At 33.3% G+C, this 115,343-nt stretch carries 89 protein-coding genes (2 of these 89 cut by a window edge); 32 read left to right on the forward strand and 57 right to left on the reverse strand.

What is annotated here, in order from left to right:
* A protein-coding gene (locus IRZ99_RS01285) for a malate:quinone oxidoreductase (protein ID WP_194655550.1) crosses the window boundary here: on the forward strand, nt 1-192 show its 3' portion. It extends 1,308 nt beyond the left edge of the window; only the last 192 of its 1,500 coding nucleotides appear in the window; its start codon lies off the left edge, out of view; the stop codon is at nt 190-192.
* A gap of 38 nt (nt 193-230) precedes the next feature.
* Here IRZ99_RS01285 and IRZ99_RS01290 read toward each other — a convergent pair whose 3' ends face one another.
* Nucleotides 231-2,453 (reverse strand): FUSC family membrane protein, encoded by a 2,223-nt coding sequence (locus tag IRZ99_RS01290; RefSeq protein WP_194655551.1) that lies wholly within the window; start codon nt 2,451-2,453, stop codon nt 231-233.
* A 201-nt stretch (nt 2,454-2,654) separates the two neighbouring features.
* Between IRZ99_RS01290 and def the strand changes: the two genes are divergently transcribed.
* The 3 genes from def (at nt 2,655) to mazG (ending at nt 4,668) form a co-directional block, all read left to right on the forward strand.
* Entirely contained in the window at nt 2,655-3,245 is a 591-nt protein-coding gene (def, locus tag IRZ99_RS01295; RefSeq protein ID WP_194655552.1) for a peptide deformylase, read from the forward strand.
* 67 nt (nt 3,246-3,312) lie between these two features.
* On the forward strand, nt 3,313-3,798 hold the full coding sequence (locus IRZ99_RS01300; RefSeq protein WP_194655553.1) for a DUF5606 domain-containing protein: 486 nt from the start codon (nt 3,313-3,315) through the stop codon (nt 3,796-3,798).
* 99 nt (nt 3,799-3,897) lie between these two features.
* Complete coding sequence (mazG, locus tag IRZ99_RS01305; RefSeq protein WP_194655554.1) at nt 3,898-4,668, forward strand: nucleoside triphosphate pyrophosphohydrolase; 771 nt, start codon at nt 3,898-3,900, stop codon at nt 4,666-4,668.
* On the opposite strand, the gene IRZ99_RS01310 is transcribed toward mazG, so the two are convergent.
* Nucleotides 4,663-5,349, reverse strand: a complete 687-nt coding sequence (locus IRZ99_RS01310; RefSeq protein ID WP_194655555.1) for a Crp/Fnr family transcriptional regulator — start codon at nt 5,347-5,349, stop codon at nt 4,663-4,665. The genes mazG and IRZ99_RS01310 overlap by 6 nt on opposite strands.
* A gap of 202 nt (nt 5,350-5,551) precedes the next feature.
* Here IRZ99_RS01310 and IRZ99_RS01315 point away from each other — a divergent pair, with 202 nt between their 5' ends.
* From IRZ99_RS01315 to IRZ99_RS01350, 8 genes are all read left to right on the forward strand, one after another.
* Nucleotides 5,552-7,945 (forward strand): heavy metal translocating P-type ATPase metal-binding domain-containing protein, encoded by a 2,394-nt coding sequence (locus tag IRZ99_RS01315; RefSeq protein ID WP_194655556.1) that lies wholly within the window; start codon nt 5,552-5,554, stop codon nt 7,943-7,945.
* Nucleotides 7,946-8,054: 109 nt separating this feature from the next.
* Nucleotides 8,055-8,246, forward strand: a complete 192-nt coding sequence (gene ccoS / locus IRZ99_RS01320; RefSeq protein ID WP_026982149.1) for a cbb3-type cytochrome oxidase assembly protein CcoS — start codon at nt 8,055-8,057, stop codon at nt 8,244-8,246.
* A gap of 2 nt (nt 8,247-8,248) precedes the next feature.
* A complete protein-coding gene (gene ccoN / locus IRZ99_RS01325) occupies nt 8,249-10,438 on the forward strand; it encodes a cytochrome-c oxidase, cbb3-type subunit I (protein WP_194655557.1) in 2,190 nt (729 codons plus the stop codon).
* A 4-nt stretch (nt 10,439-10,442) separates the two neighbouring features.
* Nucleotides 10,443-10,637, forward strand: coding sequence for a cytochrome c oxidase subunit IV (locus IRZ99_RS01330; RefSeq protein WP_026982151.1), 195 nt, complete (start codon nt 10,443-10,445; stop codon nt 10,635-10,637).
* 1 nt (nt 10,638) lies between these two features.
* The gene (locus IRZ99_RS01335) at nt 10,639-11,577 is read left to right on the forward strand and encodes a cbb3-type cytochrome c oxidase N-terminal domain-containing protein (protein ID WP_194655558.1); all 939 of its coding nucleotides are present in this window, start codon (nt 10,639-10,641) and stop codon (nt 11,575-11,577) included.
* A 5-nt stretch (nt 11,578-11,582) separates the two neighbouring features.
* On the forward strand, nt 11,583-13,001 hold the full coding sequence (ccoG, locus tag IRZ99_RS01340) for a cytochrome c oxidase accessory protein CcoG (RefSeq protein ID WP_194655559.1): 1,419 nt from the start codon (nt 11,583-11,585) through the stop codon (nt 12,999-13,001).
* A gap of 13 nt (nt 13,002-13,014) precedes the next feature.
* Nucleotides 13,015-13,464: a FixH family protein gene (locus IRZ99_RS01345; protein WP_194655560.1), complete on the forward strand. Its 450-nt coding sequence runs from the start codon at nt 13,015-13,017 to the stop codon at nt 13,462-13,464.
* Between the two features lie 6 nt (nt 13,465-13,470).
* Nucleotides 13,471-14,172: a sulfite exporter TauE/SafE family protein gene (locus IRZ99_RS01350; RefSeq protein ID WP_194655561.1), complete on the forward strand. Its 702-nt coding sequence runs from the start codon at nt 13,471-13,473 to the stop codon at nt 14,170-14,172.
* Here IRZ99_RS01350 and hemN read toward each other — a convergent pair.
* The 8 genes from hemN to prfB all read right to left on the reverse strand — a co-directional run bounded on the left by hemN (nt 14,169) and on the right by prfB (nt 22,006).
* On the reverse strand, nt 14,169-15,533 hold the full coding sequence (gene hemN / locus IRZ99_RS01355) for an oxygen-independent coproporphyrinogen III oxidase (protein WP_194655562.1): 1,365 nt from the start codon (nt 15,531-15,533) through the stop codon (nt 14,169-14,171). The two genes, IRZ99_RS01350 and hemN, sit on opposite strands and share 4 nt — an antisense overlap.
* Nucleotides 15,534-15,649: 116 nt before the next feature.
* Nucleotides 15,650-16,120 carry a hypothetical protein gene (locus IRZ99_RS01360; RefSeq protein ID WP_194655563.1) on the reverse strand — a complete coding sequence of 157 codons (471 nt, stop codon included), beginning with the start codon at nt 16,118-16,120 and terminating at the stop codon, nt 15,650-15,652.
* Between the two features lie 108 nt (nt 16,121-16,228).
* Nucleotides 16,229-16,576: a hypothetical protein gene (locus tag IRZ99_RS01365; protein WP_194655564.1), complete on the reverse strand. Its 348-nt coding sequence runs from the start codon at nt 16,574-16,576 to the stop codon at nt 16,229-16,231.
* Between the two features lie 120 nt (nt 16,577-16,696).
* On the reverse strand, nt 16,697-17,119 hold the full coding sequence (locus IRZ99_RS01370) for a DoxX family protein (protein WP_194655565.1): 423 nt from the start codon (nt 17,117-17,119) through the stop codon (nt 16,697-16,699).
* A 124-nt stretch (nt 17,120-17,243) separates the two neighbouring features.
* Complete coding sequence (locus IRZ99_RS01375; RefSeq protein ID WP_194655566.1) at nt 17,244-18,872, reverse strand: acyl-CoA carboxylase subunit beta; 1,629 nt, start codon at nt 18,870-18,872, stop codon at nt 17,244-17,246.
* A gap of 168 nt (nt 18,873-19,040) precedes the next feature.
* Nucleotides 19,041-20,039 (reverse strand): UDP-3-O-(3-hydroxymyristoyl)glucosamine N-acyltransferase, encoded by a 999-nt coding sequence (gene lpxD / locus IRZ99_RS01380; RefSeq protein WP_194655567.1) that lies wholly within the window; start codon nt 20,037-20,039, stop codon nt 19,041-19,043.
* A gap of 345 nt (nt 20,040-20,384) precedes the next feature.
* Nucleotides 20,385-20,831, reverse strand: coding sequence for a peptide-methionine (R)-S-oxide reductase MsrB (gene msrB, locus IRZ99_RS01385; protein ID WP_194655568.1), 447 nt, complete (start codon nt 20,829-20,831; stop codon nt 20,385-20,387).
* A gap of 76 nt (nt 20,832-20,907) precedes the next feature.
* Nucleotides 20,908-22,006 (reverse strand): peptide chain release factor 2 gene (gene prfB / locus IRZ99_RS01390; protein WP_139256999.1). Its coding sequence is split into 2 segments (ribosomal slippage): nt 20,908-21,942 and nt 21,944-22,006, totalling 1,098 coding nucleotides; the frame shifts between segments, so codons are not numbered across the junction.
* 151 nt (nt 22,007-22,157) lie between these two features.
* On the opposite strand from prfB, the gene IRZ99_RS01395 reads away from it, so the two are divergent.
* Complete coding sequence (locus IRZ99_RS01395; protein WP_194655569.1) at nt 22,158-23,177, forward strand: low specificity L-threonine aldolase; 1,020 nt, start codon at nt 22,158-22,160, stop codon at nt 23,175-23,177.
* 98 nt (nt 23,178-23,275) lie between these two features.
* On the opposite strand, the gene IRZ99_RS01400 is transcribed toward IRZ99_RS01395, so the two are convergent.
* Nucleotides 23,276-23,596, reverse strand: a complete 321-nt coding sequence (locus tag IRZ99_RS01400) for a YbaB/EbfC family nucleoid-associated protein (protein ID WP_026982166.1) — start codon at nt 23,594-23,596, stop codon at nt 23,276-23,278.
* A gap of 67 nt (nt 23,597-23,663) precedes the next feature.
* Here IRZ99_RS01400 and IRZ99_RS01405 point away from each other — a divergent pair, with 67 nt between their 5' ends.
* The 3 genes from IRZ99_RS01405 to IRZ99_RS01415 all read left to right on the forward strand — a co-directional run bounded on the left by IRZ99_RS01405 (nt 23,664) and on the right by IRZ99_RS01415 (nt 28,183).
* The gene (locus IRZ99_RS01405) at nt 23,664-25,799 is read left to right on the forward strand and encodes a S9 family peptidase (protein ID WP_194655570.1); all 2,136 of its coding nucleotides are present in this window, start codon (nt 23,664-23,666) and stop codon (nt 25,797-25,799) included.
* A 70-nt stretch (nt 25,800-25,869) separates the two neighbouring features.
* Nucleotides 25,870-26,910, forward strand: a complete 1,041-nt coding sequence (locus IRZ99_RS01410; RefSeq protein WP_026982168.1) for a PLP-dependent cysteine synthase family protein — start codon at nt 25,870-25,872, stop codon at nt 26,908-26,910.
* A 358-nt stretch (nt 26,911-27,268) separates the two neighbouring features.
* Nucleotides 27,269-28,183, forward strand: coding sequence for a LamG domain-containing protein (locus IRZ99_RS01415; protein WP_194655571.1), 915 nt, complete (start codon nt 27,269-27,271; stop codon nt 28,181-28,183).
* Nucleotides 28,184-28,301: 118 nt separating this feature from the next.
* Here IRZ99_RS01415 and IRZ99_RS01420 read toward each other — a convergent pair whose 3' ends face one another.
* A complete protein-coding gene (locus tag IRZ99_RS01420; protein ID WP_072971243.1) occupies nt 28,302-28,493 on the reverse strand; it encodes a hypothetical protein in 192 nt (63 codons plus the stop codon).
* Between the two features lie 462 nt (nt 28,494-28,955).
* Between IRZ99_RS01420 and IRZ99_RS01425 the strand changes: the two genes are divergently transcribed.
* The 3 genes from IRZ99_RS01425 to IRZ99_RS01435 all read left to right on the forward strand — a co-directional run bounded on the left by IRZ99_RS01425 (nt 28,956) and on the right by IRZ99_RS01435 (nt 31,504).
* Nucleotides 28,956-29,852: a LamG domain-containing protein gene (locus IRZ99_RS01425; RefSeq protein ID WP_194655572.1), complete on the forward strand. Its 897-nt coding sequence runs from the start codon at nt 28,956-28,958 to the stop codon at nt 29,850-29,852.
* Between the two features lie 139 nt (nt 29,853-29,991).
* Nucleotides 29,992-30,747, forward strand: a complete 756-nt coding sequence (locus IRZ99_RS01430; RefSeq protein WP_194655573.1) for a hypothetical protein — start codon at nt 29,992-29,994, stop codon at nt 30,745-30,747.
* Between the two features lie 214 nt (nt 30,748-30,961).
* A complete protein-coding gene (locus IRZ99_RS01435) occupies nt 30,962-31,504 on the forward strand; it encodes a hypothetical protein (RefSeq protein ID WP_194655574.1) in 543 nt (180 codons plus the stop codon).
* A gap of 12 nt (nt 31,505-31,516) precedes the next feature.
* On the opposite strand, the gene IRZ99_RS01440 is transcribed toward IRZ99_RS01435, so the two are convergent.
* The 11 genes from IRZ99_RS01440 to gcvT all read right to left on the reverse strand — a co-directional run bounded on the left by IRZ99_RS01440 (nt 31,517) and on the right by gcvT (nt 61,560).
* A complete protein-coding gene (locus IRZ99_RS01440; RefSeq protein WP_194655575.1) occupies nt 31,517-31,882 on the reverse strand; it encodes a hypothetical protein in 366 nt (121 codons plus the stop codon).
* A gap of 5 nt (nt 31,883-31,887) precedes the next feature.
* On the reverse strand, nt 31,888-38,232 hold the full coding sequence (locus IRZ99_RS01445) for a polymorphic toxin-type HINT domain-containing protein (protein WP_194655576.1): 6,345 nt from the start codon (nt 38,230-38,232) through the stop codon (nt 31,888-31,890).
* Between the two features lie 40 nt (nt 38,233-38,272).
* The gene (locus tag IRZ99_RS01450) at nt 38,273-40,720 is read right to left on the reverse strand and encodes a hypothetical protein (RefSeq protein WP_194655577.1); all 2,448 of its coding nucleotides are present in this window, start codon (nt 40,718-40,720) and stop codon (nt 38,273-38,275) included.
* 95 nt (nt 40,721-40,815) lie between these two features.
* Complete coding sequence (locus IRZ99_RS01455; protein ID WP_194655578.1) at nt 40,816-47,286, reverse strand: T9SS type A sorting domain-containing protein; 6,471 nt, start codon at nt 47,284-47,286, stop codon at nt 40,816-40,818.
* A gap of 24 nt (nt 47,287-47,310) precedes the next feature.
* On the reverse strand, nt 47,311-48,540 hold the full coding sequence (locus IRZ99_RS01460; protein WP_194655579.1) for a SprB repeat-containing protein: 1,230 nt from the start codon (nt 48,538-48,540) through the stop codon (nt 47,311-47,313).
* Nucleotides 48,537-49,718, reverse strand: a complete 1,182-nt coding sequence (locus IRZ99_RS01465; RefSeq protein ID WP_194655580.1) for a hypothetical protein — start codon at nt 49,716-49,718, stop codon at nt 48,537-48,539. The genes IRZ99_RS01460 and IRZ99_RS01465 overlap by 4 nt, the downstream gene beginning before the upstream one ends.
* A gap of 249 nt (nt 49,719-49,967) precedes the next feature.
* Nucleotides 49,968-52,046: a hypothetical protein gene (locus IRZ99_RS01470; protein ID WP_194655581.1), complete on the reverse strand. Its 2,079-nt coding sequence runs from the start codon at nt 52,044-52,046 to the stop codon at nt 49,968-49,970.
* Nucleotide 52,047: 1 nt separating this feature from the next.
* Entirely contained in the window at nt 52,048-56,973 is a 4,926-nt protein-coding gene (locus IRZ99_RS01475) for a hypothetical protein (RefSeq protein WP_194655582.1), read from the reverse strand.
* Nucleotides 56,974-57,272: 299 nt separating this feature from the next.
* A complete protein-coding gene (locus IRZ99_RS01480; protein WP_194655583.1) occupies nt 57,273-57,986 on the reverse strand; it encodes a YebC/PmpR family DNA-binding transcriptional regulator in 714 nt (237 codons plus the stop codon).
* 271 nt (nt 57,987-58,257) lie between these two features.
* The gene (locus tag IRZ99_RS01485) at nt 58,258-60,288 is read right to left on the reverse strand and encodes a S41 family peptidase (RefSeq protein ID WP_194655584.1); all 2,031 of its coding nucleotides are present in this window, start codon (nt 60,286-60,288) and stop codon (nt 58,258-58,260) included.
* Between the two features lie 189 nt (nt 60,289-60,477).
* On the reverse strand, nt 60,478-61,560 hold the full coding sequence (gene gcvT / locus IRZ99_RS01490; RefSeq protein WP_194655585.1) for a glycine cleavage system aminomethyltransferase GcvT: 1,083 nt from the start codon (nt 61,558-61,560) through the stop codon (nt 60,478-60,480).
* A gap of 300 nt (nt 61,561-61,860) precedes the next feature.
* Here gcvT and IRZ99_RS01495 point away from each other — a divergent pair, with 300 nt between their 5' ends.
* The 3 genes from IRZ99_RS01495 to IRZ99_RS01505 all read left to right on the forward strand — a co-directional run bounded on the left by IRZ99_RS01495 (nt 61,861) and on the right by IRZ99_RS01505 (nt 64,071).
* Nucleotides 61,861-62,715: an NAD(P)H-hydrate dehydratase gene (locus IRZ99_RS01495; RefSeq protein WP_194655586.1), complete on the forward strand. Its 855-nt coding sequence runs from the start codon at nt 61,861-61,863 to the stop codon at nt 62,713-62,715.
* Nucleotides 62,716-62,915: 200 nt separating this feature from the next.
* Nucleotides 62,916-63,698: a HipA family kinase gene (locus tag IRZ99_RS01500; protein WP_194655587.1), complete on the forward strand. Its 783-nt coding sequence runs from the start codon at nt 62,916-62,918 to the stop codon at nt 63,696-63,698.
* On the forward strand, nt 63,688-64,071 hold the full coding sequence (locus tag IRZ99_RS01505) for a DUF3037 domain-containing protein (RefSeq protein WP_194655588.1): 384 nt from the start codon (nt 63,688-63,690) through the stop codon (nt 64,069-64,071). Before IRZ99_RS01500 ends, IRZ99_RS01505 begins: the two co-directional genes overlap by 11 nt.
* A 93-nt stretch (nt 64,072-64,164) precedes the next feature.
* Here the strand turns inward: IRZ99_RS01505 and IRZ99_RS01510 are convergent, their stop codons facing one another.
* The 13 genes from IRZ99_RS01510 to thrA form a co-directional block, all read right to left on the reverse strand.
* A complete protein-coding gene (locus IRZ99_RS01510; protein WP_194655589.1) occupies nt 64,165-64,590 on the reverse strand; it encodes a hypothetical protein in 426 nt (141 codons plus the stop codon).
* A gap of 80 nt (nt 64,591-64,670) precedes the next feature.
* Nucleotides 64,671-65,219 (reverse strand): HutD family protein, encoded by a 549-nt coding sequence (locus tag IRZ99_RS01515; protein WP_194655590.1) that lies wholly within the window; start codon nt 65,217-65,219, stop codon nt 64,671-64,673.
* Nucleotides 65,220-65,459: 240 nt separating this feature from the next.
* The gene (locus tag IRZ99_RS01520) at nt 65,460-65,966 is read right to left on the reverse strand and encodes a GNAT family N-acetyltransferase (RefSeq protein ID WP_194655591.1); all 507 of its coding nucleotides are present in this window, start codon (nt 65,964-65,966) and stop codon (nt 65,460-65,462) included.
* Between the two features lie 193 nt (nt 65,967-66,159).
* Nucleotides 66,160-66,687, reverse strand: coding sequence for a hypothetical protein (locus tag IRZ99_RS01525; protein WP_194655592.1), 528 nt, complete (start codon nt 66,685-66,687; stop codon nt 66,160-66,162).
* A 17-nt stretch (nt 66,688-66,704) separates the two neighbouring features.
* Nucleotides 66,705-67,292 (reverse strand): hypothetical protein, encoded by a 588-nt coding sequence (locus IRZ99_RS01530; RefSeq protein ID WP_194655593.1) that lies wholly within the window; start codon nt 67,290-67,292, stop codon nt 66,705-66,707.
* Between the two features lie 19 nt (nt 67,293-67,311).
* Complete coding sequence (locus IRZ99_RS01535; protein ID WP_194655594.1) at nt 67,312-69,831, reverse strand: FAD-binding protein; 2,520 nt, start codon at nt 69,829-69,831, stop codon at nt 67,312-67,314.
* Between the two features lie 21 nt (nt 69,832-69,852).
* Nucleotides 69,853-70,794, reverse strand: a complete 942-nt coding sequence (locus IRZ99_RS01540) for a dehydrogenase (RefSeq protein ID WP_194655595.1) — start codon at nt 70,792-70,794, stop codon at nt 69,853-69,855.
* 336 nt (nt 70,795-71,130) lie between these two features.
* Nucleotides 71,131-72,294 (reverse strand): AAA family ATPase, encoded by a 1,164-nt coding sequence (locus IRZ99_RS01545; RefSeq protein WP_194655596.1) that lies wholly within the window; start codon nt 72,292-72,294, stop codon nt 71,131-71,133.
* A gap of 62 nt (nt 72,295-72,356) precedes the next feature.
* Nucleotides 72,357-72,554 carry a hypothetical protein gene (locus IRZ99_RS01550; RefSeq protein ID WP_194655597.1) on the reverse strand — a complete coding sequence of 66 codons (198 nt, stop codon included), beginning with the start codon at nt 72,552-72,554 and terminating at the stop codon, nt 72,357-72,359.
* Nucleotides 72,555-72,571: 17 nt separating this feature from the next.
* A complete protein-coding gene (locus IRZ99_RS01555) occupies nt 72,572-73,111 on the reverse strand; it encodes a hypothetical protein (RefSeq protein ID WP_194655598.1) in 540 nt (179 codons plus the stop codon).
* A gap of 185 nt (nt 73,112-73,296) precedes the next feature.
* The gene (gene thrC, locus IRZ99_RS01560; RefSeq protein ID WP_194655599.1) at nt 73,297-74,586 is read right to left on the reverse strand and encodes a threonine synthase; all 1,290 of its coding nucleotides are present in this window, start codon (nt 74,584-74,586) and stop codon (nt 73,297-73,299) included.
* Nucleotides 74,587-74,861: 275 nt separating this feature from the next.
* On the reverse strand, nt 74,862-75,785 hold the full coding sequence (locus IRZ99_RS01565; RefSeq protein WP_194655600.1) for a homoserine kinase: 924 nt from the start codon (nt 75,783-75,785) through the stop codon (nt 74,862-74,864).
* A 148-nt stretch (nt 75,786-75,933) separates the two neighbouring features.
* Entirely contained in the window at nt 75,934-78,381 is a 2,448-nt protein-coding gene (gene thrA, locus IRZ99_RS01570) for a bifunctional aspartate kinase/homoserine dehydrogenase I (protein WP_194655601.1), read from the reverse strand.
* 635 nt (nt 78,382-79,016) lie between these two features.
* On the opposite strand from thrA, the gene hutH reads away from it, so the two are divergent.
* The 4 genes from hutH to IRZ99_RS01590 all read left to right on the forward strand — a co-directional run bounded on the left by hutH (nt 79,017) and on the right by IRZ99_RS01590 (nt 84,137).
* A complete protein-coding gene (gene hutH / locus IRZ99_RS01575; RefSeq protein ID WP_194655602.1) occupies nt 79,017-80,531 on the forward strand; it encodes a histidine ammonia-lyase in 1,515 nt (504 codons plus the stop codon).
* Between the two features lie 48 nt (nt 80,532-80,579).
* A complete protein-coding gene (locus IRZ99_RS01580; RefSeq protein WP_026982186.1) occupies nt 80,580-81,224 on the forward strand; it encodes a DUF47 domain-containing protein in 645 nt (214 codons plus the stop codon).
* A gap of 32 nt (nt 81,225-81,256) precedes the next feature.
* On the forward strand, nt 81,257-82,591 hold the full coding sequence (locus IRZ99_RS01585; RefSeq protein WP_194655603.1) for an inorganic phosphate transporter: 1,335 nt from the start codon (nt 81,257-81,259) through the stop codon (nt 82,589-82,591).
* Between the two features lie 199 nt (nt 82,592-82,790).
* Nucleotides 82,791-84,137, forward strand: a complete 1,347-nt coding sequence (locus IRZ99_RS01590; RefSeq protein WP_228518989.1) for an SMI1/KNR4 family protein — start codon at nt 82,791-82,793, stop codon at nt 84,135-84,137.
* A gap of 139 nt (nt 84,138-84,276) precedes the next feature.
* Here IRZ99_RS01590 and IRZ99_RS01595 read toward each other — a convergent pair whose 3' ends face one another.
* The 3 genes from IRZ99_RS01595 to IRZ99_RS01605 form a co-directional block, all read right to left on the reverse strand.
* Nucleotides 84,277-84,792: a DUF421 domain-containing protein gene (locus IRZ99_RS01595; RefSeq protein WP_194655605.1), complete on the reverse strand. Its 516-nt coding sequence runs from the start codon at nt 84,790-84,792 to the stop codon at nt 84,277-84,279.
* A gap of 93 nt (nt 84,793-84,885) precedes the next feature.
* Nucleotides 84,886-86,259 carry a 30S ribosomal protein S6--L-glutamate ligase gene (rimK, locus tag IRZ99_RS01600; RefSeq protein WP_072971218.1) on the reverse strand — a complete coding sequence of 458 codons (1,374 nt, stop codon included), beginning with the start codon at nt 86,257-86,259 and terminating at the stop codon, nt 84,886-84,888.
* 140 nt (nt 86,260-86,399) lie between these two features.
* On the reverse strand, nt 86,400-88,946 hold the full coding sequence (locus tag IRZ99_RS01605; protein ID WP_072971217.1) for an ATP-dependent Clp protease ATP-binding subunit: 2,547 nt from the start codon (nt 88,944-88,946) through the stop codon (nt 86,400-86,402).
* 258 nt (nt 88,947-89,204) lie between these two features.
* On the opposite strand from IRZ99_RS01605, the gene gyrA reads away from it, so the two are divergent.
* Together gyrA and IRZ99_RS01615 are read left to right on the forward strand one after the other, a co-directional pair.
* Nucleotides 89,205-91,847, forward strand: a complete 2,643-nt coding sequence (gene gyrA / locus IRZ99_RS01610) for a DNA gyrase subunit A (protein ID WP_194655606.1) — start codon at nt 89,205-89,207, stop codon at nt 91,845-91,847.
* Nucleotides 91,848-91,891: 44 nt separating this feature from the next.
* Nucleotides 91,892-93,163, forward strand: coding sequence for a lipopolysaccharide assembly protein LapB (locus IRZ99_RS01615; protein WP_194655607.1), 1,272 nt, complete (start codon nt 91,892-91,894; stop codon nt 93,161-93,163).
* A gap of 72 nt (nt 93,164-93,235) precedes the next feature.
* On the opposite strand, the gene IRZ99_RS01620 is transcribed toward IRZ99_RS01615, so the two are convergent.
* The 7 genes from IRZ99_RS01620 to IRZ99_RS01650 form a co-directional block, all read right to left on the reverse strand.
* Nucleotides 93,236-93,652, reverse strand: coding sequence for an OsmC family protein (locus IRZ99_RS01620; protein ID WP_194655608.1), 417 nt, complete (start codon nt 93,650-93,652; stop codon nt 93,236-93,238).
* Between the two features lie 245 nt (nt 93,653-93,897).
* Nucleotides 93,898-95,886: a DUF349 domain-containing protein gene (locus IRZ99_RS01625; RefSeq protein WP_194655609.1), complete on the reverse strand. Its 1,989-nt coding sequence runs from the start codon at nt 95,884-95,886 to the stop codon at nt 93,898-93,900.
* Between the two features lie 293 nt (nt 95,887-96,179).
* Nucleotides 96,180-96,929, reverse strand: a complete 750-nt coding sequence (locus tag IRZ99_RS01630; RefSeq protein WP_194655610.1) for a lipid A phosphoethanolamine transferase — start codon at nt 96,927-96,929, stop codon at nt 96,180-96,182.
* Between the two features lie 67 nt (nt 96,930-96,996).
* Entirely contained in the window at nt 96,997-97,746 is a 750-nt protein-coding gene (locus IRZ99_RS01635; RefSeq protein ID WP_072971211.1) for a shikimate dehydrogenase, read from the reverse strand.
* Complete coding sequence (locus tag IRZ99_RS01640) at nt 97,746-99,143, reverse strand: tetratricopeptide repeat protein (RefSeq protein ID WP_194655611.1); 1,398 nt, start codon at nt 99,141-99,143, stop codon at nt 97,746-97,748. Before IRZ99_RS01640 ends, IRZ99_RS01635 begins: the two co-directional genes overlap by 1 nt.
* 212 nt (nt 99,144-99,355) lie before the next feature.
* Nucleotides 99,356-100,552: an aspartate aminotransferase family protein gene (locus tag IRZ99_RS01645; protein WP_194655612.1), complete on the reverse strand. Its 1,197-nt coding sequence runs from the start codon at nt 100,550-100,552 to the stop codon at nt 99,356-99,358.
* 187 nt (nt 100,553-100,739) lie between these two features.
* On the reverse strand, nt 100,740-102,425 hold the full coding sequence (locus IRZ99_RS01650) for an OstA-like protein (protein ID WP_194655613.1): 1,686 nt from the start codon (nt 102,423-102,425) through the stop codon (nt 100,740-100,742).
* A gap of 339 nt (nt 102,426-102,764) precedes the next feature.
* Here IRZ99_RS01650 and IRZ99_RS01655 point away from each other — a divergent pair, with 339 nt between their 5' ends.
* Nucleotides 102,765-104,636 (forward strand): alpha-amylase family glycosyl hydrolase, encoded by a 1,872-nt coding sequence (locus IRZ99_RS01655; RefSeq protein ID WP_194655614.1) that lies wholly within the window; start codon nt 102,765-102,767, stop codon nt 104,634-104,636.
* Nucleotides 104,637-104,690: 54 nt separating this feature from the next.
* Here the strand turns inward: IRZ99_RS01655 and IRZ99_RS01660 are convergent, their stop codons facing one another.
* The 7 genes from IRZ99_RS01660 to rsfS form a co-directional block, all read right to left on the reverse strand.
* Entirely contained in the window at nt 104,691-105,473 is a 783-nt protein-coding gene (locus tag IRZ99_RS01660) for a superoxide dismutase (protein WP_194655615.1), read from the reverse strand.
* A gap of 8 nt (nt 105,474-105,481) precedes the next feature.
* Complete coding sequence (locus IRZ99_RS01665) at nt 105,482-105,751, reverse strand: acyl-CoA-binding protein (RefSeq protein WP_194655616.1); 270 nt, start codon at nt 105,749-105,751, stop codon at nt 105,482-105,484.
* Nucleotides 105,752-106,405 (reverse strand): phosphatidylserine decarboxylase family protein, encoded by a 654-nt coding sequence (locus tag IRZ99_RS01670; protein ID WP_194655617.1) that lies wholly within the window; start codon nt 106,403-106,405, stop codon nt 105,752-105,754.
* Nucleotides 106,395-107,285: a phosphatidate cytidylyltransferase gene (locus IRZ99_RS01675; protein WP_194655618.1), complete on the reverse strand. Its 891-nt coding sequence runs from the start codon at nt 107,283-107,285 to the stop codon at nt 106,395-106,397. The genes IRZ99_RS01670 and IRZ99_RS01675 overlap by 11 nt, the downstream gene beginning before the upstream one ends.
* Nucleotide 107,286: 1 nt before the next feature.
* Complete coding sequence (locus IRZ99_RS01680) at nt 107,287-107,895, reverse strand: lactate utilization protein B/C (RefSeq protein ID WP_072971202.1); 609 nt, start codon at nt 107,893-107,895, stop codon at nt 107,287-107,289.
* A 113-nt stretch (nt 107,896-108,008) separates the two neighbouring features.
* Nucleotides 108,009-109,934, reverse strand: coding sequence for an ATP-dependent zinc metalloprotease FtsH (ftsH, locus tag IRZ99_RS01685; protein ID WP_072971201.1), 1,926 nt, complete (start codon nt 109,932-109,934; stop codon nt 108,009-108,011).
* A gap of 15 nt (nt 109,935-109,949) precedes the next feature.
* A complete protein-coding gene (gene rsfS, locus IRZ99_RS01690) occupies nt 109,950-110,321 on the reverse strand; it encodes a ribosome silencing factor (RefSeq protein WP_007809313.1) in 372 nt (123 codons plus the stop codon).
* 93 nt (nt 110,322-110,414) lie between these two features.
* On the opposite strand from rsfS, the gene IRZ99_RS01695 reads away from it, so the two are divergent.
* Nucleotides 110,415-111,155, forward strand: a complete 741-nt coding sequence (locus tag IRZ99_RS01695) for a biotin--[acetyl-CoA-carboxylase] ligase (protein ID WP_194655619.1) — start codon at nt 110,415-110,417, stop codon at nt 111,153-111,155.
* Between the two features lie 73 nt (nt 111,156-111,228).
* Here the strand turns inward: IRZ99_RS01695 and IRZ99_RS01700 are convergent, their stop codons facing one another.
* The 3 genes from IRZ99_RS01700 to pyrE form a co-directional block, all read right to left on the reverse strand.
* Nucleotides 111,229-111,885: a hypothetical protein gene (locus IRZ99_RS01700; RefSeq protein WP_194655620.1), complete on the reverse strand. Its 657-nt coding sequence runs from the start codon at nt 111,883-111,885 to the stop codon at nt 111,229-111,231.
* Nucleotides 111,886-112,144: 259 nt separating this feature from the next.
* Nucleotides 112,145-112,537 carry an SRPBCC family protein gene (locus IRZ99_RS01705; RefSeq protein ID WP_194655621.1) on the reverse strand — a complete coding sequence of 131 codons (393 nt, stop codon included), beginning with the start codon at nt 112,535-112,537 and terminating at the stop codon, nt 112,145-112,147.
* A gap of 119 nt (nt 112,538-112,656) precedes the next feature.
* Nucleotides 112,657-113,301 (reverse strand): orotate phosphoribosyltransferase, encoded by a 645-nt coding sequence (gene pyrE, locus IRZ99_RS01710; RefSeq protein ID WP_026982211.1) that lies wholly within the window; start codon nt 113,299-113,301, stop codon nt 112,657-112,659.
* Between the two features lie 7 nt (nt 113,302-113,308).
* On the opposite strand from pyrE, the gene IRZ99_RS01715 reads away from it, so the two are divergent.
* Both IRZ99_RS01715 and IRZ99_RS01720 read left to right on the forward strand, forming a co-directional pair.
* Complete coding sequence (locus tag IRZ99_RS01715; RefSeq protein ID WP_194655622.1) at nt 113,309-113,920, forward strand: NUDIX hydrolase; 612 nt, start codon at nt 113,309-113,311, stop codon at nt 113,918-113,920.
* Nucleotides 113,921-114,059: 139 nt separating this feature from the next.
* Complete coding sequence (locus IRZ99_RS01720) at nt 114,060-114,290, forward strand: DUF4287 domain-containing protein (protein WP_194655623.1); 231 nt, start codon at nt 114,060-114,062, stop codon at nt 114,288-114,290.
* A 647-nt stretch (nt 114,291-114,937) separates the two neighbouring features.
* On the opposite strand, the gene IRZ99_RS01725 is transcribed toward IRZ99_RS01720, so the two are convergent.
* On the reverse strand, nt 114,938-115,343 hold the 3' portion of the coding sequence (locus IRZ99_RS01725) for a M14 family metallopeptidase (protein WP_194655624.1). Its footprint extends 1,322 nt past the window's final position; the window shows 406 of its 1,728 coding nt (coding positions 1,323-1,728); its start codon lies off the right edge, out of view — the gene reads right to left on this strand; it ends in the stop codon at nt 114,938-114,940.

Consider the following 115,343-nt stretch of genomic DNA (forward strand, 5'->3'; position numbering starts at 1 on the left):
GCATCAACTGCTGTTTCAATTATGGTCGACTTAATCAGCAGATGTTTTACAAGTCAGATTAAAACACCGGAATGGGAAGCAAAAATGAAAAATATGATTCCTTCTTATGGTCAGACTTTAAACGATAAACCAGAGCTATTAGCAGAACTTAGAAAACATACTTCTGAAGTTTTGAAATTGAAAAATAATTAAGCTCCCATTTAATATAAAAAGCAACAAATCCAGATGAATTAATCTGGATTTGTTGCTTTTAGTTCTTTTGTAATTTTCAAGATCTTTTCCGCGAGATTACTCATCCAAATCAGTTGCTCGATGACCATTTGAGCTTCCTGCATTTTCGCCTGGCGTGTTTCTTTATCCAAATCTTCATCTGTGGCCAGACGTGTAAAGTTTTTACGCTTTAACTCTTCAAATTGCAGTGTAACATCTTCTCTATCAAAAAAAGTATCTTTTATAATTGTCTCATTCTTTAAAATAGAAATGGATTGATCCAAATTCGATAAAATAGTTTTTATAATATAATTGAATGAGTCAGATGCTGATGTTGTTTGATGCGATTGAATATAAGTTGACAAAGAGGCCAAGGCAGAAAGTATAGAATGATTTAAGACGACCAATTTATTGACTAATGGTAATGTTTTTTGTTTCGATTTGGGTTCCTGCATCATTCGCTGAAAAGAGGTCATCAAGTTGCCAATTTCAACAAACGCATTTTTTCTTGCAAGTCTATAGGAAGTTGGAACTTCTCCTTTTTTATTGTAAAAATCTGCAATTTCTTTTAAATAATTCCTGTTGGCCCGAACTGCGTTTTCGATATGTATTGGTGTATTAATAAATTCCCAGGCTGGCCACAAAAACTGATTGGCTAAAAAGGCCAAGATAACTCCTGCAAGTGAATCTAAAATTCTAAACTGAATTACCTCTACAACATTTGGTGTCAAAATTCCGTAAATAAAAACCACATACATCGTTACAAATGTTGCACTGATTTTGTAATTGATTTGTGTAAACGAGATTCCAAGAAGCATACAAACAATAGAGAAAATACTTAGTGCCACATGATTTTGAACAACTGATACAATTCCAAAAGCAAACAATCCTCCTAAGATAGTTCCAAATATTCTATTATAAGAACGTTCTTTTGTAAGTCCGTAGCCAGGTCGCATGATGACGACAATGGTTAGTAAAATCCAGTAGACATTTTGAAACGGAAGAATTTTTCCGATCAGAAAACCAATTAAAATAGTAATGGTCAAACGTATAGAATGTCTGAAAATGGAAGAAGAAAAACTTAAATTTTCAATCAAGGTACGTAACGGATAATATTGTGGTGTAAGGAATTTTTCCAGCTCTTTATCTTTGTCTTTCAATTTGAAAGATTGCATTGCCAATGAAAAAGCACGTTGGATAATTTTGATTTTTCCAACTTGATTTTTAGCATACTTCAACATATTGGTTAGCATCAAAACACCTTCTGAAGCTTCTTCTTTTCCTAATTTTTTTTCATAGTCAAAAATGGCAAATTCCAGTGCATCGAGTTCATTTTTCAAATCATTCTTATCTACGTAAACGGCAATATGATGAACATTTTTAGAAAGTTTTTTTAATGTTGAAGCTAATTTGTAAGCTACATTCTGATAGGTTCGAAGCACTTCAGGATGTTTGTCAAATTTTTCATGAAGTTTGCTGTGATCAAAAGATGTGTATAAAGCAAGTTCCTGAATCTCAACCAACGTAATAAAAACTAGTAGCATTTTTCGGTTTTGAGCTGTCGTTCCAGAAGTATTCTGGTTACCAATCAGCATTTTTCTTAGATCTTCATGAATCAAATTCAATTCAACCTGAACTGCTAATTGCTTTTCAATAATTGTTTGGCGATTCGCCTCAGGATTCCATAAATCACCTCTTAATTTTAGGTATTTTGCAGTTAGTTTTATGCCTTCTGCGATTTGTAATTCAACATATTTATAAGGTTGTATAAAATGAAATACAAGTGATACAATGAGATATAAAATCCCTCCAATAAAGATGAAACCTGAATATTCAAAAGCTTCCCAGCCGGTATGTAAGTGACCAAATGATAAGGAAATGGATAACAAAGCAGAAAATGATACCAATGTAGCGCGTTGCCCATAGACCGAAATCATAGAACACAAAAACAGTAAAAAACCTAAAAAGGGATAAAATATAAAAGGATAAGGATAAGCAAGATTGACTAATAAATTGACACCTGATACTATTAAGGAAGCCACAATTAATCCTTTTATTTTATGACTTAATGAACTCGGAATATCACTAGGGTAAGTATAGAAAGCACCAAGAGCAATTGTAAAACCAATTTCAAAATGTCCTAAAAAGTTTAAAATCACCACGGGAACTACAGAAGCGATGGTTACTTTTGAGGCGTTTAAAAAAGAGGTACTGTTCGTGAATTTCGAGATGCGATCAAACATATAGTGAGGTTTACTAACAAAGGTAAGAATTGTACGAATTAATTTGGCATAATTATAGCTGAGATTTTAACAGACAGGCAAAAAATACGATTTAATATGTTGTTTAGAATTATTCGTTGACTATTTTTTACTATTTTTGCCAGCTGAATTAGGAGAACTAAATTCAGGGTTTTTCAGTAGATAATACATAAATTAATACAAATGATTTTACCAATTGTAGGATATGGTGATCCTGTTTTAAGAAAAGTTGGTGAGGCGATTACGCCTGATTATCCAAACTTAAAAGAAACAATAGCAAACATGTATGAGACAATGTACAACGCTTATGGTGTTGGGCTTGCTGCACCACAGGTAGGTATGGCTATTCGTTTGTTCGTTATTGATACGACTCCTTTTAGCGATGATGACGATTTACCGTCTGAAGAACAAAAGGATTTAAAAGGTTTTAAAAAGACTTTTATCAATGCGAAAATTCTTAAAGAAGAAGGAGAAGAGTGGAGTTTTAACGAAGGATGCTTGAGTATTCCTGATGTTCGTGAAGATGTATACAGAAAGCCTACTGTGACAATTGAATATTGTGAAGAAGATTTCGTAATGAAAACAGAGATTTTTGATGGTTTAATAGCAAGGGTTATTCAACATGAGTATGATCATATTGAAGGTGTTTTGTTTACAGATAAAATATCATCATTGAAAAAACGTTTGATTCAGAAGAAATTGAAAAATATTACAGAAGGTAAAACTTTTCAAGAGTACCGAATGAAGTTTGCTGCTGCAAAAAAAGGAAGATAATTGTTCTTAAGAAAATTAGAACATAATAAAATATAAAAAGAAATTCTTAATACTAATTTTAATAAACATGAATTTAGATAAAATTTTAGCCATTTCTGGTAAACCAGGTTTATATGTATTGAAAGTACAAACTCGTACAGGTTTTGTGGCAGAATCATTAACAGACGGAAAAAAAATTACAGTAAACTTAAAAAGTAATGTAAGTTTATTATCAGAGATTTCAATTTATACATATGAAGGCGAAAAACCTTTAACAGAAGTAATGCAAAACATTGCTGTTAAAGAAAACAAAGGTCAGGCAATTTCTCATAAAGAAGACAATGCAAAATTGATCGCTTACTTTAAAGAAATTTTACCTGAATATGATGAAGAAAGAGTTTATCCTTCAGATATTAAAAAAGTATTAAACTGGTACAATACACTCCAGGCTAAAGGTTTAGTTACTGATTTAGCTCCAGCTCCAGCTGAAACTGCTGATGAAGCTCCGGTAACGGAAGAAAAACCGAAAAAAGCTCCGGCTGCTAAAAAAGCAAAAGCTAAAAAAGAAGAATAGTAGTTATCTATTTTCAAATATATTGATCCTGTTAAGATGTTTTCTTGACAGGATTTTTTACTTTTACATTATTCGGTCTCAACCAAAAAAACTTCAAAAATGAGCAAAGAACTTCAATTAAAAGCTTTCGAAAGATTATTAATTATTATGGATGAACTTCGTGAGCAGTGTCCTTGGGATAAAAAACAAACTTTGCAAACGCTTAGGCATCTGACAATTGAAGAAACGTATGAATTAGGAGATGCTATTTTGGATAATGATTTAAGCGAAGTGAAGAAAGAATTGGGAGATTTGTTGTTACACATTGTTTTTTATGCTAAAATAGGCTCTGAAACTAATGATTTTGATATTGCCGATGTCTGTAATGAAATCTGTGATAAATTAATTCACCGCCATCCTCATATTTACAGCGATACAGTTGTTAAAGATGAAGAAGAAGTAAAACAAAACTGGGAGAAATTAAAACTGAAGGAAGGTAAAAAATCGGTTTTAGAAGGAGTTCCAAGAAGTTTGCCTGCACTGGTTAAAGCAAGCCGAATTCAGGATAAGGTAAAAGGTGTTGGTTTTGACTGGGAAGAACCGCATCAGGTTTGGGATAAAGTCCAGGAAGAACTGGAAGAGTTACAGGAAGAAGTAAAATCTGGTGATCAGGATAAAATTGAAGCCGAATTTGGTGATGTTTTATTCTCAATGATCAATTATGCCAGATTTCTAAATGTAAACCCTGAAGACGCTTTAGAACGTACTAATAAAAAGTTTATTAAACGTTTTCAGTACTTGGAAAGTAAGGCAGGCGAATTAGGAAAACCATTAATGGAAATGACTTTAGCAGAAATGGATGTATTTTGGAATGAAGCTAAAAAACTATAATTGATCGGCTATTTTTTTTAATGCTTTTACGTCTTTAAGTATAATTTTTTTACCTACTAATTCAACGAGATTTAGCTTATTAAAGTCTGATAGTAAACGTATACAGCTTTCTGTTGCTGTTCCTATCATTCCGGCTAGTTCTTCTCTGGTAAGTTGTACTTTTAGTGTTTTGTCCGGGTTTTCTCCAAACGCCTCATGCAAGTGCAATAATGTTTCGGCTAAACGTTGTTTTACAGTTTTTTGTACTAAGGCAATTTTATCGTTTTCAGATTCTTTTAAATCTTCACAAACAGATTGCATAAGTTTCATCGAAAACTGATTGTTAGTATTAAAGAAACCAATTATTTCAGATTTTGGAATAAAACAAACTTCCATATCGGCTACAGCTTTTGCGGTCAGGTTTGCAGGTTCATTACTGATCATGGAGCGTTGTCCTAAAAGTTCTCCTTCTTTAACTAGTTTTACGATTTGGTCTTTTCCATTTGCACTTAGTTTTGAAAGTTTTCCAATACCGTCTTTTACACAAAAAACACCGTTTGTCACTTCACCTTCTTCAAAAATAGCATCACCTTTTTTTATTTTATAAGTGGTTTTGCTATTAGCTAGTTTTATTACTTCTTCTTTATTTAAGGCTTGTAAAGAAGTTAGTTGGCGTACAATACACTGGTCACATTTATTCATGACAAAAATTTTATGCAAAATTAGCCAATATTCGTGTCTTAAGACATAAAAATTACATAAAAAAGATAAGAAATAATGTACGTGCGTTATTTGCCTTTTTTTATTTCTTAAATTAGAATCATAATTTCTTAAAACGTGATAAATGTCATATTTATAGTCTTTTGCAATTTATAAACTTTGCATAAGTTAAAAAAAACAAATTATGAGTGAGCAAGGTTGTTTTCATTGCGGGTTAACCATTGCCAAAAATGAAGAAATCAATTTTGATGCAAAAAAGTTTTGCTGTAATGGATGTAAAACGGTTTACGAAATTTTCAGTCTTCACGATTTAACTTGTTACTATGATTTTGAAAAATCTCCGGGCGCCACTCCTCAGGACATTCAGGGTAAATATGATTTTTTAGAGAATGAAGCCATTCTTTCAAAAGTTTTAGAATTTCAGGAAGGAAGTACTTCTATTGTTTCTTTGAATATCCCTCACATACACTGTAGCTCTTGTATTTGGATTCTTGAAAACTTAAACAGAATCCAAAAAGGTATCAGTATTTCGCAAGTTAACTTCCCTGAAAAAAGAGTTCGAATTACTTTTAATTCTGATGTAGTTTCTCTTAAATCTATAGCTTATCTGTTGAGTTCCATTGGATATGAACCTTATATAAGTTTAGAAAACTACGAAGCAGGGAAAAATAATGTAGACAGAAGTTTAACGTATAAATTGGGAGTTGCCTTTTTTTGTTTCGGAAATATAATGTTGTTATCATTCCCTGAATATTTCGAAATTAAAGAATTCTGGCTGGACAATTATAAACCCTTTTTTAGAATCTTAATCTTTCTGTTAGCATTACCAAGTTTTTTATATTCTGCCAGCGGTTATTATGTTTCTGCTTACAAAAGTATAAAATCGCGAATGTTGAATATAGACATTCCAATCGCGCTGGGAATCATCGTCATGTTTGTTCGAAGTACTTTTGATATAGTCATGAATTATGGATCAGGTTTTTTTGATAGTTTAACAGGCTTAGTTTTCTTTATGCTTTTGGGGAAAATGTTTCAAATTAAAACCTACAGTTTCCTAAGTTTCGAGAGAGATTTTAAATCGTATTTTCCTATTGCAGTTACTAAAATTAATACGAACACATCAGAAGAGAGTGTAGCAATTTATGATGTTATCAAGGGGGATAGGTTATTGATTAGAAATCAGGAATTGATTCCGGTAGACGGTATATTAATTAGTGAAAAGGCAGAGATTGATTATAGTTTTGTCACCGGAGAAGCAGTTCCGATAACTAAAAAATCGGGAGACAAGGTATTTGCCGGTGGAAAACAGATAGGAAAAGTGATCGAAATGGAAGTATTGCATTCTGTTTCACAAAGTTACTTGACACAGTTGTGGAGTAATGAAATTTTTCAAAAAAATGTTGAGCAAAAACATAAAACGATTACCGACAAAATTAGTCGCTATTTTACTCCAATACTATTATTAATTGCTTTTGCAGGATTTAGCTATTGGATTTTTATTGATGCTACTACTGCTTTTAATGTTTTTACAGCGGTGTTAATTGTGGCTTGTCCGTGTGCTTTAGCATTGACAGCTCCGTTTACTTTCGGAAACATTTTGAGAATTATGGGCAGGCAAAAAATGTATCTTAAAAATGCTTTGGTTATTGAACAATTGGCAAAAGTTGATACTATAGTTTTTGATAAAACAGGAACAATAACAACAAATAAAAAATCGAATATTGTTTACGAAGGAAATCTTATATCTGATGAAAATTATATACTTATAAAAAATGTACTACGCGCTTCCAATCATCCATTGAGCCGAATGTTATATGATTTTTTACCGGATTCAAAGCGACTTAAAGTTGACAATTTTGAGGAAATAACAGGAAAAGGAATTTTAGCATCAATTAAAAATAAAGCAATTCAAATTGGTTCGGCGGCATTTGTTGGTATTTCAGATTTAGAGAGTGGCGAACCGGAAAAAACAGCACTCCATATCAAAATTGATAATGAATATTATGGTCAGTTTAATTTTCAAAATCAGTATAGAGATGGCCTTGCAACGTTATTTTTAATGCTTAGTAAAAAGTATCAATTGAAAGTACTTTCAGGTGATAACGATGGAGAAAGAAGTAATCTAGAAGCAATATTGCCAAAAGGTACTGAACTTATTTTTAGTCAAAAGCCAGAACAGAAACTGGAATTTATTAAAAACTTACAGGAAAAAGGCCAGAATGTTATGATGGTTGGCGATGGTTTAAATGATGCTGGAGCTTTGGCGCAAAGTAATGTTGGAATATCTATTTCTGAAAATGTAAACGTTTTTTCCCCTGCATGTGATGCAATATTAGATGCAAGTGAATTCTCGAGACTAGATTATTTTTTAAAATTATCTCAAAAATCTATTCTGATAATCAAAATGAGTTTTGTTTTGTCGCTTTTATATAATGTAATTGGACTTTCTTTTGCAGTGACAGGAAATTTACTTCCTTTAGTAGCGGCTATTATTATGCCACTAAGCACAATTACTATCGTAAGTTTTGTGACTTTAATGTCTAACTATTTAAGTAGCAATAATTTAAAATCATTATAAATAATTTGTAGATAAATTTTTATTAAATTTAACTTAAGTCTTTGACTATGATAATTATCATATTTTAAATGCCTGCAACCTACTAATTTTGTTAACATAAATTTAAGGTATGAGTGTAATTTATCTATTAATTTCAGTTAGTATTTTCGTAGCAATCGGCTTCTTCATTGCCTTTATTATCGCTGTCAAATCTGGACAATACGATGATGATTATACGCCCTCAGTCAGAATGCTTTTTGACGATGAAACCAAAATTACTCCTCAGAATAATAATTCACCAACCGAAGAAAAACAAGTATAATTATGGAAATGGAACAGTTTTATTACGACAACAAAATTGTAAAAAAATTCATTTATGCCACTATCCTTTTTGGAGTAGTCGGTATGTTAGTGGGACTGACCCTGGCGGTTATGTACCTTTTTCCCAACATGACTGATGGGATTTCATGGCTAAGTTACGGACGATTAAGACCGTTACATACAAATGCTGTTATTTTTGCCTTTGTAGGTAATGCTTTTTTTGCGGGTCTGTATTACTCTCTTCAGCGATTGTTGAAGGCCAGAATGTTTAGTGACTTTTTGAGTAATTTACATTTTTGGGGCTGGCAGCTCATTATAGTAGCTGCAGCAATAACATTACCATTAGGATATACTTCTTCAAAAGAATATGCTGAATTAGAATGGCCAATCGATATTGCCATTGCCTTAATCTGGGTCGTAATGGGTATCAATATGATTGGTACAATGTTGAGAAGAAGAGAAAGACATTTGTATGTTGCAATTTGGTTTTACTTAGCTACTTTCGTTACAGTTGCAGTTCTTCATATTTTTAATAATATAGAATTACCGGTCTCAGCTTTAAAAAGCTATTCTGTTTATGCTGGTGTTCAGGATGCTTTGGTACAATGGTGGTACGGTCATAATGCAGTTGCATTTTTCTTAACCACTCCCTTTTTAGGATTGATGTATTATTTTATTCCTAAGGTAGCAAATCGTCCAATCTATTCTTACAGACTATCTATTATTCACTTCTGGTCTTTAATATTTATTTATATCTGGGCTGGTCCTCACCACTTATTATATTCCGCTTTGCCAAACTGGGCTCAGAATTTAGGTGTTGTATTCTCAATAATGCTTATTGCTCCATCTTGGGGAGGTATGATTAACGGACTTTTAACGTTGAGAGGTGCCTGGGATAAAGTTCGTGAAGAACCAGTTTTGAAATTTTTTGTTGTCGCGATTACCGGTTATGGGATGGCAACTTTTGAAGGTCCAATGCTTTCTTTTAAAAATGTAAACGCGATTGCACATTATACAGATTGGATTATTGCACACGTACACGTTGGAGCATTAGCATGGAACGGATTTATGTCTTTTGGTATTATTTACTGGTTGATTCCAAGAATGACAAAAAGTACTTTATTTTCAACGAAATTAGCCAACTTCCACTTTTGGATTGGAACTTTAGGAATTATTTTATATGCGTTACCAATGTACGTGGCAGGTTTTCAACAAGCTTCAATGTGGAAACAATTTAATCCGGACGGAACCTTAACGTATGGGAACTTCCTTGAAACTGTTACAGCGATCATGCCTTTGTATTGGATGAGAGCAATAGGAGGGACTTTATATCTGGTTGGAATGCTGACATTGGTTTACAATATTATAATGACAGTCAATGCAGGTCAAACTATTGAAGACGAATTAGCTCAGGCTCCAGCTTTACAAAGAATAAGTAGTAATAGACTTAATGGCGAAAAATTCCATACCTGGTTAGAAAGAAAACCAATTCAGTTAACTATTCTGGCTACAATTGCTATTTTAATTGGTGGCGTTATTCAAATTGTGCCGACGATTATGGTTAAATCTAACATTCCAACCATTTCAAGTGTAAAACCCTATTCTCCTTTAGAACTTGAAGGACGTGATTTATACATTAGAGAAGGTTGTGTAGGTTGTCATTCTCAATCTGTTCGTCCGTTTAGAAGTGAAGTGGAACGTTATGGACCGCAATCTAAAGCTGGGGAGTTTGTATATGATCATCCATTTTTATGGGGATCAAAACGTACGGGGCCTGATTTACTAAGAGTTGGTGGCAAATACAATGATAACTGGCATTTTAATCACTTTTGGAATCCACAAAGTACTTCTGCAGGTTCGATTATGCCAGGTTATAAATGGTTATTCGATAATAAGGCGATGGATGTTTCATTGACACAAAAGAAAATGCAGGCGATGGTTTCACTTGGTGTTCCTTATACAGCAGATGAAGTTGCAAATGCTCAAAAAACATTGAGAACGCAGGCTTTATTAATTGAGAAGAGTTTAGAAAACGATCCTGATTTTGTAAAAAGTTACCAAGACAGTAAAAATAAGGCAACTGCAAAAGGGGAGAAGTTTGTTCCAATGAATGAAAGAGAAATCGTTGCCCTTATTGCTTATATACAAAGACTTGGAACTGATATTAAAGTAAAAGAAACAGCTAAAAAATAAAGCCATGTTTGAACAGATAAAACACAATATGGAGAATATATCGGGTATAGAAATTTACCCGATTCTGTCTCTCTTAATTTTCTTTTTCTTTTTTGTGGGATTGGGCTTTTGGGTATTCTCCTATCAAAAGGATAAAATTAAAGAAATGAGTGAAATTCCTTTAAATGAAGGACTTGGTGTAACTTCAAAAGATAAATAAGATGAAAAAGTTTTTCCCTGCATATGTAAGAATACCACTGTTTTTTTTCATTGGTTTTGCGTTGATGGAATATTGTATAGATTCTGGTGATAAGCCAGCTTTTATAAAATATCCGATGGTTTCTGTTTTTTTGTTTGTTTTTCTATTTATTTTGGTCGCGATCGAAATTACATTGAATGCAGTTAATCGTGTCATGTATCAATTGCTGACACCTGAAGAAAAAGCAAAACTGGATTATGAAGATAGTTTGAGTTTACAAGAAAGTACTTGGTTTAAAGATTTAATGCATAAACTTACTAAAACAGAACCAATTGAAAAAGAAGGAGATTTGTTACTGCATCATGATTATGATGGAATTAAAGAATTAGATAACAATCTGCCACCATGGTGGGTGTATTTATTTTACATCACTATAATTTTTGGAGTTGTTTATCTTGCCCGCTACGAAATTTTTGGAGCAGATAATCAGGAAATGGAGCTTAAGAAAGAAATGGCACAAGCAAAAATTGATGTTGAAGAGTATCTAAAAACGGCTCCGGATTTAATGGATGAAAAAACGGTTGTTTTGCTTACCGATAAAGAAAGTCTGGAAGCGGGTAAAGAAATTTTCACAACGAATTGCGCTGCTTGTCACAGAGCAGATGGTGGAGGGCAAATTGGTCCAAACTTAACAGATGCTCATTGGATTTTAGGTGGAGGAATTAAAGAAATTTTTCACACTATAACAAATGGTGGACGTGATGGTAAAGGAATGGTTTCCTGGAAAACTAACGGTATGAAACCAAAAGAAATTCAAAAAGTGGCTAGTTATATTTTGTCTTTGCAGGGAAGCAACCCTAAAGATCCAAAAGCTCCGGAAGGAGAAATTTGGGTAGATGAAAGTGCTCCTAAAAAAGATACTACAATTAAAACAACAGATAGTACAGAAGTTAAAAAATAAGAATCATGTCAAATTTACCAGACGAAGCTTTTAGAGATACCATTGGAACTATTGATGAAGGTGGTAATCGAAAATTTATTTTTCCTAAAAAACCGTCTGGTAAGTTCTATGATTATCGAAAAATTGTCAGTTATGTTTTATTGGCAATTTTAGTCGCAAATCCGTTTATAAAAGTAAATGGTAACCAGTTTATGATGTTCAATGTTTTAGAACGTCGTTTTAATATTTTTGGGTTTCCTTTTTGGCCCCAGGACTTTTATCTTTTTGTAATATCGATGCTTGTCGGTGTTGTTTTTGTGATTTTGTTTACTGTTGTCTTCGGTCGAATATTTTGTGGTTGGATTTGTCCCCAGACTATTTTTTTGGAAATGGTTTTTCGCAGAATTGAATATTGGATAGATGGCGACCGTGGTGCACAATCACGTTTAGCGCGCCAGGAATGGAATGCTGAGAAAATCCGAAAAAGGCTTATTAAATGGACGATCTTTTTTCTAATTTCTTTTGGTATAGCTAATGTCTTTTTAGCTTATTTAGTTGGTAGTGACGCATTATTTTTAATGATTGAAGAAGGACCAGTTAAACAATCCAGCAATTTTATAGCACTTCTGATTTTTACTAGTGTTTTTTATTTTGTTTTTGTCTGGTTCAGAGAACAGGTTTGTATAATAGCTTGTCCCTATGGTAGGTTACAAGGCGTACTTTTAGATAATAAATCTATTAATGTTGCTTATGATTTTGTCCGTGGAGAAAAGGAAGAAGGACGTGCCAAGTATAATAAAAAAGAAGATAGAGCCATAACAGGAAAGGGAGATTGTATTGATTGCCATCAATGTGTTCATGTCTGTCCAATGGGAATTGACATTAGAAACGGAACGCAGTTAGAATGCACCAATTGTACCGCTTGCATTGATGAATGCGATACCATAATGGAAACCGTAGGCTTACCAAAAGGTCTTATTCGTTATGCTTCTGAAGATGAAATAGCCAAGAAAGAACCTTTCAAATTTACAGCCAGAATGAAAGGTTATACAGCTGTTTTATTAATATTATTAAGTGTCTTTGTTGGAATGTTATTTTTACGAACCAATGTTGAAGCTATTATTCTTCGTTTACCAGGTCAGCTATTTCAGCATAAAGGAGATAAAATAAGCAATGTTTATACCTATAAAATTGTAAACAAAACAATGAAGGATTATAATGATATTCATTTTGAATTGATTGATCAAAAAGGTGAAATCAAAAATGTTGGAAAAGAACATTTCAAAATACAAAAAGAAGGTATTTCTCAAGGAACTTTGTTTATAGAAATTAGTGAAGTGCTTTTAGAAAGTGATAAAACCAAAGTTAAAATTGGCGTTTACAATGGCAAGGAATTGCTTGAAACTACTACAACAAATTTTTTAGGTCCACGAAGTTTTAATTAAAAATAATACCACCATGAAAATAAATTGGGGAACAGGAATTGTCATTGCTTTTGCATTATTTATGACCTTTATATTATACTTTGTTTTTGAGGTACAATCTAATAGTAAATATGACAATGATTTAGTTGTTGAAGAATATTATAAACACGACTCGCATTTTCAGGAGGAAATGGCACGTATTCAAAATGCGCACGATTTGCAACAGAAACCGTCAATTATATTTAGTAAAGAAGGTGTAAGAGTTGCTTTTCCTGCAAATTTTGAAAGTGATAAAATAAAAGGAAATATTTTGTTGTATCGTCCTTCAAATAAAAAATTTGACTTTAATACTCAAATAACGCTGACTAATTCTGCATTACTAATTCCGAAAGATAAATTGGTTAAAGGCCGTTGGGATGTTAATATGGAGTGGCAATATAACGGAACAAAGTATTTAACTAAAGAGGTTATTTACGTAAATTAAGTACACATGTTATATTCTGCATTTATATTAGGTTTAATCAGTAGTTTGCATTGTATCGGAATGTGCGGTCCAATTGCTATGATGTTGCCTGTAGATCATCAGAATGAAGCTAAAAAAGTTGCTCAAATTGTGACTTATCATTTAGGTCGATTAACTGCTTACGCAACAATCGGATTGATTTTTGGGTTATTAGGAAGAGGTTTTTTTCTGGCTGGACTGCAACAGAACATGTCCATTTTTATTGGTGTGGCGATGATATTAGTCGTTTTGATTCCGGAGAAAGTTTTTTCGAGATATAATTTTTCAAAACCTGTTTATAAAATCATTTCAAAAATTAAATCAAGTTTAGGAAATCAATTTAAAAACAGAAGTTATAAATCTCTTTTTACAATTGGATTGTTAAATGGATTTTTGCCATGCGGAATGGTTTACGTTGCTTTATTTGGAGCAATTGCTATGCAGAGTTCTGGTTTAGGTGTTTTGTATATGTTATTGTTCGGATTTGGAACTATGCCATTAATGACCATTGTAGTTTACATTCATTCTTTAATAAAACTCCCCTTTCGAAATAAAATCCAAAAAGCGATTCCTTTTGTTGCCGTCATTATTGGCGTTTTGTTTATTCTTAGAGGCTTAGGTTTAGGAATTCCTTACGTTTCTCCTTCTAACATGAGTTTGTTTGTTCAGGGAACTCCTAATTGCCATTAAACGGTCATTGAAAAGAGATTTGTTTCCGGTGATTTTCTTTTCAGATGTAAATCAAAAGCCATACATATATTTCGGACAAATGGTTTTCCTGCTTCTGTAATTGTAATTTTGTTTTCGTCAATTACAATCAAGTTATCTTTTTCCAGCTCTCTTAAGTCAGAAATTGCATTTCCAAGATCATCAAAATAAAGACTTTCTTTTGTCCATGAAGTTTCAAATTCGCAAGTTAAGTTTAGAATGTGTTTTCGGATAATCAAGTCTTCCTCATTTAGAATATGCCCCTTCACAATAGGCAATTTATTCCATTCTAATAGTTGGTAATAATCTTCTAAATTTTTGGTGTTTTGTGCAAAACTATACCAGCTATCACTAATAGAAGAAACTCCTAAACCAATCATTAATTGTGTTTTTGAAGCACTATACCCCATGAAATTTCTGTGTAAACCTTTGTTTTCAGATGCTTTGTATAAACTATCAGATTCTAAGGCAAAATGATCCATTCCAATCTCGTAATAACCATTTTTAGAAAGTAATTGCTTTCCGATTTCGTATAGTTTACGTTTTTCAGCGTCTTTCGGAAGATTCTCTTCATTGAATCCTCGTTGTCCATTTCCTTTAATCCAGGGCACGTGTGCATAGCTGTAAAAGGCTAGTCGGTCTGGTTTTAAAGAATTTGTTTTTTCGACAGTATCGACAACATCTTCAATAGTTTGAAAAGGCAGACCAAATATTATATCATGACCGATAGAGGTATAGCCAATTTCTTTAGCCCAAAAAGTTACTTTTGCTACATTATGAAAAGGTTGAATTCTATGAATTGCTTTCTGCACTTTTTCGGCATAATCCTGAACGCCAAAACTTACTCGGCGAAAGCCTAAATCATATAATTTTTGGAGTTGCTCGTAAGTAGTATTATTAGGATGGCCTTCAAAACTAAATTCATATTTAGTAGCTTTATTGGCAAAAGTAAAAATGCCATTGATAAGATGTTCTAAATTGTTTTTTGAAAAAAATGTTGGAGTCCCGCCACCTAAATGTATTTCTTTTATGAAAGGTTTTTCAGGTAGTAATTTGCAGTATAAGCTCCATTCTTTTAAGAGTGCTTTTATATAATCCTCTTCGACAGAATGATTTTTGGTTATCCTTTTATTGCAGCCGCAAAAAGTACACATGCTTTCGCAAAAAGGTAAATGAATATATAAACTGATTCCGTTTTGAGAATTGCTTTCTGAAAAGGCTTTTTGAAATGATGCTGTCCATTTTTGTTCTGAAAATTCAGCTTCATTCCAATAGGGAACTGTTGGATAGCTGGTGTATCTTGGGCCTGGAACATTGTACTTCTGAATCAGTGAAATTTTCATAAAAAAGCATTTTGGATTCATCAAAATTACTTCTTCGTATTAGGATATAAAATGATAAATGTCATAAAAAAAAGAGACTCAAAATTGAGCCTCTTCCCTGAATTAAATAACTAACATTAAATAGAATCCTGAATGATTTTAAGCCATTTTTTTGCAAACATATGATCTTGATATGCGCTAATTTGTTTGATACGATCGTCGTCAAAATCATAGAATGGAATCGTAATTTTTTTAGAAGTTTCTCTTTCCTGAAATTCGAAATCAATTTTGAGAATGGTATCTGAATTCCCATCGGTAGTCAAAATTAATTTACAAGATGAAACTGATTTTAAATCAATAAATGTCGATTCTTGCTGATTTGGATTGAAGTTCATCAATATAAATCTTCTATGCTTTTGATCTATGGCCAGCGTTTTGTTGCTTTGAGATTCGGTTAAATCAAATTCTTCCGGATGAGTTGGATTGAATTTCTTTTTAATATTTAGAATCTTTGATTTGTTTGCAGCGCTCGTTCGTGCTGAAAAATATACTGGAATGGCTACTATGATTGCAATCACAATACCAATAATGGTTACACTTGTTTCCATGTTTTTGAATTTGATAAATAATATGAATATTAAAGAGTTTTCAGAAAGAAAACGGTTCAGTTGTTTATGAAGAAATAAATTCTTCTAACTAATTTTTCATGTATTTATCTACCAAAAAAAATGAAAAGGGTAGAGCAGTAGTAAGACTTTCTTGCTTTGAGTCGAAAATTGATTTGCAAAGTTTGATGCTGATTTATCAACTTGATGTTGTGAAATAACAACTACTAAAGAATCAAACCATTTAATGATGGCAGGATGATTTGTCTTAATATTTGCAGCAAATTGATAACTTGCTTGTGGTTGTATGAAAGCTAATGAATCGGTATAATCTTTAGAGAAATTGGTATCCGTTTTTTGACTTTCGATTTTTTGCATAGTAGCATCGCTTTCTTGCGATGCAAAAAAGGCAAGGATCAAAAGTGATACCAAAATAACAGTTTTACGAATCCAATTCATGTTTGCGAATTTAGCTCATAAAACACAATAAAAGAAATTTTAAAATGCTAATTACTTCTTAAAATCAGCTTTATTATTTTACCCTCAACTTTTATTGAGATAAGTTGAGGATGAAATATATTATTGCTGCATTTTGAAATAATAATCAGCTGAGTGTTTTCCACCTCCATACAACAAGAAGAAGATGCAAAGTAACAATACAACTATTGCTAAAATTAAACTTTCAGAATGCATTTGTCCCATAAAATTTACAAGGACCGCACCAAAAAGGATAGGTAATTGGGCTGCAATTGCCCAGCGGGTGAGTAGCCCAAAAACAATCATTATTCCTCCAATCATGTGGGCAGGGGCGATATAATGCAAAAGAAACATTCCGCCTCCATATTGGTCAATGGGGGAAATTAAATCATGTAAATATTGAGCATTAGTTACAAATGAAACTCCTTTCATAAATAAAAAAACACCCAAAACAATACGTACTAAATCTACTGGTAAATAAGTGTGCGAATTTGCCCATTTATTCAAACTTTTTACATTTTCCATGATACTACGTGATTTAAAATAATATACTAAGTTACTAATTTTTAGTGATATATTTATTTTTAAGTAGCTGGAAATAAGTTTTTTATTTTTTATTTAGCTTATTTTGAGAATTTGTAAAATGAAATTAAACCTGAATAACACCTAAGTTAAATGCTTTTTGAATTGGCGCGTGATTGGCGGCTTCAATACCCATAGAAATCCAAGTACGTGTATCAAGAGGATCGATAATAGCATCTGTCCATAATCTTGAAGCGGCGTAATAAGGAGAAGTTTGTTCGTCGTAACGCGCTTTTATTTTGTTAAATAGCTCAGTTTCCTTGGCCTCATCAATGATTTCTCCTTTTGCTTTAAGAGAAGAAGCTTCGATTTGCGCCAGAACTTTAGCAGCCTGCGTTCCACCCATTACAGCAAGTTCCGCACTTGGCCATGCAAAAATTAATCTTGGATCATATGCTTTTCCGCACATTGCGTAGTTTCCTGCACCATAAGAATTACCCACAATGACAGTAAATTTTGGTACTACGGAATTACTAACTGCATTTACCATTTTAGCACCATCTTTAATGATTCCGCCATGCTCAGATTTTGACCCTACCATAAATCCGGTAACATCTTGTAAAAAAACTAGAGGAATTTTCTTTTGATTGCAGTTTGCAATAAAACGAGTTGCTTTATCAGCACTGTCAGAATAGATAACACCACCAAATTGCATTTCGCCTTTTTTGGTTTTAACAACTTTTCTTTGGTTAGCGATAATTCCAACTGCCCAGCCATCAATTCTGGCGTAACCTGTAATAATGGTTTGACCATATCCCTCTTTATAAGCTTCAAATTCAGAATTATCAACCAAACGATTGATAATTTCCATCATGTCATATTGTTCGTTTCTTGCTTTTGGCAAGATTCCGTAAATGTCCTTAGGTTCTAAAGCAGGTTTTTCCGCTTTGATACGGCTATAGCCAGCTTTGTTAAAATCGCCGATTTTATCGACTATATTTTTTATTTTATCCAGAGCGTCTTTATCGTCTTTTGCTTTATAATCTGTAACTCCGGAAATTTCGCAATGCGTTGTGGCTCCGCCTAGAGTTTCATTGTCTATAGTTTCGCCAATAGCGGCTTTTACCAAATAACTTCCAGCAAGGAAAATACTTCCGGTTTTGTCTACAATTAAAGCTTCATCACTCATAATAGGTAAATAAGCTCCTCCCGCAACACAACTTCCCATAACGGCTGCGATTTGCGTAATTCCCATACTACTCATTTGGGCATTATTTCTAAAGATTCTTCCGAAATGTTCTTTGTCTGGAAAAATTTCATCTTGCAACGGTAAATAAACGCCTGCGCTATCAACTAAGTAGATGATTGGCAATCTGTTTTCCATTGCAATTTCCTGTGCGCGTAGGTTTTTCTTTCCTGTAATAGGGAACCAGGCACCCGCTTTTACAGTAGCATCATTAGCGACAACAATGCATTGTTTACCTTTTATGTATCCTATTTTTATAACGACTCCTCCAGAAGGACATCCTCCATGCTCAGCATACATTCCTTCGCCAACGAAACCGCCTATTTCTATACTTTTAGAATTTTCATCTAATAAATAATCAATACGCTCTCGCGCTGTCATTTTTCCTTCGGCATGAAGCTTTTGAATACGTTTTTCTCCTCCGCCTAATTTTACTTTGGCAAATTTTTGTTTTAATTCAGAAAGTAAGAGTTTATTGTGATCTTCGTTTTTATTGAAGTTTAAATCCATAAGATATTGATGTTTTTACAAAATACTGTTGGCTAATTTACAAAATCAATTGAAAATAAACTTAATATTCAAAGTATCTTTAAAACTTATGTTTTGATGACTTCGTAATGGCTTATAAAAAGAAAAACCAGAAGACAGCTTCTGGTTTTGTTATAATATTGAGTTTGCTTATTTTTTAGAATCGCAAACCATTCGTTTTAAGATTGCCCATTGTTTCAATGCATCTCGAGCTTCGACAGCAGGATACCCTAGCATTGTTTTTCCTGCAGGAATATCGCAGGTTACACCTGAACCAGCTCCAACAACAGCTCCGTCACCAATAGTAGTATGGTCTTTTATAGAAGCACTTCCGCCAATTATAACGCCATTTCCTAACGTTACAGAACCGGCTAAGCCACTGTTTCCGGCCATAATACAAAATTTACCTAAATTACTGTTATGGCCAATTTGAACTAAATTATCAATTTTGCATCCATCTCCAAGAATTGTAGAACTGAATTTACCTCTATCAACACAAGTGTTTGCACCAATTTCAACTCCGTTTCCAATAATTACGTTTCCGATTTGTGGAATTTTAACCAGGCCTTTTTCTTTGCAAGGACGAAATCCAAAACCATCTGCACCAATAGTTGCATTTGGATGGATAATACAATCGCTTCCTATATGACAACGCTCACGAACAACTGTTCCTGACCAGATAATCGTATTTTTTCCGATAGTACATTCATCTAAAATAGTCACGTTGGGGTATAAGGTTGCGTTAGCACCGATTTCAACTTTTGGGCCGATATAACATCCAGCACCAATTCTGGCTCCCTCGCCAATTATTGCAGTTTCATCGACTGTAGCTGTTTTGTGAATATTGGTATGAAAGATTGGAGTAGGAGGAGCAAAAAGAGCTAAAATTTGTGACATTGCCAAATCGGCATTTTTCACTTTAATGAAAGCACGATTTTCTCCTGGCTCGATTGAAATATCTTCATTAACAACTGCAATAGATGCATTTGAAGCCGACCAGTATTTTTCATATTTTTTGTTTCCTATAAACGAAATTTCTGAAGTTGTAGCTTTTTCTAATTGCTCTGTTGCTGTTATACTTTGAGAAGTAGTGCCGTAAATTACGCCATTGATCACTTCGTTAATTTCTTGAATTGAATAGGATCTCATTTAATGAATTTAATTGATTTTTGGGGTTATTTTTTGCCAAATAAAATCAATTAGATTCTAATTACCTAATATTTTTTTTGTGTTTATTGAAATATGTTTAAAATAACAGTTTAAATATTACAAAATTAACACTTTAGGTATTAATTTATTAATTGTTTTCTAATTTATGCACGCATAGTTAATGTAGGTTTTTCCCTAAAACAGACATGGATTTTAGAGAAATTGAACGGAAAATTAAAATTTAGTTAATTGATAGGTAGTAACTTACATTTTTTAATTGCCTTATTGGAATGCTAGGCTAAAAAAAAAGCGATTCACTTTTGAAAGGAATCGCTTTTATGAATTTTATTCTTTTATTTTAGATAAAGAAATAGCATTAATGCAATATCTTAATCCGCTTGGTCCGGGGCCATCAGGAAAAACATGTCCAAGATGTGCGTCGCAAGTATTGCAAACTACTTCGACGCGAATCATTCCGTATGATTTGTCTGCATGATAGGCAATAGCGTTTTCTTTTATTGGTTGTGTAAAAGAAGGCCAGCCTGTTCCTGATTCAAATTTTTCAGAAGCATCAAAAAGTAAAGTGCCACAGCATTTACATTCGTAGATTCCAGGATCAAATAAACTACAAAGTTCAGAGCTAAAAGATCTTTCAGTACCTTTTAAACGTGTTACCTGATATTCTTCCGGAGTCAAGATCTGTTTCCATTCCTCTTCAGTTTTCTCCACTCTTTTTTCAGGAGTCGGATTTCCTTTATTTGTAAAATGAATTACATCTGCCCATTTTATCATAACTGTTTTTTTGTTTCAAGTTTCAGGTTTCAAGTTTCAGTCACAGTTAACTGAAAACTGACACTGAATACTGTATTTATTCCTCTTCTTTTTGTCCCATCATCATTAAAAAAGCTTTTAAGAATGGGTCAATATTACCGTTCATTACGCCATCAACATCGCTGGTTTCATAACCGGTACGAACATCTTTAACTAATTTATAAGGTTGCATAACATAATTACGTATTTGCGAACCCCATTCGATTTTCATTTTTCCGGCTTCGATATCGGCACGTTGTGCTTGCTGTTTCTTCAATTCGATTTCATACAATTGAGAACGTAACATTTGCATGGCACGCTGTCTGTTGTCTTGCTGAGATCTTGTTTCAGAACACTGAATCTGAATTCCGGTTGGTTTGTGTACCAATTGTACTTTGGTTTCTACCTTATTTACGTTTTGTCCTCCGGCACCACTAGAGCGTGAAGTTGTAATCTCGATATCAGCAGGATTGATGTCAATCTCGATACTGTCATCAACAAGTGGATAAACATAAACCGATACAAACGAAGTATGGCGTTTTGCATTACTGTCAAAAGGTGAAATTCGAACCAAACGATGTACTCCGTTTTCTCCTTTTAAGTAACCAAAAGAATAATCTCCTTCAAACTCTAAAGTTACCGTTTTGATACCGGCAACCTCGCCTTCCTGAAAGTTTAATTCTTTTATTTTGTAGCCATAGCTTTCGCCCCACATCATATACATACGCATTAACATTCCGGCCCAGTCACAACTTTCGGTTCCACCGGCTCCGGCAGTAATTTGAACAACAGCACTTAAGCTGTCGCCCTCGTCAGAAAGCATATTTTTAAACTCAATGTTTTCAATATGATCTTGCGTTGTTTTATAATGCTCGTCTAATTCTTCTGCAGAAAGTTCTCCTTCCTTATAAAAATCATAAGCAAGTTGAAGTTCATCAGTAAGTTCGATAGCTTTGTTGTAATCTTCGATCCACTTTTTTTTGTTTCGAAGGTTTTTTACAATGACTTCGGCTTCTTTTGCATTGTTCCAAAAATCGGGAGCAAAGGTTTTTTCTTCCTCGTTGGCAATTTCAATTAGTTTGGCATCGACGTCAAAGATACCTCCTCAACGCACCAAGGCGCTCCACAATACCTTTTATTTGTTCGGTAGTTGTCATAAATTAATAGTAGTTTTATATGTTTTTTATAAATATTACGTTAATTTGGTTGTATGGTAATTTGCTAGTTAAAATTTACTAAAACTTGCCGAGATTAACAAACAGTAATACGTAATTTTGTTGCACAAAAATAAGATATAGTTTTTAGAATATGGAAATAAATTTAATTAGCGATACCATAACAAAGCCTACCCACGAAATGTTGCAGTATATGTTCAATGCCCAGGTTGGGGATGATGTATACAAACAAGATCCAACAGTTATCGAATTAGAGGCCAGAGTAGCTGAATTTTTTGGTATGGAAGCGGGACTGTTTTTTCCTTCTGGAACTATGGCAAACCAAACCGCAATTAAATTACACACACAGCCTGGCGAACAGTTGATTGCTGATAAATATGCACACGTCTATCATTATGAAGGAGGAGGAGTTTCCTTTAACAGCGGCGTTTCTTGTTGTTTGTTAGATGGAGACAGAGGGATGATAAATGCAACTCAGGTTGCTGCAGCAATTAATGATCCTGAGTTTTATCATAGTCCGTTAACGAGTTTGGTTTGTGTAGAAAACACAACCAATAAGGGAGGTGGAGCCTGTTACGAATTAGAAGATTTAAGAGAAATAAAAAAAGTTTGTGACGCTAATAACTTGAAATTCCATTTAGATGGAGCCCGAATTTGGAATGCATTGGTTGCTAAAAGGCAAAACCCGAAAGAATTTGGAGCTATTTTCGATACTATTTCAGTTTGTTTATCAAAAGGATTAGGGGCTCCAATAGGATCTATATTATTAGGAAGTAAAGCTGATATTCGCAGGGCGTTGAGAATCAGAAAGATACTGGGAGGTGGAATGCGTCAGGTTGGTTATTTAGCAGCAGCAGGATTATATGCTTTGGCACATAATATTGAAAGATTGGCTGAAGACCATCGCAGAGCCAAAGAGATTGCAGCGGTTTTAAGTACGAAGTCCTGGATTTCGGCAATTGAACCAGTAGAAACTAATATTTTGATTTTCTCTTTAGCCGAAGGTTACAGTGATCAGCTTTTAATAGAAAAATTAAAGCAGAAAAATATCTTAATTAGCGCACTTGGACATAATAAACTCCGAATTGTAACGCATTTAGATTATAAAGAAGTTATGCACACTTATGTGATTGAAACGCTTCAAAAGTTTTAAAAAAAGGCACTAAGAAGCTAAGGTTCTAAGGTTCTGAGTTTCTCTAATAAAAGAAAACTATTGGTCTTAGGACCTTAGCTTCTCAGTGCCTTAGAATCTTATTTAAATAAATTATCCATCCCCGGAATCATTGGCATATCCATTTTGGCAACGGCATCCAATTCTCTTTCGTTTACGTTTGTTGCTTTTTCAATAGCTTTATTTAAAGTTACGATTAAGTAGTCTTCTAGTTGTTCTTTATCTTCTAATAAAGAGTCATCAATAGAGATTGATGTAACTTTTCTATTAGCAGTTAACGTCACTTTCAATAATCCGTCAGCGCTTTGTTCATCTATTAAAACAGTATCCAAACGCTTTTTTGTATCTTCAATTTTTTGTTGGGTTTCTTTAAGTTTACCCATCATTCCCATTAAATCCATTTTGTTGATTTTTAAATTATTTCAGACAAAATTAGTATATTGCTGTATTATATCAATACAATATTTTATGAAAAAATTAATTCTGTTCTATTGTGTTTATAGTATTTTTGCCCTGTCTTATATAAAAATTAATGCTCAATCAATGCAAAACGATATATCGGCTCCACAGGCCAAAGTAATTCCAAAAAACTTAAAAAAACATAAAGAAACCCGAATCGATAATTATTTCTGGCTTAATGACAGGGAAAATTCAGAGGTTATTGATTATTTAAATCAAGAGAATGCCTATTATCAAAACATGACTTCGCATACAAAAGAGCTACAGGAATCTTTGTATGAAGAGATGAAAGGCAGGATTAAAGAAGATGATTCATCTGTTCCTTATTTTTATAATGGGTACTACTATATTACCCGATTTGAAACAGGACAGGATTACCCAATTTTTTCAAGAAAAAAAGGAAGCCTTTCTGCAGAAGAAGAAATTATGTTCAATTGCAACGAAATGGCAAAAGGACATGCTTATTTTAAGTTAGGAGGTTTAAGTATTAGTCCGGATAACAAATTTGCGAGTTTTGGACTTGATCTTGTTGGAAGAAGAATCTATACTATTCAGGTTAAAAACTTAGAGACAAACGAAATTCTGGCTGATAAAATTGAAAATGCAACCGGAGGATCTGTTTGGGCGAATGATAATAAAACTATTTTTTATGTCAAACAAGACGAAGTTACTTTAAGGTCTGATAAGGTTTTTAGACATAAAATTAATAGTGATTCTGCGACCGATGTTTTAGTTTTTGACGAAACTGATGATACTTTTAATGTTTCAATCAGTAAAGAAAAGTCAAGAAAATATATCGTAATTGGTTCAGGAAGCACTCTAACGACTGAATACAGGATTTTGAATTCAGATAATCCAGATGGAGAATTTGAAGTTTTCCAGCCTCGTGTACGTGGCCTGGAATATAGTATTTCGCACTATGAAGACTCGTTTTACATTTTAACAAATAAAGATAAGGCCACCAACTTTAAGTTGATGAAAACGCCTGAAAATAAAACAGCAAAAAAATATTGGGTAGATCTTATTCCACACCGTGAAGATGTTTTACTGGAAGATATTGAAATTTTTAAAAATTACTTAGTTGTAGAAGAACGTTCAAACGGATTAAATCATATTCGAATCATTCCTTGGAATGGTGAACCGGATTACTATTTACCTTTTGGAAGCGAAACTTACAACGCTTATACTACGACGAATATTGATTTTGATACAGATATTTTGCGTTACAGCTATCAATCGCTTGCAACACCATCGTCTGTAATTGACTTTAATATGAAAACCCAAACCAAAGAAATCTTAAAAGAGCAACAGGTTTTAGGTGGTAAATTTGATAAAGAAAATTACATCGAAGAAAGAGTTTGGGCGACGGCAAGAGATGGTGTAAAAGTGCCAATTTCGATGATTTATAAAAAAGGATTAGAAAAAAATGGTAAAAATCCGTTATTGCTTTACGCCTATGGTTCTTATGGGATAACTATGGATGCATATTTTTCTTCAACACGACTTTCTTTGCTAGACCGCGGTTTTGTTTATGCTATCGCTCATATTAGAGGAGGAGAAGACTTAGGAAGGCAATGGTATGAAGATGGGAAACTGTTAAAAAAGAAAAATACCTTTACAGATTTCATCGATTGCTCTAAATTTGTAATTAACGAAAAATTTACTTCGGCTGAACATTTGTATGCAGAAGGAGGATCTGCAGGAGGACTCTTGATGGGTGTTATAGTAAATGAAGCCCCTCAATTGTATAATGGAGTGATAGCGCAGGTTCCTTTTGTAGATGTTATTACAACAATGCTTGACGATAGTATTCCACTTACAACCGGAGAGTATGATGAATGGGGAAACCCAAACAATAAGAAATATTATGATTATATGTTATCCTATTCACCATATGATAATGTAAAAGCACAAAAATATCCTAACATGTATGTTTCCACAGGATTGCATGATTCACAAGTGCAGTATTGGGAGCCTGCAAAATGGGTCGCCAAGTTGAGAACTATGAAAACAAATGATAATCTTTTGTTTTTAGACACCAATATGGATGCTGGACATGGTGGCGCTTCAGGAAGATTTGAAGCTTTAAAAGACTTAGCAAAAGAATTTAGTTTTTTATTAGATTTAGAAAAAATTAAAAGCTAATTAGAAATTTTTTGTTAAATTTGCAACCTATCGGGGTTATTTTAAAATGCCTTCGATTAACTATTTTTTTATGAAAGAAGAAATAAATGCTTATAATAATGTTTTAGAGTTAATAGGTAACACCCCACTTATTAAACTAAATAAAATCACCGAAGAGTTAGAAGGAAATTTCTACGCAAAGGTAGAAGCTTTTAATCCGGGTCATTCCTCAAAAGATAGAATAGCGTTATATATTATTGAAGAAGCCGAGAAAAAAGGAATCCTTTCTCCTGGAGATACTATCATCGAAACTACATCTGGTAATACTGGTTTTAGTTTGGCAATGGTCAGCATTATTAAAGGTTACAACTGTATTTTGGCAGTAAGTTCAAAATCATCAAAAGACAAAATTGACATGTTGAGAAGTTTAGGTGCAAAAGTTTATGTTTGCCCGGCTCACGTTTCAGCTGATGATGAAAGATCTTACTATAATGTTGCCAAACGTTTACACGAAGAAACTAAAGGTTCAGTTTACATCAATCAATACTTTAATCAGTTGAATATTGATGCACATTATAACACTACAGGTCCTGAAATTTGGGAACAGACAAAAGGACAAATTACTCATCTTGTTGCTTGTAGCGGAACTGGAGGAACAATCTCAGGAACAGCTAAATTCTTAAAAGAGCAAAATCCAAATATTAGAATATTAGGTGTAGATGCATTTGGATCGGTATTGAAGAAATACCACGAAACAAGAGAATTTGATAACAAAGAAATTTATCCTTACCGTATTGAAGGATTAGGTAAAAACTTAATTCCATCTGCTACAGATTTCGATATCATTGATAAATTCATGAAAGTAACCGACGAAGAAAGTGCACACTCAGCAAGAGAGATTACTCGTAAAGAAGGTTTATTTGTTGGATATACTTCTGGAGCAGTAATGCAGGCTATCAAACAATATGCTGAAGAAGGCGAGTTTACAAAAGACAGTAATATTATTGCTATTTTTCCTGATCATGGTTCTCGTTATATGAGCAAAGTCTTTAGTGATGACTGGATGAATGAACAAGGATTCTTTGATAGTATTAATGAAGAAGAAGTTCAAAAAATTGAATTTGTAAAATAAGAAGAAAAACATCTTAAAAATATAAAACTCCGGATTTAATGATCCGGAGTTTTTTTTGTTTCAAGAAGTAGATTTTAGAGACAAATCGATTTTTTTTGTGTGAATAAACGAATCTTAAAATTTATGAATACCGTATTTATACGTAAGAAATTCTAGTTTTATATGCGTTTAATTTAGTATTTTAATAATATCACTATAAGTATAAATAAATACAATTAAGCGGGGTAAATCATCAATTTTGGTTATTTAAACGATTATTTAAGTTTTTAGTCGGAAAAATTTCCGACTAAAAACTTAAAAATATAGTTTAGAGGTGTTAAAATGACACAGTGTTATTTTATTGCCTAAATCTACTGTTATGAAAAAAATACTACTCACATTAGTGTTTGTAAGTTTTTTGAGTGTAAACGCTCAGAATCCAATACAAGAATTCAATTTTAATGGAACTTTGGTTAATGTTAAGAATACAACTTCATTTATGGGGACAAACAACTTTGTTGCTGATAGAAATGGAGCTGCAAATAGTGCTCAGCGTTTAGTTAATAAAGGTATGGAAGCTATTATCGTTGATCTTCCTCAGGATAATAAGGCCAGAACAGTTACCATATGGGTAAAACTAAATGATGTTGTAAAAGCAAATTACATTTGGGGTTACGGGACTGCCTATAATGCTCAATATTGTGGTTTGCTACAGCAAGGTACTACGACTTCTAATTCTGACCTGAGCTTAGCTGGTTGGGGCGCTTCAAATGATGTTATTGTTTCAACTGCTTTGGTGAAAAATAAATGGTATCACTACAGTATTACTTTTGATGGAACGGTTTCGAAGATATATCGAGACGGGCAATTATTGAAATCTGCTAGCGGAATATCACGTTCTACAAAAGGTACTATTTTTAGATTGGGCGAAATTAATACTACAGTTGGTATAAATGCAGATATCGACGATTTAAAAATATATAATGTTGCAATGACTGATGAGCAAATTTTAGATCAGTATAATAGCTCTAAGCCTGCAATAGTAGCTGCTGAATCTGTAGTAGTTTCAAAAGCCGCGAAAACGAACGAAAAGGCGAAAGTAGCCTCTAAATCTGCGCCATCAAATACAATTATTACGAACAGTGATATAAACGGAACGACTAAAAGTATTGAGGTATATTCTCAAGGACAAAAAATAGTTGGTGAAAGCGCAATGAGTATTAATGATTTGCCGGAGGGAACTTATTTATTGAAAATTACAAATAAGCCGTCAAATAAAATCACTTCAAAATAGAAATTAAAATTTGGTTTATAAAAATAGTTAGTTAGTTTTTTGTGTTAGTAGAATTAAATTTTTTGAATAGTGGAAGAAGCCTTTTAAAGTTGGATTTTAAAAGGCTTTTTTGGTTTTATTAGTGTTTTTTCTGCTGCCCAGGTGCGTAAGCTTTAGCACTTTTACTTCCAGACATTTTTTTAGCTTGTCCCGGTGGAACTTTGCCTGAACTATGGCTGTGTGTATGAACACTACAGCTTATTACGCTAATAACGACAAACAGAATAACCATAATGATTACGGCAACTTTTGTGTATTTTGATGTTTTCATATTTCTTGTATTATTATTTTGAGGTGCCACAAATATAATAGTTAATATGAATTTTCATAATTCTCTTTTTCAGTTTAAAATCATTATAAACAATGAGTAATTTCAAACTTGAAATTGTTTGGAAGTGTATTGTTTTTTTTGTGAAATGGTAAACTAGTTTTAAGCAAAGACATTGTTTTGTAAAAATGTTTTTACAAATATTGGGTTTTGCTGTTCTGAAAAATATTATTTTCTTTATTTTAGTGAGAATACCGTATTTATACGTGATATAAGTTTGTAAAATTGAATTAAATTTATAGTTTTAACAAAATTTGTAAAACTATAAGTAAATATAATGAGCGGCCTTTCAGTATCAATTTTTATTATTTAAAAGGGGGTTTTATTTACTAAATTTTCACTAGCTATATTATATAGAAGTGTGTCGTGAGATACACTTTTTCTAAATACTTAAAACCAATAAATATGAAGAAACTATTACTCACTTTAATGTTTGTAAGCTTTTTTAATTCTAATGCCCAAAACCCGGTTCAGGAGTTTAACTTCAACGGGACATTAAGTAGTAAAGACAATACGATTTCGCTTTTAGGAATACCTAATTTTGTAAATGACAGAATGGGAGTTGCTAAAGGAGCACAGCGACTTACTAATAAGGTTTTACAAGGTGTAGTAGGGGATCTTCCGCAAGATAACAAACCAAGATCAATATCTGTTTGGGTAAAGTTTAATAATATTGCGTCAGTCAATTATATTTTGGGGTATGGCAGTACGGTGAATACACAGTATTTTGGTTTAGTGCAACAAACTCCTGTTGCCGGCAATTCAGATCTAAGTTTGGTTGGATGGGGAGATACAAATAATATTGTAGTTTCAGTTCCGCTTCAAAAAGAAGTTTGGTACCAATATAGCATTACTTATGATGGTACCAGCTCCAAAATATATCGCAATGGTGAGCTACTAAAATCAGTAGACGGAATTCAACGCTTAACTAAAGGTTATATTCTTAAATTGGGACAATTAAACGCTGCAGTTAGTATCAATGCCGATATAGATGATCTTAAAATATATAATGTTGCCATGACAGGCGAGCAGGTTATGGAATCTTACAGCAGTTCAAAACCAACAGTTTCAGCGGTAGCTGAAACTTCACAAACTTCAGGCACAGTTAAAAAAGCAACTACACCAATTGCAAAGACTCCAGCAGCAGTAAAAACTACCGCTTCTGGACCAATAAATGACACACATATTCCTAAAACTGTTGAGGTTTTCTCGCAAGGAAGACAAATAACAGGGGTAAATGCGTCTAATATTGGCGATTTACCGGAAGGAACTTATTTGATTAAGGTGACGAATAAGAAATAGCTTCAAATTTGGATAAGAATCAATGGACCTTTAAAAAAGTTTAGAAATAAATCTAAGTTCTTCCCAACCTTTCTAAACAAAACATACTCTATATAAGTAGTAATCATTTTGAATGATTTTAACTTTAAAAAGATATAGTATGAAAAAGAAATTCACCTTAGAAATAGCTAATCCTTGTACTGAAAATTTTGATAGAATGATTTCCAATTCTAATGGATCATTTTGTAATTCATGTGGTAAAAATGTAATAGATTTAAGTAAAAAATCAAACTCTGAAATTGCCAGGTTTGCTGCAGAAAATAAAGGCAAAAATATTTGTGCACGAATAAAATCTACCCAGTTAGAACAGGAGTTTGAATACAATGAAATTTCTAAAATCAATAATTTCAAATATGCCGCAATTGCCGCATCAGTTTTATTAGCCTCAAATGTTGTTGCGCAAGAAAAAGAACCAGTTCAAACAGAAATTACTGTTCCGAAACCAAACAATCATATTGTGGGTAAAATTGCTGTTAGACTATCAGTTGACAAGGAAGTTTCAATTATCGTTAAAGGAAAAATACTGGATTCAAAAACGCACAGACCGTTAGACAATAGAAAATATCCAAACTTAACGCTAACTATAAATGATTTACCAACCCCATTTAAAGTAAACGAGAAAACAGGGGAATTTGCTATTCCTTTAAAAGTTTTAAAGAATAGTTATAATCTTTATATTACTGTTGTAAGCGACGATTATTATTTTTCTAGAACAATACCTTTTGATATAAAATCAGTTAAAGGAAATGTTTTGAAACAGGACATTATTATTGAAACAGAAGAGCTGACTAAAATTATGATTATGGGAGGATTGGGAGTTAATTATGTTGAGAAAAAGGGGAGTAGGGAGATTTGAAATATTGTTATAAAGGAAAAGGCTTGACTTGAAATAGGTTTACGCAGAAAGTGTGAAAAAAAACACCATCTGCAATTGGAGTAATAATTCTTATCTTTGTTATTATATATCAATTAATAAAGAAAAAAACAGTTCTTAGCATCGTCTATATTTTTATTGATGAGAAAAAATTAAAAGATATTTACCTGTCTATTCCAAAACATAAAAATTCAAAATGCCTATATTTATTTGCCACAAAAGAAAATCAATTCAAGCAATACAAAAAGAATATCCAAATTCTGAAATAGTTGATGTAACATCAAAAGCTACGAATGATTACGTAAAATTTAGTCCTTTTTATCCTATTGGGAATATCCCAATTCCTTTTACAGATAATCGTTATAGTGAATCTGTTGAAGGTATTTGGCAAGGCTTAAAGGTTTTTGAAAACCACGAAATTGATGAATCAAAGTTTTTGATTAAAAATATGAAAAACTTAAAAAGAACTACTAGAAAATATGGTACAGTTTTAGGACATCAAAAAGGGATTTATAGTTCAGAACTTTTAGACTATTATAATGCTAGATTGAATATATATGTTCCTTCTTATGAATATGTGTTAAAAAATTATCTTAATGATTTAGTGGAAGAATTGAAAACAATTTCTGCCACTAAATCATTAATATTATTAGATTATGAGACAAATACAGATCTTAAAAATATAACAAAACCCCTTTCTCATGCAAGTCTTATTAAAAGCTTTATAGAGGATAACTAATTCATTTAATTTTTAAAACTCCAACTCTTTGAGAGGGGTATTAAAATGTGGATCATCATCAGGATTAGGATTTAAGCACATTTCTATTGCAATACTCAAATTGTAAATCAATTCATTATATATGTAATATTTTTCTTCATCATCTTTATATAATCCTAAATCGTAATATAATCCAGGTACTATAGTCATTAGATAATATAGTATATCCTTAGGAACATTTTCTTTATATTTCCAATCCGCTTTTAGTTCTTCTAAAATTTCATATAATTTATCTAATAGTATGGGATCAATTCCATCTCTAATGTGATATTTTATCAAAAAACCAGAATCTTTATTAAAAAGAAAATGCTCAATGTTTTTAGCGGTTATTAATGACATATTATTTAGTTTATAATTTTAAAAGCTGTAGTTGGAATTTCGTCAATAATGATTAAAAATTCAAAAGATTTTTTTGCGTAGCCTTGTACTCTTGGTCCTCCTAAAAAAAATTTTCTTATACTTTCATTTGATAGATCTATATATTTTCCGTTAATTTTTGTTAAATCAATTTCAACAACTTTCTTACCATTGTCGTTTAAGGCATAAGCTAATGCCTCTTCCTTATTTGTAAAACTTGAGATATAAGGAGTTATAGTTCTTTCATCGCTTCCATTTCTAACATGTCCATCTATAGTATATGGTTTACCTGCTTTAGTTAGTCCTGTTTCACTTTTTGCAACGATTGGATTTGACATTAATTGTTCATCTCTCATAACTCGCCATACTTTATTATGTTTATCAGGGTTTGTTGCAGTATTATCAAATTGATTTATATAATCAATAAATTTTTTGTTGAACTTTGTGATTTGCGGTCCTAATCCTTTTAGAGCCTTCCACTTTAGATATCCCCCAGCATTCTTAATTTCATCTAAATTTTTAGAAACTAATTTTAATTCGTCAATATTAGTTCTTAAAGCTAAAGTTTCCTTATTTAGTATTTGCCATGCAGGATAATTTAATTCCCCACTGTCAAATTTACCTAGTATTTCTAAATTATCTTTAAAATCCTCAAAGAAATCATCTGATGCATTTGCTAAGTTTTTAAATCTTTGCTTAAAACAATCAAAACCATTGTGAACCAATACCTGTTCATTACCAATGTAAAAAGTATGGGCAGGTAATACTTCTATGTTGTATACAGTTGCAGTAGTATCTTTTGCAATATTGGCTTCTACGTTCCCCCATGTACCATTAGCTAAAAGTACCATCATTCCTTTGGTAACTAAATTGGCATTCATCCAGCCTTTTTTAGTAAAGAACGGATGTTCTGATGTAGCTTGTAAGGTATCTTTTCCTACTACAACCTGATATAACTTTTTAGTCGCTAGATTTACTTTCTGTACTACAGTACTCCAACGATTTGTTTTAGTTTTTTCGTTATATGACCAAACTTCGTCATTCTCTTTAATATCCTGAATTGGAATTAACCCTTTTTTAGTTTTTATTAAAGTGTTCCCTGTAAAGCAAGCTCCTAGAACTAAATCACAATTTCCTCCTTTACAGTATATTGCTGCTTCTTCTGTAAATTCTTCCATGTTAGAGGCTGTTCGATCAATATTTGCCACCTTTTGAGCAGTTAGAATTGCATCTTCAGCATTAGATGTAACATTCGCTATTGTTTTACCATTATATTTTAGAAGACCAGTAGCATTATCAAATGTTAATTGATTTTTAGTTTTTGCGAATATCTTCTCTAGTTTCGGAAATTTTGATACTAATTTTGATATCATAGTTTCTTTGCTGGTAATATTTATGGCTAAACCTAATTTACCCATTGCATTTTCAAATTTTACAGACATTGCACCATCAAATTTACTTTCAGTAACTAATGTGGCTTTAGATTCTTGTAAGAAACCCTGAATTAATAAACGATCATCTTTCGCAATTGTAGCGATATTAGATGAATTATTTACTGCATCTAAAATATTAGTATAATTATCAACTTTAAGTAAACTAGGTTTCATAACCATTGTCGAAGCAGAGGCGACACCTGTAAATAGACTTATCAAACCGGCAACTTTACTAAATTCCGGATTATTATCAGCTGTTGCTCTTGCAGTAATGCTGGTAACGGAGCTAATTTTATCTGCATAAAACAGCACTTTACCGAGAGTAGTAAGCTGAGCTCCAGGGATTACCAAAGTGGCCACATCAACAGCTGTTTGCGCTATATCAGAAACGGTTTGTCCTGTTGCTTCCTTATCAGCATAATAAACGATAAATGCTGGTAGATACATATTTTCTTTAGACTCAGTAACTTCATTAAAAGCTGATAAAGTTGTATTGTTAGTAAATATTATTGGCTGAAAAGGATCTAAATCGACAGGTTTTTTTAAATCTGACATAGAGATGAATCCTAGTGCTAATAATGTCTCTACATTTATTTTACCAGTTTCAGCCGTATATTTGGCATTTGTTTTAATATATGTATCTGTAATTCCTGCACCTGGAGAAGCGGACATCTTTAAGTGGGTAAAGAAGCGATCATATATTGATTTGTAATTATAATTTATTGTTAATTTTAGAATTGTATTAACTTCTTTTGAGGTTAATTCGTCTTTATTAAATAATGTTTTTAAGTCTTCAATTTCAGTTTTTTTGACGTTTTTCCAAATTTTTATAAGATTATTTACAAATACGGCTCTGTTATCATCTCCAAAAAATAGGTATTTATTATCAATATCGTATAAGAGTGATTTCAAATACGGTTCTTTTCCTAAAGGGCCATCATATTTAGTTACTAAAAAATCAAGTATTGCCTGACCTTGCGTAGGAGTTGTACTTTCAAATAACTTCAATAAAGCTTCTTCATGAAATTCATTTACAATCGAATTTGATTGTATTGTTTTTATAGCAATTATTTTCTTTTGAATATCTTTCTTTTCTAATTCAACAATACTTTCATTTTTCACTTGGGAAAGGATAGCATCGATTGAAGTATTTGTATCCAATTTGCTCCAAAACGCATCATTATCTTTGTTTGAAGATATGATATGTTTACTAAATTGCTGATACATTACTTTGAAATAATTTTCAAGATTGGTTTTATTTTTATAATCTGTTTGTAAAGCAGTATTTTCGGCTAGATAATTTGCCCAAACATAAGTTATTGTATAACTGCTGCCAGAAGGTACCATTGTCATTGACCCAGTTGGAACAGTAACAGTTGTATTTGTTGGGTTTTCCCATTGAGTTGTATTTGTAAATTTGTCAAACGCTTCAGGATAGTTTTTTCGTATTTGCGCAATTTTTAAAATGTAAAACAATTCAGGCTTTTCGCAATAGTTTTTAGTCATCTCTGCAGTGTCCTGATCATAACTCCAGCGTGATTCATTATCAGATAATACAAATGATTGAGATATTTTTATTCCTCCTGATTCTAAAGCTTGATTATTTACAGAAAAAGGAACAAATGGAAATTTATCAATATCAGTTAAACTTGCTTTTGCATTTGCATTTGAATAAGTTGATAAATTTGATTTTTTAAATTTATAAGTTTTACCATCAGCACCACAAGGCACAAATGCTATAACTCCATCTATCATTGCTGGTTTTATATCTGGAAAGACATAAGGTGTTCCTTTTTCATCTTTGTATTTACCATCTTGAAGATCTATTTTATATAAATTTTTTAGACCATTTGTATTAATGATAAAACTTTGAAGAATACCTGGCGCTTGTGTACCGCTTGATTGATAGTCACTTGTGCCATAATTAAAAAGGATATGGTCTAAATTTGCCTTATTTAAAGTTACAATTTCTCCATGATAAGAAAGAAAAGAAAAACTACCTTTTGTCTTGTCTTTCGGATCTTTGTCTAAATTTAAAAATCTGTCATCAAGAACAGTCCAGTAACTTTCGCCTTCTTGATCCCCCTGAATAAAAGGATACAATTGTAATCCAGGAGCATGAAGAACCTGCCAGTCATTATGACTTACTAATACACCAGTACCATAATCCATTAAGAGATCAGTTGTTGTAGAAGTGTTATATTCTGTAAAAGGATGTTGTAATCCAAAAACACCGTGGCCTAATTCGTGTGCTAATGTGCGAACGATATTGACTTTATTAAATATAAAACCATATTGACGCTTCAATGGCATGAAACCTAGTATATTAGATTTGTCTGATGGAGTATCAGTATAAATTACATAATAGGTATCTTTTTTATAATCTGCACCCAATTTTAGTTTTAGGTTTGCGGTTATCTGTTGTTGTTCTGGCGTATAAGTAGCTAATAAACTACTTTCGCTGGTTTCAATACTTTCACCCCAAGTGTTGTCTAAAGTTACATCTATGATATTAACATTAAATGTTACTCCTGCAGGCTCATAAATAGCATTTAGCTGAGATTGAGCATCGTTTGGAATTGTTGCATTATTAACCCTTACCAAAGTCAAATTTACCTTTTTATTCGTTAAATGCCACAAATCCATCGTACCTGCAATATCATATTTTCCAGCACCTTCTTTAGGATCTTTTGGAGTTGCAGGTTTTACTGTTGCAATGATTGTTTCTTTAGCAAAATCTAATGTCTTTTTCAAGGTTAACGTTGCAACATTATCTTTCCATACAATTTGAGTACTGTCTATTGCGGTACCATTTTGAGTTTTAAAGACAAGATCCTTCTTCGTTTTTCCGTTTTTGAAATCGACTGTTGCTACTACAACATCAGTATTAGGATTGTCTGATATTGCTTTATAATTTACATTATAAGTACCACCACCTTTTTTCGGTATTGTTTGATAGGTTTTGGTCAGACTTCCATTTTCGGATGTTGGAGCTGTATCAAATGAATATTTACCACCTCCTTTAGAGAAAATTACATTCACATCTGAAGAAGAAATCTCAGCAACATCGCCGCCAGATCCCATTCCATTTGTATTTTTAGAAGTCGGAATACCACCTGGAGCCAATTGTCCTGTTTGTTTAATTTCTCCTGTAGGAGCATTAGCAGGAACGGCATATTGTTTTCCATCTTTATCTGTAATAATGATATCATTAACCGTTTTGTCAATTTTGGTTTCTATGCCATTAGGACCTTTAATAGTAATACTGCCATCTTCATTTTTTACTACAGATTCTATAGTATATTGTATATCGTGATTTATAACATTTCCGGCATCACCCAAGACATCATTGAATACACCATCAAGATCAGCCATACTGCTCCATTTTGGATCATAAGCAGCGATAATCTCTCCAGAAATCAGTTTAAAATCAGTATTTAAACCAATATTATTGAATGTAATCCTGATACGAGTGTTTTCACTTATATTTACTTTAGCACTTTTTTCATTTTCTGCTTTATCTTCTGCGTTTTGTGCAATAATTGCATCAGCTGCATCAATAAGCAGTCTAAATTTTTCGATAAAAGGAAGCGTTACATAGCCATCACCAGAAAAAGTTCCGTTGCTTCCAGTTGCATGTAAAACTACAATAGGGAAATCTCCCGCTGCGATAACATCATTAGGTAAAAGCTCTTTCAGTGGCGTAGTGTTTGTTAAATCTGCTGGATCTGGTTTTATACCGCATCCCTGAAAAGCGATTTCGTCTCTAACCAGTGTTGTAAATTCTTTAGCAATACTGTGAGTATATTTTCCAACATCGCAAGATGCTCCTACAGTAAATTCGTAAGTCGTATTTGGTTTAAGATTGGTGATGGTGAGGTTTTCTCTTGGAGTAACTACTTTATACCAGTCCGAATCCGCATTTTTTTCCCGATAATTTACTTGATAATCAAAGTTATCGATACTTCCTGACCAGGATATTTTAGCTTGATTTTCACTGATTCCTTCTACATTGATAGCCAGCGGAGCAGTACAAAATATTTCGTAATCAAAAGAATAAATTTCGCTATATCCATTATTTTTGAAAACACCAATTTCTTCTGCGCCTAAAAGTGCTTTAGCTTTTACTCTCCAGGCATATTTTTTTCCCGGAATTAATTGTGGTTCAGCAATGCCATATTGAAGCGTTGTAGAACGTGTAGTTGTTGTATAAAGTGGAGGTGTGTAAGCAAAAGCATTTTGAACGGGCGTATATTTATCCCAGATTTCTACTAATGAAAATTCATATTCTACATTACTAACATTGATCTGACGGGGTGTCCAGCTGAAAATAATGTTTTGAATGTTCTGCTGCATTATTGAAGCATTGTTCAAAGGCAGATTTAAAAATGGTGGATCATTTTGGAAAATGATAGTGGTTACACTGGTTTTTTTCGAAAGTTTTTTATTGGTTGCAAAGTCATAAACTTCAACAGAAAAAGTATAAATTCCTTCAGGAAGTGCCTGTGCGTATTGATTTGGATTAACTCCAAGAAGATTCTGATATTGAAAATAGGGTGCTAAATCTACATTTGTCAACTGAAGCGGTACTCCACCTTCCAGAAAAAGATCATGTGCCCCAACCACAAAATCGTTTGTCATTAACGAAATAGATTGTCCCTGGAAATAACATTTTAATCGAATTTGACGATTAGAAATAGTTAAATCATTTAAGATAATCTGCACTTTGACAGGACTATTAATAGTCGTCGCATCGGCATAATTATTTAAATAGATAGGTGAAGGCTGTGTGATCTGTGTGCTTATAGTGACCGGAAAGGTTTGTGCTAAACCAGAAACTATTACCGAAAGCCAAACTCCAAGGGTTAGAAATAGTTGAAATTGTATTTTTTTTAGCATTTGGGTGTTTTTATAACTATTATACTTTAAAATCTTCCTCTTAATATTTGAATTCAATAGAATCATTTACTGCTTTTTCGACTGCCAACTGATGGTAAAATGGAATCATTTTTTCTTCTAATTGACTGCTGATTTCTACGGCAGTTTTTTTATCGTTAATTAAATCAAAGAATAAATTGACTTCCTGTTTACTGAAAGCAGCCATTGATTCGTTATGCTGCAATTCGCTTTTTGGTAACGTGGCAAGAAAAGCAAATTCTTTCATCATCCATCTGTGATTGACTAGCTGTTTTTCGCTTTTTTCACTTCTTACCACTAATTTCATATACCTGTTGTAAGCTACTTTATCTTTAGCATCTTCGATACTGACTCCATGCATTTTATCTGTATTGACACGGCCAATTGCGGCCACATATACTTGTTCAATACTTTCGTCTTTTGCAGTTATTTCGCGATTTAATTTCTGAACAATAGCAAAGAGCAAGCTATTATATTGGGAAATCATTTCCTTGTTAGTATTATACAAATCAAGATAATCCAATACTTTTTCTTTGAATTCTTTATCGTCTAAAGTCATTCTGACGATATCTAAAAGTTTGTCCAATTTTTTTAATTCTGCTTCAGGTAAAGGTCTTAAGTTGTTTTGAAGCTTTTCCAGTTTAGAAATGATTTCACTTTTTGTGCCTTCTAAAACAACATCTTTAGAAGAAATTTTCAGAATATTATCTGGCGTTTCCGGTGCTGTAATTTCTCCTTTTTCTTCGATTTGTTTAGGACGTAATTTTATTTTATCGAAAGAATAGGTGTAGGATATAGTGGCTGTCAAATCATTATTTCTAACAGTTTGAGAGCTGCTAAATAATGATATAACATTAAACCCCATATTGTGTTTTTGCATGTAAATATATGATCCATTTAAACGGATATTAAAAACATCATTTACTTTATCGCCATTATTAAAGCTGGTATTATAACTGGTAGAAAAAGAGGTGTTTAATTTTTTGTCGTAAAATAATTTCGTAGCACCAATCGTTGGCCCCAGTATTAAATTATCACCAACATCCAATTTTCCAATTGTACTATTGAAAGAAGCTGTTAGATTAAGGTCTTTTTTGGGGTAACCAATAATGTATGAAAGTCCTGTATTGTAATAGGTACTTGCCCCACCAGCAATTGTTTTTCCTTCTTGCTGATTTACGGCGTCCTGCATGCTGAAAGTAGCATTGAAAGCTTGTTTTTGTCTTTTATCATTTTTTAGAAGATAATTTACTGTAATAGCAGCATTTTGATTGACTTGTCTGAAATTTAAGGTGTCTAAATAATCATAGTCTGAGGTTTGATTAATGTAATCAAATTGATTTCTGCTATTGGTATACGATTGAAAATTAGAGTAATTAAGATTAAAATTTAATTTTTGATTAGCCCTGAAATCGGCGCTAATAGACGACACCAGTCTTTTCATCTGACTTTGTTTTTGTTTGTCAAGATTGTCTTTCTGTAATCCTAAATTCAGATTTAAGCTTAATTTGTCTTTGTATAATGTCTGAGAAGCATTAACGGTCACATTTTCTAAATCATTATTAAAATAATAACCTCCTAATGTTCTGTAGTTAGGATCGATTCGTTCGTAGCCTAAACCTAAAGTTCCTTTTCCGGCAGGATATATCAATTGTCCTTTTAAAGCTTTATAACTCGCCGTTGTTGAATTAGAATTTAAAAACATAGAGGCAATATTTTCAGCTTTTTTGCTTTCAGTAACTCTGGTGTCTTCTGTAATACTGCTATTTGCAAAATCGGTTAAAACCTGTAATTTTTTAAATAATTTAAAAGAGGTTTCAAAGCTAATTGCAGCATTATCTTTTGGAGAAACGCCTAGTTCATATGGGATCGGAGTTGATAATGAATTCATCTCATCTTTGGCCTTAAAAAAAGAAAGTCCAAGATTTACTTTTTCTAACGAATATTGTGTTTTAAATCCATAACCAATTCTTTTGTAGGTAGGAACTAGTTCAGTATTTATTACATCATATTCACTGCTTCTAACCAAACGACCGTACATTGCACTAATTTTAAATTTGCCTTGCGGTGTTAAATCAACACCCAGTCCTGTGAACTGATGTCCTGCTAAAGTATAAGGGGAAAAAGTCATACTAACATCTCCAATATGCGCGGTAATCCATTTGTAGGAAGGATGGATACTCAAACGATTCATAAGAACCGGTTTGTTATAACCAAATTTTTGACTGGTATACGAAAATGAAAAAGGGATATTATATAAACCTGCTACGTTCACATTAATATTTCCGTTTAAGAAATAGGTAAAAGGCTCTCTGGCTGCATTTCCAGAATAAAATACTCCGTTGGCAGAAGCACCACCGGAGACATTTATTAGTTTGTTTTTTCCTAATTCTTCAACATTGAAATTTTGCGCAAATCCTAGAGTGTTACACAATATTATGCTAAAAAATAATATTTTTTTTAAATTCATTATGATAAATTCGGGACAATGAAATAGGGAAGGACTGACCTTATATTTCGAGCTGTTTTATTAAAATATTCACTTTTTGTTTTAATGAATGGATTTTATTGTATAATTAATTTTCTCACTTTACTTCCTTGCTGAGATTCAAATAGTACAAAATAAATTCCTGATGAAAGTCCGCTTATATTAAAGTTGAATGAATACGCATCTTTTCCATTTTCACTTCTGGAAGCAATTACTACATTATTATTTAGGTTATACACTTTTATACTGGCAGGCATTATTTTGTCTAATGTTACATCGACAGTAAATAATCCGTTAGAAGGATTTGGATAAACTTTCAGGTCGAATTTTTTCTGTAAATCAGTATCATCCGGATCTACATATTCTCCTTCTGTAACCAAAATTGTTTTGGTTTGAAAAGCCGTACATCTTCCTTTTTCTGTATTCAATGTAATGTCGTATTCGCCTGCTTTCGTAAAACTCATTTCGGCATAATCTCCATTATTCATTGTTACAACTGCTTCTGGAGGCAATTTCCATTTAATATTATCTGCCTTTGGATTACTGATATCCACTATGATGAATTTCTCATTTACAAATACCTGTGAAGACATGGCAAACTCAGAACTAATTGCCGATTCCTGACTTGATATGGTAATGGTATCTGTTGCCTGGCAACCTAATTTATTTGTTACAACCACTGTATAATCAGCAGGCTGAGAAACTGTAATAATTGGATTTGTACTTTTGAAACCTTTATCTGAAGTCCATAAATAAGTTGCTTTATCATCATCTATAGAGGCATTTATAGTTAGGCTTTGTTCATAGCAAAGTGTAACATCTTCACCCAGGTAAATGACATCTTTTGGAGGGTCTATAACGGTATAATTTCTGGTTATTTTACAACCTCTAAAATCTGTAATTTCTATTGAATATTTGCCAGCAGATGCATTGTTTAAGATGTTTGTTTTCTCACCAGTATTCCATAAATAAGTATATGGAGCAGTACCAGCAATTGGAGTTACAACAATTTTTGCATCAGAACCAAGATAACAGGTAGGCATTTTAATTGTTTCTGAAGCGTCTAAGTGAGGCGGTGCGACAAAAGAAATAGATTTAGTTATGCTACAACCGTTAAAATCGGTAACAGTTACAGAATAATTTCCTGGAGCTGCATTTGTTAAAACTTCGGTAGTTGCTCCGGTATTCCATAAGTAACGATAAGGTTTTGTTCCGCCAGTTGGTGCAGACGTAATAGTCCAATCCTTTCCATCGCCACAAAGTGTATAATCCGCAGAAAGAGTATTGTCTACTTTTTGAGGTTCAATTATTGTAAATAAGTCACTCTTTGAAACGTTATCTTTAGTATCCGTTACCTCAACATAGTAAGTTCCGATCCCTAGATTTCCTAATGTTATATTTGTTCCTAACACACCATTGCCCGGAACAGAAAACCATTTGTAAGTATAACCCGGAAGACCGCCAGAAGCATTTGCTCTAAGACTTGCATTTTTATCGCTGTTGCATAAAACAGCGTTAACTGGAGTTATCTTAACCACTAACAATGAAGGTTGTTTTACTTCGTAAAGTTCTGACGTTACAGAACAGCCTTTTGCATCTGTAACAACAGCATAATATTTACCTGCGGCTAAATTTGATGCTGTTGAAGTAGTTCCTGTTACTTGAATATTTGCACTTGTAAACCATTGGTAATTATAGGCTGAAGTTCCTCCTTGAACAGTGATATTGATACTTCCGTTAGAAAGGCCAAAACCTGTTGCAGGTATAATTATATTTTGACTAATTAGAAGTTGTTTTGGTTCTGTAATTTTAACATTCACAATCGATGTATAATTACAGCCTTTATTGTCTTGCACTTGTATATCGTAAGTGTTTGCTTTTAAATTAGGAATGACGGCAGTTAAATTATCAAATGCTATCCAATTGCCATATCCGGAATCTTGTGATTTGTAGCGATATTGAAAACTATTGCTTCCACCTGTGGCCGTTAAAGTAATGGTACCATCGTTGTAGCCTAAACAGCTTACATTTTTTTGTGTATTTGTTACTACAATTGGATCTGGTTGATTAATGACAATTGATTTACTGGTAACTTCTACTTTATTAAAATCTTTTACAACAGCATAATAGGTTCCAATTTCAAGATTGTTTAATAATGCACTGGATTCGTTTGGAATCTTTGCTCCATTTTTATACCAGGAAATAGTTCTTATACCAAATCCTCCGTTCACAACTGCAGTTATGGAAGCGTTCTTTCCATTGTTACAAGTGATTTCGGCCGATTGAGTGATGCTAATTTCTAATACATTATTATTAAAATCAAATTCTGTTGATTTTGTACATCCGGTTGCATCAGTTGCAGAAACCGTAAAGATGCTTGAAGCAAGATTTGTAAAATCAACTTGTTTTAAAGTTGAATTTGGTACATCTTTGATAATAGTTCCGTTGCTGTCTTTGCATACGTATCTGTAAGGTGCAACTCCGCCAACGATTTCAATATGAAGTGCACCGTTACTATTTCCAGCAGTTGGAATAGTTGGTACAATTTTATCTAAATCAAATCCGAAATCCTGAGGCTGATCTATTACAATATTATTTAAAGTTCCTACACATAAATTTCCATCATAAACCGTAACAGAATAAATCCCTTTTCTTAAGGTGTACTGGTTTTTAGCAGTACTTCCGTTACTCCACAAATAGGTATATACAGGAGCTCCTGCCACAATATCCGGAGTACCTCCAACAACATTAATTTCAGCGACTCCATCAAATCCGTCATAACATGTAACATTTTGTTTATTCGCCATCGTAACAATAATTTGTGTAGGCTGTGTAATTTCAAACAAAGGAGAAGTTGTCTGATTATCATTTGAATCAATAACAGTTACATAGTATTTACCTTTTGGAATGTTTCCTGTTGTTGCTTGTGAATCTACGGTTGTATTGATTAAAGTACCATTTTCTCTGTACCATTTGTAAGTATAAAATCCTTGTGCAGTTGGCACACCAGTTCCAACAGTAGCTAGTGCTCTTAAAATACCTGATCCGTCAAAACAATCAATGGTTTTTGCGATTGCGATAGACACTTTAAGCTCTAATGGTTCTGTAATAGTAAATGGTTTTTCAGCAGTACAATTTTTGCTGTCGGTTACAATTACTTTATATGCTCCAGCTAATTGATTGTCTAAAACAGCTGTGGTTTGACCTGTAATTTCTACGTTGTTTTTAAACCATTTATATGTATAAGCTGGAGTTCCACCAAAAATTTGAACGACTATTTTTCCATTGCTCAAGCCAAATCCAGACGCATTTTGTACATTATCGCTAGCGATTACTAAATCATCTGTTGGCTCTGTAATTGTAATTGTTTTATTAATTGAACAGTTTACGGCATTATTATCTGATACCATCACAGTGTAAGTGCCGGCTGGAAGACCAGTAATATTGGTTTTTCCGTTATTATTTGCCGAATCGTAATTCCATATAATACTATAATCGGAAGAACCTCCCGTTAGTGTTAGACTTATTGTTCCATCGTTTCCGCCTTTACAGGAAACATCTGTTTTAATATTAGTTATTGCCAATGGGTCAGGCTGAGTAATAGTATATTCATTTATTCCATATGATATGTTGCTTTCTTGATCTGTAACAGCAACAATATATTTTCCGGCACCTAAATTATGAACTGTTTTTGTTGTTGATAATATATCTGTTGGAGCTAAAACATTATACCATTTGTAAATGTAATCAGGAACTCCTCCAATAACAGTTGCGGTTAATTCTGCAGTTTTATCACCATAACATTTTACCTGAGTGTTTTGTGCCATTTCAATACTTTTAATTTCTAATAGATCTGGCTGTGTTAAGTTATATTCTTTGTTTACAGAACAATTGTTTTTATCTATGACAGTAACCACATAAGTTCCAATTGGGAGCTTATCTATTCTGTTTGTAGTGGCAATTACGTCAGAACTTCCTTTTAATCTCCATGCATACGTATAAGTGCCGGCTCCTTCGCTTCCTTCAACAGCAAGAATACCATTTTGGGTTTCGAAACCCGTTAAGTTCTTTTCAGTAATAGTTTCTATAGCTAATGGAGCGTTTGGCTGAGTAATTTTAATGTCTTTCAGTTCAGTTGTACACTTGTTTTTATCAGTAACTAAAAGATTATAAGTTCCTGCATAAATTGCCGATAAATTATCTGTAGTTGCTGTATAATTAGAGTCTTCAACTTTTGTCCACGAATAGGTATAATTTCCGTTATTTGGAATTCCGCCTTCAACCTTGATTTTAATTGCTCCAGTATTTTCTCCATAGCATAAAATATTTACAGCGGAATCAAATGTAATTTTAAGCGGATCTGGTTGTGAAAGCGTAATTTCCGCACTTGTTATCGCGCCAACCTGATCGGATACAATTACTTTATATCTTCCAGTTTCTTTTTCTGGAATCGTATTAATTGTACCAGGAATATCAACAAATTTGTCGTCAATATACTTAAACCATTTATACGTGTATTCTTTAACTCCTCCACTAACTTCGGCTGTTATTTCTCCATCTGAATTTCCAAAACATTGGATGGAAGAACTTTCTTTTAGTTCCACTTTTAGCACAGGATTCTCTTCAACGGTAAAAATTTTACTTTCACTACAAGAGTTAGCATCCGTTACAGTTAGAGTATAGTCGCCGGCTTTAAGTCCGCTAATATCTTTTGTGTCAGAGGGAGATGGAATAGTAGTGCTTGAAGTCCACTTATATTTAAGCGTTCCTGTACCTCCAGTCGCGGCCGCAATTGAAATTGCTCCGGTACTTTGCCCATTTATTAAAACTTTTGTTATTGTGGGGGTCGGAATTTCAATTATTTTAGGTTCAATAATCGTAAAAGAAACTGTAGCCGTACAACTTTTCGCATCAGTAACTGTTACTGTATAATCGCCTGCTTCAAGTGTTACACTGCTGTTTGTCGTATAATCAAAAGATAAACCGTCTTTTTTCCAGGTATAAGTATAATTTGGACTTCCTCCTTTAGCTGTTATGGTCGCTTTTCCATCTTTTGCTCCAAAGCAAGAAATTGATGAAAAGCTATTTGTAGCCTCAAGAGGGGTATCTGGGGCATTAATAGTCTCCTCTGCAAATACGTAGATTATATTATTCTTGTTATCTTTGACTTCAACTCTATAGGTCCCTTTCGCAAGGCTATTAATTGTTTTAGTATCTATTTTAAGATCAGTTACATCAGGACCATTCACTTCATACCAATTGTAAAAATAAGTAGATCCATTTCCACCTGTCGCTTCAGCAATCAAACTACCTGTTTTTTCACCATAGCAGTTCACATCTGTAAGTTTTGTGATGGTTACATTTAAAGCATCTAAAACAATTTTTTCAGAAGCTTTAAAACAATTATTAGCATCGGTTACAGTAACTATATATACTCCGTTTTCTAAGCCAGTAGTTACTCCAGAATCATTTGTATTGGTAGTAAATGGATCTCCGCCCTTTGTCCATGTATACGTATATTTTCCATTGTTTGGAGTTCCTCCCTGAACTGTAACGGTTATTTGTCCATCCTTAGCTGTTTTGCTTGTTGGCTGGATTCTTTCTGTCTTTACAATTATTAATTCATCTGGTGCAGTGTTAATTGATAAAGGTTTATCTTCTGGACTTAATAGATCACATTTTAAAGCATCGGTAATAGTATAAGAATATGATCCGGAAGGAACACTAATAGTCGAGGTATAAACACCATTATTGTTAACAACCGGTGTATTGGCAATAGTATTGTTAGAACCATTTTTCCAAACGATACTATAGCCGGCAGTTCCTCCATTTATTGTTAATGTAATACTTCCATTATCTCCAAAACATTTTGGATGGGATATTACCTCGGTTGCTTTAATTTGTGGATTTGAATCTAAGAATACTGGCTTAGAGAAAGCACTGTGACCAGCTTCGTCAAATACTTTGACTTTATAATATCCGGCCTCTAAACCGGAGACAGTTTTACCATTCTTTTTTGTTTCTAGTTCACTGATTCCATCTATATCCGTTCCGTACCATTCGTATTGATAATCTGGAATTACATTTTCGGGTAGAAAAGGATAGCCGCCTATAGCAGAAGCGGTTAATGTTCCGGTGTTGTCACCATAACATTCGATTAAGTCATGTTTATCGATAATAACCTCAAGTTGTTTTGGCTGTTGAATAATAAACTCTTTAGAGGCAGTACATCCATTAGCGTCACTAACACTAACAATATATACTCCTGCTAAGAATTGTTTGTACGAAGTTGGGGTGTCAAAACTACCATTATCTTTTGTCCAAGTTTCTTTGTAAGTCGTAGTACCTCCAGTAATTTGAAAGTTTTCAATCTTACCATTAGGTATGTTGAGAATAGTTGCATCAATTGCCTTTCCTGAAATTGCAAGTACAGCCGGCCTTTTTATATTTACGGTTTTTGCCCCTTCGCTGTCAACATCTGAAGGATTTGTTTGAGAGTAACCCAATAACCCAAAAAAGAATAGTAGTAATATAAAATTTTTTTTCATAAATATTTTTTATTAAAAATTGGGTTATTTTGTTTCTAGGCAGCCAAATTTGTCAATTACTTTTACTTTGTGATTTCCGTCAGTAGCAATTGGAATTACAATAGGGTCTGTAAAGCCTTTACTGATAGCACCATCATCCAAAAAGTAAAAATAGGGTGGTGTTCCCCCTGAAGGAGTAATTAAAATACCTGCATCTCCATCATTGCATTTAGGTTGTACGGGAGTGGCTTGATATGAAAACTTGCTGGAACTATCAATTTTAAATGTTAATGAGACTACCGGGCTGGAACCAATTTCTATACTATCATCTGAAAGACTTTGAGTTTGGTATTTTATAATATAGTCACCTGCTTTTCTATTAGTCCAGGTATAAGAATTATTAATAAGATCATCTTTCTTTACAAAAATGTGTTCAAGGAAAGCTACATTTGTACCGTCTGTTGTATAAAGGGTTATAAGAAATTTATCATTACTGCTTAGTTCAGGTTTCGGGTTAAATTCAAGCGTAACACTGCCAGTTGATTGGCCAAAACAGTTTACTTTTCCAGTCGCTGGAGGATTGACTGCTAAATCAGGAGAACAACCGACAATTTTGTACGTCGTTATATTTGTAAACATTGTTTGATAACCCGATCGGAAATGAATATTTTGTTGATTTGTATAGCCTTCTAAATCTTTTACATAAAAAGAGATTGTGTTTTTTTCCTGATATTGAGCCGGAAAATTTTGCCAGCCTCCATTATCTAATTTGTATTGCCAGTTCCATCCTCCTTTTAAAGTTAAAATTTCTCTGGGACATGTTTCTTTTGTTTTTGGTAGGCCAGTTACAGGATCAATTTCAGTAGCAGGATCGATAATATGTAGACCTATAATTTCAGAATCAGCAAAACATCCGCCAAAATAGGCAGTTTCAAAATTATCTTTATTATAAGGTATTATTACATATTGTTCATTTGGATTAAATGGTATTTTGCAATCCTGCCCATTTTTATTACCAGCTGTTGATGATCTGCACTTTATTTGATTTGGATCATCTGTTACATAGAAAAAATCATATTCTACGACTTCGGTATTTTCAGTATTACTGCCTTTTGAAATTTGCTCACTACCTAAAATGATTGTATGGTTTCCGGCGTGGCTTCCATTCCATCCTTGTGATGGGCTAAAGGTTGTTTTTATTAAAATACCATATTCCTGTGCATTTGAATTGCAGCAAATTATAAGGAAAATAAATAAGAGTACTTTTTTTATCATAATTCTGGTTTTTGTATACAATCTTTACTGTCAATTACTGTGATTTTATGATTTCCCTCGGCTAATTCATTTGGTACGAGAAATGGACTTGTGAAGGAATGTTTATTTGCAATAGTTTCTGTTCCCAAATAATAATAGTAAGGTGGATTTCCTCCTGTTGCAGAAATTTGTATTTTGCCTAATTTGTCATTACATACTGGCTGTAAAATTGTTACTTCAAACTTTAGTTTTTCTTTTGGTGTAATTGTAAATAAAAGATCTTTTACAGCTTCGGATGGAGAATTTTCTCCCAATTGTGTTTGATAGCTGAAATTATAGGTTCCAGCTGGGATGTTCTTCCATTTATATACATTATCAGTGATTTTTTCAACGTCTTGCTTTGCAGATGTTGAAGAGAAATATAAATCAGTGCCCACTAGATTGCGACTGAATAGAAATTTTTCGTTATTATTTGAATCTAAAGGTCTGCTAAATGTGAAAAGAACTTCACCATTACTGTAATTACAGAATGTATAGTTAGGATTTGATGTGTTAAGTAAAGTTGGGGAACAAAGAATAAAGACAAATGGATGGTATGTATAGACCTGTGTTCCTGTAAATTTTGCCCTAAAGTATGTTGTTTTGTTAATTCCAGAACCATCGGAATATATCTGGTTATAGGGTAGGGTTAGCGTATTCACATTAGAGTTTGGAATTGCTTCATAAACATTGCTGCCTACTTTTTTTACTTCCCATCTTTCAATACTTCCCGAGCAAGATAAACCAGTTGTGATACATCCAGTGTTATTTATGCTCATTTCTTGCAGATTAGCTTTTAATCCCCACGGGTCTCCATCTGTAGATGTACTGTAACTACAACTACCACTGCTAAAAACAACAGTAGAAGCTAGACCATATGGGAAAGGATAACACCAATCATCACCTGTTGGTTCACATGTTCCCTGATGAATTATTTTCGCAGGTCTTATGTTGGTTTCAAAACTAACATTTGGAAAATTAGTGTAATCTGCATTTGTGGGAATAATTATGTTGTTATTGCTGTCATACAAATTAAACGCTTCTCCTCCTAAAGAAGAGCAGCCACAACTAAACAATGCACCTTGCACATTAACCCTGTATGTAGTTTGTGCAAAGTTTTTTAAAGACAGTAATATTAAAAAGAGTAAAATTTTTTTCATTTATTTTCAATACATTTAGTACCAGCTGCAAAACCATTCCATGTAAATTGCTTATTTATAATCTCTGAAGCATTGACGATTTTACTTTTCTTAAAAAAAACCTTCAAATAAGTAGTAATTTTGCCGCCATACTTCAATAAAAATAATTCCTCCGAATAACTTTTTGAACACAAATAAAAATATCGAAAGAATAAGTATTTAACTATTCTTGATTTTTAAAGCGTGAAAAAGTAAAAAATTGCTCATATACTAGAACTTTACCGTGTAAAAATCCATTTTAGACATTCTTCCATCTTTAGAGACAGCTCTAATTCCGTACTTATAATTGGTATTTATGGTAATAGTTGGATCTGAAAGACGTTTAACATTGCCGGTAACAACTTGAATTAATTGTAAAGGTTCTTTATCTGAGCCTTTGTAAATCTCAAAATTATCAGCATTCTTATCAGAATATTCCCATGATAAATCAATGGTATTGCTTACTTTATTAGGCTGGGCAAAGAAACCTTTTACAGAATTTAAAAGCGAAGATTTAGGAACAACCAAAGCAACTTCTGGCGAAGGATTAGATACTAAATTGCTCTCGTCTTTTGCAAAGATGGCATAGTGGTAAGTATTCCCTTCTACGGTAGTTTTGTCCTGATATTTTTCTTCTTTATTTTTTGTTTCATAAAGTAATGACCAGTCGTTTTGATCATTTTCTTTTCTGTATAATTGATGTATTGCCACGTCCTCACTTTGGCTGTTTATCCATTCGAGAAAAATGGATCCATCTATAATTTCGTAATTAGAAAAAATAGGTGAGGTAGGCGGAACTACATCAGGTTTTTTTAGAATTAAAGGTTCAGAAAACGCAGACATATTGTAATGGGTGTCTACAGCGATAACTTTATAATATACCTTACTATTCAAACTTTTAATAACTACTTTGTCTTCATAATTATTTGGTTCGCTTGGACTTATTGTCAACTGACTGTATTCTTCATTAGGATTATACGCCTTATAGATACGATAGCCCATTACATCTTTTTCTTTGTTTGGTGTCCATTTTATTTTTACAACTCCTAAACTATCAATTACACCTTCAAGACCAATAGGTTTTGCAGGAGGTATTGAGTCAACAGGTTGTACTAACATTGGAAAGGATGATTTGTTACTTCCATTTTTTCCAATTGCTGTTAAAATGAAATAATTTGCAGCATTTAGCTTATTGTATACAACGTTTCTGGCTTTTGAGGGAATATTTTTTATAACTGTAACATACTTATCATCATCATGATCTGAACGTTTAAGTTCAAAACTAGTGATCTCATCATTGCCTTCTTCAGGAAATTCCCAAATCAGGTTAACAGTCTTTTCATCTTTAAATTCCTTAATTGTAAGATGCGGAACAAATTGTAGTATTGATTTTCCTTTTCCTGAGATTATTTCAGAATAAGGACCTAATTCTCCAAAAGAAGTAATACCCTGAATTCTATAACTATATTGTGCACTATTGGCAATAGAATCAGCGTAAAAGAATTTACTATTGTTCTCATTTTGCTGATTTAAACTAGTGTATGGTTTGTCTGTTACTCTTTTAAAGTTTTTTTTGTCTGTCGAACGTTCAACATAATAACTTCCGTAAATATGAGATAGCATTTTATAATTCCAGCTCAACATAGCATTTTTATCCATAAAATGAGCCGTGAAATCCATTGGTTTTGGCAAAGGCTCATAATCTTTCAAGCCTATAAATATTCCGCCGTAATCAATGTGCATTTCTACTTCAGGAACATTTGACGAAACTCTGTACGCATATTTTTCATTTGTCTTTACCGTTTTATCTTCAAAACCTAATCCTGCTTTTTTTGCTATTTCAAAATCTTTATCGGCAGAGAATAATGCAAATGTGAATCTTTGTTCGTTTTCTTGAGAAAGGTTTACAATAGATTGGAGATTATCAGTGCCACCAACCTCAAAACTTTCGCCATAAATAGCTTGTGCAACAATTGCGGCATTATCATTTTCATCAATTAATTTCTCCCATAATTCAACAGCTTCGGGTTTAGAAACTTGTGTCAGAACTATTTTTTCAGGTTTTGGAAGTGTTTTATTATCTCGTGTTACAGTATATCTTTCAACCAAATAACCATACGTATTCAGCTTTTTCCAGGCAAGAGGATCGTTTACAGCCCATCGCAATAAGATTTTATCTTTTTGTACTCTGGCAATTACCTCTATTCCAATCTTTTTATCAACTGGAATAGAATCTTTTGCTGCTTTTTCTTGTGCGTAACTAGCCTTAATTATTGTAAAAACAAGAATGATTAAAAATTTAAGCTTCATGCTAATTTGTTTTATTGAATGTAAAAATTGAACTAGTACCTGCTTGTCCGCCAGGAAGTGTATAGTTTAATTTGATATTGTATTTTCCATCTTTAATCATTGGAAAACTTCCATTGATGATATAGTTGTATTTATCAATCATAGCCTGATTTTCACTGTTCAGATATTTATTGACTAATTTATATTGTAGCGCCAAAAAGTCTGTTTTATAATAGTAAGGCTGATTGTATCGATATGGTAGTCTTTCTTTTAGATAAGGATTTCCAGGATCATTTGTCAGGTACGATTGATACCAAGTTAGAAGCTCAATTCCTTTTGTTGGAGGAAGCCCTAAAATAGTAGTATCTCTACTTAATGTTATACCTGCTTCTATTGGATAGACTTTATATAGCAGTGGATAAATATTATTTTTATAATAATCATCATCTAAAAGCGCTTCAACTTTTACCAACGGTATGTTCTGAGTTTTAGCGTTACCAACAATTTCGATTTCATCAAATGGCTCTGTAGATGCATTTTCTGCGTGCAAAGCATGAACATCAGAATAAATAATTTCGATATATGTGTTTTTCGCTTTTTTCGCTGTCATTTTTTCCTGGAAAGTATTGTACTGGCTGGTATTAAAATTATATTGTAATAATTCAATATCGTCACCAGCCGTAATAGTTTCGTTTAACTGATTACTTTTTGTATCCACACTTACATCCTGATCTAAATTTTGTGTTGTATATGATTCAGACAAGTTTGCATTACCGTCAACCTTTTTTTGCAATGTTTTTAAAGAAAGATTGTACGATTTAGACGTTTGCAGGGCCGGTATATCAACAATAACCTTTCTTTGAGAACTATCGTACGTTATAGCAGAAGAACCAGTTTTGTCTCCTGTTTTATAAAATGCTTTCTGAGATTGTCCGTCTTTTAATTCAAATAAGTAAGGTTGTCCTTGTTTTAAAACTACATATGCTTGTTTTGATTCGTTCTGATAAACATACTTCTGATCAAAAACAGGGTAGGAGTAAGCAACGTTATTTACTGGAATATTGTTAGGAGCCACGCCAGTTGTAAAGTTTCTAGTTTCCGTTTCAATAGCAATTTTTCCTTCATCATAAACCGTTTTCCAAACTCCATTTATTCTTTCCTGAAAACTTACTTTTACAGTTAGAGTTAAATTGGTAGTTGGAGGCAATATATCATAAGAATTAAAACTTACTAAGTCATTGTTCTGATTCCATGTCATTTGTCCCACAATTGGAACTCCATCCTTTTTAATTGTATATTCTTCCAGTTTAAGCATATAAGTTTTTATACCAGAATCTTCTTCAATATTGAAAGCTTTTTCTATAGGCATATTGAAACCAACTTGTGGAACAGTAAATACATCAACATCTTTAGCTCCCTCAGAAGGATTAATATCTGCAATAGATTTTAAGCCTCCCAACGGACTGTCAGTTATAAATTCGCATTCTTTTCCAAATTCTAGTTTAAATCTAAAACTACCTTTAACGGCGCCTCCCAAAAGGTTAAAATATCCTCCAAGATATCCTCTTAGCCATACGGGATTTGGTAATTTGGCCTGAAGCAAAACAGCACCGCCCCCTTTTATAATCGAAATTTTCTTTCGAATCATAAAAAGTTTAATTTTTATACCTAATTCTCCTTGCAGATACGCATACGATTGACCATTTGCATACCATCCGTTTATACCAATTTGACCTGAACCTTTACATTGCGCTTCACCATAATCTTTCACCATTATGTCAAAACCAAAACCAGCTTGGAAATTGGCATAAAAGATTAAGAAAGTTAAATCACCAGTTTTAATACTAAAATCTGCTCCAAAAGCAAAACCTTTTCCTGCTGCAATGCTGTTTTCATCACGCATATAATCTAACTTGGCAGCATCGAGACCTAATATTTCGGCAACAATATCGGGAGGAGGAGGGCTTCCCGGGATATCATCACCAATCATGAAGTAACCTCCAGTTTCGACCTCTATAGAGCCAATACCCATTTTTAGACCTAATCTGTCTGTAGGAGTTCCCATGTGGATATACCATTTATCTGGTGCAAAATGCAAGACTGCCCAACCGGCTCTATTTTTGGAAGCTCTTCCTTTTATAACTCCCCCTGCAACTTCTACATATAAATCAAAACTTCCATGAAGCGTATGTGAAGTGAAATCATATTCAATAGCCGCATATGCATTAAATCCAGCCTTACCAGATACAGAATCAGGGTAAACTTGTTTCGATGCTTCAATCAGATTAGACTCTTTAATTTTATCAAGCGTACTTTTTACTAGTTTGCTCTCTGCTGTGACAATTTTTTCAAGATTCTTTTTAAGCCCATCTATAGGTACTTTAAATCCAAATTCCTGCATGACATGACCTTCGCCATAAATACTAATCCTATTTATACCACCATTGTCATTAAATGCAATTTCAAAACCTGCTCCTCCCCAAAACGCTTCTGGTCTTGCAGCATTGGCAAATTGAATCATTGCTTTTATCCCCAAAGAAGAGGGCTCATCTGGAACATATTCTGCTCCAGAGGCTGTAAATGAAGAACTAAAACCAGCTTTCTTCATATTGTAATATGCTCCCCCGCCAAAACCTTTAATAACAAAGGCACTGCAAGGAATGTTTAGGTTATCAGCCATGGCATCAACGTACCAGTATCTAAAGTTGTCTTTTTTACCAAAAATTGCATTTGCTTCAACTTTTATACCACCTTTAAATTCTGCTTTTAGATTACCTTTAAAGCCTTTTCCATATACAGGATCATCATCCATTATAATTATGCTTCCGGCAAATTTGGCTCCTCCTAGATCAGCATTAAGATCTATTCGTGCAAACTTCACATAATCGAATTTCCATTTTTGGATTCCGTCATTTTCATTGAATTTCCCGACGAGATCAAATTTGGTACGTCCTCCAAACTGATTTTTCATCAGATTAATAGACAGATCAAGCCTTAATGCAGCAGAATTATCATCAGCAATCAGGGCTATTTCATGTATAGTAATTGGAAAATTAGCCACTTTTGAAGATCCCACTTCATCTCCATAATTATCTTTATAACCAAAGTAATCGGTTTTAAGAATGGGTGTAACAGTTTGAAGCTGTAGGTTTTGAAAAACTATTCCTTCAAATAATATGATTTTTTTAGTTTCGTCAGCTTCTGCAGTTGTTTTTTCTGTAGCCGTCTCTCCTTTTTCGGCAATTGTTTCTTTCTTTGGCTGTGGTATTGCCTTTCCTGTAATGGGATCTAGTGGTACTTCGTTGCCATCTTTATCTATAGCTCCTTTTTGAACTTTGCCATCTGCGCTAGTTGTTTCGGTCCTATATCTAATACCGTTTGCGATGTCATCAGGATCAAAACTTTCATTTAATATTCTTTTAATTTCAGTTCCGTCTACAGCCTCGCTTTTTTCTAAAATAGCAGTCTTGATCGTAAGATTCCCATTCAATAAAGCTTTTGGTAAAAATTTACCTTCCTTAACTTTTAACTCAATATAAGACCCTTTTTCAATATTTGCAGTAGCCTTAAAAACAGAAAAGCATAAATTTTTAGCAATATCTGCTTTTAAAAGATATTCATGATCTACAGGGTTGATGATCGCATTATAATCCAACTCTACAATAGAACCATCCCTACATTTTGCTCCTGTGTTGGTTAAAGGAAGAATAACAGATCCTCCGAATCCGCCTGAAACTAATGAATTTGCCTTAAATCCAAGATTGATGTTTTTTACTGAAAATGACCAGCCGCCAGCACTTCCTGATTTAATATCCAAAATATCTTTGGCCGAAAAAATACCGGAAACTCCCATTCCGTCAATAAGTAAATCAGTTGCAGCAAAAGTTACTCGTCTTTGACCCGTTTTTATTTTAAACTCTTCAGGCAAAGTGATTTCTACACTTTTGGCATAGAAACCTCTCCATAAAGTTTCATTTCCTGGTATCAAGTAATCTTTTTGGTAATTGGAAGGCCAGACTATTTTTTCAGAATTTCTAATGTCACTTAAGTCGATCTTGGCATCCTTTACCTGGAAACATAATCCGGAAAAATTCGTAATTTGAAATTTAGGAATTGACAAGTCAACTAGAATGTCATTCCAATTGGTTGCTTTAGTAGAAATTTTACCTACGACTGAAGCATCTTTAATGATTACATTATTATCATCAACAGGTACTATTATTTTTTTTGAAAACTGAACATCTGCACTGATAACAAGTTCTTTAAAACCATTACAATCAATAGTTACATACGTTTTATTTTCGATTTTACCGGTAGTCATATTCATACCGCCTTTCAAAATAAGTAAGGCTTTATCACCGAAAATTGGAATAGGAACGTCACCTAGCAGTACTAAATTAGTATCTCCAGTTAACCCTCCTTTATGTGATAGCTTAATATTATTGGCACCAAAAAATATTTCTTTTCGTTTACCAGTAGAATCAGCCTGTGGTATAATAATCCTAACGAAAGCGGTTAATTCTGTATATTTTGGAGTAAATTTTGCATTACTGATTCCGAGCATATATTGAACACCACCAATCGTTTTTTTGATTCCGAGTGGAAGCATTGCTAATTTTCGTGTCTCCAGAACATCGGTAACATTACTATTTTTATCGATTTGTTCAAAAGTAGCTTTTGCTTGATTTAAATCAGCATTTGTTTCTTGTGCTACAGGGAAATTCTTTTTTAAAAATTCATTTGTAAACTCGCTCTCAGAAGATTGAGTATAGGTAAACGAATTAGGAGGAGGCGTAGGTGCTTTTACAGAAATAACCTTTTTAGTCGATAAAGGCTTTCTTGGCGAATTAATAGTGTCTTTAAAAGTATTAGAAAAACTATTAAAACTTACAAGGAATAAAACTAAACTTAATGCAAAAAAGGATAACCTTGAATTATTTTTTTTCAATTTATAGTAGGTTTGGTTGTTCTATTGTTTTGGAGCGTACGCAGATATGATTTTTAACAAATAAGAACTACTTTTAAAAAAGCAACTTGGGGTGTCTAATTTGTTGAAAATCAATCTTTTTGAATTTTAATGTTTCTCTATATCATATTTTTTTAATTTGTTTAAAACGTAATAGACTATTAAATTTTTGCCAAATTTATATAATTTATAGGAGAAATCTTTACGGTTTTCCACATTATGTCAAAAAAAAACTCCAGAAGAATCTGGAGTTTGTATGAAATAAAAAAAATCTAAAAGAACTATTCTTCTTTCATCGTATGATAAACGTTCATTACATCATCATCTTCTTCGATTTTCTCGATTAATTTCTCAACATCAGCGATTTGTGATTCTGTTAATTCTTTAGTGATTTGCGGAATACGCTCAAAACCAGAAGATAAAATTTCAAGGCCTCTGTTTTCTAATTCTTTTTGCAAAGCTCCAAAGCTTCCAAAAGGAGCATAGATTAAGATTCCGTCTTCATCTTCAAAAACCTCTTCCGCACCAAAATCAATAAGTTCTAATTCTAATTCTTCAGGATCAAGATTTCCTTTTGCAATTCTAAAGTTACAAGTATGATCAAACATAAATTCAACAGAACCCTGAGTCCCCATAGTTCCGTTGCATTTGTTGAAATAACTACGAATGTTAGCTACAGTTCTGTTATTGTTGTCAGATGCTGTTTCAATTAAAATTGCAATTCCGTGAGGAGCATATCCTTCAAACAAAATTTCTTTATAGTTGGCAGTATCTTTATTACTAGCATTTTTTATCGCACGCTCCACATTGTCCTTAGGCATGTTGGCGGCTTTTGCATTTTGTATTACAGCTCTTAATCTAGAATTGGCATCTGGGTTAGGTCCGCCTTCTTTAACAGCCATAACAATATCTTTACCAATTCTGGTAAATGTTTTGGCCATTGCTGACCAACGTTTCATTTTTCTTCCTTTTCTAAATTCGAACGCTCTTCCCATTTCTAATTTTTAGTTTTTGTGATGCAAAAATACGGTTATTCCTTATTTTTCCAAAATCAATCGTATTCTTTTTTAAATTATGTTCTTATGAAATTTTAACTGTGATTTTAAAAACATTCGTGTCGAATTTAACCGCAAGGTCCGCAAGGCTTTTACGCAAAGAACGCTATGAACAGCTTTGCGAACTTAATAAACATCTGCGAACGCAACGAAAAAAAACTTTGCGAACCTTGCGGTTAAAATCTATGTTCAAAGCGAGACAACCTGAAACCTATTTAGAAGCATTGAACTCTGTAATAATATTCACTGCTTCATTCAGGTAAGGATTTGTTTTCAAATTATCAATTTGATACTGGTTTATTGTTTTTTCTGTGGGATAAACACCTAATAAAAATTGATTTACACTGGAATTATAAACATCTAAAGGATTGTTTTCATCATTAAAAGTATTAATCTCTTTCCAAAGTGAATTGACTATCTTTTTCTGATTAAAAACAGCGTCAATTGTCATGGGAATTTCTGATTTTGGGGTGTTTACCAATTGATCAATTTTTAAATTGATTTTTTTCACGTCGTTAAAAAAATAATTATCTGCCAAACGCGCAGTACTATTTTGGGCAAGCTTATCTATTAAAGGTCGTTTTACGAATGGTTTGTATTTTAAAAATGGCTGAATACTGTCGTTTTTAATAGCTGTCGGGAAATCACTTTCCTTTTGATAGACACCTTCATAAAATTCAGGCACAATAACATCCGGAGTTACTCCTACATATTGATGGCTTTTTCCGGTTACTCTGTAAAATTTATTAATTGTGATTTTTAAAAAGTCAGTGTTTTTTTCTTCGTCTAGCGAAAGAATGGTTTGCATAGTCGCTTTTCCAAGTGTATTACTTCCAAGTATTAAAGCACGATTGTAATCTTGCAATATCGAAGAGAAAAATTCGCTTGCTGAAGCTGTATTGCTATTAACTAATACAACAATGGGCCCTTTATAAATCATTCCTCTGTAAGGGTCATTAATAACTGATGTACCTTGTTTGTTGTCTATTACAATCGAAAGCGGACCATAATCAACAAACATTCCGGCCAGCTTGATGGCTTCCTCCATAGATCCACCACCATTATCAATTAAATCAATTACAAGACCTTTTATATTGTCCCGATCTAGCTTTATCACTTCTCTCGCAACATCATCGGCACAACCTTTTCGGCTGTTACCATCTAAATCAGCATAAAAACTAGGAATCTTGATGTAACCAATTTTACTTTCTTTACCCACAATAAAACTAAAAACAGAGTTTTCTTCATCCTTCATCACTTGCTTTTCAATATAAACGTCGAAACTTTTGCCTGAATTTCTTTTTAGCGTAAGCGTAATACTTTTATTAGATTCAGATAAAATCATGGTAGAAATAGATTCTAATGATGCACATGAAACCTGCAATGTTTCTTTTTGATTGGATATCGAAACAATTTGATCTCCTTTTTTAATTTGTCCGGTTTTAAAAGCAGGACCGTTCGGATCTATTTCGTCAATAATAATTTCGTTTTTCTCGTTCAAATTCACCGTCATTCCAAGCGATAAGTGTTCTTTTGAGAGAGAAGCTACAAAACTCGATTTAGAATCATCACTAAAATAGGCGGTATGAGGATCAAAGTAAGTACAAAAGAAGTTGTATATCTTCTCTTCCAGTTTTGTATTGGTTTCTAAAAGGGTATTGAAACGACAAATTTCATTGGTTAAAATAGTGGTTCTTGAAGCTAGTTCAATCGATTTAAAGTTCGCTTTAATAGAATCCAGATTGTCACTGGTTTCGGCCATATCATCTAAAATCTGATAACGTAGTTTCTTTAACCAGACTTTTTCTAAATCTTCTTTTTTAAGATAAAAAGCAAATGATTTTTTATAAAATCGGATAGTGTCTTGTTTAGTATAGTCGATGGTTCCGGTCTGAATCTTTTCTAAGACTGTTTTAGTTCTCAGCAGCCCGTCCTTATATTTATTAGAAATAGCATCCACAAAATTACAGTCACCTTCCATAATCATATCATCTAAACTTAAACGATATTTTTTAGCTAAGTCATCGTATTCAGTTTTAAAAAAAATGTTTCTTGAGGGGTCCAGTTCATTTATAAGATTATCAAATACAAATATTGATAAGCTGTCATCAACAGGTTTTGGTCTAATATGTTCGGTTTGAATAAGTCGATTTATCTTGAATAAAATTTCGCATGTAGATGCGCTATTTTGACTAAATAGAACGCTTGTAGTCATCAAAAAAAATAATAGTATTTTTTTCATAGATTGAAGGTCTTCGTTTAGCTTAAAATTACACTTATTTTTTTGATTAAAAGTTATATTTTTTCTAAAATAACTTACATTTAATCGATTTCTTTCCGTTAAAGTGCATACCATTTCAGCTTAATTTCGCCATAAAAAAATGCATTACTTTTTGAGCAATGCATTTTCGTAATAGATATGTCTTAAAATTTATTTCTTGTAAAAAGGTAATTTTACCACTTTTGCAGCAACATCATTTTTTCTGATTCTGATAAAGATATCGTTATCAACAGCACTGTTTGCAACTGTAACATATCCTAAACCAATTCCTTTATTCATAGAAGGCGACATTGTTCCAGAAGTTACAATACCAATTACAGCACCAGAAGCATCAACAATTTCATAGTCATGTCTTGGTACAGCGCGTTCCTGCATTTCAAAAGCAACTAGTTTTTTAGTAACACCTTCTTCTTTTTGTTTTTTCAAACTTTCAGAATTAGTAAAATCTTTGTTGAATTTCGTAATCCATCCTAATCCAGCTTCAAGTGGAGAAGTAGTATCATTAATGTCATTTCCGTACAAACAGAATCCCATTTCTAAACGTAAAGTATCACGAGCTGCCAATCCAATTGGTTTAATTCCGTATGCTGCACCAGCTTCAAAAACTTTGTTCCAAATCGCTTCAGCATCAGCATTTTTGCAGTAAATTTCAAATCCGCCAGAACCTGTATAACCAGTTGCAGAGATAATTACATCATTAAAACCAGCAAAATCAGCTACTTCAAAATGATAATAAGCAATTGCAGCTAAATCAATAGAAGACAAAGGCTGCATAGCTTCAACCGCTTTTGGCCCCTGAATTGCCAATAAAGAATAATCGTCAGAAAGGTTTTTCATTTCAACACCCAAATCATTGTGCGAAGAAATCCAGTTCCAGTCTTTTTCAATGTTTGAAGCATTTACAACAAGTAAATATTCCTCATCTTTCATTTTATACACAATCAAATCATCAACGATTCCGCCGTCATTGTTTGGTAAACAAGAATATTGCGCTCTTCCTATTGTTAAAGTCGAAGCATCATTCGAAGTTACTTTCTGAATCAAAGCCAAAGCATTTGGTCCGGTAAGCAAAAATTCACCCATATGCGAAACGTCAAAAACGCCTACACTGTTACGAACTGTTTCGTGTTCAGCATTTACGCCTTCATAGGTAATAGGCATGTTATAACCGGCAAAAGGCAGCATTTTCGCTCCCAAACTCTCATGTATGTGCGTAAGCGCAGTATTTTTCATTGTGTGTTGTTTATAAAAGTGAGTCGCAAATTTATTTAAAAAATATCGGAAATTAATAGTCTAAATTATAAATTTCGCAATATTTAGTAGCTATTCCAGCTTTCCGTTACAAGTCCTCATAAAAAAAGCAAAATTTCTAATGTTCTAAAAAGAGCTTCCGCTGGTCGCTTTTTTAGAACAAGAAATTTTTGCTTTTTTTACTCCGGGCTTTCTACTACAATCAGGGCTAGGGGACTCAGGTAATAAGAAAGAACTTTTTTCTTCAAAATTTATGTAACTTTAATTCATAAAATCGATTCAATGAAAATCCCGTTTTTAATCACAAAAGAAGAAATTTTAAAGTTTTATAAACCTGTAAATCCTCATACACATAAAGGACTGCAAGGCCATGCTGTGATTATTGCCGGAAGTTATGGTAAAATAGGAGCTGCCGTTTTAGCCTCAAAAGCCTGTCTAAAATCAGGTTGTGGTCTCGTAACCACTTTTACACCAAAATGCGGTTACCAAATTCTGCAAATCTCGATTCCGGAAGTTATGGTTGTTACCGATGAAAATATGAATTTCATAACCAATATTCATCTTCCATTAATTCCACAAGCTATTGGTATCGGTCCAGGAATCGGGCAGGAGTTGGCAACCCAAAAAGCTTTATTTGAATTTTTAAGAACCAATAAAATACCTTTGGTTCTCGATGCCGATGCATTGAATATTTTGGCAGAAAATCAATCCTGGCTTGAATTGGTTCCAGAAAACACAATTCTCACACCACATCCAAAAGAACTCGAACGTCTTATCGGAAAATGGAATTCGGAATCGGAAAAATTTCAAAAAACAATTTCCTTTTCAGAGAAATACAAACTGATTATCGTAATGAAAGGCGCTCCAACTTACATCATCAACAAACAGGAAATCTACGAAAACACAACCGGTAACGCTGCCTTGGCAACTGCAGGAAGTGGCGACACCCTAACCGGAATAATTACAAGTTTCCTGGCACAAGGTTACGAACCTAAAGATGCTGCAAAATTAGGCGTCTTCCTTCATGGCTTAACAGCAGATATTGCTTTGCCAAAAACGGGTTATCAGTCTTTTATAGCCTCTGATATTATTGAGAATCTTGGAAAAGCTTTTTTGGAATTAGAAAAAAAAGTTTAACCGCAAAGTTCGCAAAGATTTACGCAATGAACGCAAGGTTAAAAAAAAGCTATAATAAAATATAAACTTAGCGCCTTTGCGTCTTTGCGAAATTATTTCACCCCAACAGTTAAAAAAAACTTAGCGAACCTCGCGTAAATCTTTGCGAACTTTGCGGTTAAATAAACAAACCGTAGATTTGTATTCCAGTAAAACTGCTTATGAAAAACAAATTCGATCTCAGAACGGTAAATGTTACCCGTTACATCACACCACTGCGCGAAGGCGGTTCTTTACCCGCTTTGGCAGAAGCCGATGACGATTTTAAATATGTCCTAAAATTCAAAGGAGCCGGTCACGGTGTAAAAGCTTTGATAGCCGAATTAGTTGGAGGACAAATTGCCAAAGCCTTAAAGCTGCAGCTTCCGGAGTTGGTTTTCGCCAATCTGGACGAAGCTTTTGGAAGATCTGAGGGCGACGAAGAAATTCAGGATTTACTGCAGGGAAGTCAGGGATTGAATCTTGCTCTTCATTTTTTATCAGGCGCGATCACTTTTGATCCTGTTGTGACAACTGTAGATGCCAAATTAGCATCGCAAATCGTTTGGCTTGATGCTTATATCACTAATGTAGACAGAACATTCAGAAATACCAATATGTTGATTTGGCATAAAGAATTATGGCTAATTGATCACGGTGCCTGTTTGTATTTTCATCATTCCTGGAACAATTGGGAACAGCATGCCAAAAGTCCGTTTGCGCTGATAAAAGATCACGTTTTACTGCCTCAGGCTTCTCTTTTAAAAGAAGTTGATTCCGAATTCAAAGCGCTTTTAACAAACGAAAAATTAGAAGAAATTGTCAATACAATTCCGGAAGAATGGCTGGTTTGGGAAGATACTGATGAAACCCCAGAAGCTCTGCGAAATGTATATTTACAATTCTTGCAAACCCGATTAAATAATTCCGAAATCTTTGTAAATCAAGCTCAAAATGCAAGATAGTCACTTATATGAGTATGCCGTAATTCGCGTGGTACCCAGAGTAGAGCGCGAAGAATTCCTAAATATCGGAATCATTTTGTTTTGCAAAAAAGCCAAATTTATAAAAGTATTGTCGCACATTGACGATGCTAAGGTTGAAAGTCTTTCGAACGATTTTGATATAGAACAATTGCATTGCAACATAACAGCGCTTAAAAAAATTGCAGCCGGAAACAAAGATGGCGGACCAATTGGACAAATGGAAATTCCAGAGCGTTTTAGATGGTTGACAGCAATAAGAAGTTCAGCAATTCAAACCTCAAGACCGCATTCTGGTTTATGTGAAGATTTGGAAAAAACGATTCAAAGATTGTTTGAAGAGTTAGTGCTTTAAAAAAGGTTCAAAGGAGCAAAGCGACAAAGGTTCAAAGGTTTTTCTGTAGAGACGCACAGCAGTGCGCTAACGGTATGATTATATGAATTTGTTTTATTTTAGGTCTATTAAAAAACCGAAAACAATTAAAAGCAGACTTGATATTGGCCCTGAGATAATACATACCAATGGAGTTTGTCCGTCTCCATGACAGGCAACATTTACACAAACTAAAAGAATAAATACAACAGTATTTAATAAACCGTAAAGAAAAAAATTAAGTAACATAAATTTTTCTTTGATTGTTTTTTCATCATTTAATAAAAGGGAATTTGTTTTTTTAATAAATAAAATGCTGGTTAATAAAATCAAAATAATAGAAAGCAACAAAACAATTGTATAACTCATTTCACAATTATGAATAAGCTTTTCAATTCCCATTGCTAAAAACACACAAGGGAAAATACTAAAAATCGGAAATACTGGAATCAGAGTCCATAAAGCATTTATAAAAGCATATTTTGTAAATCGTAATTCCATTTAGGGAGAGATTAGTTTTAGTAAAGTATTAGTTCAAACAAAAAAACTTCGTGCCTTAGCGCCTTAGTGGCAAAATTTGACTAAAAATCCAATGTCCCAAAGATACAGTCATTAGAAAAATCAAGCATTATATTTTCCTTTTTTTGATTTTCAATAACTAATAAATCATAAGTATTCAGATTGTATGTCTTGTCATTAATTTTTATGAGTGTTGTACGTAAAGAAAATAAAAGCATTATTTGAGCATTACTGTTCTGACTATTAGTCGTTATTTTTAGTTTATGATGGCGTATTTTGTCAGAAACCATCCAATTAAAATCAGTGCCTTTTGTATAAGAAGTCACTTCATCATCCGAATTAAATTCCATGATTTCATATTTCTCATATACTTTTTTTTCTTTGTTTACCTCAATATCTAAACAGTTATCAAGCATAACCAAATAACGGTGATAGCCCCTAAATTTCGTAAACACAGAAGGCTCTTGTTCTATTGTAGCGCTGCTTATTCTGAATGCAAAATCTCTGTCGGCATAGCTTGCCGTTTCCGGATATATCAAATATTCATAGGTCAATCCACCACTCCAAACAGAGGCTTTACTATCTTTTTTAGGCAAAAGGCGTATGTTCATTTTTCATTTTTTAAAAAAGGTTCAAAGTTGCAAAGTTACAAAGAGGCAAAGGTTTTTTTGTAGAGACGCACAGCAGTGCGTCTAACGCCAGAATTGAAAATCGCGCAAAGACGCAAAGGCGCAAAGAAAATTTTAAAAGAAAACTTTGCGACTTTGTGTCTTCGTGGCAAAAAAAAACTCAGCGAATCTCTGCGCATCCCGATAGCTATCGGGATTGTGTATCTCTGTGGTAAAACCCTCTTAAATACTTTTCTCCAAATAAATAAACTCCAAAGGCGCCTCACAAATCGTAACATGAATTTCGCTTTCAGGAAAAGCCTCTCTTTCGCCTGTATCCACATAGCCATGGCGTTTGTACCACGCAATAAGTTCTTCACGAACCGAAATAACCGTCATAATAATACTGGACAATCCCAAAGCTTTAGCATGATTTTCGGCTTCAGCCAGCATCTTTTTTCCGATTCCACTGTTTTGCAATTCGGGAGAAACGGTTAACATTCCTAAATACAATTGGTTTTCTTTTTCGACCAATAAAACGGAACCAATAATCTTGTCGCTCTGAGTATATTTCAGAATTGTATTCTTCGGATTCAGAATCGTTTCTGTCAACTCTTCTTCGTTGGTTCTTTTTCCTTCTAATAAATTGGCTTCAGTTGTCCAGCCTTTTTTAGAAGTTTCACCTCTGTATGCTGAATTGATTAAAATATTTAATGTAGGAATATCTTGTAATGTTGCTTTTGTAATCATGGTATGCGATGCTGTATTTTTATTTTTTAATTTGAATTGCCTCCTGCTTTAGCTGGAGGAACAAAATTACAATATGAAACTGGCTTTAGCCAAAAATCTTAATAATTTAGGCTAAAGCCAGTTTGAAATTATTTATTTGCCTGGAGGCAATTGAAGATTTTGATTGTTTTCTAAGAGTTATATTTCACTTGTTTCATGATACAGTTTTAATTTTTTCATCCAGAAATGCTATTATTTCTTCAAACTTTTCCTTTCCAACTTCTTTTTCAGATAATATAAAACGAACTCCTATTTTTGAATCTAAGAATATTGTTTCATCAATCCTTGTATATCTTGGTAATCCCATCCATTTTAATTTTAAGTCTTGTTGATAATCCTTAAAGAGAAAATAATCATCATGAAATTCCCAAATTGGACAATCACATGCGTCTTCCTTATTTTTTACCTCATTATAAGTTGCATTGAAATATATTTTTTTATTTTCTTTATAAGTAACATTCATGCGATAAACCATATAAAGACTAAATAATCCCATTGCACAGAATAATCCTCCAATATTATTTTTTCCAATTATTATTAGTATTCCAAGTGATATTAAAACTATTGAAATAATTCTATTTCTTTTATTGTTTTTTAAATGTTTAGCCCAGGCTGTATCAAAATTTAACTTGTTTTGTTCGATGTAAATCTCTTTGTTAAAAGGTATTTCTATATTTATCATTAAGTTTTTATTTCCAATTAATATTTTGGCGTAACGCTTTTTGTCTTTTCAAGCGCTTGATTTTCTCTCTCAATTACTTTCTCAAATGGAGATTTTTTTGGCAAATGTTGCTTTTGATATTCTTCAATAAGCGGAATGGTTAAAATAATCTTTAAAGCAGTATGATAATTGGTTATCTCGCTTCGTTTTTTATTGATCGTATTTACTAAATTTTCAATATCAGCTTTTTGTGTGACATATTTATCCTGACTTTTCGTAATTAAATTTATCATTTTCTGTTTCATTACACTATCTCTTATACCATTAATATGACTTTCTACAGAATTGTAATAATCATCAGATTTTTGATCATAAGTATAAAAAAGATTTGTTGTATCTCTTGGATTCAATTCACTTAGCTCGTTTTCTAAAGCTTTCAATTCGGGAGATTTATCTACAAGTTCCTGATACAAGTCTTCTACTAAATCACCACCTTTTCTAAATCTTCCTATTTCAATACTTGTTTCCTCAAAAGCTTTTGGTTCCTCATTGCTTCTCTGAGTAGTTTCATTTTCTCGACAAGATATCAGGAGAATTAATGAAAACATTGCGATTTTTTTTAGCATAGTTTTATTTTTAAATAATTTAATAATCATAAACATGTTCAACAGTAATATTTTCACTCTCAGCCTTCTTAATAAATGGCAATAATTGCTCAACCGGCATAAAGTAGACATTCCTTTTCAAACCATCATCCGTAACAATGCTGGACTGGTACAATAACTTTATACCATCCAAATTTAGATCTTGTGATTTATTCATAATGGTCGAAACAGCAATTTCATCATTTCCTGAAATCTCATAAATTTTGACATCCTGATTAGCCAATTTTTTCATTTCAGTCGTAAAAATTGCCCATCTTGTAACTGCAATAATCATTTTGTCGCCATTTCCTTTTTTGAAGATTTTTAAGTCTTTGCTTTCTTTGATAGTGTCACTATTAGAAACAATTAAATAAATCAGATTAGATGGCGTTTCGTAGCTGGATTTCGCGCCCCATTCAATAAGTTTGGAATAAAATGCCTTAAATGAAAATTCGACTGTAAACAACATCGTTCTTTCCCATTTTCGTAATGTACTGCAATCCGAATTATCAGAAGCTGACCATACTTTTTTAACCCACGGAAGAAATTCAAATTCATACCAGGCCGTTTGGTAAACAAAGTCGCTGTAAGCTTTTTGAGCATCAATTATAATTTCTTCTTGTTTGGATATTTTGTCTTCTGCAAACAAAGAAAAGAATCGTCCTGTTGTATTTTCATAAAGGATTTTCAGGCCATATTCCATCGTCATGCTTACGCCAATGACTTGGAGCATCGTTTTATATTCGGCGTTTTCAGGATAAGCTTTTGAAGTCAGTTTTATAGAACGATCGTACAATTTCCAATATTCATCAATCGATTTGTAAAAAGGAAAATCAGACGGATTTTTACCACTTTTTAAATAATCTGCATATTCTTTTGGATTGTAAACCAAATACCATTCAGGAACCGTTAGAACCGTTTGTTCTTCTGCTCTGAAGTATTCTTTTATTTTCTTTTTTTGATGCGCTAAATTGTCTGTTGTATACGGATTATATTTATCCAATAACTTGTTTGTAAAGCGCTGTTCCGGATCTAATTTGTTTTTTAAGGCGAAATATTTAGCGCTATTTGGATATCCTTTCTGAAATTGTTCCACAGTCGCGTGAGGCTGATAGGGAAGGTACCAGGTTCCGTTTTCGCTTAAAATTGCATCTGTCATTTCAAGTGTCCATTTCTTGACATGGTCTTTTGCTTCGGGATTGGTTCCTTGTTTGTAATAAATCACAAAAGCAAAAACCTCTCTGTTGGCCCACGAAAGATAACTTTCATGATCCGGCAAAGCATGTCTCAGCGAAACATTGATCACATTCACTTTGTTATTTTGAAAAATGGCACTCATTTTCGGAATAAATGATTTTATATTCTCCACCGGAATAAAGTATTCCTGCAATACATAGGTTGACTTTTCGCGGGAAGAAGGTTCTAATTCCTTCACATCATAGCTCGCTTCTTTATTGCGCCATCGAACCGTTTTAGGAATAAAATATAAAGGATCAATCGTGTATTCGCGAATCCATTTTCCTGAATTTCCCCAGGAAACCACTCCTGATAAGTTCGATTCCAGCCAATAATTTTGAGTTTCATCTATTAATCGATCAGTATCAGTTAAGGGTCTGGTTGTTTTCTCCCATGAAATACTCATTATTTTGTCGTATTTCGGCGGATATAAATTCCCATTCTGAAAAACGACTTTGTCATTATTTCTAATGTTTTTATCAAAATAAGCTTTGTAATCTTCAATAGGCATGACCTGATGAAATCTTTCTACTTTTTCGTTATCAACCAATTGCAAAGTTGCTTCGGCAATAACGCCAATTCCGCCATAACCGCCAATTGTGGCATAAAAAACATCCTGATTTACTTTTCGGTTTGCAATGATAATAGCACCATTTGCTGTAATTATTTTCAATTCTAAAACCGATGAAATAATCGGACCATAACCCACATATCTTCCGTGGCAATTTACCGAAATCGCACCGCCAACAGTAAAATTAGAATACGTCTGCATGATTTTGATAGACAAATTCAAAGGATCAATTACTGTTTGAATATCTTTCCAACGAATTCCTACTTGTACCGTAATCTGCTTTTTAGTGGTATCAATACGGACGATTTTATTGAAAGATCGCATATCAATATGCAAGCTGTTTTCGAAAGCCGTTTGTCCGCCCATACTGTATTTTCCTCCTCCAATCGAAATGGGACCGGTTGTATTTTTTATGGCGTAAACAATCTCGTTTACCGTTTTGGGTTTGATAATTTGATTGACCTGAATCGGGTTGATTTGCGTAATATCATTCAGTGTTTTATTATCAATCGTTTTATCGAATTTTGAATCTCCGGAGAATTGTATTAATAAGAAAATGTATAAAACGAATAAAAGGAAACCGTAAAACGGAATTGCCCTGCGCTTTTTTCTATTGGCAAACCGAATCGCTTTTTTGATTCCGGCGTAAATGAATTGTAAAATTTTGAGTAACCAGGCGAATAGCAATAGAATAAAACGGTAAATTTTTTTCATAAAACAGGCAGAGAAAAGAGATTAGATTTTGGTAAAAACCATTAAAGCATTTTTGGTAGGATCGCCTTTTTGATACAACGTTTTTTTGTTGAATTTAAATCCGATGTTTTCAACAAAAGCACAAATAAAGTCTAAAGAATAAAAGTTCCGAACTTCTTTGGCATTGTATTCCCAGGTTTCGTTTACGCCCAAATTAAAGACATCGTGCGCCAAAGCCACTAATACTTTTTGATCTTCGGTATCGCAATTATGATCTCTTAAAATCAATTTTCCACCCACTCGCATCGTATCTCTGATGGAAGAAATATATTGCGTTCGCAACTCTAAAGGACAATGATGAAAACCGATATAAACAGTGACCAAATCAACACTATTGTGCGGAACATGATCTCCAAATTTGGTTTCGTAATTGGTAAAGGGAATATATTCTGCTCCAACAGCAATTTGCCCGCGCTCGACCATTTCGGTAAAAGAATATTTTGGTTTTCGGCCATCTGCATAATATCTTTTTCCTTTGATGGAAATACTTTCTTCCAGATAATCCAGATAACGGCCCGAAGAACCAATTTCTAAATAACCATTATAAGAAGTACCTTCTCCCAACAAAGCAACCGTTTCTGCCGACATCTCATTTTTTTGATGCATTAAAGCCGGAAGCTGATAACGAACGCTTGATAACATAGGAGTAATGTCGTCTAACTGCGATTGTGTTGCCGTATAAATCTCTTTATCAGTACTTTTTGAAATCGTGTTGTCATAAATTAATTTATGGAATTCGGCCTCTGGGTATAAATTAAACACATTTTTCAAAAACAAAAAGAACTGATTTTTAAGTTTTGAATTCGTATAAATGTATTTGAAATTACTTCTAAGAATTGAAGTCGATTCAAGCAATTTGTTAGGAAACAATTGTACCGATGTGACAAAAAGTAATGTTGTTTTAACGAAGTCCCTTCTTTTCATAGTTGGTTTTTGGTAAATCAAACATAGTGATTATGCTTACAAAAAACTAATTTCGCAATTAGAAAAAAATAGAACTATTAGTTCGCTAGCGCGAGCTTCTCGCTCGTGCCCGATCCAATCTTTGCGTTCACGAGCGGGACGCTCGCGCTGGCGGGGGAAATAATTTGGTTTTTGGTTGGGTAAATGTAGGAATTAATTTAAATGTTAATTATTTTTTATTTTGATTCGTATAGAAAGTTTTTTTATAAAACAAAATACAGATTTACAAATTGAAAAAAAATGTAAATCTGCTATTTGTTTTTTACTTATGAGTATGACTTTCAGTCCAGTGGGGGATTATTGAGAATTCATTTTTAACTTTACAAATGCTCTCATCATAGGGTTTTTAAAGGCATATCTTGTACTCATTCCTTTACCAAGTTTGAATAATATTTCTCCTCTACTTTCGGTTGTTAATTGATTTAAATTATAATTTTTTGAATTTGATTTAGTTAATAAATTATAATTTTTAACAACATCAGTAATTGTAAATGAATTAAATTCATCAATTTCACAATTAGCACAAGAGTATAGAAGATGTTTCCATTTATTGCTACTATTTGAAGCTAAAATAGCCTTTCTAAATGAAATTCGTAGTTGCTCAGATGTGTTTTCAATACCTTTATTTATTGCAATCGTTAAATAAGGCTCGGAAAAATTTGTCTTTTCATTTTCTATTAATTCTTTAGATCCATATTTACAAATCAGATGGACATAATGAGGAAAACCAGACGAAAATTCTACAATTTTATTTCTAACAGTTTTATCTATTTTTAACCCTAATATTTTTAGCCCATTGTTAATGATTTCTTCACATTCCTCTTTCTTCATGGTAGGCATTTTCACTTGCTTTAGACATCTTTCTAATGATTGGTGGTTTCCAATTAAAGATTCTATATTGTCGGCAATACCTACTAAAACAACTGTAGAATTTGTGTTGTTGTCAGATAAAGATTTAATTAAATCTGCAAAACTTGATCTAGTTTTTTCGTTTATTATATTGTCAAATTCATCGAAAATAAATAACATCTTGAAATCATTACCGAATAAATTTAGTAAATTAACCACATGACTAGCTCGAAGATTGACAATATTACTGATTTGATTTCCCATATCAACTATTTCAGTAATTTTGTCTGATTTGAAACCTATACCAGCCGTTGTTTTTGAAAACTGTATACTTTCAAAAGCTCTTTCCCATAAAGTTTTAAAATTATCTTGTCTATCACATGTTATCTTAACTGGATACAGGTTAGTATATGAGGAGAACATAATATTAGCTAATGACGTTTTTCCTACACCACGCTCTCCATAAAGTATTGCATGTTGACCTCTTTCATTTATTGCTTCAGCAACTTTTTGCAATTGAGTTATTCGTCCAAAGAAAAAATCTTTTTCTTGTATGGGCATTATCGGTGAAAAAACTTGATTTAATAGTAATAGCTTGGTAGATTTGTCCATTATTTTTTATATTTTTCTAGAGTAAAAATATAAAAAAAAGCCTTCATTTTGAAGGCTTTTTATTAAGTTTTTGTTTTATTAAAGGCTGATTTCAAATCTGAAATAAAATTTTCAGCATCTTTTTTATTTCGAATAGCTTTAGATAAATTATCTTGTGTGTCAGATGACCCCGTTGTTAATTTAACTAGCGGTTTATATTGGCTATTTTTTTCAGAAATAGCTTTGAATAGTTCAATTTTACTATTTATATCGATTTTCATAATGCAAATATATTAATTTAATTTAATTTATATATATAATATCTATATAAATCTTGTGGATTCCTTTCTGTATCAAATACTTCTGGTCTAGGTTTGAAAAATGGGTATCCATTTTCATCTCTTTCGATATCGATTTTATTTCTTAATAATTTGACATACCAATCAACTCCTACAATAGATAAATTATCCAAGTTCGATATATTATATCTAAACATTCTGTGATAAAGATATGCTCTTAAATCGTCGGAACCATCTATGCCAATGGAATTTTCTTTATTTTGATTCAAAAATAAAATTCCATATAGTAAAATTGATGAGAATAATTTATTAATATTTTTGTGCTTAACTTTAAATTTATCATTTATAGTTCCATCTTCATTAGGTGGTCCAAATCCTAAATTATAAACATTTTGTAAATACGGATCAGGATGATGAACTATAGAAACGTGCAATTCAATTAGTGTATCGTCACAAAGTTCACTTTCAAAAATGAAATATTTAAAATCTTCACTAACATACTTTGGATCATATGTATCATCTAAATTTATTTTTATCATATTATTTTTTAGTTTGCAATCTTATAATATATTAGTTTTTAAAGATTTTTTTTAAGTATCGTTTTTTTTTAATATTTTCCAAACATACCAATTTTACTTACAAAAAGCTAATTCAATAATTAATTTAAAAAGCCACGAATTCATAATTAAATTCGTGGCTTATATATTTGTATAGAGATAAATTATTACCCCAAAAACGCCTTCAATTCCTCATAAGTCTTAATCTTCACACTCACTTTATCTTCATTCATAACACTTTCAATTTGTTCTGGAATCGGAAGTTTAATGCCTAAAGCAGGTTCAACAACATCTAAGAATTTAATAGGATGCGCGGTTTCTAAGAAAACACCAATTGCGTTATCGTGTTTTTGCAATTCTTTTTTCAAACCTAAATAACCCACAGCACCGTGTGGTTCTGCGATGTAACCGTCGGTATTGTAAATTTGTTTTAGGGCTGTAAGTGTTTCTTCATCGGTATAACTATACGATGAGAAATCTTTTTCGAAAGCTTTTAAATCGTTGTTGTACAATTCCTGAATTCTAATAAAGTTACTTGGGTTTCCAACGTCCATAGCGTTCGAAATTGTTGCTTTAGAAGGTTTCGGATCGTATTTTCCGCTTTCTAAGAATCTTGGTACCGTATCGTTTACATTGGTAGACGCTACAAAATGCTCAATTGGCAAACCTAGTTTTTTTGCCATAATTCCGGCGCAGATATTTCCGAAATTCCCGCTTGGGCAAGAGAAAACTAATGGTTTGTTTTGGCTTTTCAAAGCCTTGTAAGCAAAGAAAAAATAGAACATTTGTGGCAGCCAGCGCGCAATATTAATAGAATTTGCCGAAGTCAGGTTTTTATGCGCCAGAGTTTCATCTAAAAACGCTTTTTTAACCATATCCTGACAATCATCAAAAACACCATCTACTTCAAGAGCTTTAATGTTTTGTCCTAATGTCGTCAATTGTTTTTCCTGAATATCGCTCACTTTTCCTGACGGATATAAAATCACAACATCAACGCCGTCAACGCCAAGAAATCCGCTCGCAACCGCACCGCCCGTATCTCCGGAAGTCGCTACCAAAACGGTATTTTTACTGTCTTTTTTATCTTTATTAAAATACGCCAGACAACGTGACATAAATCGCGCTCCAACATCTTTAAAAGCCATTGTTGGCCCGTGCCATAATTCTAACGAATAAATCCCGTTTTCAACTTCCACAACCGGAAAATCAAAAGATAAAGTGTCTTTAATAATTTCTCTTAAATTGTCCTCCGGAATATCATCGCCCACAAATTGCTGAATCACATCAAAAGCAATATCGTTATGGCTTAAATTCTCGATTACATTAAAAAACGCAGGATTTAAAGGCGTGATGATTTGCGGAAAATACAATCCTTTATCACTCGCTAATCCTTGTATTACAGCTTCTTTGAATGAAACTTCTGGTGCATTATGGTTTAAACTATAGTATTTCATGGTTTAATTTTAGATTTTAGATTTTAGATTTAGAAAAAAGAGAATAGAATATAGAGTATAGAAAATAGACTTTCTTTACAATCAAATTCCAATTTTTTAAATTCCAAAATCCAATAATTATATTATTTAAGCTTCTGTTTTGTCATTTCGACGGAGGAGAAATCTCCGCAAGTAGCTCCGCAGGCTAAATCGCCAATCTTTGTCGAGTTTCTCGCGGGGATTCCTCGTTCCTCGGAATGACAAACTGTGTCTTAATTCTTTTTATTTAAAACGTTTCACAAAATCCTAACCCCATCCGGATTTATTTTCGAAACGTGAATTTCATAAGGCAAATTCATTTTCTCATAAACTTCGCTCATGGCTTTGGCGATTTGGTCGGCGGTGTTTTTTCCTCTGCTTAGAGCAAAAATCGACGGGCCGGAACCTGAAATTCCAGAACCTAAGGCACCGTTTTCTAAAGCTGTTTGTTTGATCAAATCAAATCCCGGAATCAAAACGCTTCTTAATGGTTCAACGATTTCGTCATGAAGCGATCTTCCAATCAAATCATAATCTTTGGTGTATAAACCGGCAATTAATCCGCCCACATTTCCCCATTGCATAATCGCACTTTTTAGGGAAACGTTTTGTTTCAATACCGAACGTGCATCTGAAGTTTTCAATTCAATTTGAGGATGAACCACCGTAGCATACAATTCTTCCGGACTATCAATTCGGATAATATCAAGCGGCGCATAACTTCTTACCAATGTAAATCCGCCTAAAAGGGCAGGAGCAACGTTGTCTGCATGCGCGTTTCCGCTGGCTAATTTTTCGCCCTGCATGGCAAATTGCACTAAATCTTTACGGGAATACGGTCTTCCTAATAATTCATTGATTCCGAAAACCGCTCCGGCAGAACTGGCAGCACTGCTTCCAATCCCGCTTCCGGCTTTGATGTTTTTGTAAATTTCGATTTCAAAACCAAAATCTAATTCGTCTAAAGTTTCCAGCATCGCCAAAGCCGCAACACCTGAAACGTTTTTCTCGGTTTCCAATGGCAAATCGGCACCGACAATTTTAGTAATACGAACGCCTTTTTGATCGACTTTTCGAACAATCATTTCATCGCCTGCATTGTCTAAGCAAAGTCCAAGTACGTCAAATCCGCACGAAAGATTCGCGATAGTTGCCGGGCAAAAGAGTTTAATTTGTGTCATTTGTTATAAGGTTCAAAGTGGCAAAGGTTCAAAGGAACAAAGGTTTTGCCTCTAGATATTTTTATATTTAGGTTTAAAGGTTCAAGGAGGCAAAGTGACAAAGTAAAAACCTTTGAACCTTTGCACCTCTGTGCCTTTGTCCCTTTTTTTAATTATTTCCTATTCTGATAACGTCAGCAAAAATTCCTGATGCTGTAACCGCAGCTCCGGCACCGGCGCCTTTGATCAATAACGGCTGATCTACGTAACGATCTGTGTAGAACAATACGATATTGTCTTTTCCTTCTAAATTATAGAAAGGATGCTCTTTTGGAATGAATTGCAGACCAACGCTTGCTTTTCCGTTTTCGAATTGCGCTACGTATTTCAATCTTGAATCTTTTGTTAATGCTTCTTCATAGATTTTCTCAAAATGAGGAGCGTGTTTGATTAACGATGCAAAAAAGGCTTCGTTGTTTGTTGTGTCCAAACATTCTGCTGGTAAAAACGATTCGTTTGCGATGGCGTCAATATCCATTTCGTAACCACTTTCACGAATAAGAATCAGGATTTTACGAGCAACATCAACACCGCTTAAGTCAATTTTCGGATCTGGTTCTGTAAAACCTTGAACTCCGGCTTCTTTAACCACATCATGGAAAGAATTATTCTTGTCAAAATTGTTGAAAATGAAGTTTAAACTTCCAGATAAAACTGCCTGAATTTTGTGCACTTTATCGCCTGAAGCAATTAAGTTTTTTACTGTGTCAATAATTGGTAATCCCGCACCCACATTAGTTTCAAATAAAAACGGAGCGTTATATTGACGTGATAAGCTTTTTAGTTTTTTATAATTGTCGTACGCTGATGAACAGGCAATTTTGTTGCAGGTTACAACGGCAATACTTTCTTTTAAGAACTTCTCATACATTTCAGAAACGCTTGCATTTGCTGTAATATCAACAAAAATGCTATTACGTAAATTCAGTTCTTTGGCACGTGCAATAAATTCTGTCGGAATCGCATGTTCGCCTTTGTCTAAAGTCGATTTCCAGTCTTTTAGTGAAATTCCGTCTTCATCAAAAAGCATTTTTCTTGAGTTTGACAAAGCGATAACGCGAACATTGATCTTTAAATTATCTTTTAAGAATTTCCTTTGATTGTGAATTTGCTCGATGAATTTTTCACCAACATTTCCAATACCCATTACAAACAAATTCAGCTGTTTGGTGTTTTCTTCAAAGAAGTTTTCGTGTAAAGTGTTCAATGCTTTTTTAACGTCTCTTTCGTTAATTACAGTCGAAATATTACGCTCAGATGCCCCTTGCGCAATCGCACGGATATTTACGTTATTTTTTCCTAAAGTACTGAACATTCTTCCGCTCAAACCTTGATGGTTTTTCATGTTTTCTCCAACCAAAGCAATAATGCAAAGGTCTTTTTCTACAATGGCAGGATCAATTTTGTTTTGAAGAATTTCAACTTCAAAAGCTCTGTTAATTGCATTTTCAGCACTTTCTGCATCCGAATTTAAAATTCCGATACAAATAGAGTGCTCAGAAGAAGCCTGAGTGATGAAAATTACATTGATTTTTTCCTGAGACAATACTTCGAACAAACGTCTTGATGAACCTGCAACTCCAATCATTCCCGGACCTTCCAATGTTACAAGCGAAATATTATCAATATGACTGATTCCTTTTACAACCGAATCTTTAGACGAAACAGTATCGGAAATCAAAGTTCCTACAGCTTCAGGTTCAAAAGTATTTTTGATTAAAATTGGAATATTTTTTCTTAAAACCGGTTGAATTGTCGGCGGATACAACACTTTAGCACCAAAATGCGATAATTCCATCGCTTCCTGATACGAAATGTTGGCAATTGGCTGCGCCTGTTTTACAATTTTTGGGTTGGCAGTAAACATTCCGTTTACATCTGTCCAGATTTCTAACTGTGATGCTTCAAGTGCTCCCGCAATAATCGCAGCAGTATAATCTGATCCGCCACGCCCTAAAGTAGTTGTAATTCCGTCAAGAGTCAAAGCGATAAATCCAGGTAAAATATTGATTTGCGCTTTGTTTTCAGCAAAATAATCCTGAATCAATTGATTTGAAATCTCAAAATTTACGACCGCTTTTCCGAAATCAGCATTTGTTTTGATGATTTCGCGGCTGTCTTTATAAACTACATTTTTATCAATTTGCTGATAAGCCTGCGCAATGATATAAGAAGAAAGCAATTCTCCAAAACTTAAAATCGTGTCAGCCGTTCTAGGAGATAATTCGCCTAATAAGAAACATCCATCAAGTAGGGTTTCTAAGTGATTGATGATTCTTTTTACGTGGCTTAACAAGCTGCTTTGTTCGCTTACCGGAATAAGTTCTTTTAAAGTGTCAAGGTGTTTTTTCTCGATTTCGGCAACAATTTCTCTGAAACTTTCATCGTTTGCCGCCGCTTTTGCTGCTGCCAATTGCAATAAATCGGTCACTTTGCTTAAAGCAGAAACAACGACAACTAATTGATCTTGTTTAGATTTTTGATTTATAATTTCGAGAACGAGTTTTATATTTTGAGCATTGGCAACCGAAGTTCCGCCAAATTTTAATACTTTCATTTTGATGATTTTTTTCTTTTTATGCAAATATTTTTATGTATCCAATGACTCTCTTCTTTCAAGAAAAAAGTATAGATAACCAGGATTATATGTAAAATGTATACCCCTAAGGGGTAGTAGTTGTTGTAGAAATTGTTGTAGCAGCAATTGCAACTCCAGTTTGAGTTGTCATTGTAGATTGATATTTTGCGCTGTTACTTTTCATTTTGATGTTTCAAAAGTACAGATTTTTATAAAAGCGAAAAACCTTTATTTTCTTTTTGCGAATATTTTAATAATTCAAATCTCATTGATTTAATATTGAGCTTTTGCTAAGATTGAACATCATAAATTGATGGATTCGTATATTTAAACCCGTGTTTCTGGCAAGGGCACGAGCTTAAAAAGCTGATTTCTAATCGAAATATTCGGTAGAAACCGTCATTAGTCTATAAAACAAGTAGGAAATTGGATTTTTAGAATAAATTTTGAGTATTGATTTTGGTAAAGAAAATTTAAGTGCTGATTTTGTATGATTAGTATTGTGAAATAGCTAAATACGTATAATTTGTTTTATTGATTTTTTAATTATTATGAACAAATGTTGCTTTTTAATATTGATTTGTTGAATTTTGATGCCTTAAATTAAAAATGACATGAGAGAAGTCCATTATATAAGTACTGAAATATTAGGTTTAGAAGATTTACAAGAAATTATTGTAAATCAGAAAATGCTTGAACTATCTGAAGAAGCAAAAGTAAATGTTCAGAAGTGCCGTGATTATTTAGATAAAAAAATGGCTTCACACTCTGAACCTATTTATGGTATCAATACTGGTTTTGGGTCACTTTGTAATGTGAAAATCTCAAATGAGAATTTATCAAAACTTCAGGAGAACCTTGTTAAGTCTCACGCTTGTGGAACTGGAGAAGAAGTTCCTGCTGAGATTGTAAAAATAATGTTACTGCTAAAGATTCAATCTTTAAGTTATGGACACTCAGGAATCCAATTGCAAACCGTAAGTCGTTTGGTTGATTTCTATAATAATGACATCCTTCCTATTATATATACGCAAGGTTCACTTGGAGCTTCTGGAGATTTAGCACCATTAGCACATTTATCTTTGCCTTTATTAGGAGAAGGCGAAGTTTTGTTTGAAGGAAAGAAAGTGGCTTCCGCCGAAGTTTTAAAACATTTTAACTGGGAACCTATCGTTTTACAGTCAAAAGAAGGTTTGGCTTTGTTAAACGGAACTCAATTTATGAGTGCTTACGGAGCTCATATTTTATTAAAAGCATATAAATATTCGTATTTGGCAGATTTAATCGGAACTATTTCTTTGGAAGGTTTTGATGGAAGAAGCGAGCCTTTTAACGAATTGATTCATTTTATTCGTCCTCACAAAGGTCAGATTGTAACGGCGCAGCGTATTAATGAGTTTTTAGAAGGAAGCGAAATAATAGAACAAGAGAAAAAACACGTTCAGGATCCGTATTCTTTCCGTTGTATGCCCCAGGTTCATGGTGCTTCAAAAGATGCGATAGATTATGTTCGAAAAGTATTCAAAACTGAAATTAACTCGGTTACGGATAATCCAAACATATTTATTGAATCTGATCAGATCGTCTCTGGAGGAAATTTCCACGGACAACCTTTGGCTTTAGCCTTAGATTTTATGGCGATTGCTTTGGCAGAACTAGGAAGTATTTCTGAAAGAAGAACGTACCAATTGATTTCAGGTTTAAGAAATCTTCCGGCATTTTTGGTGGATAATCCGGGACTGAATTCAGGCTTTATGATTCCGCAATATACGGCTGCAAGTATTGCAAGTCAGAACAAACAATTGGCAACTCCATCAAGTATTGATAGTATTGTTTCGAGTAATGGTCAGGAAGATCATGTTAGTATGGGAGCAAACGGAGCAACAAAAGCGTTGCGTGTTATGGATAATTTGGAGCGTATTTTAGCGATCGAATTAATGAATGCTTCACAGGCAATTGCGTACAGAGAGCCTTTAAAATCAAGTGATTTTATCGAAATGTTCTTAAGCAGTTATAGAGAAGTTGTGCCTTTGGTTAAGGAAGACAGAATCTTACATTACGATATTGAGAAGACAGTTGCGTTCCTGGATAGTTTTCAAATTGAAAACGATTTGTTAACACTGGCTTAACATAACAGAATATTAATGAAGTAATTTTGCACTATCAAAAATATAAAAATGTCAATAAACAGTATTTTCCAATTTTTAGTGCCGAAAGACAAAAAATTCTTTCCACTTTTTGAAGAAGCTTCAAGCAATTTAATTGAATTAGCTTCTAATTTACACGAAGCTGTAAACCTTCCATTAAAAGAAAGAGAAGTTCTTTTTCAAAAAATTGATGAGTTAGAGCAAAGAGGAGAAGACATTACACGTCAAACCAATCTTGAATTGAGCAGAAACTTCATTACGCCATTTGATAGAGAGGATATTCACACTTTAATTACTTCTATTGATAACGTTGCTGATTATCTTCACGGTGCAGCAAGCAGAATGAGATTGTATCAGGTTGATAAGATTACAAAATCTATCAGAAAGATGACAGAAATTAACCTTGAAGCTTGTCAAAACATTGATAGTGCTGTAAAAGAGTTGAGCAACTTAAAAAATATGAACATTATTAAAGATGCTTGTGCTAGAATTAACAAACTAGAAAACAAGTCTGATAATGTATATAACAAAGCAGTTTTTGAAATTTTTGAAAACGAAACAGACGCTAAAAATATCATTAAATATAAAGAGGTGTTATCTGTTTTAGAATCAGCAACAGACAAATGTAAGAGTGTTGCGAACATACTGGAATCAATTTCTGTAAAACATTCTTAATTCAATTTATTTCATTCTGAAGTTATAATTTTATGACGCTACTTATAATTATTATAGTATTAGCTTTAATTTTTGATTACATCAACGGTTTTCATGATGCAGCGAATGCTATAGCGACTGTTGTTGCTACAAAGGTTTTGACGCCTTTTCAGGCCGTACTTTGGGCAGCATTTTTTAACTTTCTGGCTTATTGGGTTTTTGGATTTGGTGTTGCAGATACTGTTGCAAAAACAGCGCACACTATGGAAATTAACCTTGTTGTTATCCTTGCCGGTGTTATTGCAGCTATTTGTTGGAATTTATTGACTTGGTGGTTAGGAATTCCTTCAAGTTCATCACATACTTTAATTGGTGGTTTCGCTGGGGCAGCTGTAGCACATGCAATCGCTGTACACGGTTTCTCAGGTTATGCCGGAGAAGATGGAACTACTCATTATTGGTACGAAATTGTAAGCTGGTACAAGGCAGGAAAAGATGGTGGAATGCCTTCGGGAGTTCTTATTATCATTGCGTTTATTGTTTTAGCGCCATTATTGGGAGCATTGGCTTCTTATTTAATATCGATTTGGTTGTTAAATGCTTCTCGTAAAATCATAGGACCTAAAATATTCACGGTTGCTTTAATGATTGCAACAGTTTGGGTTGTTAGTAGCCTAATGGTTCCTTATGCTGATATTGAAAAGCCTCGTTTTGAATCTCATTTCTGGAGTGTAGCTTTTGATCCGCATAATATTAAATGGTGTTTAGTTGGTTTTATTATCTTAACGGTTAGTGCTTTTTGTTTGATATTCAGTAGTTTGAATCTACATCAGGCTGATGCAGCTTTGAAAAAAATGCAACTATTATCTTCTGCGGCTTTTAGTTTAGGACACGGAGGAAATGATTCTCAAAAAGTAATGGGTATTATTGCAGCAGCTGTTGCAGTTTATATTAATACAAATCCGGGAGTTCATATGGCATCATGGTTAGACGTTGTTTTGCCAAATGATGACTTAGGAATAAAAGGAGTAATGCCAGGCTGGATTCCATTAGCATGTTATTCTGCTATTGCTGCAGGAACGTTAAGTGGTGGATGGAAAATTGTGAAAACAATGGGTTCTAAAATCACAAAAGTAACTTCATTTGAAGGGGTTGCTGCTGAAACTGCCGGAGCATTAACATTGTATTTTACGGAGCATTTAAAAATTCCGGTAAGTACAACGCATACTATTACAGGTTCTATCATCGGGGTTGGATTAACAAAACGTGTATCTGCCGTTCGTTGGGGAGTAACTGTAAGTTTGATCTGGGCTTGGATATTGACTATTCCTATTTCGGCTATTTTAGCAGGATTGGTTTACTTTGTATTGAGTGTATTTATTTCTTAGTAAAATGATTTTTATTAAATGTGAGAAGTTTTGATCGCATTTTATCGACATAAAAAAAGCCGATTTCAATTTGAAATCGGCTTTTTTATTTGAGTAGAATAATGTAGATTTAATAATTGCATTTTATTACTTAACAAAAGAATGTAAAACAAGAATGGAAGAATTGAAGCAGTTAGAAAGGATTAAAAGTAAGCTGTTAATGGCTAAAAATGCCGATAATAAATTAGAAGTATTTGGAGCAGACAGTCATAAATATATTTTAGAGAATACCGTAAGACAAGAAGATATCTTAAATTTTGAAAATGAATATCAGTTGGAACTTCCTAAATGCTACAAATCATTTTTGCTGAATATTGGTAATGGCGGAATTTCTTATTCAGATTCAGGTGCCGGACCTTCGTATGGAATTTATCCTTTTCGAAAAAATACAGATGAATTTATCTATGAAAATTCAAAACAGTATTTAAAAGAAGATTGCATAATTTCTCCAAATATGTCAGATGATTTTTGGAATAATCTAAACAAAAACATCGAAGAAAATGAAACTATTTCTGATGAAGAATTTGATATAGAGCTAGGAAAAATATTTTCGGGATTATTGCCTATCGGAAGTCAGGGATGTAGTTATTATCACGCACTTGTTTTAAATGGAGAATTTAAAGGAAGAGTTGTAAATGTGGATATTGACAGGCAAAAGCCTTATTTCGCTTTCGAATCAAATTTTTTGGACTGGTATGAAAGATGGTTGGATGAAATTATACCTGAAAATTTAAAATCAAGAAATTCTGATTTGTTTAGGTATACTCTGGGGGGATCATCAGCTTATGTCTTGGAGGTGTATTTTTCAACCAATGAAAATCAGACAAAATTAGAATGCCTAAGGAGTTTTTTAAAGAAACGAAATCTGGACTCTGAAACGATTAATGTCCTGGAGGAACAATGTAAATTGAGTGCAGGTAAAAATCAAAAACTGCTAATTCAGATACTTACAAAATTTGATTATCAACGTGCTTATCCGTATTTAGTTGCCTTTGCAAATGAGAATTTATTAGATGTTTTTCAATTTGTATTTTGGTATGCGAAGGGTAAGAGTTCTGATTGGCTTGAAATTATAGAAGCTCATTCGGAGAAGATCAATGACGAGGAAACGTTTAGATTTTGTACTTATTTGTTAAAGGAAATGAATATCGATTACGGTAATTTTGTTGTTCCTTTTACGACAAATATAAATGAAAAGATAAGAGTTAGTGCTTATTATTCACTAGGGTTGTTGAAAAATAAAAGTAAATATTTAGATACTTTTATTTTAGGTTTAAGTGATCAATCAAATCGAGTTGTACATACTGTTTTGCAAGCTCTGGATGGAGTAGAAGATCGTAAACTTTTGAAGTATTACAAATTACTGGCGGAAAAATTCCCCAAAGAGCAAGACTATATTTTAGCTAATCTTAATCACAGATTAAAAGCTTATGGTTTAACTAACAGAACGATTAGGGATATTAACATAGAAAACCACTTTCAAAACAAAGTTAAACGTAAAAAATAGTATGAGTTTTGGAAATAAAAAAAAGACTGGTATTCAATTGAAAACCAGTCTTTTTTTTATACAAATTCCAATAATTTAAAATTCCAAATTCCACTGTTTTACACGTTTTTTAAATTTGGAATTTGAAATTTTTTACTTTTTATTTCCTTAGATTCTTATGATTGTGCTTACGCTTGAAATGTGTTTCTTTTAAATTAGTTTTATCTTTCGAGATAATACTAATTGTACCGTCAATTTCTAGCGTACAGAGCTTTATATCGGTCAAATGTTCTAAACCATGCTCACGTGCCGCTTCTTTTAATTCTTCGTGTGAAATGTCTAATTTGCTCAAAGCATTAAAATCCAAAGTTCCATTATGAATTAGGATTTCGGGTTTGTCTAAAAGCAAATCACTGACTACTTTGTATTTGTGTGTTAATTTTTTGATGTTAAAATTGATCACAAATAAAGCTAATGCGGCAACCAAACCTCCCCAAAGACTCGTGTCCGGACCGACCATTGCATTTTGAACAGAATTACTTATCAATAAAATCAGAATAATATCGGCAGTATTTAATTGCGAAAGTTCTTTTTTGCCGAAGATTCGTAAAGCAATTGTCATGAAAAAATAGACTGCGAGACTTCTGAAAATGATATCTAAGTAGGGGTTGAGCATTGTTTTTTATTTTAAAGGTAAAAAAAAACTTTGTCAAAGTTTAAGCTTTGACAAAGTTGCTAAAATATTTATTGAATATTAAGTTAGAATGAACTAACTAATTATTTTGAAGTTTTTTTCGATTGCTTTAATCATTTCTCCGGCAATATCTTTGTTGGTTGCGCCTTCAATTCCTTCAAGTCCTGGCGAAGAGTTTACTTCAAGTAATAAAGGTCCTTTAGAAGAACGAATAATATCTACGCCTGCCACTTTTAAGTCCATTGCTTTTGCAGCTTTTATAGCAATCTTTTTCTCTTCTGCTGTTACTTTAATTACAGATGCAGTTCCGCCAAGATGAATGTTAGCTCTAAATTCTCCCGGCATAGCTTCACGCTGAATAGCAGCAACTACTTTTCCGTCAATTACAAAACAACGAATATCTTTTCCGTTGGCCTCTTTAATGAATTCCTGAACTAGTATATTAGCATTTAAACTTTTGAAAGCATTGATAACACTTTCTGCCGCTTTTTTGGTTTCAGCCAAAACAACGCCTTTTCCTTGCGTTCCTTCCAATAATTTCACGATTAAAGGCGAACCTCCAACCATCTTAATTAAGTTGTCAGTATCCAAAGGAGAATTAGCAAAACCAGTTGTCGGGATGTCAATTCCACTGTTTAAAAGCAACTGAAGCGAATATAATTTATCACGTGACTGTGTGATGGCTGTAGCTGAATTTAAAACAAAAACCTTCAAGGCTTCAAACTGACGTGTCAGGGCACAACCGTAAAACGTAATGCTTGGACGAATTCTGGGAATAATTGCGTCAAATTGATTTAATATTTTTCCGCCTCTGTAATGAATCTCAGGAGTTTTGGCATCCAGTTTCATGTAGCATTCTTTGATATTCAAAAAATGCATTTCATGACCGCGCATTTCACCGGCTTCCATGATTCTTTTATTGCTGTATAACTCCGGATTACTTGCTAAAAGTCCAATTCGTAAACCAGAAGTTGCTTTTTCAGAATTTTGATATAATTCTTTAAGTGCTTCGGTTGTAGGTTGTCCTAATAGGTATTTTTCTTCAGGATCAACAAGTACACGTCCACTCATCGCTTCACGTCCTAAAAGCATGCGGAAACCCATTGAGTCACGATTCGTCAACGTCATTTCGATTGGCCATTTTACATCGCCAATTTTTAGATTGGTCTGAATTACGTAGCGATGTTCTCTAAAACCGCTTGAGCTTTTTACAATTCTTTTGTCAACCAATGGAGCTTCACAATGGATGATGGTTTTAATATTATTCTGAATTGGATTAATATCAAATTTCACCCAATTGGCATCATTTTTTATAAAAGGAGCTATGTTGATGGCGTGCATTGCAGAAGTTTTGGCACCAGAATCAACACGAGCCTTGATTGTCGGGATTCCTAGTTCTGGAAATGAGCACCATTCTTCACTGCCTAAAATGACTTTATTTTGAAGCATACGTTGTTTTATTGTTATTTAATTTAAATTCAAAAATAGCTATTTGCTTTTACTAAAGATAGTAAATTATTCAAAAAAAATACCCGTTATGTTATGAAAACGTAACGGGTATATTATTTTTGTTATAAAATTAAACTAATTTATTGATTAGTTGGCTCTTCTGCTTTGTGTATTTCTACTGAAAGTTCCTGAGAGTCATCTTTCAAATCCATTAAGATTTCGTCTCCTGAATGAATTTTTGAAGTGATGATTTCTTCTGCCAATAAATCTTCAACATATTTCTGAATCGCTCTTTTAAGAGGTCTTGCACCAAATTGTCTGTCAAAACCTTTTTCAGCGATAAACGCTTTTGCTTTATCAGTAAGACTTAGTTTATAACCTAATTCAGCAATACGAGAATATAGTTTTTTAAGCTCGATCTCGATAATCAAATCAATGTCAGCTTTTTCTAAGGCATTAAATACGATTACGTCATCAATTCTGTTTAAGAATTCAGGAGCAAAAGTTTTTTTCAATGCGTTTTCGATAATGCTCTTAGAATTTTCATCAGCCTGAGCCACTTTTGCAGCAGTTCCGAATCCAACACCTTGTCCAAAATCTTTCAACTGACGTGCTCCAACATTAGAAGTCATGATGATAATGGTGTTTTTAAAGTCGATTTTGCGACCTAAACTATCTGTCAAATATCCGTCATCTAAAACCTGAAGCATCATATTGAATACATCTGGATGCGCTTTTTCGATCTCGTCTAAAAGAACAACGCAATATGGTTTTCTGCGAACTTTTTCAGTCAATTGACCTCCTTCTTCGTATCCTACGTATCCCGGAGGCGCTCCAACTAAACGAGAGATCGCAAATTTCTCCATGTATTCACTCATGTCGATACGAACTAATGCATCTTCGGAATCGAATAATTCTTTTGCTAAAACTTTTGCTAACTGCGTTTTACCAACTCCAGTCTGACCTAAGAAAATGAACGAACCAATTGGTTTGTTAGGATCTTTAAGTCCGGCTCTGTTACGTTGAATAGAACGTGCAATTTTTAATACAGCTTCATTTTGACCAATTACTTTATTCTGAATCAATTCAGGTAATTTGGCTAATTTGTTACTTTCTGTTTGTGCAATTCTATTAACAGGAATTCCGGTCATCATCGAAACAACATCAGCTACATTATCTTCTGTAACTTCAATTCTGTTATTTTTAGAATCTTCTTCCCATTGTTCTTGCGCAACTGCTAAATCTTTTTCAATTCGTTTTTCATCATCACGAAGTTTGGCTGCTTCTTCATATTTTTGTTTTTTAACAACCATATTTTTGTTTTCACGCACTTCTTCTAGCTGACGTTCCAAATCAAGAATTTGTTTAGGAACATCTATATTAGTAATGTGTACGCGAGAACCGGCTTCGTCAAGAGCATCAATAGCTTTGTCCGGTAAAAAACGCTCAGACATATATCTGTTTGTTAATTTAACGCAGGCTTCAATTGCTTCCTGAGTATAAGTAACATTGTGGTGATCTTCGTATTTATCTTTTACATTATTCAAAATTGCAATAGTTTCTTCAACAGAAGTTGGTTCTACAATTACTTTTTGGAAACGTCTTTCTAAAGCACCATCTTTTTCAATATATTGTCTGTACTCATCAAGAGTAGTAGCACCAATACATTGGATTTCTCCCCTTGCTAAAGCAGGTTTGAACATGTTTGAAGCATCAAGTGAACCAGTGGCTCCACCAGCACCTACTATAGTATGAATCTCATCAATAAAAAGAATAATGTCGTCGTTTTTCTCAAGCTCGTTCATAACGGCTTTCATTCTTTCTTCAAACTGACCACGGTATTTTGTTCCGGCTACTAAACTAGCCAAATCAAGAGTAACCACACGTTTGTGGAAAAGAATACGAGATACTTTCTTTTGAATAATACGCAAAGCTAGTCCTTCTGCAATAGCAGACTTACCAACTCCTGGCTCTCCAATTAGAAGCGGATTGTTCTTTTTTCTACGGCTTAAAATTTGAGAAACACGTTCAATTTCTTTCTCGCGTCCTACTACCGGATCTAGTTTTCCTTCCTCAGCCATTTCTGTTAAATCTCTCCCAAAATTATCTAAAACCGGAGTCTTGGATTTTTTGTTTGACTTATTGGCCGGATTGTTAAAACTACTTTCTTTAAGACTGTCATCTTGTCCTGAATCGTCATTGTACGATTCGTTTCTTGGCAAGTTTTCTAAGAATTCTTCTTCGTTTGGCGTCATGTTTAAATATTGTTCTTTAGCTATGTCATAATCTATTTTTAGCTTATTCAATAGCTTGGTTGTTGGATCGTTTTCGTTTCGTAAGATGCATAAAAGCAAGTGTGCCGTGCTAATCGACGAACTTTGAAATACTTTTGCTTCAAGAAAGGTTGTCTTCAGGGCTCTTTCTGCCTGTCGGGTAAGATGAAGATTTTTCTTTTCAGCATTTACTTCAACGCTCTGGTTGGCTGGACTCAGTATTTCTACCTTCCTGCGTAAATGGTCTAAATCGACTGCTAGGTTATTAAGTATATGAATAGCTTTTCCGTTACCATCTCTTAAAATGCCCAGCATTAGATGTTCAGTACCAATAAAGTCGTGTCCTAAACGAAGGGCTTCTTCCTTACTGTATGTAATAACATCTTTTACTCTTGGTGAAAAATTATCATCCATAATATATTTATTGGTATTGTAAATTTAGTGAATTACAGTTTGAAAAACAAAAACCGTACCCTTCGAGAACTACTGTCAGCTAATTGACAAAAAAAATAACAATAAAAGCGTTAAAAAACGCTTAATTTATTAACTAAAAGAGCAAATAAAGTTGTTAATAAATCATTGAAATAAGTGTAAGTAAATAGCTGAAAAAATTCGAAAAAAACGTATCTTGGCACGCTTTGAAACTAATATAATTATTTAATATAACAACTTATGTCTGAAGGAGAAAAGTTAATTCCTATTAACATAGAAGATGAAATGAAATCAGCTTACATCGATTATTCGATGTCAGTAATCGTATCTAGAGCACTTCCTGATGTTAGAGATGGCTTGAAACCAGTGCATCGAAGAGTTCTTTACGGAATGTATGACTTAGGAGTAACATCAAGATCTGCCCACAAAAAATCTGCGAGAATCGTAGGAGAGGTTCTGGGTAAGTATCACCCACACGGAGATACCTCTGTTTATGATGCCATGGTACGTATGGCTCAGGAATGGAGTATGCGATATTTATTAGTAGACGGTCAGGGTAACTTTGGTTCTGTTGATGGTGACAGTCCGGCAGCAATGCGTTATACTGAGGCCAGAATGCGCAAAATTTCAGAAGATATTATGGCAGATATCGAAAAAGAAACAGTTGATTTTCAATTGAACTTTGACGATACATTATATGAGCCAAAAGTAATGCCAACAAGAGTTCCGACTTTATTAGTGAACGGAGCGACTGGTATTGCGGTTGGTATGGCTACTAATATGCCTCCACACAATTTAACGGAAGTAATCAACGGTACATTAGCGTATCTTGATAATAATGATATTGAAATTGACGAATTAATGACACATATTAAAGCTCCGGATTTTCCAACTGGAGGTGTAATATATGGTTATGAAGGTGTTCGCGAAGCTTTTAAAACGGGTAGAGGACGTATTGTAATGCGTGCTAAAGTTGGTTTTGAAGAAGTTGACGGAAGAGAATGTATCATTGTTACTGAAATTCCATACCAGGTTAACAAAGCCGAAATGATCAAACGTACGGCTGATTTGGTTAACGATAAAAAAATTGAAGGTATTGCAAACATTCGTGACGAATCGGACAGAAATGGTATGCGTATCGTTTACATCCTGAAGCGTGATGCTACGCCAAACGTAGTTTTGAATACCTTATATAAGTTTACCTCATTACAATCATCTTTCAGTGTGAATAATATTGCACTTGTAAAAGGCCGCCCACAAATGTTGAATCTAAAAGATATGATTCACTATTTTATTGAGCACCGTCATGATGTTGTAGTTCGTAGAACGCAGTTTGAATTACGTAAAGCAGAAGAAAGAGCGCACATATTAGAAGGTTTGATTATTGCTTCTGATAATATTGATGAAGTAATTGCTATCATCAGAGGTTCTAAAAATACAGAAGAAGCTCGTGAGAAATTAATCGAAAGATTTAATTTGTCTGATATTCAGGCTCGTGCAATTGTTGAGATGCGTTTACGTCAGTTAACTGGTCTGGAGCAAGATAAATTAAGAGCTGAGTTTGAAGAATTGATGAAATTAATCGAACACTTAAAAGCATTATTAGCAGATGTTAATTTGAGAACTAACCTTATTAAGGAAGAACTTGAAGAAATTCGTGAGAAATACGGAGATGAGCGTCGTTCTGTAATTGAATATTCTGGTGGAGATGTAAGTATTGAAGATTTAATCGCAGATGAGAATGTGGTAATTACAATTTCGCATGCAGGTTATATCAAACGTACTAACCTGACAGAATACAAAACTCAAAATAGAGGTGGAGTTGGGCAAAAAAGTGCAGGAACAAGAGATCAGGATTTCCTTGAGCATATGTTCGTTGCTACCAACCACCAATATATGATGTTCTTTACACAAAAAGGAAAATGTTTCTGGATGCGTGTGTATGAAATTCCGGAAGGAAGTAAAACTGCAAAAGGTAGAGCAATCCAAAACTTAGTAAACATTGAAAGTGATGATAAAGTTAAAGCTTTCATTTGTACACAAGATCTAAAAGATAAAGATTACATCAATAGTCATAACCTTGTAATGGTTACCAAACAAGGTCAGGTTAAGAAGACTTCTTTAGAGAAATATTCAAAACCAAGGGTAAATGGTGTTGCTGCTATTACTATTAAGGAAGGTGACGAATTAATGGGGGCGCAATTAACTAATGGGGAAAGTCAAATTATCTTAGCAGTTAAGTCTGGTAAATTGGTTCGTTTTGAGGAAACCAAAACACGTCCGATGGGAAGAACAGCTTCTGGAGTTCGTGGAATTACCTTAAAAGATGATACTGATGAAGTAATTGGTATGGTTACTGTAGACAAAAACGATATTAATGATTCACAAATCTTGGTTGTTACTGAAAATGGATACGGAAAACGTACCAAATTAGTAGACGAAGATGGTGAAGATGTTTACAGAATCACAAACCGTGGAGGTAAAGGTGTTAAAACGCTTAATATTACAGAGAAAACAGGAAAACTGATCTCCATTAATGCGGTAACTGATGCTGATGATTTAATGATTATCAACAAATCCGGATTAACAATTAGAATGGCTATTGAAGATTTACGTGTTATGGGTCGTGCAACACAAGGTGTTCGATTAATTAACCTAAAAGGTAAAGATTCTATTGCTGCTGTAACAAAAGTTATGAAAGATGATGTTGAAGAGGTTGTTGTTGATGAAGAAGGAAATGTAGTAGGGCCAGTTATTGAAAGAGTTAAGCCAGACTTAGAAGTTCTTGAAGATGACGGAACCGCTGAAGACGACGACGATGACGATTCTGATGAAGAAATAGTAGACGAGGATGATTCTGAAGAAGAAGAGTCAGAGGAATAAATAAAACCACTTAAAATTAAAATTAAATACACAAATTGAATATTATGAAAAGTAAATATGTAATACTTGCGTCAGCATTATTGATTTCAGTAGCTACTTTTGCTCAAAAAGATCAGATTAAAGGTGCTGAAAAAGCATTAAAAAGCGGAGATGCTCAAGGAGCAATTACGATACTAAAAGATGCAGAAAATCTAATAGTTAATGCTAAAGATGTTGAACAGGCACAATACTATTCTGTACAAGGAAATGCTTATTTGGAATTAGCTACAAAAAAAGTAGAAGAAAGTAAAAACTTATCTCTTGCAGCTGAAAGCTATAAAAAATTAATAGAGATTGAAAAAACTTCTGGAAAACAAAAATATTCTACACAGGCTGCAGCTTCAATAACACAAATTAAAGGTTTATTGATTAATTCAGCTATTGCAGACACTCAGGCGAATAAAAATTCAGAAGGTGCAAAAAAATTGTATGATGCTTATTTATTAGATAAAAAAGATACTATCAATTTATACTACGCAGCTTCTACTGCTGTAAATGCTCAGGATTTTGATGCGGCTTTACCAATGTATGAAGAATTAAAGAAATTGAATTATTCTGGTAAAGGTACTAGTTACACTGCTGTAAATAAAGCATCAGGAAATGATGATGGTTTTAATACTGCTAGTGAAAGAGATTTAGCTGTGAAATTAGGAACTCACGAAAAACCGAAAACAGAAGCTATTCCTTCTAAAAGAGGTGAGATCTACAAAAATTTAGCTTTAATTTTAGTTCAAAAAGGACGTATCGAAGATGCTAAGAAAGCAGTTGCTGATGCAAGAAAAACAAATCCGGACGATACTTCTTTGATTCTTACAGAGGCTAATTTGTATCTTGAAACTAAAGATTTCGATACTTACAAAAAATTAGTTGGTGAGGCTTTACAAAAAGATCCAAACAATGCAGATCTAGTTTTTAATTTAGGAGTTATCAGTGCTAATGCTAATAACAAAGAGGATGCTGAAAAGTATTATTTGAAGGCAATTGAAATTAATCCAAATTACACAAACGCATATTTGAATCTTGCTGCTTTAAAATTAGAAGCTGAAAAACCAATTATTGATGAAATGAATAAATTGGGAACTTCGGATAAAGATACTAAACGTTATGAAGTTTTAAAGAAGCAAAGAGAAGGCGTTTTTAAAGGTGTTATTCCTTACCTTAAAAAAGCAAATGAATTAGATCCTAAAAATGAAGATGTATCTAAAACATTATTAGGTGTTTATAAAGCTTTGGAGATGACTGCTGAAGCAAAAGCATTAAAAGCTACAATGAACTAATATTTCATTTAAACATAAAAAAAATCCCGTTTCATGAAACGGGATTTTTTTATGTTTAAAAATTACAATTCTCTATACTAAAGTTGCAGATAATGTAATTGTTGTATTTAAGAGTTTAGAAATCGGACAGATCTCTTTTGCTTTTGCAGCTGTTTTTTCAAATTCTTCAGCTGAAATTGATGGTACTTTTCCTTTTAGGTCCAAATGAATAAGTGTTATGGTTCCATCTTCAAAAGTTACTGTAGCTTCCGTAGATAAATCATCTGCCGTATAACCTCCTTCATTCAATAAAAAGCTTAATTGCATTGTAAAACAGCCCGAATGCGCTGCAGCGACAAGTTCCTCAGGATTGGTTCCTACTCCATCTGCAAATCTTGTTTTAAATGATAATTGTGCATTATCTAAAGTGGTACTTTGAGTGCTAATAGTTCCTTTTCCTTCCATACCGGTTCCTTTCCAGTTGGCGTTTGCTTTTCTTGTAAATTTCATTTTATAATGTATTAAGGTTTGTAATATTTTGATAATCAAATATAATCAATATTTTGCAAAATAGTTTTATCAAATTGTATAGCAATGTTAAGTTTGGTGGGATGAGAGTTTAACCGCAAAAAGCGCAAAAGGTTTGTGCAAGTTTGCAAAGCTAATCTTAACGTGCTTTGCGGTAAAAAAATGAATAAAAAAAAGGAGCAATGAATTTTCTCATTACTCCTTTGTATTTTAAAATTAAATTAGATCTATTCCTGGCCTAAATTACGTAATTGTTTTAATTTATCTTTCCAAACTTCAAGGCTTTCCTTGTGGATGGCGATGTTTTTACGGACTTCAAGAACAATCGAATTTTCTTTTTTCGCGTTTTTAGTATTCGTGAAAAATTGAATATTATTCTCTAACTGAAAAATTTCGTTTTGAACTTCTTCAATCTTACGCATTAGGAAAATCTTTTCATTATCTAATTTACGTGTATCATTACTTTCAGATAAAGAATCAATTCTGTTAGAAAAACGCATCATCTCCGTTTCTTTTTTACTCAAACTTAGTTTTTCAAAAAGTGCATCTAAAATTTTATTGAATTTTCCTTCGATATGGCGTCTTGAAAAAGGTACTTTTCCATATCCTTTCCAGGTTTCAATATGTAATTTAATAGCGTCTAAATCGGTTTTATGATCTCCTGTTAACTGATAAGCTCTCAAAATATCTAAGTATGCCTTTTTGTTATCAAAAGCGGCTACTTCGTCTCCGTTTTCCTCAGATTTATGTTCTTTTAGTTTGTTGAAATAATGATTACAAGCATCTTTGAATTCTTTCCAGATCTTATCTGAATATTTTTTTGGAACATGACCAATTTGTTTCCACTCTTCCTGAATTTGTTTCATTATTGGAGTAGTAGCACCAAAATCAGTACTCTCTTGTAGTTCTTTTGCTTTGGCAACAAGAGCCATTTTTTTGTTTAAATTGTCGTTTTGATCTTTTTTAATGTCTTTATAAAATGAATTTTTAAAAGAATTAAAATTTCTAACGGCAGTCTTAAATGCAGCCCAGGTTTCTTCGTTTACTTCAGAAGGAACTTTTCCGGCAGCGAAAAACTCATTTCGAAGCGCTTCAACTTTTTGTATTTGAACAAGCCATTGCGAGTGCGAACCTACCTTTTCTGTTCCTAGAACCTCAAGTGTAGCAATAATACCTTTTTTAACTTCAAGATTTTGTTGCTCGTTTGCTCTTTGACTTTCAAATAAAAGTTCTCTTTTATCATGAATTTTTTTAGTTAGCTCGCTAAATTTATTCCAGATGGCATCGCGATGTTCTTTAGAAACAGGTCCGATATCTTCTTTCCAGATTCTGTGTAAATCTTGTAATTCTCTAAATGCTTTACTGATATCAGTTTCATTTACTAATTCTTCAACACGAGCTATTATTTTTTGTTTTTGATCAAGATTGTATTTAAAATCTAAATCTCTTGCTTCACGATCTAAATGTAGGTAATCATAGAAATTCTCTACATGAAAATGATAATTATTCCAAACGTGATTGTATTTATCTTTTGGGATTGCACCGGCATTTTTCCATCGTTCTCTTAAATCATTGAAATGTTTTAGAGTATCTTTAATGTTTTCCTGCGGATTTATAAGTTCTTTTAGTTCCTCAACAATAGCAAGTCGATTCTCTAAATTTGATTTTAAGTTGGTTTGCAGATGTTTAAAATGGGCATTCCTTTTTTCTCTGAAAATATTGTAATATTCATCAAATTTAGATTTAAGCGGAGAATGATATTCAAATTCTTCGTTTGGATCTTGTTTCGAGGTGTTAAATTCCTCTTTTTTCTCCTCAATAAGATGATTGTATTGTAATAAAAATGATTTTTTAATTTCTTCGATATGATCTTTTACAGACATTACTTTATCTGTATTAACAAGCTTTTTCAATTCATCAACAAGGGCATCTAAAGAAAAAGTATCATAATCCTGCATAGGAAAATCATGGCGCTCTTTTAGCGTCTCATCTTCACTTTCTTCAGCATTAGAATTTGTTATAGCGTCAAGTGCTGTTTGATGATTGGTTTCTTCAGTTTCTGCAGTATTTTCTATTTCAGTTTCAGGTGAAATTTCATTTTCTGGAGTTACTTCAGAACTCAATGTTTCAATTGCATCATTTTGTATAGAATCGCTTATTTCGATTCCTGATTTTCCATCTGCTTCTTGCAGGTTATCATTCTTTTCTTCTAACATTTTAAATGTATAAGGTTTTTATTTTAAACAGTGCGAAAGATAGTAAAGGTGTTTCTAAATACAAAATAAATCCTTTGTTTATACGCTATTTTACGATTAAATTCATGTTTATTCAAGGAATTTGCGATTATGATGTGATTTTTTTTATTGATTTTTTAATGTTTATTTAAATTAGGAATAAATAGTGTTTTAAGAAAAACAGTCATAAATTTATATCGTAACTGAAGATTGGTTGTTTTTTCCGGATATTGATAGAGTATGGTATGATGAAGATTTTTTGAATTACTCGTAAACTAGAATAAAATTAGAAAACCAGCTTCTATACCGTAATTGTATGTTTTATCTCCGCCAAATGCAACACTTGGATGAATATATATCAGATTTGTTGGGGTTATTTTTCTGCCATATTCAACGTATGCATTATTTTGGTAGCCATTGATAGTGCTATTATATCGTAATGCTACATCACCTGCAATCCAGTTTTTTCCAAAAAAATGGAATAATACACTTTCGAGAACACCAATGCTAATATCATTGCGTTGACTTGATCCAGCGAAACTTTGTTGGTATTCAAAGGAGGAAATCCACAGAAATTTTTTCTCATTAAAATATCTACCATAAAAAAAGGCCGGCATAATTACCCATTTTCCGGATCCAAATGCTGGATCTACTGCGGAATTAGCATAAACTCTTGCTCTTAGAGCAATGCCCTGGCTGTTTTTCATAAAGGGGATATAACTTATCCCCATACCTACATCTCCAAGCCCGGTTTTGTTTGTCTCATTAGTATTTGCGGATACTAAAGGGAGGTCAAACCTTAAGTTCCATGCCTTGCTCCCAATAGGAATTAAGGCACGTGCTTGTGTAGTATTAAACGAACCATTTTTGGTATCCAGGTATTCGTTGTAAAAAAGTAAAGTTTGCAGATAATAACGAAAACGCGGTTCAGTAAATGGAATTTTTTCTTCGACTTCTGTCCCTTGCGCTTTTGCGGATGTAATTCCTAGAAATATTAAAATACAAAGTAAGTATATTTTTCTCATAACTACCTATTAATGAATAGACTAAGTTACGAAAATTACTTTAGCATTTTATTTGTTAAGATTTTTTTTATTTATTCCATATTTTCCACGCTTTTTCAGCTTGAAAAATAAGCATGTCGTATCCATTTTTAGTAATTGCTCCGTATTTTTTAGCATTTTTCATAAACTGTGTCTCTGCAGGATTATAAATTAAATCGTATGCAATATGTTTGTCAGTAAAAAACTCGTAAGGCAAATCAGGACAAGCCTCAATATTAGGACTTGTTCCCACTGGAGTACAATTGATTATAATTTGGAAATTGTCAAAAGTCGTCGCATTGATTAGATCATAATCAATGATGTTCTCCTTAGCTTCTCTGGATACAAAAGTGTAAGGAATATCAAGCTCATCAAGAGCAAATGCAACACCTTTTGAAGCACCACCTGTTCCTAAAATTAGTGCTTTTTTATGATGTGGTTCTAATAATGGTTTTAATGATTTCTTGAAGCCATAATAATCTGTGTTGTATCCTTTAAGTTTTCCGTTTTTGGTAAACTTAATGGTATTAACAGCACCAATTAATTTTGCTTTTGTTGATAGTTTATCCAAATAAGGAATTACTTGTTCCTTGTAAGGAATAGTAACATTTAAACCTTTTAAATCTGGGTTGTTTTTTAGCAATCCGGTAAAATGATTGATTTCAGAAATATCGAAATTTTCATAGCTGTTACCAACAAAAACTTCATCGCTAAATTTTTCTGTAAAATATCCTTTTGAAAATGAGTAGCTAATATTACGCCCTAATAAGCCAAAACGTCTTTTTAAAATATCAATCATTATTGTTTTCTATGTTTTTCAATATAATTTTTTACCATTTTTTTTGTCCAGACTACAGGAAATAAATCTTCGATCAAAATATAATTGTCAAAGTTTAAACGTAAACCATTGCTTAAATGGAATTTTGCTTTTGTATTATCCTGAATCATGAAATACAATCCTGCCAAACGATATTCGATTTCGTTTTCCTCCGGAAAGTATTCTGAAGCTTGCAATAAGGTTTGAATAGCGCTTTCGAATTCACCTAAAAATTGTAAGATGTCAACCCAATATAACCAGGTATCCAAAGCATAATCACCAAATTCAACTGCTTTTCTATAGCCAAATTCTGCTTCCTCAAAAAAGTTCATTTGCTTGTTGATCGTTGCATAGCGTTTCCAATACAAACGATTTTGATTGTCAATTGCTAAAGCCTTGTTGACAAAAAATAATGCTTTCTGAAAGTTTTTCTGGCGAACATAAAAGTCGGTAATGGCAATCCATCCTTTGTCTAAAAGAGGATCTTCATGAACGGTCTGGTTGTAATATTGAAGTGCTTTTACAGCATTTCCCAGTTTTTCGTAACATTTTCCAATACGCAATAGTGCATATGAAGTTGCATCGTCTAATTCGATAGTTCTGTTGTAGCTTTCAATTGCTTCAGCGTATTTCTTCAAACGCTCGTAAGCTTTTGCTTTTTCCATGAAAGCGCCTAAAAACTCGTCATCGATTAACGTTGCATAATCAAAAGCACGAATCGCATTTTCATATTCTTTTACGCCATAATGCAAGCGTCCAAGCTGATGCCAGGCGATTTCGCTATATGGGTTTTTATTGATATAATCGTTTAGATAAACAATAGCTTCCTGATTTTGATCTAAAAATTCAAAACAATACACTACGTTATATAAAGCAGATTGATCTTCTAAGTCTTCTTCAAGACATTTGATAAAACTGTCTTTTGCCATCTCAAGGTTATCCATGAAAAGATACTCCATTCCAATTAAGTTGTACACGTCAGCGTAGTCGTCAGTATATTGCAAGGCGATTTTAAGCAATTCTACCGCTTTTTCGTGTTGATCTCTTTTAGAACAAATATTAGCTTTCTGGATGTATATTTCCTCGTTATTAGGTTCAATTGCATACAACTCATTCAAAAGCTTTTCAGCAATCTCCAGTTTGTCGTCGTAAACCAGCATTTCTACTTGTACTAATTTTAAGCCTGTAGATTTTGGATGTTGGTCTAATGCAAGTTTTAAGGCCTTTTTTGCTAAATTAGCCTTGCCTATGTCTAAGTAATGAAGAATAATTTCTTCAAATTCTTCAGAATCAAAAAAGAGTACTTTGTTAGTTTTTAACATTGACTCAAATTTGGATAGGGATAGGTTATAATCTTCTTCTTCGTTGCTTAATTGCATACTGTCTTTATTTGAAATTAGCCTGTTATAAATTTAGGCAACCATATTATTGTTGTGGGGAAAGGAAATTAATTGTTTTGAACAATTTAATTAACAATATGGACAGAATTTCGATTCTGTTTTTAGTCATAATCTTCTGATATTTAAAAGATTATTTTGATTATTATTCTAATTTTTATTTTGTCGGATAACAAATTCTGATAGCTTTAAATTTAAGCTTCTTGCTGTTTTTTCACAATGTTATCCATAACGCTTAAAATTATAGCGCAACCTTCTTTTATTTCTTCTTCAGAAATGGTCAATGGCGGTGTAATTCGAATGGCGCATCCTTCAAACAGCAACCAGAATAAAATCAATCCTTTATCCTGACAATTTAGAATAACCTCATTGGTTATTTCGGCTGTTTCAGTCATCGCAGCAAGCATTAATCCTTTTCCTCTAACTTCCTTTATCAAAGGATGTACCAAAAGCGATCGAAAGAGTTTTTCTTTCTCTAAGGCTTCCTGCATTATGTTAGTCTCAGTTAATTCCTGCAAAGTCGCCAAACAAGCTGACGCAATGACAGGGTGACCACCAAAAGTTGTAATATGTCCTAACTTCGGATTTTCTGTTAAAAGATCCATTTTTTCTGCAGAAGCTGTAAAAGCACCAACTGGCATGCCGCCACCCATACCTTTTCCCATCACTACAATATCAGGAATGACATCGTAATTTTGAAAGCCAAAAAGTTTTCCTGTTCTACCAAAACCAGGTTGGATTTCGTCTACAATCATCATGGCTCCAACTTCATCACATCGTTTTCGTACCTTCTGTAAAAAGTTGTTTTCTGGTTGAATAAATCCGGCACCTCCCTGAATAGTTTCTAAAAGAATTGCTGCAGTTCGGGTTGTTATTTTTTGTAAATCGGCTTCGTTATTGAAAGTAATAAAATCGACATCTGGCAGCAAGGGACGGAAAGCTTGTTTACGCTCTTCAAATCCCATTACACTCATCGATCCCATAGTGTTACCATGATAAGCATTGTGGCACGAAATAAGCTGACTACGACCTGTTGTTCGTTTAGCCAATTTAAGCGCGCCTTCGATAGCTTCTGTACCTGAGTTTACTAAATAGGTTTTATTAAGAGATTCTGGTAGGAGTGAAGCCAATAATTTACAATACTGAACGGCTGGGCTTTGTGAATATTCGCCATAAACCATCACATGTGAATATTTATCTAACTGATCTTTTATAGCCTGATTCACTCTCGGATGCTGGTGTCCAAGCGTGCAAGCCGATACGCCGGCAACAAAATCTAAATATTTTTTATCGTTTGTGTCGTAAATATAAGAGCCAATAGCGTGTGAAACTTCCATTCCGAGTGGATAAGGAGAAGTTTGTGCCTGGTATTTTATAAAATCTGGATTCACTGTTATTTGTTTAAAAGTTTCAAGTTTCAGGTTTCAAGTTGACTGAAAACTGAAAATTACGAATGATTTATTTTAACCGCAATCCCGATAGTTATCGGGAGCAAAGTTTTTTTGTACTATAAACTGAGATTGGAGTCTTAATAAGGCCACACAGCTTTACGCTGAAAACTGAGACTGAGACTGAAAACTACTTCTTAGCCTTGGCAGTTTTTGTCGTATCCGCTTTAGCTGTACTTGTTTTTAATGCAGGTTTCTTTTTATCGTAATCACGCGTCTCTTTTCTGACTTTCATAGGGACGTCTTTATCTTTTGCTTCCTGGTCTTTTCCTTGCTGAATTAGTTTGTCATTTTCTTCATTGTCCTCAGCACTAAAAATATCATCTTTCGATTTAATTCTTTCATCGCCACGCCAGACCAAACCTCTTAATTTTCGTGCATTTTCAGGTAAATCAGCTTCTGGATATATATCGCCATCTACTTTATTATAAAAAGTAATCGTTTCAATAGCATTATTCTCTAAAATAAGATTGATTTTACTGCTGACATTTTTATTAATTCCGATGAGCTCATTGGCGTCATTTCGCATATAATAAATCACTTCGGTATTTTTGATGACATCAACATCGTGAAGTTTACCATCCCTGAATTTTCCAAATAAATTGAGCCCTTTTACCTGATTAAATCCGGTTCCGAGTGTATCCCGCGAGACCAGAAAAGTGTTATTGAGCACCTTTAATGAATCTAGTTTTTTGGTAGTATTGTCACCAATTAAATGCATGACATCTCCGGTAATCTGGCTGTCTCCATTCCATAAAATAGGATTTCCTATTAATTTTGTCAAAGCCGTTTTGGAGTTTGAATGTATAGAATCACATTTTCCACTCATATCAACCTTAAAAAAACGAACATTGTTAAAAGCTCTCAGGATTCGTTCACCTTCTTTTCCGGTAACCATTAATTTTTTTCCGTGAATGTAAACTGAATCGTTCTCAACAAAGTTAACTGCTACAGCTCTTTTCGTCACAAACATAGAATCTTTCAGTTTGTAAATTTCGGCATAATGTCCTTTTACAATTCCACGATTTATGGAATCGGTAATTTTTACATTTCGCGTTGCTGATGCAAATTCGATATTCCGGTTATAATACAAGCTGTCACCTTCTATAAGTCGATCATCGTATTTAATATAAGATTTTCTGAGAAAATGCGCGAGGTTTTTTTTGGTATCATAAAAACCTTTTTCCGTATAAATATAGTTGGCTTTACTTGTAATTGTTGAAGGTCCAAGTAAGTAAGTATGTCCTGAATTACTATAATAATCTAAGTGATTTGATTTTACTACATATTTAGGATTCGTTAGCGTTACCTCGGTCAAAAACTGAAACTTTTTTTCGGCTACATAATACCTACCTGACTTACTAACTAGTGTATTGTCTTTGTTAACGATTGTACCTTTTGTATTGTAAAAAACTTCCTGAACATTACGGTCAAAATTAATAGTATCCGTTTGTAAAGTTGCATCAGGAGAAGTCATTACAGCATTTCCTGTCGCAAATGCCTTTTTCATATTTCCGTTATATTCAGCATATTTACTGTTTAAAAACAAAGTATCGCCCTGAACCAATTGTACATTACCAAAAGCTTTTAGATAATTTTCTTTTTGAAAAAAATAAGCTTTATTACATGTCAGTACAACGCCATCATGATTTATTTTGACATTTCCTGTAAGTAAAAGGGCATCTGGTGCTGCTACTTGATCGACATCAGAAAAATCGGCATTTTCTACAATAATTTTTTTGGGTGCCTGAGCAAAAATGGTTTGAGCACTTAATAGAAACAAACAATAAGATATGAAAAAGAGTGATTTCTTCAATTGATTAAATTTTTGTCAAATTTATGAAAAAGGATACAACCTTCATGGATATTAGGATTAATTTATATTTTTTAGATACAAAGCTTCAGAGGGGCAAAGGTTCAAAGGTTTCTTTAAGTATTTGCAGTCTGTTCGTTTGAACCTTTGCTCTTATGAAGCTTTTAATTATCAACAAAATAAAGCACTCTCACGTTGTAGTAGATCCTTGTTAATCCATTTTTTGAGAAATTGAATTGAATTTGAGTTGAATTTTAAAAATTAGATTAAATTTAGAAAATGGTTTTGAAGGAATAATTTAATTATAAAGCCTCAAAAAAAGATCAGATTATAAATAAGAGTATGATAAATAAAAAAATTATAGTTGCAGGAATGGCTGTAACCGTGCTGTTTTCGGCATGTAAAACAAAAGATTTGAAAATGAATACGTCTAAGGAAGAAATTGCTACAGAAAAGAAAATTGTAGTGTATCAGGTTTTTACACGCTTATTTGGAAATAAAAAGACAACGAATAAACCATGGGGAACCATTGAAGAAAATGGAGTCGGAAAGTTTAATGATTTTACAGATACTGCACTTCATGAAATCAAAGATTTAGGAGTGACCTATATTTGGTATACCGGCGTTCCTCACCATGCATTAGTTAGGGATTATACCGTTTACGGAATTTCAAATGATGATCCTGAAGTAGTGAAAGGCCGTGCGGGATCACCTTACGCGGTTAAAGATTATTATAATGTAAATCCTGATTTAGCAGTAAATCCTGCAAATCGATTACAGGAATTTGAAGCATTAATTGCTCGTACACACAAAGCAGGTTTGAAGCTTATTATTGATATTGTACCCAATCATATTGCGCGAAAGTATGAGGGAAAAAATAATCCGGCAGGAGTTAGGGATTTTGGAGCTGATGACGATGTAAATGTGGAGTATAAAAGAGATAATAATTTCTATTATATTCCAAAAGAGCATTTTCAAATTCCAGATGGAGATGTACCATTAAATGGTGAAAAGAATCCATTAGTTGATGGTGTCTTTGATGAAAATCCAGCAAAATGGACAGGTAATGGTTCCAGGAAAGTGAAACCGGATCAAAATGATTGGTACGAAACGGTAAAAGTAAATTACGGAATTCGTCCCGATGGTTCGAAAGACTTTCCTGAACTTCCGGCTGGATTTGATCAAAAATCTTATCAGGAACATTTTGCTTTTTGGCAGGATAAAGATGTGCCTGATTCATGGAAAAAGTTTAAATCTATTGCTTTGTACTGGACAGCAAAAGGGGTTGACGGTTTTCGTTATGATATGGCCGAAATGGTTCCATACGAGTTCTGGAGCTATATGAATTCCGCTATTAAGATGAAAAATCCAAATGCTTTTTTGTTGGCAGAAGTTTACAATCCAAATGAATATCGTAATTATATTCGTTTAGGAAAGATGGATTATTTATATGATAAAGTAGAAACTTACGATAAGTTGAAAGATGTCATAAAAGGAAAATCATCACCAGACGGTTTATCAGATATTCAAAAGGGAATGTCAGATATTGAGCATCATATGCTTCATTTTTTGGATAATCATGATGAGCAACGTTTGGCAAGTCCTGAATTTGCAGGAACACCAGAACGAGGAAAACCTTTAATGGTTGTTTCAACTACAATAAGTACATCACCAACAATGGTTTATTTTGGTCAGGAAGTAGGAGAGGCCGGAAATGAAAATGCAGGTTTCGGAACGCATTCCAGAACTTCTATTTTTGATTATATAGGAGTGCCCAATCATCAAAAATGGATGAATGAAGGAAAATTTGATGGAGGACAACTTTCTGATTCAGAGAAAAATTTACGTGATTTTTATAAGCGTTTGCTGAATTTTTCAATTAATAGTTCAGCTTTGATGGGAAGCTATCAGGAAATTCAGTCTGTAAACCGTCAGAATAACGCAGGTTATGACGATTCTATTTATTCGTATGTGCGTTGGTCCGAAAAGCAAAAACTAATTGTTGTTGTGAATTTCTCTTCTGAAAAAACAAGTGAATTTGAATTAAAGGTTCCTTCTGATGTTATTTCAAAATGGAATTTAAAAGATAGCGAATATCAATTGACAGATCAGCTTTATCGAATGAATTCTGTTAAGTTAAAAGTTATTAATGGAGAAGGAATTGCAAAAGTAAAAATTGCTCCTTCAGAATCCTTTATTTACGAATTGAAATAATATTTGACATTAGAAGACGTAAAAAAAGCTGATACATTTTGTATCAGCTTTTTTTTATACTTTTTTGACTTTCTTCAAAGCCTCTTTATAATTTTCGTTTACTTTCTCCCAGTTAACATGTTTGTAAAAAGCATCGATATAAGTTCCTTTTCTATTTTGGTAATCTAGATAATAAGCATGTTCCCATAAATCAATTCCCATAATTGGAGTTCCGGGAATCAAGGCGTTTTTCATTAACGGATTATCCTGATCTCCTGTAAGTGTCACTTGGAGTTTTCCATATCTGTCAACAACTAACCAAACCCATCCCGAACCAAATTGTTTGGTGGCCATAGCTTTAAATTGGTTCGTTAAATTATTAAAGGAACCAAATTCTTTATTGATAGAACCAGCTAAAGTGTCTTTAGGAGTTTGTTCTTTTGGCGTCAAAAGATTAAAATACATGGTATGATTGTAATATCCTCCTGCGTTTTGACGAAGCTTTGCATTACTAAGATCCATTTTTTTCAGAATATCTTCAATTGGCATGTTTTCAAATTCCGTCGAAACAATTTCTTTGTTTAAATTATTCGTATAGGTTAAATAATGTTTCGAATAATGTGTTTCTAAAGTTAGAGAACGTATGTCAGGTGCTAATCCATCATAAGGAAAAGTCAATTTTGTAAGTTCAAATGAACCTGGATCGGCTTTTACTTCTTCAGGTGTTCCAATTGTTATTTTCTCTTCTTTTGTTGGTAGAGGAACTTCAACAACTTCGGTTAATTTATTGCTATCATTACAAGAAAATAATACGAAGAATGAAGTTAAAATGCCAAAGCGAGTAAAATTTTTCTTCATAATGTAATTTATTTTGATGTTAGAGAATTTATGATTTCAATGTAATTTTCCTTTGCTTCGTCAATGGATATATGACTAATTTGCATCCATGCATTTGTTTTAAATGCATCACGTAAATCAAAGTTCTCAGATTGGTTGTATACTGCTGTGCCAAAAGTAGCCTGTTTATAATAAGCATACAGTCTTAGCTGCACATCTTGTGGCAGTGACGACTGGGTCATTTTTAAAGCAGTTTCTACAGCCTCTGAAAAACGAGTATCTAAATCTTTTTTGGTCATTTATGCTTTTGTAGCGATAATGGTTTTTCCACCAATTGCTTTTTGATTCAATTCTACATTAATTTGGGTACCTAAAGGTAAAAATAAATCTACTCTTGAACCAAATTTAATGAAACCTGCATCAGTACCCTGAACAACCTGCATTCCTTCTTGTGCGTAGTTTACAATTCTACGTGCTAAGGCACCGGCAATTTGTCTGTATAGTATCTGGCCAAAAGTTTCGTTTTCAATAACAACAGTGGTTCTTTCGTTTTCTTCACTTGCTTTTGGATGCCATGCAACCAAAAATTTACCCGGATGATATTTACTGAATTTGATAATTCCGTCCATAGCATAACGCGTAACGTGTACGTTTATTGGTGACATAAAAATAGAAACCTGTAAACGTTTGTCTTTAAAAAATTCACCTTCATAAACTTCTTCAATAACCACAACTTTTCCGTCAACCGGAGCAAGAATGTGATCGCTGTTTCTGATTGCGATTCTTTTTGGATTTCTGAAAAATTGCAGAATAATAATCAATACAGCTAATCCAGCTATTTGAACTAAAATTCTTAGCCAATTGATATCAATAAATTTTTCAGCTATTAAAATAACAGCAACTGCAAAAACAGTACCTAATAAAATGGATGGGCCTCCCTCTTTATGAAACATAATATAAAATTTGATAAAATAAAAATATAATTGGTGCTACAAATATAACACTATCTAGTCGATCTAAGATACCTCCATGGCCTGGCATTATGGAGCCGCTGTCCTTTACACCGGCAATTCTTTTAAATTTTGATTCAATCAAATCTCCAATGGTGCCAAAAATGCTTACAATTAAAGCAATTATCGTCCAGATCAAAATAGATTTACTGCTAAATTCAGGTTTTGGCTGAATGTATAATTTAGAAATTAAAAATCCTGCAAAAGCTGCAAATACAACACCGCCAATAAAACCTTCAATAGTTTTTTTAGGAGAAACACGTTCAAATAATTTATGTTTTCCCATCGATTTTCCGACTAGATAAGCAAAAGTGTCATTGGTCCAGATTAAGATGAATAAACCAAGAATAATTTTTGGATTATAATCATTGGTACCAAAAGAAATTTTAACAATAAATATAAATGGTAATACAATATATCCTAATAAATATAAATATTTTGAAGATGTACTGACACTTTGAATATTGTCATAAAACAAAAACAAAATACACTTTATAGAAATTACTAATGTTACAGCCAGCAGCACAAGATCTAATTGCTGGATATTAGTATTTAAAACTAAGTCTGAATTGAATGTAGTGTTTAAAAACAAAGTAGTCTCCTTGTTGTAATGACTGATTAACAGAATTGTACTGTATAACAGAATACCAAAAAGAATAGAAAAGATTTTGCTAAGATTTACTAAACTGCAAAACTCATAAATTGTAATTATTAAGAAAAGACCAAAAAGGATGATAAAGCTTTCAGTTGAAAACAAAATTGCAGTTAATAATAAAGCGATATAAACAGCACCAGAAATGGTTCTCTTGAGTGTTTCGTTCATCTTAAAGGTCTTCTAAAAGCAGTAAATAAAGATTTTTTGCAACGCTTCCGTATTGTGTAAAATCTTCCTCTTTTGCTTTTTCGAAATATTTTATTGTAGTAATATTGGTAGGGTAGTCTCTTTCGTATTTTCTTTTAATAGCACTTAATCCGTCGCTTTTCATTGGTAAGATCTGGCTGGTCGTGGCTATAATAACGATATTTGCCGGCAATTCATTTGGTTTGTCCTGTCTGATTTGTTTTGATGAAAATAAAATAGAACCTTCATCGGCTATAAGGTTTTCACAAGAAGCTAGTAAAAATTTAGGAGCTCTTGGTGAAACATAAATAAGTTTGTTCTCCTCCAGTAAATGAAAAAGACCCGGTTCGTAACATAAAACTTCGTTTTCGAACCAATCGTTTTCTTCTAAAATGTTTTCAAATTGTTCTGCAACTTCCTGTTTGTTTTCACAATACAAAAATTTACCACCATTTTTCTTGAAATTGAAAATGAATTGCTCGTCAATAGATAAATGACTGTTCGGAATTGGATTTCCTCCTCCATATTCGCTTTCATGTTCTTCGTCAGATGCGGCGTCGCTAGAACCAAATATTTTTTTGAAAAAATTCATTTTATATGAAATACTTTACATGTTAATTGAAAACGTTCAAAGATAAAAAAATCTTAATTCAAAAGGCTATTTTGAATTAAGATTTTAAAAAATATTACATATTTCTGAATAATTTACGAAACCACTTCTTCCAGATTTTTGTCAAAAGTACGTTTTCCGAAAATTGTTTCTAAGTCATCTTTAAAAATAACTTCTTTTTCTATTAGTATATCAGCAAGCTGATTTAACTTGTCTTTGTTCTCTTCTAAGATTTGAATTGCTCTTTGGTATTGACCTTCAATTAATTCTGAAATTTCTTTGTCAATAACTTTTGCAGTTTCATCAGAATACGGTTTAGAGAAGTTGTACTCACTTTGTCCGCTTGAATCATAATAAGTCACGTTTCCGATTTTTTCATTCAAACCGTAAATCGTTACCATAGCACGAGCCTGACGTGTAACTTTTTCTAAATCGCTTAGCGCACCAGTCGAAATTCGGTCAAAAGTCACTTTTTCAGCAGCTCTTCCTCCCATAGTAGCACACATTTCGTCTAACATTTGATCTGTTCTTACAATTTGTCTTTCTTCCGGCAAGTACCATGCAGCTCCTAAACTTTGTCCACGAGGAACAATTGTTACTTTTATAAGGGGTGCAGCATGCTCTAACATCCAGCTTACAGTCGCGTGACCCGCTTCGTGAATTGCAATTGCTCTTTTCTCTTCCGGAGTAATGATTTTGTTTTTCTTTTCAAGACCACCAATGATTCTGTCAACAGCATCAAGGAAATCTTGTCTGTCAACTGCAGTTTTGTTGTTACGTGCAGCAATTAAGGCAGCTTCGTTACAAACGTTTGCAATATCAGCACCAGAGAATCCTGGAGTTTGTTTTGCTAAGAAATCTAAATCAAGACCTTCGATTTTTTTGATAGGAGCTAAGTGAACTTTAAAGATTTCAGCTCTTTCGCGAATGTCTGGTAAGTCAACAAAAATTTGTCTGTCAAAACGTCCCGCACGCATTAAAGCTTTGTCAAGAACATCAGCCCTGTTGGTTGCAGCCAAAACGATTACGTTAGAGTTTGTGCCAAAACCATCCATTTCTGTCAATAGTTGGTTCAAAGTGTTTTCTCTTTCGTCATTTCCGCCTGACATATTGCTTTTTCCTCTCGCTCTACCAACAGCATCAATCTCATCGATGAAAATGATAGCAGGCGATTTTTCTTTTGCTTGTTTGAATAAGTCACGAACACGTGAAGCACCAACTCCTACAAACATTTCTACGAAATCAGAACCTGATAATGAGAAGAAAGGTACCTGTGCTTCACCGGCAACAGCTTTAGCTAATAAAGTTTTACCAGTTCCCGGAGGTCCTACAAGTAAAGCTCCTTTTGGAATTTTACCTCCAAGATTGGTGTATTTTTCAGGGTTTTTAAGGAATTCTACAATTTCTTGTATTTCTTCTTTTGCACCTTCTAGACCAGCAACATCTTTAAATGTTGTTTTGATATCTGTTTTTTCATCAAATAATTTAGCTTTCGATTTTCCAATGTTGAAAATTTGTCCGCCACCGCCACCAGCGCCGCCTGACATTTTACGCATAATGAAAATCCATACACCAATAATGATGATGATTGGAAGCAGACTGATTAAAATGTCGCTCCAATTGTTTTTCTGTAAAAAATTAAAATCTTTTAGTTTGCCTTCGCCTACAGCTTTTTCAAGTTTAGTTTGAAAAATCTGGTCGTTACCAATTTCTAAAGTATAGTGTGGACCTTTGTTTACTCTGTCAAACATGTCCTTTGCTACCTTTTTATTAGCTGCATCTTTAAGGGCAGCGGCAGTTAAATAAACTTCAGCTTCAGCTTTATTATAAACGATCACTTTTTCAATTTGACCTTTTTCTAATAAAACATTGAATTTAGAAGAAGTTAATTGAGCAGGTTCGCTTAAGTTAGATCCTCCGGTTGCAAAACTTATAAATAAAAAAACTAGAAGTATTGCGGTATATATTAACCAAGGACTTATTTTAAATTTACTCGGATTTGGATTATTATCTTTAGCCATTAGAAAAAATTTTCTTTAGTATTTGTTTTCGATTGTAGTTATTTTGGCGTCACCCCAAAGGCTTTCGATATTATAGTATTCACGAATGTGTTTTTGGAAAACATGTACCACGATGTGCACATAATCCATAAGAACCCATTCCGCGTTATCGGTTCCTTCTACATGCCACGGTTTATCTTTTAAATCTTTAGATACTGTTTTTTGGATTGAGTTTACAATGGCGTTAACTTGAGTGTTAGAGCTTCCGTTGCAAATGACAAAATAGTCACAAACAGCCGTGTCTATTTCTCTTAAGTCAAGAATATCAATATCATTTCCTTTTACTTCTTCAATCCCCTTTATTATGTTCGCCAGTAGAACATCATTATTAATAGTCTTTTTCGCCATGAATTATTTTATATGAATTTGTAAAGTTACCAAAATTTGTGATTATTTTTGAACCTTAACAAAATATTAAATTAAGTTATTTAAATTACTTGAATGAAACTAATCAAACTCGATGCCATAGATTCGACAAACGACTTTCTCAAGGCATTATCAAGCCAGGATGAACTTGATAATTTTACCGTGGTAACAGCTGAAAATCAGACAAAAGGCAAGGGGCAAATGGGGGCGAAGTGGGAATCAGAATCAGGTAAAAACTTAATTATGAGTGCCTTGGTCAAGGATTTTCTTTATAATAATGAACAGGTTTTTAATTTGAGTCTAATCGTTTCCTTGTCTGTAATTGAGGTTTTAAAATCATTAAATATTCCTGATTTAAGTATAAAATGGCCTAACGACATTATGTCATACAATAAAAAGATTGGTGGCATACTAATCGAGAATACCATCAAAAGCGATGGCAGGATCGTGTCAGTAGTTGGATTAGGACTAAATGTAAATCAAACAAATTTTAAAGAATTGCCAAACGCGTCTTCTTTGGCTGTTATTTTAGGACATGCTTTTGACAAGGAATTGCTGCCTGCTTTAATTATTGAAAAAATACAGCAGAAAATAGAATACTGGGAATTAAACTCGGCTATTTTCTGGAAAGAATATTTTAATACTTTATTCCGAAAAGGTATTCCAATGCCCTTTAAAAACCTTTCTACTGAAGCTTACGGACAAAATTTCATGGGAATAATACAAGGCGTTTCTTCATTCGGAAAAATTCAAATTCTGCTTGAAGACGATTCTGTTTCCGAGTTTGATATTAAGGAAGTTCAAATGCTTTACTGAGAGGTTCAAAGGTTAAGAGTTACAAAGGTTCAGAGGTTTTAAAAACTTTGTGCCTTAGTGCCTTTGTGGCAGATTAGACTTTGACTAGATTTTCTTTTTTTGGTGCTATTTTTCTGTTCCAGTAAACGATATAAATTGTTCCTAAAACAGAAGGCATCATCCATGAAATTAAATTACCAATTCCCATTCCGGCAACGATAAAAGCAGTAATTGAGGCGATTAAAGCGCCAACCATTTTTCCAATATGTTTGGAAAGCCACTTTTTCCTGTATTCGGAAACATTCTTGAAAAATATAAAGTCTTTTACAGTCATATAAAGTCCAAATCCGCCGAAGAAAGTAAACAATATGCCATTTTCAATTGAATTTAACTGGCAGTAAAAACCGATAGAAATCATTACCACAGAGAAGAACAACATACTTCCTGAAATTAATTTATCCATAAAATCGGCTTTTAATTTGTGTTTGAAAGAAGAAGTCCTGTTTCCTGAGATTACAAGATAAATAGTAAATAATCCAATTAGGAATAGAAATATGTTTTGATGACCGGGAAGCCAGCAAATAGGAAGAGAAATTAGACAACTTGTAGTCATTCCGATAGAGAATAATTTTCCCATTTTTTTATGTAATGCGCTTCCTTTTTTAACCAAAACACTTCCAATTCCGGTCATTAAACCAATTCCTCCAAAAAAAGCGTGAATGTAAATTAAAATCTTAATCGTAGTTTCCATTATAGTTTGTGTTAGTTTTATGGGTCAAACTTCGATTAATTATTTTTTCTGCTATAATTTATAATTCCCAATTGTTGGTTTTTAAGGATGAATTGTTTTTTTGAAGGTTCAAAGGTTCATAGCAACAAAGGCTCAGAGGTTTATGGAAGTGATAAAGTGTAAAAAAACTTTGTGTCTTAGTGCCTTCGTGCAACAAAAAAAAAGCCCAATCATAAGATCAGGCTTTCATTTATAATTCACAATTAATAATTAACCATTATTAAAGTTTAGTCATATTGTTAGCCAAAGTTTCAATGAATTTACTAATTGGTCCTTTGATCATCATCGCCATCATAGCGTTGAATTCTCCTTCAAAGAAAAGTTGTACTTCACTTGATGAATCTGAAACGCTATCGATGTTTGAAACCAAAGTAAAAGGAAGTTTATCACTTGCAGCTCCCAAAACAATTTTGTTTGGCGCTGTTTTTTCCTTCATTTTTAGTTTTATTTCCGGCATACCTTTCAATCCAAAAATAAAAGCATCTTCGCCAATCACTTCAAATTTAGCGATATTATCCGGCATTAATTTTTCAAAATTCTTAACATCAGATAATTGATCAAATAGATCTTGAGCTGATTTCTGAACAGTAACTTTTGGACTTTCTAAGTTCATATTTTATTTTTTATTTTTTTTTTAACCGCAAAGGGCGCAAAGGTTCTCTTAATATTGTAAATTTATTATAAACACAAAGTTCGCAAAGCTAGATCTAATCTAAAATCTAAAATCTAAAATTAATCCTGTCCCCAAGTTGATGGAATTGCATTCCATTCTTGTAAAGTAGATTGTTGCTCTTCTGTAATATATTGTTTTTGAACTGCTAGTTCCAATAAATTTTCATAATTGCTTAGCGTATATAAATCAATATTTGCGCTTTTGAAGTTTTCTTCGGCCACACCAAAACCGTAGGTAAAAATCGCAGCCATTCCTTTAATATTAGCACCTTCATTTCGTAAAGCTTCAACAGCCATCAAACTGCTGTTTCCGGTACTAATTAAATCCTCAACTACAACTACATTTTGTCCTTTTTGTAAAAAACCTTCAACCTGGTTCTGTCTCCCATGTTTTTTTGCTTCAGGGCGCACATATACAAAGGGCAATCCAAGGCTTTCAGCAACAAGAATTCCAATTCCAATAGCTCCAGTGGCAACACCGGCAATAACATCTGGTTTTCCAAATTGTTTTTCAATGTTTTTCGCAAATTCATCACGAACGTAATTTCGGATGATCGGAAATGAAAGAATTAACCTATTATCACAATAAATAGGCGATTTCCATCCAGAAGCCCATGTAAAAGGATTTTCTGGATTCAATTTAATTGCATTTATTTGCAAAAGCAATTCGGCTGTTTTTTCGGCAGTATCTTTATTAAAAATCATAATACAAATGTATAAAGTTTTTGTGAACGACAAACCACTTTTTTTGACAAATGAAATCTCAAGAGAGACTAATTTTCAATTGTTCCTGTTGGAGAGTATTGATATTGAACAGCTTATAGTGAAAATTTTTCAAAATAAAATTCAAAAGGCTTATTTATATCATCCCGACGAAAGAGAGATTATGAAGACTCTCAAAGCTAAAATCCCTGTTAGTAAAGCGGGTGGAGGCTTTGTGTACAATAAAAATGGAGAAGTTTTATTCATTTTCAGAAACGGAAAATGGGATTTACCAAAGGGCGGAATCGAAAAAGGCGAGGAAATTGAAAACACTGCCATGCGCGAAGTCGAAGAAGAAACCGGCGTTGGCAAACTCCGAATCACCAATAAACTCCAAAAAACGTATCACGTTTTTAAACGTAACGGAAAATACAAACTGAAAATCACGCATTGGTTCGAAATGTTTTCTGATTTTGAAGGAATACCGCAAGGTCAGATCGAAGAAGGTATCGAAAAAGTGGCCTGGCTAAATCCGGAACAAATTAAAGAAGCTTTGAAAAACTCGTACGAAAACATTAAATTGCTTTTTGAAGAGGAAAGTAAGATTTCTGTTGAAGAGTAGGTTAGAGGCAAGATGTTAGAAGCAAGAGGCAAGATAAGACTTTATTGCAACGCTTCGAGACAGAATATTAGTTGTTAGTAAATTTAAATTTTTATTTGTATTTTCGTACATATAGATTAACTAACTAATAGATATTTTTATGTCATTTCAAGGATATTTAAAAACAATTAAAGAAAAAACTGGTAATGGTCCGGCTGAATTCAGGACTTTGGCAGAACAAAAAGGCTTCACACAAGACGGAAAACTCAAACCCGATGTGAAAGCTGGAGATATCGTCACTTGGCTTAAAGAAGATTTTGACTTAGGTCAGGGACATGCAATGGCAATTTATGCGCTACTCAAAGGTATCAAAGACGAGAATAGTCAATAATTCATTCAGTTTATTATTTATCGGATACATAATTTGGGCGTGCCACCATCCCAATAAGTGGGCAAATTACTTTGCGCATATACGCCCACTTATCGGGATGCTGTCGGGCTATCCACGCTACTTCGGTAGCTAGCTCCTATCCCTCACGCGAACTCATTTTCAAAAATTTGTTTCAGTTTTTATATTTATTTTCATTCTCCATTTACTCAAAATTAAAGAAGATAAAAATCCGAATAAAGCGAGCAGAATTAAAAACGAACTTCTTAAAGGTCTTTCATTAAATGCTGATAATGGTAAAATGCTAGTCAGAATTAAAAGCCAGAATGCAATCCAATACAAATTTCGTTTAAAAAATTCCAGATAAAAATTAAATGCAAGAATACAGAGTATAAAAATAATTCCGGTTAAAAAAAGAGTCAACCCAAATCCAACTGATCTATGTTGTATTGGGTAGAAATGATTTAAACTGTCATGAATTATTACTAAAACAACAATTTGAATTACTGAAATTATTATTGGGCTTAGTATTTTTCTAATCATTTTTAATCCTCTATTTATTTACAAAGATTTTAACGAACAGCTTTGCGATCTTAGAGTTTTTTCAACACACTAAAAAATAAACTCCTTTGCGAACTTTGCGGTTAAACTTAAAGCAAACGATAAACAGGATACTGCATATGCGCCTTTTCATAATGCACTGAGTTTTTATAAATCCAGTTTAACTGTGCTTCAGAGTTCTTCGCAAATTCGCGATCGTTTTGCTTTTTGGTTTCTAATTCAGCTTTTAATTGTGGATTCTCTTTTAGCAATTTAGCAGCAGTATCTTCAAAAATGTATTCTGAATAATGCTCTTTTTGCTGTAGAATGGGATCAAAGAAATTCCAGTTAAAAAAGGAATCAACGCCTTCCGGTTCAAAAGCTTCTACCAGATATTTTACTCCTTTCTGCTTTGTTGAAATGAGATAGTCACCTTTAGCAAAAGCTATTTTTACGTTTTTAGAAGTTACTTTCGTATTGTAGTGTAAATAATGCCCTTCGTATGCATTTGTGAAC

The organism is Flavobacterium sp. LC2016-12 (genome assembly GCF_015351595.1).
GTDB lineage: Bacteria > Bacteroidota > Bacteroidia > Flavobacteriales > Flavobacteriaceae > Flavobacterium.

Excerpts from the sequence above, each read along its gene's own strand:
- IRZ99_RS01395 (WP_194655569.1), top strand. The coding sequence starts at position 22,158 with ATGGAAATAAATTTAATTAGCGATACCATAACAAAGCCTACCCACGAA.
- IRZ99_RS01695 (WP_194655619.1), top strand. The coding sequence starts at position 110,415 with ATGAAACTAATCAAACTCGATGCCATAGATTCGACAAACGACTTTCTC.
- IRZ99_RS01365 (WP_194655564.1), bottom strand. The coding sequence starts at position 16,576 with ATGAATTGGATTCGTAAAACTGTTATTTTGGTATCACTTTTGATCCTT.
- IRZ99_RS01530 (WP_194655593.1), bottom strand. The coding sequence starts at position 67,292 with ATGCTAAAAAAAATCGCAATGTTTTCATTAATTCTCCTGATATCTTGT.
- IRZ99_RS01345 (WP_194655560.1), top strand. The coding sequence starts at position 13,015 with ATGAAAATAAATTGGGGAACAGGAATTGTCATTGCTTTTGCATTATTT.
- IRZ99_RS01715 (WP_194655622.1), top strand. The coding sequence starts at position 113,309 with ATGTATAAAGTTTTTGTGAACGACAAACCACTTTTTTTGACAAATGAA.
- ftsH (WP_072971201.1), bottom strand. The coding sequence starts at position 109,934 with ATGGCTAAAGATAATAATCCAAATCCGAGTAAATTTAAAATAAGTCCT.
- IRZ99_RS01440 (WP_194655575.1), bottom strand. The coding sequence starts at position 31,882 with ATGTCATTAATAACCGCTAAAAACATTGAGCATTTTCTTTTTAATAAA.
- IRZ99_RS01445 (WP_194655576.1), bottom strand. The coding sequence starts at position 38,232 with ATGCTAAAAAAAATACAATTTCAACTATTTCTAACCCTTGGAGTTTGG.
- IRZ99_RS01300 (WP_194655553.1), top strand. The coding sequence starts at position 3,313 with ATGAATTTAGATAAAATTTTAGCCATTTCTGGTAAACCAGGTTTATAT.
- IRZ99_RS01400 (WP_026982166.1), bottom strand. The coding sequence starts at position 23,596 with ATGGATTTAATGGGAATGATGGGTAAACTTAAAGAAACCCAACAAAAA.
- IRZ99_RS01565 (WP_194655600.1), bottom strand. The coding sequence starts at position 75,785 with ATGACACAAATTAAACTCTTTTGCCCGGCAACTATCGCGAATCTTTCG.
- IRZ99_RS01700 (WP_194655620.1), bottom strand. The coding sequence starts at position 111,885 with ATGGAAACTACGATTAAGATTTTAATTTACATTCACGCTTTTTTTGGA.
- msrB (WP_194655568.1), bottom strand. The coding sequence starts at position 20,831 with ATGATAAAATGGGCAGATGTAATTCATTTTACAAATAAAGGAAATCCG.
- gyrA (WP_194655606.1), top strand. The coding sequence starts at position 89,205 with ATGTCTGAAGGAGAAAAGTTAATTCCTATTAACATAGAAGATGAAATG.
- hemN (WP_194655562.1), bottom strand. The coding sequence starts at position 15,533 with ATGAAAATTTCACTGATTCAGAAGTACAATGTTCCAGGCCCAAGATAC.
- IRZ99_RS01655 (WP_194655614.1), top strand. The coding sequence starts at position 102,765 with ATGATAAATAAAAAAATTATAGTTGCAGGAATGGCTGTAACCGTGCTG.
- thrA (WP_194655601.1), bottom strand. The coding sequence starts at position 78,381 with ATGAAAGTATTAAAATTTGGCGGAACTTCGGTTGCCAATGCTCAAAAT.
- IRZ99_RS01310 (WP_194655555.1), bottom strand. The coding sequence starts at position 5,349 with ATGAATAAATGTGACCAGTGTATTGTACGCCAACTAACTTCTTTACAA.
- IRZ99_RS01585 (WP_194655603.1), top strand. The coding sequence starts at position 81,257 with ATGACGCTACTTATAATTATTATAGTATTAGCTTTAATTTTTGATTAC.
- IRZ99_RS01670 (WP_194655617.1), bottom strand. The coding sequence starts at position 106,405 with ATGTTTCATAAAGAGGGAGGCCCATCCATTTTATTAGGTACTGTTTTT.
- IRZ99_RS01330 (WP_026982151.1), top strand. The coding sequence starts at position 10,443 with ATGTTTGAACAGATAAAACACAATATGGAGAATATATCGGGTATAGAA.
- IRZ99_RS01425 (WP_194655572.1), top strand. The coding sequence starts at position 28,956 with ATGAAGAAACTATTACTCACTTTAATGTTTGTAAGCTTTTTTAATTCT.
- IRZ99_RS01675 (WP_194655618.1), bottom strand. The coding sequence starts at position 107,285 with ATGAACGAAACACTCAAGAGAACCATTTCTGGTGCTGTTTATATCGCT.
- IRZ99_RS01540 (WP_194655595.1), bottom strand. The coding sequence starts at position 70,794 with ATGAAAAGAAGGGACTTCGTTAAAACAACATTACTTTTTGTCACATCG.
- IRZ99_RS01315 (WP_194655556.1), top strand. The coding sequence starts at position 5,552 with ATGAGTGAGCAAGGTTGTTTTCATTGCGGGTTAACCATTGCCAAAAAT.
- IRZ99_RS01290 (WP_194655551.1), bottom strand. The coding sequence starts at position 2,453 with ATGTTTGATCGCATCTCGAAATTCACGAACAGTACCTCTTTTTTAAAC.
- pyrE (WP_026982211.1), bottom strand. The coding sequence starts at position 113,301 with ATGATTTTTAATAAAGATACTGCCGAAAAAACAGCCGAATTGCTTTTG.
- IRZ99_RS01615 (WP_194655607.1), top strand. The coding sequence starts at position 91,892 with ATGAAAAGTAAATATGTAATACTTGCGTCAGCATTATTGATTTCAGTA.
- thrC (WP_194655599.1), bottom strand. The coding sequence starts at position 74,586 with ATGAAATACTATAGTTTAAACCATAATGCACCAGAAGTTTCATTCAAA.
- ccoG (WP_194655559.1), top strand. The coding sequence starts at position 11,583 with ATGTCAAATTTACCAGACGAAGCTTTTAGAGATACCATTGGAACTATT.
- IRZ99_RS01520 (WP_194655591.1), bottom strand. The coding sequence starts at position 65,966 with ATGATTACAAAAGCAACATTACAAGATATTCCTACATTAAATATTTTA.
- IRZ99_RS01625 (WP_194655609.1), bottom strand. The coding sequence starts at position 95,886 with ATGTTAGAAGAAAAGAATGATAACCTGCAAGAAGCAGATGGAAAATCA.
- IRZ99_RS01665 (WP_194655616.1), bottom strand. The coding sequence starts at position 105,751 with ATGACCAAAAAAGATTTAGATACTCGTTTTTCAGAGGCTGTAGAAACT.
- rimK (WP_072971218.1), bottom strand. The coding sequence starts at position 86,259 with ATGCTTCAAAATAAAGTCATTTTAGGCAGTGAAGAATGGTGCTCATTT.
- IRZ99_RS01335 (WP_194655558.1), top strand. The coding sequence starts at position 10,639 with ATGAAAAAGTTTTTCCCTGCATATGTAAGAATACCACTGTTTTTTTTC.
- IRZ99_RS01605 (WP_072971217.1), bottom strand. The coding sequence starts at position 88,946 with ATGGATGATAATTTTTCACCAAGAGTAAAAGATGTTATTACATACAGT.
- IRZ99_RS01580 (WP_026982186.1), top strand. The coding sequence starts at position 80,580 with ATGTCAATAAACAGTATTTTCCAATTTTTAGTGCCGAAAGACAAAAAA.
- IRZ99_RS01480 (WP_194655583.1), bottom strand. The coding sequence starts at position 57,986 with ATGGGAAGAGCGTTCGAATTTAGAAAAGGAAGAAAAATGAAACGTTGG.
- hutH (WP_194655602.1), top strand. The coding sequence starts at position 79,017 with ATGAGAGAAGTCCATTATATAAGTACTGAAATATTAGGTTTAGAAGAT.
- IRZ99_RS01630 (WP_194655610.1), bottom strand. The coding sequence starts at position 96,929 with ATGAGAAAAATATACTTACTTTGTATTTTAATATTTCTAGGAATTACA.
- IRZ99_RS01410 (WP_026982168.1), top strand. The coding sequence starts at position 25,870 with ATGAAAGAAGAAATAAATGCTTATAATAATGTTTTAGAGTTAATAGGT.
- IRZ99_RS01590 (WP_228518989.1), top strand. The coding sequence starts at position 82,791 with ATGGCTAAAAATGCCGATAATAAATTAGAAGTATTTGGAGCAGACAGT.
- IRZ99_RS01495 (WP_194655586.1), top strand. The coding sequence starts at position 61,861 with ATGAAAATCCCGTTTTTAATCACAAAAGAAGAAATTTTAAAGTTTTAT.
- mazG (WP_194655554.1), top strand. The coding sequence starts at position 3,898 with ATGAGCAAAGAACTTCAATTAAAAGCTTTCGAAAGATTATTAATTATT.
- IRZ99_RS01595 (WP_194655605.1), bottom strand. The coding sequence starts at position 84,792 with ATGCTCAACCCCTACTTAGATATCATTTTCAGAAGTCTCGCAGTCTAT.
- def (WP_194655552.1), top strand. The coding sequence starts at position 2,655 with ATGATTTTACCAATTGTAGGATATGGTGATCCTGTTTTAAGAAAAGTT.
- IRZ99_RS01450 (WP_194655577.1), bottom strand. The coding sequence starts at position 40,720 with ATGAATTTAAAAAAAATATTATTTTTTAGCATAATATTGTGTAACACT.
- IRZ99_RS01705 (WP_194655621.1), bottom strand. The coding sequence starts at position 112,537 with ATGAACTTAGAAAGTCCAAAAGTTACTGTTCAGAAATCAGCTCAAGAT.
- IRZ99_RS01505 (WP_194655588.1), top strand. The coding sequence starts at position 63,688 with ATGCAAGATAGTCACTTATATGAGTATGCCGTAATTCGCGTGGTACCC.
- IRZ99_RS01640 (WP_194655611.1), bottom strand. The coding sequence starts at position 99,143 with ATGCAATTAAGCAACGAAGAAGAAGATTATAACCTATCCCTATCCAAA.
- IRZ99_RS01515 (WP_194655590.1), bottom strand. The coding sequence starts at position 65,219 with ATGAACATACGCCTTTTGCCTAAAAAAGATAGTAAAGCCTCTGTTTGG.
- ccoN (WP_194655557.1), top strand. The coding sequence starts at position 8,249 with ATGGAAATGGAACAGTTTTATTACGACAACAAAATTGTAAAAAAATTC.
- lpxD (WP_194655567.1), bottom strand. The coding sequence starts at position 20,039 with ATGAGATCCTATTCAATTCAAGAAATTAACGAAGTGATCAATGGCGTA.
- IRZ99_RS01415 (WP_194655571.1), top strand. The coding sequence starts at position 27,269 with ATGAAAAAAATACTACTCACATTAGTGTTTGTAAGTTTTTTGAGTGTA.
- IRZ99_RS01405 (WP_194655570.1), top strand. The coding sequence starts at position 23,664 with ATGAAAAAATTAATTCTGTTCTATTGTGTTTATAGTATTTTTGCCCTG.
- IRZ99_RS01535 (WP_194655594.1), bottom strand. The coding sequence starts at position 69,831 with ATGAAAAAAATTTACCGTTTTATTCTATTGCTATTCGCCTGGTTACTC.
- IRZ99_RS01545 (WP_194655596.1), bottom strand. The coding sequence starts at position 72,294 with ATGGACAAATCTACCAAGCTATTACTATTAAATCAAGTTTTTTCACCG.
- IRZ99_RS01720 (WP_194655623.1), top strand. The coding sequence starts at position 114,060 with ATGTCATTTCAAGGATATTTAAAAACAATTAAAGAAAAAACTGGTAAT.
- ccoS (WP_026982149.1), top strand. The coding sequence starts at position 8,055 with ATGAGTGTAATTTATCTATTAATTTCAGTTAGTATTTTCGTAGCAATC.
- IRZ99_RS01470 (WP_194655581.1), bottom strand. The coding sequence starts at position 52,046 with ATGAAGCTTAAATTTTTAATCATTCTTGTTTTTACAATAATTAAGGCT.
- IRZ99_RS01360 (WP_194655563.1), bottom strand. The coding sequence starts at position 16,120 with ATGGAAACAAGTGTAACCATTATTGGTATTGTGATTGCAATCATAGTA.
- IRZ99_RS01375 (WP_194655566.1), bottom strand. The coding sequence starts at position 18,872 with ATGGATTTAAACTTCAATAAAAACGAAGATCACAATAAACTCTTACTT.
- IRZ99_RS01550 (WP_194655597.1), bottom strand. The coding sequence starts at position 72,554 with ATGAAAATCGATATAAATAGTAAAATTGAACTATTCAAAGCTATTTCT.
- IRZ99_RS01435 (WP_194655574.1), top strand. The coding sequence starts at position 30,962 with ATGCCTATATTTATTTGCCACAAAAGAAAATCAATTCAAGCAATACAA.
- IRZ99_RS01485 (WP_194655584.1), bottom strand. The coding sequence starts at position 60,288 with ATGAAAAAAATACTATTATTTTTTTTGATGACTACAAGCGTTCTATTT.
- IRZ99_RS01635 (WP_072971211.1), bottom strand. The coding sequence starts at position 97,746 with ATGATTGATATTTTAAAAAGACGTTTTGGCTTATTAGGGCGTAATATT.
- IRZ99_RS01510 (WP_194655589.1), bottom strand. The coding sequence starts at position 64,590 with ATGGAATTACGATTTACAAAATATGCTTTTATAAATGCTTTATGGACT.
- IRZ99_RS01500 (WP_194655587.1), top strand. The coding sequence starts at position 62,916 with ATGAAAAACAAATTCGATCTCAGAACGGTAAATGTTACCCGTTACATC.
- IRZ99_RS01350 (WP_194655561.1), top strand. The coding sequence starts at position 13,471 with ATGTTATATTCTGCATTTATATTAGGTTTAATCAGTAGTTTGCATTGT.
- IRZ99_RS01460 (WP_194655579.1), bottom strand. The coding sequence starts at position 48,540 with ATGATAAAAAAAGTACTCTTATTTATTTTCCTTATAATTTGCTGCAAT.
- IRZ99_RS01370 (WP_194655565.1), bottom strand. The coding sequence starts at position 17,119 with ATGGAAAATGTAAAAAGTTTGAATAAATGGGCAAATTCGCACACTTAT.
- IRZ99_RS01420 (WP_072971243.1), bottom strand. The coding sequence starts at position 28,493 with ATGAAAACATCAAAATACACAAAAGTTGCCGTAATCATTATGGTTATT.
- IRZ99_RS01620 (WP_194655608.1), bottom strand. The coding sequence starts at position 93,652 with ATGAAATTTACAAGAAAAGCAAACGCCAACTGGAAAGGAACCGGTATG.
- IRZ99_RS01660 (WP_194655615.1), bottom strand. The coding sequence starts at position 105,473 with ATGAAGAAAAATTTTACTCGCTTTGGCATTTTAACTTCATTCTTCGTA.
- IRZ99_RS01555 (WP_194655598.1), bottom strand. The coding sequence starts at position 73,111 with ATGATAAAAATAAATTTAGATGATACATATGATCCAAAGTATGTTAGT.
- IRZ99_RS01525 (WP_194655592.1), bottom strand. The coding sequence starts at position 66,687 with ATGATAAATATAGAAATACCTTTTAACAAAGAGATTTACATCGAACAA.
- IRZ99_RS01455 (WP_194655578.1), bottom strand. The coding sequence starts at position 47,286 with ATGAAAAAAAATTTTATATTACTACTATTCTTTTTTGGGTTATTGGGT.
- IRZ99_RS01465 (WP_194655580.1), bottom strand. The coding sequence starts at position 49,718 with ATGAAAAAAATTTTACTCTTTTTAATATTACTGTCTTTAAAAAACTTT.
- IRZ99_RS01680 (WP_072971202.1), bottom strand. The coding sequence starts at position 107,895 with ATGAATTTTTTCAAAAAAATATTTGGTTCTAGCGACGCCGCATCTGAC.
- rsfS (WP_007809313.1), bottom strand. The coding sequence starts at position 110,321 with ATGGCGAAAAAGACTATTAATAATGATGTTCTACTGGCGAACATAATA.
- IRZ99_RS01430 (WP_194655573.1), top strand. The coding sequence starts at position 29,992 with ATGAAAAAGAAATTCACCTTAGAAATAGCTAATCCTTGTACTGAAAAT.
- gcvT (WP_194655585.1), bottom strand. The coding sequence starts at position 61,560 with ATGAAAAATACTGCGCTTACGCACATACATGAGAGTTTGGGAGCGAAA.